This is a genomic window from Mesorhizobium sp. RCAM 05104, from assembly GCF_059683645.1.
On record NZ_CM185033.1, the window covers coordinates 498,623 to 609,378 of the forward strand.

Annotated in this window: 115 protein-coding genes and 2 tRNA genes (2 of these 117 running past the window's edge); 62 read left to right on the plus strand and 55 right to left on the minus strand. The window is 62.4% G+C overall.

Annotation, left to right across the window (positions count from 1 at the left end; genetic code table 11):
- On the plus strand, positions 1–1,102 hold the 3' portion of the coding sequence (gene purB / locus AC56QP_RS02785) for an adenylosuccinate lyase (protein WP_489861027.1). 206 nt of this gene lie to the left of the window's left edge; 1,102 of the gene's 1,308 nt are visible here — the last part of the coding sequence; its start codon lies off the left edge, out of view; its stop codon occupies positions 1,100–1,102.
- Positions 1,103–1,174: 72 nt separating this feature from the next.
- Here purB and AC56QP_RS02790 read toward each other — a convergent pair whose 3' ends face one another.
- On the minus strand, positions 1,175–1,987 hold the full coding sequence (locus AC56QP_RS02790) for a VOC family protein (protein ID WP_489861026.1): 813 nt from the start codon (positions 1,985–1,987) through the stop codon (positions 1,175–1,177).
- Between the two features lie 251 nt (positions 1,988–2,238).
- Between AC56QP_RS02790 and AC56QP_RS02795 the strand changes: the two genes are divergently transcribed.
- Positions 2,239–2,793, plus strand: a complete 555-nt coding sequence (locus AC56QP_RS02795) for an RBBP9/YdeN family alpha/beta hydrolase (RefSeq protein ID WP_489863702.1) — start codon at positions 2,239–2,241, stop codon at positions 2,791–2,793.
- 24 nt (positions 2,794–2,817) lie between these two features.
- Here the strand turns inward: AC56QP_RS02795 and AC56QP_RS02800 are convergent, their stop codons facing one another.
- Entirely contained in the window at positions 2,818–3,591 is a 774-nt protein-coding gene (locus tag AC56QP_RS02800) for an HpcH/HpaI aldolase family protein (protein ID WP_489861025.1), read from the minus strand.
- Positions 3,592–3,700: 109 nt separating this feature from the next.
- The gene (locus tag AC56QP_RS02805) at positions 3,701–4,021 is read right to left on the minus strand and encodes a DUF1476 domain-containing protein (protein WP_091578294.1); all 321 of its coding nucleotides are present in this window, start codon (positions 4,019–4,021) and stop codon (positions 3,701–3,703) included.
- Positions 4,022–4,295: 274 nt separating this feature from the next.
- On the opposite strand from AC56QP_RS02805, the gene purC reads away from it, so the two are divergent.
- From purC to AC56QP_RS02835, 6 genes are all read left to right on the plus strand, one after another.
- Positions 4,296–5,090, plus strand: coding sequence for a phosphoribosylaminoimidazolesuccinocarboxamide synthase (gene purC, locus AC56QP_RS02810; protein ID WP_256750894.1), 795 nt, complete (start codon positions 4,296–4,298; stop codon positions 5,088–5,090).
- A gap of 43 nt (positions 5,091–5,133) precedes the next feature.
- Positions 5,134–5,376: a phosphoribosylformylglycinamidine synthase subunit PurS gene (gene purS, locus AC56QP_RS02815; RefSeq protein ID WP_023810342.1), complete on the plus strand. Its 243-nt coding sequence runs from the start codon at positions 5,134–5,136 to the stop codon at positions 5,374–5,376.
- 1 nt (position 5,377) lies between these two features.
- Positions 5,378–6,046, plus strand: coding sequence for a phosphoribosylformylglycinamidine synthase subunit PurQ (gene purQ / locus AC56QP_RS02820; protein WP_489861024.1), 669 nt, complete (start codon positions 5,378–5,380; stop codon positions 6,044–6,046).
- 87 nt (positions 6,047–6,133) lie between these two features.
- Positions 6,134–6,799: a glutathione S-transferase family protein gene (locus AC56QP_RS02825; protein ID WP_489861023.1), complete on the plus strand. Its 666-nt coding sequence runs from the start codon at positions 6,134–6,136 to the stop codon at positions 6,797–6,799.
- Positions 6,796–7,203, plus strand: a complete 408-nt coding sequence (locus AC56QP_RS02830) for a hypothetical protein (protein WP_489861022.1) — start codon at positions 6,796–6,798, stop codon at positions 7,201–7,203. Before AC56QP_RS02825 ends, AC56QP_RS02830 begins: the two co-directional genes overlap by 4 nt.
- A gap of 2 nt (positions 7,204–7,205) precedes the next feature.
- Positions 7,206–7,850: a Pr6Pr family membrane protein gene (locus tag AC56QP_RS02835; RefSeq protein WP_489861021.1), complete on the plus strand. Its 645-nt coding sequence runs from the start codon at positions 7,206–7,208 to the stop codon at positions 7,848–7,850.
- Between the two features lie 65 nt (positions 7,851–7,915).
- Here AC56QP_RS02835 and AC56QP_RS02840 read toward each other — a convergent pair whose 3' ends face one another.
- The gene (locus AC56QP_RS02840; RefSeq protein WP_489861020.1) at positions 7,916–8,167 is read right to left on the minus strand and encodes a DUF1127 domain-containing protein; all 252 of its coding nucleotides are present in this window, start codon (positions 8,165–8,167) and stop codon (positions 7,916–7,918) included.
- A gap of 92 nt (positions 8,168–8,259) precedes the next feature.
- On the opposite strand from AC56QP_RS02840, the gene AC56QP_RS02845 reads away from it, so the two are divergent.
- From AC56QP_RS02845 to AC56QP_RS02870, 6 genes are all read left to right on the plus strand, one after another.
- Complete coding sequence (locus AC56QP_RS02845; protein ID WP_489861019.1) at positions 8,260–9,678, plus strand: aminotransferase-like domain-containing protein; 1,419 nt, start codon at positions 8,260–8,262, stop codon at positions 9,676–9,678.
- A 162-nt stretch (positions 9,679–9,840) separates the two neighbouring features.
- On the plus strand, positions 9,841–12,072 hold the full coding sequence (gene purL / locus AC56QP_RS02850; RefSeq protein ID WP_489861018.1) for a phosphoribosylformylglycinamidine synthase subunit PurL: 2,232 nt from the start codon (positions 9,841–9,843) through the stop codon (positions 12,070–12,072).
- A complete protein-coding gene (locus AC56QP_RS02855) occupies positions 12,069–12,581 on the plus strand; it encodes a hypothetical protein (protein WP_489861017.1) in 513 nt (170 codons plus the stop codon). Before purL ends, AC56QP_RS02855 begins: the two co-directional genes overlap by 4 nt.
- Before the next feature lie 124 nt (positions 12,582–12,705).
- The gene (locus tag AC56QP_RS02860) at positions 12,706–12,939 is read left to right on the plus strand and encodes a BolA/IbaG family iron-sulfur metabolism protein (RefSeq protein WP_010909092.1); all 234 of its coding nucleotides are present in this window, start codon (positions 12,706–12,708) and stop codon (positions 12,937–12,939) included.
- A 183-nt stretch (positions 12,940–13,122) separates the two neighbouring features.
- Positions 13,123–13,458, plus strand: coding sequence for a Grx4 family monothiol glutaredoxin (grxD, locus tag AC56QP_RS02865; protein WP_013532137.1), 336 nt, complete (start codon positions 13,123–13,125; stop codon positions 13,456–13,458).
- Between the two features lie 142 nt (positions 13,459–13,600).
- Positions 13,601–14,869, plus strand: coding sequence for a multidrug effflux MFS transporter (locus AC56QP_RS02870; protein ID WP_489861016.1), 1,269 nt, complete (start codon positions 13,601–13,603; stop codon positions 14,867–14,869).
- Between the two features lie 56 nt (positions 14,870–14,925).
- Here the strand turns inward: AC56QP_RS02870 and AC56QP_RS02875 are convergent, their stop codons facing one another.
- From AC56QP_RS02875 to rpsD, 3 genes are all read right to left on the minus strand, one after another.
- On the minus strand, positions 14,926–15,753 hold the full coding sequence (locus AC56QP_RS02875; RefSeq protein WP_489861015.1) for an inositol monophosphatase family protein: 828 nt from the start codon (positions 15,751–15,753) through the stop codon (positions 14,926–14,928).
- Positions 15,743–16,630, minus strand: a complete 888-nt coding sequence (ttcA, locus tag AC56QP_RS02880) for a tRNA 2-thiocytidine(32) synthetase TtcA (RefSeq protein ID WP_489861014.1) — start codon at positions 16,628–16,630, stop codon at positions 15,743–15,745. Before ttcA ends, AC56QP_RS02875 begins: the two co-directional genes overlap by 11 nt.
- 130 nt (positions 16,631–16,760) lie before the next feature.
- A complete protein-coding gene (rpsD, locus tag AC56QP_RS02885; protein WP_023759539.1) occupies positions 16,761–17,378 on the minus strand; it encodes a 30S ribosomal protein S4 in 618 nt (205 codons plus the stop codon).
- Between the two features lie 376 nt (positions 17,379–17,754).
- On the opposite strand from rpsD, the gene AC56QP_RS02890 reads away from it, so the two are divergent.
- The gene (locus tag AC56QP_RS02890) at positions 17,755–17,961 is read left to right on the plus strand and encodes a hypothetical protein (RefSeq protein WP_489861013.1); all 207 of its coding nucleotides are present in this window, start codon (positions 17,755–17,757) and stop codon (positions 17,959–17,961) included.
- A gap of 134 nt (positions 17,962–18,095) precedes the next feature.
- Here AC56QP_RS02890 and AC56QP_RS02895 read toward each other — a convergent pair whose 3' ends face one another.
- The 3 genes from AC56QP_RS02895 to AC56QP_RS02905 form a co-directional block, all read right to left on the minus strand.
- On the minus strand, positions 18,096–18,284 hold the full coding sequence (locus AC56QP_RS02895) for a DUF3008 family protein (RefSeq protein ID WP_489861012.1): 189 nt from the start codon (positions 18,282–18,284) through the stop codon (positions 18,096–18,098).
- 65 nt (positions 18,285–18,349) lie between these two features.
- Entirely contained in the window at positions 18,350–19,150 is an 801-nt protein-coding gene (gene murI, locus AC56QP_RS02900; protein ID WP_489861011.1) for a glutamate racemase, read from the minus strand.
- Complete coding sequence (locus AC56QP_RS02905) at positions 19,143–20,063, minus strand: RNA methyltransferase (RefSeq protein WP_489861010.1); 921 nt, start codon at positions 20,061–20,063, stop codon at positions 19,143–19,145. The genes murI and AC56QP_RS02905 overlap by 8 nt, the downstream gene beginning before the upstream one ends.
- Positions 20,064–20,280: 217 nt before the next feature.
- Between AC56QP_RS02905 and AC56QP_RS02910 the strand changes: the two genes are divergently transcribed.
- Positions 20,281–21,492: an NADP-dependent isocitrate dehydrogenase gene (locus AC56QP_RS02910; RefSeq protein ID WP_489861009.1), complete on the plus strand. Its 1,212-nt coding sequence runs from the start codon at positions 20,281–20,283 to the stop codon at positions 21,490–21,492.
- A 12-nt stretch (positions 21,493–21,504) separates the two neighbouring features.
- A complete protein-coding gene (locus tag AC56QP_RS02915; protein ID WP_489861008.1) occupies positions 21,505–22,131 on the plus strand; it encodes a glutathione S-transferase family protein in 627 nt (208 codons plus the stop codon).
- 47 nt (positions 22,132–22,178) lie between these two features.
- On the opposite strand, the gene alaS is transcribed toward AC56QP_RS02915, so the two are convergent.
- The gene (gene alaS / locus AC56QP_RS02920) at positions 22,179–24,845 is read right to left on the minus strand and encodes an alanine--tRNA ligase (protein WP_489861007.1); all 2,667 of its coding nucleotides are present in this window, start codon (positions 24,843–24,845) and stop codon (positions 22,179–22,181) included.
- 277 nt (positions 24,846–25,122) lie between these two features.
- Positions 25,123–26,220 (minus strand): recombinase RecA, encoded by a 1,098-nt coding sequence (gene recA, locus AC56QP_RS02925; RefSeq protein ID WP_010909075.1) that lies wholly within the window; start codon positions 26,218–26,220, stop codon positions 25,123–25,125.
- Positions 26,221–26,500: 280 nt separating this feature from the next.
- Here recA and AC56QP_RS02930 point away from each other — a divergent pair, with 280 nt between their 5' ends.
- Together AC56QP_RS02930 and AC56QP_RS02935 are read left to right on the plus strand one after the other, a co-directional pair.
- Positions 26,501–27,445, plus strand: a complete 945-nt coding sequence (locus tag AC56QP_RS02930) for a carbohydrate kinase family protein (RefSeq protein ID WP_489861006.1) — start codon at positions 26,501–26,503, stop codon at positions 27,443–27,445.
- Between the two features lie 75 nt (positions 27,446–27,520).
- Positions 27,521–28,438 (plus strand): pseudouridine-5'-phosphate glycosidase, encoded by a 918-nt coding sequence (locus AC56QP_RS02935; RefSeq protein WP_489861005.1) that lies wholly within the window; start codon positions 27,521–27,523, stop codon positions 28,436–28,438.
- A gap of 11 nt (positions 28,439–28,449) precedes the next feature.
- Here AC56QP_RS02935 and AC56QP_RS02940 read toward each other — a convergent pair whose 3' ends face one another.
- Positions 28,450–28,773, minus strand: coding sequence for a TfoX/Sxy family protein (locus AC56QP_RS02940; RefSeq protein ID WP_091578257.1), 324 nt, complete (start codon positions 28,771–28,773; stop codon positions 28,450–28,452).
- A gap of 90 nt (positions 28,774–28,863) precedes the next feature.
- Between AC56QP_RS02940 and AC56QP_RS02945 the strand changes: the two genes are divergently transcribed.
- On the plus strand, positions 28,864–29,361 hold the full coding sequence (locus AC56QP_RS02945; RefSeq protein WP_489861004.1) for a GFA family protein: 498 nt from the start codon (positions 28,864–28,866) through the stop codon (positions 29,359–29,361).
- A gap of 33 nt (positions 29,362–29,394) precedes the next feature.
- Here AC56QP_RS02945 and sufA read toward each other — a convergent pair whose 3' ends face one another.
- The 8 genes from sufA to AC56QP_RS02985 form a co-directional block, all read right to left on the minus strand.
- Complete coding sequence (sufA, locus tag AC56QP_RS02950) at positions 29,395–29,775, minus strand: Fe-S cluster assembly scaffold SufA (RefSeq protein ID WP_013532156.1); 381 nt, start codon at positions 29,773–29,775, stop codon at positions 29,395–29,397.
- A gap of 85 nt (positions 29,776–29,860) precedes the next feature.
- Positions 29,861–30,361 (minus strand): DMP19 family protein, encoded by a 501-nt coding sequence (locus AC56QP_RS02955; protein WP_489861003.1) that lies wholly within the window; start codon positions 30,359–30,361, stop codon positions 29,861–29,863.
- Positions 30,362–30,381: 20 nt separating this feature from the next.
- On the minus strand, positions 30,382–30,774 hold the full coding sequence (locus AC56QP_RS02960) for an SUF system Fe-S cluster assembly protein (protein WP_256750870.1): 393 nt from the start codon (positions 30,772–30,774) through the stop codon (positions 30,382–30,384).
- 5 nt (positions 30,775–30,779) lie between these two features.
- Positions 30,780–32,024: a cysteine desulfurase gene (locus AC56QP_RS02965; protein WP_489861002.1), complete on the minus strand. Its 1,245-nt coding sequence runs from the start codon at positions 32,022–32,024 to the stop codon at positions 30,780–30,782.
- A gap of 5 nt (positions 32,025–32,029) precedes the next feature.
- Entirely contained in the window at positions 32,030–33,298 is a 1,269-nt protein-coding gene (gene sufD, locus AC56QP_RS02970) for a Fe-S cluster assembly protein SufD (protein WP_489861001.1), read from the minus strand.
- A 19-nt stretch (positions 33,299–33,317) separates the two neighbouring features.
- Positions 33,318–34,073, minus strand: coding sequence for a Fe-S cluster assembly ATPase SufC (gene sufC, locus AC56QP_RS02975; RefSeq protein ID WP_489861000.1), 756 nt, complete (start codon positions 34,071–34,073; stop codon positions 33,318–33,320).
- A 27-nt stretch (positions 34,074–34,100) separates the two neighbouring features.
- On the minus strand, positions 34,101–35,618 hold the full coding sequence (gene sufB / locus AC56QP_RS02980) for a Fe-S cluster assembly protein SufB (RefSeq protein WP_256750867.1): 1,518 nt from the start codon (positions 35,616–35,618) through the stop codon (positions 34,101–34,103).
- Between the two features lie 188 nt (positions 35,619–35,806).
- Positions 35,807–36,985 carry a cysteine desulfurase family protein gene (locus AC56QP_RS02985; protein WP_489863701.1) on the minus strand — a complete coding sequence of 393 codons (1,179 nt, stop codon included), beginning with the start codon at positions 36,983–36,985 and terminating at the stop codon, positions 35,807–35,809.
- Between the two features lie 241 nt (positions 36,986–37,226).
- On the opposite strand from AC56QP_RS02985, the gene AC56QP_RS02990 reads away from it, so the two are divergent.
- Both AC56QP_RS02990 and AC56QP_RS02995 read left to right on the plus strand, forming a co-directional pair.
- A complete protein-coding gene (locus AC56QP_RS02990; RefSeq protein ID WP_091578247.1) occupies positions 37,227–37,901 on the plus strand; it encodes an alpha/beta hydrolase in 675 nt (224 codons plus the stop codon).
- Between the two features lie 21 nt (positions 37,902–37,922).
- Positions 37,923–38,573 (plus strand): FMN-binding negative transcriptional regulator, encoded by a 651-nt coding sequence (locus AC56QP_RS02995; RefSeq protein WP_489860999.1) that lies wholly within the window; start codon positions 37,923–37,925, stop codon positions 38,571–38,573.
- Between the two features lie 20 nt (positions 38,574–38,593).
- Here AC56QP_RS02995 and AC56QP_RS03000 read toward each other — a convergent pair whose 3' ends face one another.
- From AC56QP_RS03000 to AC56QP_RS03015, 4 genes are all read right to left on the minus strand, one after another.
- Positions 38,594–39,346, minus strand: coding sequence for a phosphatase PAP2 family protein (locus tag AC56QP_RS03000; protein ID WP_489860998.1), 753 nt, complete (start codon positions 39,344–39,346; stop codon positions 38,594–38,596).
- Between the two features lie 111 nt (positions 39,347–39,457).
- Positions 39,458–41,107 (minus strand): ArnT family glycosyltransferase, encoded by a 1,650-nt coding sequence (locus AC56QP_RS03005; RefSeq protein WP_489860997.1) that lies wholly within the window; start codon positions 41,105–41,107, stop codon positions 39,458–39,460.
- Positions 41,108–41,148: 41 nt separating this feature from the next.
- The gene (locus tag AC56QP_RS03010; protein WP_256750863.1) at positions 41,149–41,484 is read right to left on the minus strand and encodes a lipid-A-disaccharide synthase N-terminal domain-containing protein; all 336 of its coding nucleotides are present in this window, start codon (positions 41,482–41,484) and stop codon (positions 41,149–41,151) included.
- Positions 41,477–42,211, minus strand: a complete 735-nt coding sequence (locus AC56QP_RS03015; protein ID WP_489860996.1) for a glycosyltransferase family 2 protein — start codon at positions 42,209–42,211, stop codon at positions 41,477–41,479. Before AC56QP_RS03015 ends, AC56QP_RS03010 begins: the two co-directional genes overlap by 8 nt.
- Between AC56QP_RS03015 and AC56QP_RS03020 the strand changes: the two genes are divergently transcribed.
- The gene (locus AC56QP_RS03020; RefSeq protein WP_143019425.1) at positions 42,189–42,380 is read left to right on the plus strand and encodes a hypothetical protein; all 192 of its coding nucleotides are present in this window, start codon (positions 42,189–42,191) and stop codon (positions 42,378–42,380) included. The two genes, AC56QP_RS03015 and AC56QP_RS03020, sit on opposite strands and share 23 nt — an antisense overlap.
- Positions 42,381–42,581: 201 nt before the next feature.
- A complete protein-coding gene (gene tyrS, locus AC56QP_RS03025) occupies positions 42,582–43,835 on the plus strand; it encodes a tyrosine--tRNA ligase (protein ID WP_489860995.1) in 1,254 nt (417 codons plus the stop codon).
- A gap of 6 nt (positions 43,836–43,841) precedes the next feature.
- Here the strand turns inward: tyrS and AC56QP_RS03030 are convergent, their stop codons facing one another.
- Positions 43,842–47,222 carry a hypothetical protein gene (locus tag AC56QP_RS03030; protein ID WP_489860994.1) on the minus strand — a complete coding sequence of 1,127 codons (3,381 nt, stop codon included), beginning with the start codon at positions 47,220–47,222 and terminating at the stop codon, positions 43,842–43,844.
- A 95-nt stretch (positions 47,223–47,317) separates the two neighbouring features.
- On the opposite strand from AC56QP_RS03030, the gene AC56QP_RS03035 reads away from it, so the two are divergent.
- Both AC56QP_RS03035 and AC56QP_RS03040 read left to right on the plus strand, forming a co-directional pair.
- Positions 47,318–47,785: a peroxiredoxin gene (locus AC56QP_RS03035; RefSeq protein ID WP_489860993.1), complete on the plus strand. Its 468-nt coding sequence runs from the start codon at positions 47,318–47,320 to the stop codon at positions 47,783–47,785.
- 147 nt (positions 47,786–47,932) lie between these two features.
- Entirely contained in the window at positions 47,933–49,237 is a 1,305-nt protein-coding gene (locus tag AC56QP_RS03040) for a M23 family metallopeptidase (RefSeq protein WP_489860992.1), read from the plus strand.
- 122 nt (positions 49,238–49,359) lie between these two features.
- On the opposite strand, the gene AC56QP_RS03045 is transcribed toward AC56QP_RS03040, so the two are convergent.
- The gene (locus AC56QP_RS03045; RefSeq protein ID WP_489860991.1) at positions 49,360–49,983 is read right to left on the minus strand and encodes a class I SAM-dependent methyltransferase; all 624 of its coding nucleotides are present in this window, start codon (positions 49,981–49,983) and stop codon (positions 49,360–49,362) included.
- 293 nt (positions 49,984–50,276) lie between these two features.
- Here AC56QP_RS03045 and AC56QP_RS03050 point away from each other — a divergent pair, with 293 nt between their 5' ends.
- The 6 genes from AC56QP_RS03050 (at position 50,277) to AC56QP_RS03075 (ending at position 55,600) form a co-directional block, all read left to right on the plus strand.
- A complete protein-coding gene (locus tag AC56QP_RS03050; RefSeq protein WP_489860990.1) occupies positions 50,277–51,443 on the plus strand; it encodes an ROK family transcriptional regulator in 1,167 nt (388 codons plus the stop codon).
- Positions 51,440–52,204 (plus strand): ATP-binding cassette domain-containing protein, encoded by a 765-nt coding sequence (locus AC56QP_RS03055; protein WP_489860989.1) that lies wholly within the window; start codon positions 51,440–51,442, stop codon positions 52,202–52,204. The genes AC56QP_RS03050 and AC56QP_RS03055 overlap by 4 nt, the downstream gene beginning before the upstream one ends.
- A gap of 39 nt (positions 52,205–52,243) precedes the next feature.
- The gene (locus AC56QP_RS03060) at positions 52,244–53,284 is read left to right on the plus strand and encodes a sugar ABC transporter substrate-binding protein (RefSeq protein WP_489860988.1); all 1,041 of its coding nucleotides are present in this window, start codon (positions 52,244–52,246) and stop codon (positions 53,282–53,284) included.
- Between the two features lie 126 nt (positions 53,285–53,410).
- Positions 53,411–54,406 carry an ABC transporter permease gene (locus AC56QP_RS03065; RefSeq protein WP_489860987.1) on the plus strand — a complete coding sequence of 332 codons (996 nt, stop codon included), beginning with the start codon at positions 53,411–53,413 and terminating at the stop codon, positions 54,404–54,406.
- 13 nt (positions 54,407–54,419) lie between these two features.
- Positions 54,420–55,190 (plus strand): SDR family NAD(P)-dependent oxidoreductase, encoded by a 771-nt coding sequence (locus AC56QP_RS03070; RefSeq protein ID WP_489860986.1) that lies wholly within the window; start codon positions 54,420–54,422, stop codon positions 55,188–55,190.
- Between the two features lie 185 nt (positions 55,191–55,375).
- Positions 55,376–55,600, plus strand: a complete 225-nt coding sequence (locus AC56QP_RS03075) for a hypothetical protein (RefSeq protein ID WP_489860985.1) — start codon at positions 55,376–55,378, stop codon at positions 55,598–55,600.
- A gap of 30 nt (positions 55,601–55,630) precedes the next feature.
- On the opposite strand, the gene AC56QP_RS03080 is transcribed toward AC56QP_RS03075, so the two are convergent.
- Positions 55,631–55,706: transfer RNA gene (locus AC56QP_RS03080), tRNA-Val, on the minus strand.
- Positions 55,707–55,923: 217 nt separating this feature from the next.
- Between AC56QP_RS03080 and AC56QP_RS03085 the strand changes: the two genes are divergently transcribed.
- Positions 55,924–56,000: transfer RNA gene (locus AC56QP_RS03085), tRNA-Asp, on the plus strand.
- Between the two features lies 1 nt (position 56,001).
- On the opposite strand, the gene AC56QP_RS03090 is transcribed toward AC56QP_RS03085, so the two are convergent.
- From AC56QP_RS03090 to AC56QP_RS03100, 3 genes are all read right to left on the minus strand, one after another.
- Complete coding sequence (locus tag AC56QP_RS03090; protein ID WP_497100781.1) at positions 56,002–56,349, minus strand: hypothetical protein; 348 nt, start codon at positions 56,347–56,349, stop codon at positions 56,002–56,004.
- A gap of 142 nt (positions 56,350–56,491) precedes the next feature.
- Entirely contained in the window at positions 56,492–56,866 is a 375-nt protein-coding gene (locus AC56QP_RS03095) for a response regulator (RefSeq protein WP_489863700.1), read from the minus strand.
- A gap of 82 nt (positions 56,867–56,948) precedes the next feature.
- Positions 56,949–58,049: a sensor histidine kinase gene (locus AC56QP_RS03100; RefSeq protein WP_497100780.1), complete on the minus strand. Its 1,101-nt coding sequence runs from the start codon at positions 58,047–58,049 to the stop codon at positions 56,949–56,951.
- Between the two features lie 208 nt (positions 58,050–58,257).
- On the opposite strand from AC56QP_RS03100, the gene AC56QP_RS03105 reads away from it, so the two are divergent.
- Positions 58,258–58,431 (plus strand): hypothetical protein, encoded by a 174-nt coding sequence (locus AC56QP_RS03105; protein ID WP_489860982.1) that lies wholly within the window; start codon positions 58,258–58,260, stop codon positions 58,429–58,431.
- 243 nt (positions 58,432–58,674) lie between these two features.
- Here the strand turns inward: AC56QP_RS03105 and AC56QP_RS03110 are convergent, their stop codons facing one another.
- The 4 genes from AC56QP_RS03110 to AC56QP_RS03125 all read right to left on the minus strand — a co-directional run bounded on the left by AC56QP_RS03110 (position 58,675) and on the right by AC56QP_RS03125 (position 61,977).
- Positions 58,675–59,421 (minus strand): hypothetical protein, encoded by a 747-nt coding sequence (locus AC56QP_RS03110; protein ID WP_489860981.1) that lies wholly within the window; start codon positions 59,419–59,421, stop codon positions 58,675–58,677.
- An 83-nt stretch (positions 59,422–59,504) separates the two neighbouring features.
- The gene (rbsK, locus tag AC56QP_RS03115) at positions 59,505–60,434 is read right to left on the minus strand and encodes a ribokinase (protein WP_497109021.1); all 930 of its coding nucleotides are present in this window, start codon (positions 60,432–60,434) and stop codon (positions 59,505–59,507) included.
- Between the two features lie 4 nt (positions 60,435–60,438).
- Positions 60,439–60,891, minus strand: a complete 453-nt coding sequence (locus AC56QP_RS03120; RefSeq protein ID WP_489860979.1) for an RbsD/FucU family protein — start codon at positions 60,889–60,891, stop codon at positions 60,439–60,441.
- A 27-nt stretch (positions 60,892–60,918) separates the two neighbouring features.
- Positions 60,919–61,977: an ABC transporter ATP-binding protein gene (locus AC56QP_RS03125; protein WP_489860978.1), complete on the minus strand. Its 1,059-nt coding sequence runs from the start codon at positions 61,975–61,977 to the stop codon at positions 60,919–60,921.
- A 288-nt stretch (positions 61,978–62,265) separates the two neighbouring features.
- Between AC56QP_RS03125 and AC56QP_RS03130 the strand changes: the two genes are divergently transcribed.
- From AC56QP_RS03130 to AC56QP_RS03145, 4 genes are all read left to right on the plus strand, one after another.
- On the plus strand, positions 62,266–63,930 hold the full coding sequence (locus AC56QP_RS03130) for an ABC transporter substrate-binding protein (RefSeq protein ID WP_489860977.1): 1,665 nt from the start codon (positions 62,266–62,268) through the stop codon (positions 63,928–63,930).
- Positions 63,931–64,026: 96 nt separating this feature from the next.
- On the plus strand, positions 64,027–65,148 hold the full coding sequence (locus AC56QP_RS03135) for a carbohydrate ABC transporter permease (RefSeq protein ID WP_489860976.1): 1,122 nt from the start codon (positions 64,027–64,029) through the stop codon (positions 65,146–65,148).
- 12 nt (positions 65,149–65,160) lie between these two features.
- A complete protein-coding gene (locus tag AC56QP_RS03140; protein ID WP_091578215.1) occupies positions 65,161–66,078 on the plus strand; it encodes a carbohydrate ABC transporter permease in 918 nt (305 codons plus the stop codon).
- Complete coding sequence (locus AC56QP_RS03145; RefSeq protein WP_489860975.1) at positions 66,075–66,389, plus strand: hypothetical protein; 315 nt, start codon at positions 66,075–66,077, stop codon at positions 66,387–66,389. Before AC56QP_RS03140 ends, AC56QP_RS03145 begins: the two co-directional genes overlap by 4 nt.
- Here AC56QP_RS03145 and AC56QP_RS03150 read toward each other — a convergent pair.
- Both AC56QP_RS03150 and AC56QP_RS03155 read right to left on the minus strand, forming a co-directional pair.
- Positions 66,386–67,129, minus strand: coding sequence for a creatininase family protein (locus tag AC56QP_RS03150; RefSeq protein ID WP_489860974.1), 744 nt, complete (start codon positions 67,127–67,129; stop codon positions 66,386–66,388). The two genes, AC56QP_RS03145 and AC56QP_RS03150, sit on opposite strands and share 4 nt — an antisense overlap.
- Positions 67,130–67,132: 3 nt before the next feature.
- Entirely contained in the window at positions 67,133–67,759 is a 627-nt protein-coding gene (locus AC56QP_RS03155; RefSeq protein ID WP_489860973.1) for an SIS domain-containing protein, read from the minus strand.
- Between the two features lie 105 nt (positions 67,760–67,864).
- Here AC56QP_RS03155 and AC56QP_RS03160 point away from each other — a divergent pair, with 105 nt between their 5' ends.
- Positions 67,865–68,887 carry an aldo/keto reductase gene (locus AC56QP_RS03160; RefSeq protein ID WP_489860972.1) on the plus strand — a complete coding sequence of 341 codons (1,023 nt, stop codon included), beginning with the start codon at positions 67,865–67,867 and terminating at the stop codon, positions 68,885–68,887.
- 88 nt (positions 68,888–68,975) lie between these two features.
- Here AC56QP_RS03160 and AC56QP_RS03165 read toward each other — a convergent pair whose 3' ends face one another.
- The 4 genes from AC56QP_RS03165 to clpP all read right to left on the minus strand — a co-directional run bounded on the left by AC56QP_RS03165 (position 68,976) and on the right by clpP (position 74,362).
- The gene (locus tag AC56QP_RS03165; protein ID WP_023798342.1) at positions 68,976–69,248 is read right to left on the minus strand and encodes an HU family DNA-binding protein; all 273 of its coding nucleotides are present in this window, start codon (positions 69,246–69,248) and stop codon (positions 68,976–68,978) included.
- A 196-nt stretch (positions 69,249–69,444) separates the two neighbouring features.
- Entirely contained in the window at positions 69,445–71,856 is a 2,412-nt protein-coding gene (gene lon, locus AC56QP_RS03170) for an endopeptidase La (RefSeq protein ID WP_489860971.1), read from the minus strand.
- A 306-nt stretch (positions 71,857–72,162) separates the two neighbouring features.
- The gene (gene clpX, locus AC56QP_RS03175; protein WP_023759839.1) at positions 72,163–73,437 is read right to left on the minus strand and encodes an ATP-dependent Clp protease ATP-binding subunit ClpX; all 1,275 of its coding nucleotides are present in this window, start codon (positions 73,435–73,437) and stop codon (positions 72,163–72,165) included.
- Positions 73,438–73,732: 295 nt separating this feature from the next.
- On the minus strand, positions 73,733–74,362 hold the full coding sequence (gene clpP / locus AC56QP_RS03180) for an ATP-dependent Clp endopeptidase proteolytic subunit ClpP (protein ID WP_256750838.1): 630 nt from the start codon (positions 74,360–74,362) through the stop codon (positions 73,733–73,735).
- A 328-nt stretch (positions 74,363–74,690) separates the two neighbouring features.
- Here clpP and AC56QP_RS03185 point away from each other — a divergent pair, with 328 nt between their 5' ends.
- Together AC56QP_RS03185 and AC56QP_RS03190 are read left to right on the plus strand one after the other, a co-directional pair.
- Entirely contained in the window at positions 74,691–75,281 is a 591-nt protein-coding gene (locus tag AC56QP_RS03185) for a hypothetical protein (RefSeq protein WP_489860970.1), read from the plus strand.
- Positions 75,282–75,330: 49 nt separating this feature from the next.
- Positions 75,331–76,710 carry a pyridoxal phosphate-dependent decarboxylase family protein gene (locus tag AC56QP_RS03190; RefSeq protein WP_489860969.1) on the plus strand — a complete coding sequence of 460 codons (1,380 nt, stop codon included), beginning with the start codon at positions 75,331–75,333 and terminating at the stop codon, positions 76,708–76,710.
- Positions 76,711–76,741: 31 nt separating this feature from the next.
- On the opposite strand, the gene AC56QP_RS03195 is transcribed toward AC56QP_RS03190, so the two are convergent.
- Positions 76,742–77,845 carry an NAD(P)/FAD-dependent oxidoreductase gene (locus AC56QP_RS03195; protein ID WP_489860968.1) on the minus strand — a complete coding sequence of 368 codons (1,104 nt, stop codon included), beginning with the start codon at positions 77,843–77,845 and terminating at the stop codon, positions 76,742–76,744.
- A 104-nt stretch (positions 77,846–77,949) separates the two neighbouring features.
- Between AC56QP_RS03195 and AC56QP_RS03200 the strand changes: the two genes are divergently transcribed.
- The 3 genes from AC56QP_RS03200 to AC56QP_RS03210 are packed head-to-tail and all read left to right on the plus strand — an operon-like array spanning position 77,950 to position 81,052.
- Positions 77,950–79,200 (plus strand): cytochrome P450, encoded by a 1,251-nt coding sequence (locus tag AC56QP_RS03200; protein WP_489860967.1) that lies wholly within the window; start codon positions 77,950–77,952, stop codon positions 79,198–79,200.
- 24 nt (positions 79,201–79,224) lie between these two features.
- The gene (locus tag AC56QP_RS03205; protein ID WP_489860966.1) at positions 79,225–80,292 is read left to right on the plus strand and encodes a hypothetical protein; all 1,068 of its coding nucleotides are present in this window, start codon (positions 79,225–79,227) and stop codon (positions 80,290–80,292) included.
- A gap of 52 nt (positions 80,293–80,344) precedes the next feature.
- On the plus strand, positions 80,345–81,052 hold the full coding sequence (locus AC56QP_RS03210) for a transporter substrate-binding domain-containing protein (protein ID WP_489860965.1): 708 nt from the start codon (positions 80,345–80,347) through the stop codon (positions 81,050–81,052).
- Positions 81,053–81,072: 20 nt separating this feature from the next.
- On the opposite strand, the gene AC56QP_RS03215 is transcribed toward AC56QP_RS03210, so the two are convergent.
- From AC56QP_RS03215 to AC56QP_RS03240, 6 genes are all read right to left on the minus strand, one after another.
- Complete coding sequence (locus tag AC56QP_RS03215; RefSeq protein WP_489860964.1) at positions 81,073–81,417, minus strand: cupin domain-containing protein; 345 nt, start codon at positions 81,415–81,417, stop codon at positions 81,073–81,075.
- 6 nt (positions 81,418–81,423) lie between these two features.
- Positions 81,424–82,704: an O-acetylhomoserine aminocarboxypropyltransferase gene (locus AC56QP_RS03220; protein ID WP_269905688.1), complete on the minus strand. Its 1,281-nt coding sequence runs from the start codon at positions 82,702–82,704 to the stop codon at positions 81,424–81,426.
- 145 nt (positions 82,705–82,849) lie between these two features.
- Positions 82,850–83,371, minus strand: a complete 522-nt coding sequence (locus AC56QP_RS03225) for a CoA-binding protein (protein WP_489860963.1) — start codon at positions 83,369–83,371, stop codon at positions 82,850–82,852.
- Positions 83,358–84,119 (minus strand): GNAT family N-acetyltransferase, encoded by a 762-nt coding sequence (locus AC56QP_RS03230; protein ID WP_489860962.1) that lies wholly within the window; start codon positions 84,117–84,119, stop codon positions 83,358–83,360. Before AC56QP_RS03230 ends, AC56QP_RS03225 begins: the two co-directional genes overlap by 14 nt.
- Before the next feature lie 10 nt (positions 84,120–84,129).
- Complete coding sequence (locus AC56QP_RS03235) at positions 84,130–84,552, minus strand: VOC family protein (protein ID WP_489860961.1); 423 nt, start codon at positions 84,550–84,552, stop codon at positions 84,130–84,132.
- A gap of 2 nt (positions 84,553–84,554) precedes the next feature.
- Positions 84,555–85,376 (minus strand): enoyl-CoA hydratase, encoded by an 822-nt coding sequence (locus AC56QP_RS03240; protein WP_489860960.1) that lies wholly within the window; start codon positions 85,374–85,376, stop codon positions 84,555–84,557.
- A gap of 153 nt (positions 85,377–85,529) precedes the next feature.
- On the opposite strand from AC56QP_RS03240, the gene AC56QP_RS03245 reads away from it, so the two are divergent.
- The 3 genes from AC56QP_RS03245 to rpsI all read left to right on the plus strand — a co-directional run bounded on the left by AC56QP_RS03245 (position 85,530) and on the right by rpsI (position 87,158).
- Positions 85,530–85,994, plus strand: a complete 465-nt coding sequence (locus AC56QP_RS03245) for a PaaI family thioesterase (protein WP_489860959.1) — start codon at positions 85,530–85,532, stop codon at positions 85,992–85,994.
- Between the two features lie 215 nt (positions 85,995–86,209).
- Positions 86,210–86,674 (plus strand): 50S ribosomal protein L13, encoded by a 465-nt coding sequence (rplM, locus tag AC56QP_RS03250; RefSeq protein WP_010915638.1) that lies wholly within the window; start codon positions 86,210–86,212, stop codon positions 86,672–86,674.
- Position 86,675: 1 nt separating this feature from the next.
- Positions 86,676–87,158 carry a 30S ribosomal protein S9 gene (rpsI, locus tag AC56QP_RS03255; RefSeq protein ID WP_489860958.1) on the plus strand — a complete coding sequence of 161 codons (483 nt, stop codon included), beginning with the start codon at positions 86,676–86,678 and terminating at the stop codon, positions 87,156–87,158.
- A 98-nt stretch (positions 87,159–87,256) separates the two neighbouring features.
- On the opposite strand, the gene AC56QP_RS03260 is transcribed toward rpsI, so the two are convergent.
- The gene (locus AC56QP_RS03260) at positions 87,257–88,156 is read right to left on the minus strand and encodes a LysR family transcriptional regulator (RefSeq protein WP_489860957.1); all 900 of its coding nucleotides are present in this window, start codon (positions 88,154–88,156) and stop codon (positions 87,257–87,259) included.
- Positions 88,157–88,247: 91 nt separating this feature from the next.
- Between AC56QP_RS03260 and AC56QP_RS03265 the strand changes: the two genes are divergently transcribed.
- A complete protein-coding gene (locus tag AC56QP_RS03265) occupies positions 88,248–89,126 on the plus strand; it encodes an aldo/keto reductase family oxidoreductase (protein WP_489860956.1) in 879 nt (292 codons plus the stop codon).
- A gap of 181 nt (positions 89,127–89,307) precedes the next feature.
- Here the strand turns inward: AC56QP_RS03265 and AC56QP_RS03270 are convergent, their stop codons facing one another.
- Both AC56QP_RS03270 and AC56QP_RS03275 read right to left on the minus strand, forming a co-directional pair.
- Positions 89,308–90,360 carry a glycerophosphodiester phosphodiesterase family protein gene (locus AC56QP_RS03270; RefSeq protein ID WP_489860955.1) on the minus strand — a complete coding sequence of 351 codons (1,053 nt, stop codon included), beginning with the start codon at positions 90,358–90,360 and terminating at the stop codon, positions 89,308–89,310.
- A 151-nt stretch (positions 90,361–90,511) separates the two neighbouring features.
- Positions 90,512–91,720, minus strand: a complete 1,209-nt coding sequence (locus AC56QP_RS03275; protein ID WP_489860954.1) for an acyltransferase family protein — start codon at positions 91,718–91,720, stop codon at positions 90,512–90,514.
- Positions 91,721–91,844: 124 nt separating this feature from the next.
- On the opposite strand from AC56QP_RS03275, the gene speB reads away from it, so the two are divergent.
- From speB to AC56QP_RS03290, 3 genes are all read left to right on the plus strand, one after another.
- Positions 91,845–92,855, plus strand: a complete 1,011-nt coding sequence (gene speB, locus AC56QP_RS03280) for an agmatinase (RefSeq protein WP_497100779.1) — start codon at positions 91,845–91,847, stop codon at positions 92,853–92,855.
- Between the two features lie 30 nt (positions 92,856–92,885).
- Complete coding sequence (gene argC, locus AC56QP_RS03285) at positions 92,886–93,812, plus strand: N-acetyl-gamma-glutamyl-phosphate reductase (protein ID WP_489860953.1); 927 nt, start codon at positions 92,886–92,888, stop codon at positions 93,810–93,812.
- 172 nt (positions 93,813–93,984) lie between these two features.
- Positions 93,985–94,299, plus strand: coding sequence for a hypothetical protein (locus AC56QP_RS03290; RefSeq protein ID WP_489860952.1), 315 nt, complete (start codon positions 93,985–93,987; stop codon positions 94,297–94,299).
- Positions 94,300–94,318: 19 nt separating this feature from the next.
- Here the strand turns inward: AC56QP_RS03290 and AC56QP_RS03295 are convergent, their stop codons facing one another.
- Positions 94,319–95,410 (minus strand): COX15/CtaA family protein, encoded by a 1,092-nt coding sequence (locus AC56QP_RS03295; RefSeq protein ID WP_489860951.1) that lies wholly within the window; start codon positions 95,408–95,410, stop codon positions 94,319–94,321.
- 197 nt (positions 95,411–95,607) lie between these two features.
- Between AC56QP_RS03295 and AC56QP_RS03300 the strand changes: the two genes are divergently transcribed.
- Positions 95,608–95,823: a DUF2842 domain-containing protein gene (locus AC56QP_RS03300; protein WP_489860950.1), complete on the plus strand. Its 216-nt coding sequence runs from the start codon at positions 95,608–95,610 to the stop codon at positions 95,821–95,823.
- A 22-nt stretch (positions 95,824–95,845) separates the two neighbouring features.
- Here the strand turns inward: AC56QP_RS03300 and AC56QP_RS03305 are convergent, their stop codons facing one another.
- The gene (locus AC56QP_RS03305; protein WP_489860949.1) at positions 95,846–96,904 is read right to left on the minus strand and encodes a polysaccharide deacetylase family protein; all 1,059 of its coding nucleotides are present in this window, start codon (positions 96,902–96,904) and stop codon (positions 95,846–95,848) included.
- A 91-nt stretch (positions 96,905–96,995) separates the two neighbouring features.
- Between AC56QP_RS03305 and AC56QP_RS03310 the strand changes: the two genes are divergently transcribed.
- On the plus strand, positions 96,996–98,222 hold the full coding sequence (locus AC56QP_RS03310; RefSeq protein ID WP_489860948.1) for a GNAT family N-acetyltransferase: 1,227 nt from the start codon (positions 96,996–96,998) through the stop codon (positions 98,220–98,222).
- A gap of 103 nt (positions 98,223–98,325) precedes the next feature.
- Here AC56QP_RS03310 and AC56QP_RS03315 read toward each other — a convergent pair whose 3' ends face one another.
- Positions 98,326–99,039, minus strand: a complete 714-nt coding sequence (locus tag AC56QP_RS03315; protein ID WP_091578163.1) for a GntR family transcriptional regulator — start codon at positions 99,037–99,039, stop codon at positions 98,326–98,328.
- 262 nt (positions 99,040–99,301) lie between these two features.
- Here AC56QP_RS03315 and AC56QP_RS03320 point away from each other — a divergent pair, with 262 nt between their 5' ends.
- The 6 genes from AC56QP_RS03320 (at position 99,302) to AC56QP_RS03345 (ending at position 105,283) form a co-directional block, all read left to right on the plus strand.
- Positions 99,302–100,390, plus strand: a complete 1,089-nt coding sequence (locus tag AC56QP_RS03320) for an ABC transporter ATP-binding protein (protein ID WP_489860947.1) — start codon at positions 99,302–99,304, stop codon at positions 100,388–100,390.
- A gap of 34 nt (positions 100,391–100,424) precedes the next feature.
- Complete coding sequence (locus AC56QP_RS03325; RefSeq protein ID WP_269905667.1) at positions 100,425–101,714, plus strand: ABC transporter substrate-binding protein; 1,290 nt, start codon at positions 100,425–100,427, stop codon at positions 101,712–101,714.
- 246 nt (positions 101,715–101,960) lie between these two features.
- Positions 101,961–102,872: an ABC transporter permease gene (locus AC56QP_RS03330; protein WP_256750808.1), complete on the plus strand. Its 912-nt coding sequence runs from the start codon at positions 101,961–101,963 to the stop codon at positions 102,870–102,872.
- 1 nt (position 102,873) lies between these two features.
- The gene (locus AC56QP_RS03335; RefSeq protein ID WP_489860946.1) at positions 102,874–103,692 is read left to right on the plus strand and encodes an ABC transporter permease; all 819 of its coding nucleotides are present in this window, start codon (positions 102,874–102,876) and stop codon (positions 103,690–103,692) included.
- Positions 103,693–103,694: 2 nt separating this feature from the next.
- Positions 103,695–104,441 carry an aspartate/glutamate racemase family protein gene (locus AC56QP_RS03340; protein WP_489863699.1) on the plus strand — a complete coding sequence of 249 codons (747 nt, stop codon included), beginning with the start codon at positions 103,695–103,697 and terminating at the stop codon, positions 104,439–104,441.
- A gap of 5 nt (positions 104,442–104,446) precedes the next feature.
- Entirely contained in the window at positions 104,447–105,283 is an 837-nt protein-coding gene (locus AC56QP_RS03345; RefSeq protein WP_489860945.1) for a GNAT family N-acetyltransferase, read from the plus strand.
- Between the two features lie 39 nt (positions 105,284–105,322).
- Here the strand turns inward: AC56QP_RS03345 and AC56QP_RS03350 are convergent, their stop codons facing one another.
- Positions 105,323–107,572 carry a GumC family protein gene (locus AC56QP_RS03350; protein WP_489860944.1) on the minus strand — a complete coding sequence of 750 codons (2,250 nt, stop codon included), beginning with the start codon at positions 107,570–107,572 and terminating at the stop codon, positions 105,323–105,325.
- 257 nt (positions 107,573–107,829) lie between these two features.
- Here AC56QP_RS03350 and AC56QP_RS03355 point away from each other — a divergent pair, with 257 nt between their 5' ends.
- The 3 genes from AC56QP_RS03355 to AC56QP_RS03365 form a co-directional block, all read left to right on the plus strand.
- Entirely contained in the window at positions 107,830–108,393 is a 564-nt protein-coding gene (locus tag AC56QP_RS03355) for a polysaccharide biosynthesis/export family protein (RefSeq protein ID WP_013532220.1), read from the plus strand.
- An 11-nt stretch (positions 108,394–108,404) separates the two neighbouring features.
- The gene (locus tag AC56QP_RS03360; RefSeq protein WP_489860943.1) at positions 108,405–109,535 is read left to right on the plus strand and encodes a glycosyltransferase family 4 protein; all 1,131 of its coding nucleotides are present in this window, start codon (positions 108,405–108,407) and stop codon (positions 109,533–109,535) included.
- A 97-nt stretch (positions 109,536–109,632) separates the two neighbouring features.
- Positions 109,633–110,756, plus strand: the 5' portion of a protein-coding gene (locus AC56QP_RS03365; protein ID WP_489860942.1) for an undecaprenyl-phosphate glucose phosphotransferase. It continues 412 nt past the right edge of the window; the window shows 1,124 of its 1,536 coding nt (coding positions 1–1,124); the start codon lies at positions 109,633–109,635; the stop codon falls past the right edge of the window.

A 110,756-nucleotide genomic window follows, 5' to 3' on the forward strand; every position in this document is an offset into this window, starting at 1 on the left:
CAAGCATGACGTCATCGCCTTCCTCACCCATCTTGCCGAATTCGTCGGACCGGAAGCCCGCTTCATCCACCAGGGCATGACCTCGTCGGACGTTCTCGACACTTGTTTTGCCGTACAGCTCACCCGGGCCAGCGACATCCTGCTCGCCGACATCGATGGCCTGCTTGCCGCGCTCAAGCGCCGAGCCTTCGAGCACAAGGACACGGTCACCATCGGCCGCAGTCACGGCATCCATGCCGAGCCGACCACCTTCGGCATCAAACTGGCGCAAGCCTATGCAGAGTTCTCGCGCTGCCGCGAGCGGCTGGTGCATGCGCGTGAGGACATTGCCACCTGCGCGATTTCCGGCGCGGTCGGCACCTTCGCCAACATCGAACCCTATGTCGAGGAACATGTCGCGGCAAAGCTCGGGCTCAAGCCGGAGCCGGTGTCGACGCAAGTGATCCCGCGCGACCGCCATGCCATGTTCTTCGCCACGCTCGGCGTCATCGCCTCGTCGATCGAGCGGCTGTCGATCGAAATCCGCCACCTGCAGCGCACCGAAGTGCTTGAGGCGGAAGAGTATTTCTCGCCGGGCCAAAAAGGCTCGTCGGCGATGCCGCACAAGCGCAACCCGGTGCTGACGGAAAACCTCACCGGCCTTGCCCGCATGGTGCGGTCCATGGCGCTGCCGGCGATGGAGAATGTGGCGCTCTGGCACGAACGCGACATTTCGCACTCCTCGGTCGAGCGCATGATCGGGCCGGACGCCACGGTGACACTCGATTTTGCTTTGTCACGGCTGACCAGTGTCGTCGACAAGCTGCTCGTCTATCCCGAGAACATGCTGAAGAACATGAACAAGTTCCGCGGCCTGGTGCATTCGCAGCGCGTGATGCTGGCGCTAACGCAGGCCGGCCTGTCGCGGGAAGACTCCTACCGGCTGGTGCAGCGCAACGCCATGAAGGTGTGGGAGCAAGGCGCTGATTTTCTTGAAGAACTGCTGGCAGACAAGGAAGTGACCGCTGCCTTGCCGGAAGCCGAGATCCGCGAAAAATTCGACTTGGGCTACCACACCAAGCATGTCGACACGATCTTCAAGCGGGTGTTTGGGGAAGCTTGAGCCACCCCAGAAAAGAGGCCCGTCCCGGCCACTGGCCGGCGGGCCTCTTTGCTTGGTGTGGTCAGGGCCCGATCAGGCCTTGCCGGGAACGGTCCTGATCACCGTACCCCACGGGTCCTCGCGGGTCGTTTCGCCGGTCACATTGTCCGAACGCATCTCGACCCAGGCCAGGCCCGAGCGAGCGGCGTCGCGGCGGCCGGCGCCGGCGCTCTGCCAGGCATTGGCGCCGATGTGGTGATGATAGCCGCCCGACGACAAGAACACCGCCTGGCCGCCATATTTCGCCACCGTGTCGAAGCCGAATTCCTTGGTCCACCAGGCTTCGGCGTCTTCCGGCCTGCCAACACGCAGATGGACATGGCCGACAATGCTGTTTTCCGGCGCGCCCTGCCAACCGGCGTCACCCGCCGGCACTTCGGCGACAACGGCCGGGATATTCAGCCGCTCCGTCGCCATGGCCACCTTGTCGCCATTCCATTTCCAATCCTGCGGACGGCGGTCTGAATAGATCTCGATGCCGTTACCTTCCGGGTCTGTGAGGTACAGCGCTTCGCTGACCAGATGGTCGGATGCGCCATCGATGGCGATCTTGTCGGCGATGGCATGGTTGATCCAACGGCCGAGATCCGCGCGGCTGGGCAGCAGGAATGCTGTGTGGAACAGGCCGGCGCTGCGTGGATCGTCGGGCTTCGCCGAAGGATCCGGCTCGAGGACGAGCAACGGCCGGTTGGCGGCGCCCAAGGTGATCGCGCCGTCGGCACGGCTAAGCTCCTGCAGTCCGACGACTTTGCGATAATAGGCGGCCAGGCTTTCGGCGTCGCGCGCCTTCAACCCGACGCGGGCAACGCTGACCGGGGTGGTGGCGGCAAAAGGCAATTCGCTCATCAAATGCTCCGTTCGGCCGGTCCGCGGTGAAACTCCCAAGGCCAAGAGTCCCGCGCCGCCAATCATCTTACGTCGTGTCAGTCCCAAAAATCGGGGGTTTTCGCACACGGCTGCTTCTTTTCCTTACGACAAATCGTCCATCGGCATCGTTCACACAAGATGGCAAGAAGCGAACATCGTGTTCACCATTGTGATCAAGAGCGTGACCTATGACCGTTGCACGAAGCGGCGCCACTCGCTATCTCAGCGCCATGAAGGTCAAGGAAGCAGATATTCTCATCGTGCCGGGCTACACCAATTCCGGTCCCGATCATTGGCAAAGCCGCTGGCAGTCGAAATTGTCAACGGCGCGCAGGGTCGAGCAGGCGGAGTGGTCGAAGCCGGTGCGCGACGACTGGACGGCGAACGTGGCCAAGGCGGTCAACGAGGCCGAGCGGCCGGTTGTCATCGTCGCTCACTCGCTCGGTGTCGCCGCGGCGGTGCAAGCCATTCCGCAATTCAAGAAACCGGTTGCAGGAGCCTTTTTCGTGGCACCGCCCGACGTCGCCAATCCCGATATGCGGCCCAGGCACCTGATGACCTTCGGCCCTTACCCGCGCGAGCCGCTGCCGTTTCCTTCCTTGGTGATCGCCAGCCGCAACGACCCGTTCTGCGCGTTCGACGTCGCCGAGGACATTGCCGGCGCGTGGGGTTCGCTGTTCATCGACGCCGGTGAGACCGGTCATCTCAACGCGGATTCGGGCTTCGGGCCGTGGCCCGAAGGCTCGATGACATTCGCCAAGTTCCTGACGGATCTGAAGGCCTGAGTTGTCTGGCCACGGCTCCCTCACTCAGGAGCCGATCGAATCCCTGACGTTCTTCAGCAGGGTTTTGGCACCGAGCCCGATCAGTGCGTGTTCGGAGCCCATGGCCAGCAGCCGGTAGCCCATCGACACGACGCGGCCGGCGATCGCCGGCTCGACAACATAGATCGCGGCGTGCTTGCCGGCCTTGCGGGTGCGCTCGGCGACCGAGGCGACGGTCTCCATCATGCTTTCCAGCGTTGAATTGACCGTGGCGCCGTTGCTCCACGCGATCGAGAAATCGGAGGGCCCGAGGAAGATTCCGTTGATGCCCGGCGTGTCGAGGATGCCGTCGAGCGCGTCGAGAGCCGCGCGGGTCTCGACCATGGCGAAGGCCATGGTGCGCTGATTGGCGTCGCGCAACCATTCGGCCTGGTCGCCCTTGCCATGGCGCGGAAAGGCATAGGTCGGCCCCCACGAGCGCTCGCCGAGTGGCGGATATTTCATGGCGGCGGCGAACAGCTTCGCATCGGCCACCGAATTCACCATCGGCGCAATGACAGCCTCGGCGCCGAAATCGAGCGCGCGGCTTGCCATGTCGAAGCGGCCGACGGGAATGCGCACCAGCGCCGGTTTGCCTGTGGCGAGCACCGGCACGAGGCCGCGCAAGACGCTGTCCTCGTGGTGGCCGCCATGCTGCATATCGAGCGTGACGGCATCAAAACCCTGCTTGGCGACGATCTCGACAGTCAAGGCATCCGGCACGCCGGACCATGCGGTGAACAACGTTTCATCGGCCGCAAGACGGGACTTCAGGGACATCTAATCTTTCCTTTGTTAACGCCGGCAGTTTCAGCCGGAAACCGCTGCAAAGGCAAAGAAAAACCGCCTGGATAGGCCAGGCGGTCGATTGGTCCAGCGTGTGGTTGGATCAGGTGTTCTTGATCTGCTCGATCGCCTGCGCCATCAGCTCGTCCATGGTGCGGCGGATCTGATGGTCCGACTGCTCGACACCGGCCGCATCGAAATCCTTGCGGATCTTGCGGAACACGTCGTGGTCGCCGGCTTCCTCAATGTCGGAAACAACCACTTCCTTGGCATAGGCATCGGCATCAGCGCCCGACTTTCCGAGTTTTTCGGCGGCCCACAGGCCGAGCGCCTTGTTGCGCCGCGCCGCGGCCTTGAACCGAAGTTCCTCGTCGAATGCGAATTTGCGCTCAAAGCCCTCTTCGCGGTCCTTCATGCTGCTCATGGCATCCCTCCGATGGAAATCGATTCGCTGGTGATGATCTATATGTGTTGACGAAGCACAAACCAAAAGGTCACGAGCCGGTCAATATGCTTCGTCGCATGCTGCGCTGCGGCATTTCGGTCCCGAAAGCGGTTGATTGGAAGGATTTGCCGATTGAGCAAATGGTGTGATTGGGATAGACCCGGCATTGAACCCTACCGTAGCCGCACTATTTCAGGCAGACGGACAGGAAATGGTCGCTTGCCGCCTGTCCGGAAATCCAGAGAAAAATCAGATGAAAAATCGCCGCCGCATTTATGAAGGCAAGGCCAAGATCCTCTATGAGGGACCCGAGCCGGGTACGCTCATCCAGTTCTTCAAGGACGACGCAACCGCGTTCAACAAGAAGAAACATGAGGTCGTCGACGGCAAGGGCGTGCTCAACAACCGTATTTCCGAGCACATCTTCAACCACCTCAACCGCATGGGCATCCCGACCCACTTCATCCGCCGGCTCAATATGCGCGAGCAGCTGATCAAGGAAGTCGAGATCATTCCGCTCGAAGTGGTGGTGCGCAATGTCGCCGCCGGTTCGCTGTCCAAGCGCCTCGGCATCGAGGAAGGCACCGTCTTGCCGCGCTCGATCATCGAATTCTATTACAAGGCCGACGCGCTCGACGATCCGATGGTGTCGGAAGAGCACATCACCGCGTTCGGCTGGGCGAGCCCGCAGGAGATTGACGACGTCATGGCGCTTGCCATCCGCGTCAACGACTTCCTCTCCGGTCTGTTCATGGGCGTCGGCATCCAGCTCGTCGACTTCAAGATCGAGTGCGGCCGCCTGTTCGAGGGCGACATGATGCGTATCGTGGTCGCCGACGAGATTTCGCCGGACTCCTGCCGCCTGTGGGACGTGGCGACGCATGACAAGCTCGACAAGGATCGTTTCCGCCGCGACATGGGTGGCCTCGTAGAAGCCTACCAGGAAGTTGCCCGCCGCCTCGGAATCATGAACGAGAACGAACCCGTGCGCCCCACGGGTCCGGTGCTTGTCGCCTCGACCGAAGGCGTCAAAGGCAAGCCGCACTGATAGCGGCTTGCGCCCCGATACCCAGAACAGGAGCATGTCCAGCGTGATCAAGGCCCGCATTACCGTCACCCTCAAGAACGGCGTTCTCGACCCGCAAGGCAAGGCGATCGAACACGCCCTGTCCGGTCTGGGCTTTGGCGGCGTCGGCGCGGTGCGGCAGGGTAAGGTGTTCGACGTCGAACTGGCGGAAAGCGACAAGGCCAAGGCCGAGGCTGACCTGAAGGCCATGTGCGACAAGCTGCTGGCGAATACGGTTATCGAGAATTACGCGGTGGAGATTGCCTAACGTGAAATCAGCCGTCGTTCTTCTTCCTGGCCTCAACCGTGATCGCGACATGATCGCAGCACTGACCAAGATTTCGGGAAAACCGCCGGTCACCGTCTGGCAGACCGACACCGAAATCCCTGATGTCGACCTGATCGCCATTCCGGGCGGCTTTTCCTTCGGCGATTATCTGCGCTGCGGCGCGATCGCCGCGCGCATGCCGGTCATGCGGGCGGTTGCCGAAAAGGCGGCCAAGGGCGTGATGGTCATCGGTGTCTGCAACGGCTTCCAGATCCTGGTCGAGGCGGGCCTGCTGCCTGGCGCCTTGATGCGTAATACCTCGCTGAAATTCGTCTGCCGGCAAGTCAAGCTGCAGATCGCCAACGCCAACACCATGTTCACCCGCCGCTATCAGCCGGGCCAGATCATCCGCTCGCCGGTCGCGCACCACGACGGCAACTACTTCGCCGACGCCGAGACGCTTGCCCGTCTCGAAGGCGAAGGCCAAGTGGTGTTTCGTTACGCCGAAGGCACCAATCCGAACGGCTCGATCAACGACATCGCCGGCATCATCAACGAGCGCGGCAACGTGCTCGGCCTGATGCCGCATCCGGAAAACCTGATCGAAGCAGCCCATGGCGGCAACGACGGCCGCGCGCTGTTCGAGAGCGCGCTCGGCATTGCCGCCTGACATCGTCGAGGCGAACGCCTTGAAAACAGCCGGACATTCCAGCCCGCTTTATTGGGCAAGTCCGCTTCATTGGGGAGAGAGACGGTCATGAAACTCTATTCGCGGCCGTTGTCGCCCTATTCGTCGATCGTGCGGGCGCTGGCCTACATCAAGGACGTTCCGCTCAAGATCATCGCGCCGCCGCCGGGCTTTCCGATCCCGGAAGAGTTTCGCGCCATTTCGCCGCTGAACCGGATTCCGGTGCTGATCACAGGTTCGGGCGAAACGATCCTCGAATCCGTGGTCATCGCCGAGTATCTAGAGGAGCGGTTTCCGGAACCGGCGCTGCTGCCGCCCGATTCCAAGGATCGCGCGCTGGTGCGCATGTTCGCCCGTATCACCGACCTCGACGTGCTGACCCCGACGATGAAGCTTTTCGAGCTTCATTTCGTGCAGAAGCGAAACAATGTCGAGATCGAAGCCCAATTCGCCCGCCTGCACCACGGACTGGCGGCAATCGAGGCGCGCATGGCGCAAGGCCCCTTCGCGCTCGGCAACGACATCAGCTTCGCCGATGCCTGGCTGACGCCGACGCGGTTCATCTTCAACAATTTCCGGGCGATGACAGGCCGCCACGACCTGCTCGACGCCTATCCCAAATTCGATGCTTACGAACAAATCGCCTCGCAGCACCCGGCGTTGTCGCGGGTGTGGGGCGAGATGACCGACGGCTTGAAGATCTTTCTGTCCGAACTTGAGATGGGTGCCGCTTGATCAAGAGCAAGACGATCGCCTTCGTCGCCGCGGCGGGCTTTGCCCTGGCGTCCTGCCAATCGACCCCAAAGAGCGCGCCTGTTCCCTCGGGCAAAAGTGCGGCGCTGCTGGCCATGGAACAAGTGGCGATATCAGCCCATAAATGCTGGATCGCCAGCAAGGACCCGGCCTTCAAGCAATACCAGATGGCCAATGAACTGAACTCGTTCAGCGGCACGCCGCGTTTCCTGCTGGTGCCCGCCAAGCATTATGGCGGCAAACCATTGCTGGTCGTGCAGGCGCAAGGCAATTCAAGCCGCGTCGACGCGTTCGGACCGCTGATGAACGACCCGCTCGGCGCGCGCATCGGCTCGGACATCGCCCGCTGGCAAGCCGGCAACCCGGCCTGCGCCGCGACCGCCTAGCCATGGGTCGCCTGCTGCAGCTAGCGGGCCTGGTCATAGGCCTGGCCGGGCTCGTCCTGCAGTTCTGCATCACCATTCCGGCGTCGATGGAAGCCGGCCGCAGCCTGCTCGGCTCGATCGTTTTCCTGTTCAGCTTCTTCACCATCCTGACCAACATCGGCGCGGTCTTGGTGCACACATCGCTGTTGTCGTCCACCGGCTATGCCTGGCTGCCGGCCTTCGCCGGGCCACGCATGCGGGCGGGTGTCGCGGTTTCGATTGCTTTGGTCTTCATCGTCTATGCGACGGTTCTGGCACAGCTCTGGCAGCCGCGGGGGCTGTTCCTGCTCTGCGATGTGCTACTGCATTATGTGACGCCGGTGCTGTTCGTTCTGTGGTGGCTGACATCAGGCGCCGACGGCAGGACACGGTGGAGCGATATCTCCTGGTGGATGCTCTATCCCGTGGCCTATCTGGTCTATGCGCTGGCGCGGGCGCCGCTTGCCGGCGAGGTGCCCTACCCCTTCCTCGATGTCGCCAAGAACGGCCCAGCCAGCGTCGCCATCTCGGCGCTGGCCATCACCGGGCTTTTTCTCGTGCTGTGCGTCATCGCAGTCCTCGCGGACCGCAGCGTTTCACGCCTGCGGGCGCCGGGCGGCATGCGTTAGCTGATGTTCCGGTTCGAGATCATGGCTTTCGTTCTTGGCGATGGTCTTTTCGAAACCCGTTCGCGCTAGTCCCAGAAGGGCCTGAGCCCCTCGTGATGGGCGTCGCAGCGCGAGATGCCGATATCCTTGAGCTGATCGTCGGTCATTTCCAGCAATGCCAACCGGCTGCGCCGGCGCTCCAGCAGATTGTCGATCCATCTCGCCAGGGACCCGACCACGCGCACCAGACGGCTGACAAAGCCGCGCCGGCCCGCCGGGCGTGCCGGTTGACTTGATAACTCGGCCCTCGAATGAGGGATTGTCACGATTGTATTCATTTTCTTTCCACCGGAAGTCTCAATTGCACCCTTTTTTCATTTCGCTGATATGTATTGACTCATATTCCGGTGCAATATAGAAAATTGTCACCATGACAAATTGGCTTCCAGATCTCACCGCCGGCTCCGGCCCGCTGTATCAACGCCTGGCGGACTCCATCGAAACCGACATCGACCGGGGCGTTATCGATGCCGGCGCAAAACTGCCGCCGCAACGCGATCTGGCCTACGACATCGGCACCACCGTCGGCACGGTCGGCCGCGCCTATCAATTGCTGCGCGAGCGTGGACTGGTGAGCGGCGAAGTCGGGCGTGGAACCTATGTGCTCGGCGAGCGCGCCGGGGGTGCGACGCCGGACTTGCTGGCTCCGGACGTCAGCGCGGAAGGCACGCGTTACATCGATGCGCCCAGGGACAAGCTGCGGTTCGACAGCACGGCAGCTCCAGACATCGGCCAGGGCGCCGTTGTCGCCGATGTCCTGTCGCGCACGGCACAGGATCATCCGCACGAGATTTCAAGCTACACGCGGGATTTTCCAGACCGCTGGTACGAAGCCGGCGCCCGCTGGTTGTCGCGAAACTCCTTCCGGCCTACCGCCGACACCGTCGTTCCGACGCTCGGCACCCATGCCGCTGTGATGGCGGCGATCGCAGCGCTGACCACACCCGGCGATTATGTTGCCTTCGAGCACCTCACCTATTCGCAGATATCGCGTAGCGCCGGCCTGATCGGCCGGCGCACCGCGCTGGTGGCATCGGACGACGAAGGCCTCGACCCGGCCGATTTCGAGCGCGTCTGTGCGCAAAAGCATCCCAAGATGATCTTCCTGATGCCGACGGCCAAGAATCCGACGCTGGTGACGCTGTCGGCCACGCGCCGCGAGGCAATTGCCCGGGTGGCGCGCGAGTACAATGTCATCCTCATCGAAGACGACCTTTACGGCGACCTCACCGACGACCCGACGCCGCTGCTTGCCGAGTATGCGCCCGAACGCACTATCGTCGCCGGCGGCCTGTCGAAATCGGTGGCGGCCGGCATTCGCGGCGGTTGGCTCTCCTGCCCACCCGCCTATCGCCATCGCATCCGCGTCGCCCACAAGATGATGACGGGCGGCATGCCCTTCCTGCTGGCGGAGGTGAATGCCCGGCTGGTGCTGTCCGGCCAGGCCGCTGAGATACGCAAGCGCAGCATCGCCGAAATCGGCGCCCGCATCGCCATCGTACGCGGGACTTTGGCCGGATTTGAATTCAAGACGCACGACAAGGTGCCCTTTGTCTGGCTCACCCTGCCCGATCCGTGGCTTTCCGGCACATTCAAGAACGCCTGCCTCGAACATGGCGTGCTGCTCGACGACGAGGACGAGTTCAAGGCGGGCCGCTCCGAGCAGGTTTTCCATGGCGTCCGCTTCGGCATCTCGCAGCCGAGACAACGCAAGGACATTGCCGAAGGCGTTGCTGTCATCCGGCGGCTTCTCGACGAGGGCCGTGCCGGTTACGACAGCTTCTCCTGAACTCCGAGGGGCCTCGCACGCGCAGGATCGCCGCTGCCGAGGACTGCCCTGTGGCTTTGTCCGGCTTTCCTGCGTTTTTCGTCAATCCATGGGTGTATCGGCCTTAAAGCTTGCGATAAGACGGGACTCAAATCCCAACGCCCCGGACAAAATTCGCCACCCATGACCATTTCCAATTCCGTGCCGATCACCCCCGAGCTCATCGCCGCGCACGGGCTGAAGCCCGACGAGTATCAGCGCATCCTCGACCTTGTCGGCCGCGAGCCGAGCTTCACCGAACTCGGCATCTTCTCGGCGATGTGGAATGAGCATTGCTCATACAAGTCCTCGAAGAAGTGGCTGCGTACCTTGCCTACCACGGGCCCACAGGTCATCCAGGGTCCGGGCGAGAACGCCGGCGTGGTCGACATCGGAGACGGCGACTGCGTCGTCTTCAAGATGGAGAGCCACAATCATCCGTCCTACATCGAGCCCTACCAGGGTGCGGCGACCGGCGTCGGCGGCATATTGCGCGACGTCTTCACCATGGGCGCGCGGCCGATCGCGGCGATGAATGCGCTGCGCTTTGGCGCGCCTGACCATCCCAAGACCAGGCACCTCGTCTCGGGCGTGGTTTCCGGCGTCGGCGGCTACGGCAACGCCTTCGGCGTGCCGACGGTCGGCGGCGAGGTCAATTTCGATGCCCGCTACAACGGCAACATCCTGGTCAATGCTTTTGCCGCAGGCCTTGCCAAGACCGATGCGATCTTCCTGTCGGAAGCCAAGGGCGTTGGTCTGCCGGTCGTTTATCTCGGCGCCAAGACCGGCCGCGACGGCGTCGGCGGCGCCACCATGGCCTCGGCTGAATTCGACGACAAGATCGACGAGAAGCGCCCCACCGTGCAGGTCGGCGATCCCTTCACCGAAAAGTGCCTGCTGGAAGCGTGCCTCGAACTGATGGCCTCGGGGGCGGTCATCGCCATCCAGGACATGGGCGCGGCCGGCCTCACATGCTCCGCGGTCGAAATGGGCGCCAAGGGCGACCTCGGCATCGAGCTCGATCTCGACAAGGTGCCGGTGCGCGAAGAGCGCATGAGTGCCTATGAGATGATGCTGTCGGAAAGCCAGGAGCGCATGCTGATGGTGCTGCGCCCCGAGAAGGAAAAGGAAGCCGAGGCGATCTTCCACAAATGGGGCCTCGACTTCGCCATCGTCGGCAAGACCACCGACGATCTGCGCTTCCGGGTTCTGCACCAGGGCGACGAGGTCGCCAACCTGCCGATCAAGGACCTTGGCGACAAGGCACCGGAATACGACAGGCCCTGGGTCGAGTCCAAGAAGCCGGCGCCGCTTGCGGCCAACGACATTCCGCAGGCCGATGTCGCAGATGCGCTGCTGAAGCTGCTCGGCGGACCGGATCTATCGTCGCGCCGCTGGGTGTGGGAGCAATACGATACGCTGATCCAGGGCAATTCGCTGCAGCTTCCGGGCGGTGACGCCGGCGTGGTCCGCGTCGATGGCCATGCGACCAAGGCGCTCGCCTTCTCCTCCGACGTGACGCCGCGCTACTGCGAAGCCGATCCCTATGAGGGCGGCAAGCAGGCAGTGGCCGAATGCTGGCGCAACCTGACCGCGACGGGCGCCTTGCCGCTCGCCGCCACCGACAATCTCAATTTCGGCAATCCGGAACGGCCCGAGATCATGGGTCAACTGGTCGGCGCGGTGAAAGGCATTGGCGACGCCTGCCGCGCGCTCGGCTTCCCGATCGTTTCCGGCAACGTCTCGCTCTACAACGAAACCAACGGCCAGGGTATCCTGCCGACACCGACGATCGGCGGCGTCGGCCTGATCGCCGACTGGTCGAAGATGGTGCGCACCGGTTTCGCCGCCGAAGGGCAGATGATCCTGCTGGTCGGCGCGCCCGCCTCATGGGGAACGCATCTCGGCCAGTCGGTCTATATGCGCGACATCCACGGCCGCACGGATGGCCCGCCGCCACCGGTCGATCTTGAACATGAAAAGCGCGTCGGCGACCATGTGCGTGCCTTGATTGCGTCCGGTATCGTCACGTCGGCGCATGACGTTTCCGATGGTGGCATCGCGGTTGCTCTGGCCGAAATGGCGATGGCGTCCGGCATCGGCGCGACTGTCCCCGGGCTTGTCGGCACCGATCCGATCCCGGTCTGGTTCGGCGAGGATCAGGGCCGCTATCTGCTGACGCTGTCGATCGACCCGCATGGCGATGAATGGGATGCCATCCGCAAGCAGCAAAGCGAGCTCGGCATTTTCGCGCCATGGATCGGCTCGACCGGCGGCAGCACGCTGAAACTCGGCGAGGCGCGAGCGATCCCGGTCAGCGAACTGACCGCCGCCCACGAAGGCTGGTTCCCCCGTTTCATGGATCAGGCCAGTTGACCAGACTGACTGCCCGGGCACTGCTTGCAGTCGTTTTCTGGCCGTCGCTGTTCTTCTTCTGGTGCCTCGGGCCATTCGTCTTTTTCCTGCTGTCGACGACCTCAAGCGAGGTTTGCGCCCGGTTGGAAACGCGCGCGGAGTTTCTTGCCGCGGCCAACGGCACCCTTCCGATGCTCGCCGTGCAGAACGTCATCCATGCGGTTCCGATCTTGTGCCTGGTACTATGGGACCGCCTTTCACCGGAGCCGGCGCGGGCGAGGCATATTGTCACCTGCATCAAGCTTTTTGCCGTTGCGGTGGTCATAGGGGGACTGTGGGAGTACGGCTCCTCGCTTGTCTGCGACGGCTACGGCCAGGCGTTCTTCTCGCCGCTCTGGCAGATGACCAGCTATCTCCCCATCGTCAGCCTGATCATCAACGTTCCGCTCTATGTGCTGGCCTTCAGCCTCGGCCGCGCTTTCTCGACCCGCGAGGATGTTGCCGAGGACGAAGCAAGCCCACCGGCTTAGGCCCGCTCTGAAGCCGTCTTGCCCGTGGCAGGACGGAACGGCTTCAATCCGGACCGGAAAGGCTCTAGGCTCTGGCGAGTCACATCGCATGGCCGCCGGCCGGCCGCTCGAACAGGATTTTGCCATGGCAATGGATGCCCACGACATCGAAAAACTGATCAAGGACGGCATTCCGGACGCCAAGGTGACGATCCGCGATCTAGCCGGTGACGGCGACCACTACGCTGCCGAGGTGGTGGCCGAGAGCTTTCGGGGAAAAAGCCGCGTCCAGCAGCACCAGATGGTCTATGACGCGCTGAAGGGCAATATGGGCGGCGTGCTGCACGCACTGGCGCTGCAGACCAGCGTTCCCGATTAAGGCATTTGCCACCCGACCCACAGAGACGGCCAGGGATGCGCCTCAAGCCACTTGGCCCAAGACGGCCCATCCTTTGCGCCATTTCAGCCACGGCACGGCTAACGTCTTGTTTCGGGCAATCGATGGGTTTATTTGAAAGGGTATGTTTCGAGCCTGACTCCCACAGGTGGTAAAGGATATTCCATGAGCGGTATCAACGACTACATCGACAATGAAGTGAAGGGCAACGACGTCGTCCTTTTCATGAAGGGCACGCCCGGTTTCCCGCAGTGCGGATTTTCCGGCCAGGTCGTGCAGATTCTCGACTATATCGGCGCCGACTATAAGGGCGTGAACGTCCTGGATTCCGCCGAACTGCGCCAGGGCATCAAGGAATATTCCAACTGGCCGACTATCCCGCAGCTCTACGTCAAGGGTGAATTCGTCGGCGGCTGCGATATCGTCCGCGAAATGTTCCAGGCCGGCGAGTTGCAGACTTTCCTCGTCGAAAAAGGCGTGAGCGTCAAAGGCGCCGCCTGATTTCGATTGCGCGTGTCGCTATCGACATGCGCTGAACACCGGGGCAGCCCCACCCGGCAACTTTATGTCCCGAATGCTGGGACCAAGACGAGCCAATGCGCCGGCCCGCCGGCGCGTTTTCGTTTGAGAGATCGGACTTGCCGTGGACCAGCCAGCAGCAGCGACGCAATCGGCAAGCAAGCTGCCTATTCCGCGCTGGGAATTCATCGCGCTGTGCGCGGCGCTGATGGCGCTGAATTCGCTGGCCATCGACATCATGCTGCCGGCCTTGCAGCAGATCGGTGCCTCGCTCGGCGTCGAGAATGAAAACCACCGGCAGTACGTGGTCACCGCCTACATTCTCGGCTTCGGCGGTGGCCAGCTGTTCTTTGGGCCGGTATCGGACCGTTTCGGCCGTCGCGCACCGCTTGTCGCCGGGCTGATCATTTACGTGGCGGCGGCTGCCGCTGCCGCCATTGCGCCAAGCTTTGAAACGCTTCTCTTGTGCCGGGCCGTGCAAGGCATTGGTGCGGCCGCCACACGCGTCATCGCCGTCTCGATCGTGCGCGACACATTTGACGGCCGACGCATGGCCGAGGTGATGTCGCTGATCTTCATGGTGTTCATGGCCATCCCGGTCATTGCTCCCGGCATCGGCCAATTCATCATGCTGTTTGCAACCTGGCACTGGATCTTCGTCACCATGGCCGTCGGCGCCCTGATCGTCTCGGCGTGGTCGCTGCTGCGCCTGCCGGAAACGCTGCATCCTGAATATCGGCGACCGCTGACCGCCAACTCCATCATCGGTGGTTTCCGCATCGTGCTCACCAACCGCATCGCGATCTGCTATGCCTTCGCCAGCACATTCATTTTCGCCGCCATGTTCGGCTTCATCGCCTCGGCGCAGCAGATTTATGTCGACATATTCAATGTCGGCGAGATGTTCCCGGTCATCTTCGCAGGGGTTGCCGGCGTGCTCGCCTTCTCCAATTTTCTGAACTCACGCCTTGTCGGCCGTGTCGGCATGCGTCGCCTGTCGCAAAGCGCGCTGCTGCTATTTCTGGTCATCAGCCTTGTCTGGCTGGTTGTTTCGCTGGAAATGAAGATGCCGCTCTGGCTTTTCGTCACTTTCTTCGCCTGCGCCATGCTGCCGTTCGGCGCGCTCGGCGCTAACTTCAACGCGCTTGCGATGGAGCCGCTCGGACAACTGGCCGGCACGGCGTCGTCCATCCTGGGTTTCATGCAGACTTTTCTCGGCGGCATTCTGGGCACGCTGATCGGCCAGGCCTTCAACGGCACGGTAACGCCGCTGGCCGCCGGCTTCTGCAGCGTCTCGGTCGCGGCACTGCTGATGATCCTCATCGCCGAGCGGGGCAAGATGTTCCAGCCGCAGAACGCACCTGTTTCAGGGCACATCACGGATCTGCACTAAATCATTGTTTTTCCAAGCACGCCGGACGGGCCCAAACGCCGATCGTGGAAAAAATCCTATTCCGCCCAGAGTTCGCGGCGCAGCTCGCGCCAGCTTTCCTGGTCAGGCGCGACAAGCAGGCCACCACCCAAATGCGACGGCAGATAGGCGCTGCCGTCGAAGCGCGCCGCGTAGCCGCCGGCCTCGGCATGGATCAGCACGCCGGCCAGATGATCCCACGGCATCAGCTTGTTGTAGACGACGAAGTGAGCATGGCCGCTGGCCAGCAGGCGGTATTCGTGCGCTGCGCAGCGGTAGGCGAATTGCGACAGTATCTTCGTCTGGTTGCGGGCCAGCCGTGACCGTTCCGGTTCGGGCATGTATTGCCAGGAGACAGAGCCGGTCATTTCCGCGAGTGGCGCGGGTGCCGTGACACGCACCTTCTCCAGACCGCCATGCGCATGCCTGATATGGCTACCGGCGCCCTTGGCGCTGATCAGCCAGTCCTTGCCGACAGGGTCATGAATGATACCGGCAACGGTCTCGCCCTTGACCACCACGGCCAGCATGACACCGAAAAGCGGCACGCCCGAAGCGAAGTTGAAGGTGCCATCCACCGGATCGATGACGAAAGCCAGATCGGCATCGCCCAGGCCGTCGAGCAGCGCCGGATTGTCGGAACAGGCTTCCTCGCCGACGACCATAGCCGAGGGATAGCGCTCGCGCAGCCTAGCGGTGATGAGCCGCTCGGCATTGACGTCAGCCTCCGTCACTAGGTCGGCGGCTGATGTCTTCTGCCTGATATCGCCGTCGCCCAGCCGGCGAAAGCGCGGCATGATCTCGGTCTGGGCTGCCTTTGCCAGAATGCCGGCCAGCCAGTCGATCGCGGTGTCGTCAAATATCATCGGAAATGTCTTGCCTGGCGGTGAGGGTGTCATTGAGCGCTGCGAAATCGAACAGTTTTCTGTCGAGCAGATGCGATGGCCTGCTGTTGGACAGCGCGCGCAGCATCGTATCCTTGCGCCCGGGCATGCGCTTTTCGATATCCTCGAGCATCGCCTTCATGGCGTTGCGCTGCAGACCTTCCTGGCTGCCACAGAGGTCGCAAGGGATGATCGGGAACCGCATCGCCGCGGCGAATTTTTCGAGGTCGGTTTCGGCGCAATAGCTCAGCGGCCGCAGCACCATGACGTCGCCCTCGTCGTTGAGCAGCTTTGGTGGCATGGCGGCGAGACGGCCGCCATGGAACAGGTTCATGAAAAAGGTTTCGAGAATGTCCTCGCGATGGTGGCCGAGCACCAGCGCCGAGCATCCCTCCTCGCGCGCGATGCGATAGAGATGGCCGCGCCTGAGCCGCGAACACAGCGAACAATAGGTGCTGCCCTCGGGCAGCTTGTCGGTGACGACGGAATAGGTGTCCTGATATTCGATGCGATGCGGGATGGCGTATCTATCGAGATAGTCGGGCAGGATGTGTTTGGGAAAGTTCGGCTGGCCCTGGTCGAGATTGCAGGCCAGCAAATCGACAGGCAGCAGCCCGCGCCATTTGAGATCCAGCAGCACGGCAAGCAGCCCGTAGGAATCCTTGCCACCCGACAGCGCGACCAGCCAGCGCTGGCCCGGCTTGACCATCGAGAAATCCTCGATCGCCTGACGCGTCAGCCGCAGCAGCCGCTTGCGCAGCTTGTTGAACTCAACCGAGGACGGCACGTCGGCGAACAGCGGGTGGAAGCCGCCATCGGCGATCGGTTCGAGCGTCTCGACATCTGGCAACATGTTCATGGCGTCAGTTCCAAAATCCTGGAGCAAAGGACGTTCGGCACTTTGTTGCGCCCGGGATTAGCGGACATGGCAGACAAAGAAAAGGCCGCCTCGAGGGCGGCCTTTGGATGGGATCGCAAAATGCGTTCGATCAGCGCGAATAGAATTCGACGACCAGGTTCGGCTCCATCTGCACGGCGAACGGAACGTCCGCCAGGCCAGGAATGCGAGAGAAGGTCGCGACCATCTTGTTGTGGTCGGCTTCGATGTAGTCCGGCACATCGCGCTCGGCGAGGCCGACTGCCTCCAGCACGATCACCAGCTGCTTCGACTTTTCGCGTACTTCGACGACATCGCCCGGCTTGCAGCGGTACGAGCCAATGTTGACGCGCTTGCCGTTGACGTTGACGTGGCCGTGGTTGACGAACTGACGGGCGGCGAAAATGGTCGGCACGAACTTGGCGCGGTAGACGACCGCGTCGAGACGCGACTCGAGCAGGCCGATCAGGTTCTCCGAGGTGTCGCCCTTACGGCGGTCGGCCTCTTCATAGACCTTGCGGAACTGCTTTTCCGAGACGTCGCCATAGTGACCCTTCAGCTTCTGCTTGGCGCGCAGCTGCAGGCCGAAATCGGAAAGCTTGCCCTTGCGGCGCTGGCCATGCTGGCCGGGGCCGTACTCACGCTTGTTGACCGGGGACTTCGGGCGGCCCCAGATGTTCTCGCCAAGACGGCGGTCGATCTTGTACTTCGCGGATTCGCGCTTGCTCATCGCATTCCCTTTCAAAACAAACACACCCGGAACCTCATGGTCCGGGTGAAGGAAACGCGCCCTCCTCTGGCCTCCGTTTTCGAGACCTGACAGGGTCTTCCCACGCAACGCGGCGGAAAACCCACGGGACACGTCATTTCAAACAGGATCAGAAAACGGCTAAGGCTCACTGATCTTGCGTATACAAAACAAACACCGGACATCGCTGCCCGGCGTTGGCGGCTGGTTAAACCGAGTTTTAACCGGTGTCAAGCTTGTGCCTGGCGTTGGGCAAGGCAACGATATAGCGTTTTCCATGTTGATGCAGTGCCGGATGTGGCGGGAGGCGGTTGCGCCAGCGGCATCAGGAAGGGACTAGAGAGGAGACTGTGGTCATATGAAGAAGTTCTTCCTTACGTTGGCAGGCGCGGCGGTGTTGGCCGGGTCGATGGCAGTTGCACCGGAGCCGGCAGAAGCCAGACATTGGCAGGGACACCGGCATCATCAGGTTTGCCGCGTGGTGGTGAAGAAGAAGGTGGTCTGGCGGCATGGCCACAGACACGTCATCCGCTACAAGGTGCGGCGCTGCTGGGGGCGCTGGTAAAAGTTCAGCTCAGGCGACCTATTCAAAGCCCGCGGCTATGGCCGCGGGCTTTTTGATTCTGACCCGTCTTCTCTCTGCTTCTCTCTGACCGTGTTCTCGTGGACGACCTGGATATCCACCACGTGGACCAATCGTCAGTCCTTCGATTTCTTTTCAGGCAGTCCCTTGCGCTTCGTCTCGGCGAACTCCTCGAGTTGCTTTTCGCTCATCGATTCGAACATTTCCCTGGACGCGCCCTTGAGCTCACTCTTTTTCGTCTCGCCGCGCTTTGCGGAAAGTGCGGCACCGGCGGCCTTTTGCTGGGCTTTCGAGGTGGCAGGCATGATCGGTTCTCCCGTTTTGCATAAGGAGAAAAACGCAACGGCCGCCGTGATGTTCCCTTCGAGGATCAGGACATCGCCAGCCCGAACCCCTGCATCAGGCGACGGGTCGGGAAATCGGTCCTTTTCGATGTGAAGACAGCAAGGTCGGGGCCTTCCGGCAACATCTCGCCACGACCGTTCGGATCGATGTCGGCGAGAAGCGAAAGCGCCCGGCGCGCGATCGCTTCAGCCGGGTCGAGCCAATCGACCGGCCACGGCGCCGTCTTGCGCATGCGATTGGCCAGAAAGGGATAGTGCGTGCAGGCGAGCACGACGATATCCGTACGCAACGCATCATGCTCGACGAAGCACGGTGCAATCTCGGCGCGCACAGCCTCCTCGTCGACGAAACCCTCACGCATGTAGATCTCGGCCAATCCCGCCAGATTGTCGCTGCCGACCAGGCGGACGTGGCACTTCTGCGCCCATTTGCTGATCAGGTCGCGCGTATACTGGCGCTTCACGGTGCCGGGCGTCGCCAGCACCGACACCAGCCCGGAACGCGTGCGTTCCGCCGCCGGCTTGATCGCCGGCACCATGCCGACGAAAGGATGCTCGGGAAATCTCTCGCGCAGCGCATCGATCACCAGCGTCGAGGCGGTGTTGCAGGCGATGACTGAAATGGCCGGCGTAAACCGGTCGAAGAGTCTTGCGAACAGTTCGAGGATGTGCGTCCTCAGCGCCGGCTCTTCCCAGGCGCCATAGGGGAAGGCAGCATCATCAGCGACGTAGATGAAGCGACGATCGGGCATCAGGACGCGCGCCTCGCGCAGCACGGTGAGCCCGCCAATGCCGGAATCGAACATCAGGACCGGCCGCTCAGTCATTGTCGGTTCCCCTGCCGCCGAGCGGGGGCGGGTCATTGTCGTCGCCATTGGCGTCGGGCGCTGGTCGACCCGCTTCCGCCTTGCGGGCGCGCGCGGCTGCCGCGGGCAATCGCCTGGGATCGTCGCCGGGAGACCCGTCGCCGCGGGGCATCGCCGGCGAGAATCTGTCTAGTGACGAGATGATGCCGCGCAGCACCTTGAGCTCCGGTTCGGCAAAGCCGGCACGCGTCAGCACGGCGCGCAGATTGTCGACCATCTTCGGCTTCTTCGGCGCCGGCCGGAAATAACCGCGCGCTTCGAGCGCACTTTCCAGATAGGCGAACAGGCCGTGCAGTTCTTCCTTGCTTGCCGGTTTCATGTCTGGACCGGCAAAGTTGGTCTTTGTCTCATCCTCGAGGCCTGACTTCATCCACTCATAGGACATCAGCAACGCGGCCTGGGCGATGTTGAGCGAGGAGAAATCAGGATCGACCGGAAAAGTGACAATCTCGTCGGCAAGGCCAACCTCGTCATTGTAGAGACCGAAGCGCTCGCGGCCGAACAGGATACCGGTGCGCTGCCCCATATCGTGACGGGCTCGGAGCACCCTGCCCGCCTCCACCGGGCCGCGCACGGATTTGAAGCCGTCACGCTGCCTGGCGGTGGTGGCGAAAACGAAGTTCAGGTCGGCGAGCGCCGAGGCCAGATCGTCGAACACCTTCACCGCATCGATGACATGGTCGGCGCGGCTGGCGGCCGCCCGCGCCTTTTCGCTCGGCCAGCCGTCGCGCGGGTTGACCAGGCGCAGCTCGACCAAGCCGAAATTGGCCATGGCGCGTGCGACCATGCCGATGTTCTCGCCGAGCTGCGGCTCGACCAGGATGATGGCCGGACCGGCGGCGGGAATGGTGGCGGTGTCTTCGGTGACTGGCATGATTGTCAATGAACTGCTGTTTGCGGCATTTCAGCGTCCCCTGCCACATTCGGCCGCGAAAATGAAGCATTCGCAAATGATCGCGGCCACGGCCTCACATTCGTGACCGATCGCCGTTTGCGCGGCCAAAAACGCTTTGATATACGGGCGGGCATCCCCCGGCCGAACGCCACGCGGGCAAGGCCGTCCCATATCCCAGCAACGAGGCATTCTTTCCATGGCGAAGATCAAGGTGGCGAACCCGGTCGTCGAACTCGACGGCGACGAGATGACCCGCATCATCTGGCAGTTCATCAAGGACAAGCTGATCCACCCTTATCTCGACCTCAAGCTTGAATATTACGACCTCAGCATCGAGCATCGTGACACCACCAACGACCAGGTGACCATCGATTCGGCCAACGCCATCAAGAAATACGGCGTCGGCGTGAAATGCGCGACCATCACGCCCGACGAGCAGCGCGTCGAGGAATTCAAGCTGAAGAAGATGTGGAAGTCGCCGAACGGCACCATCCGGAACATCCTCGGCGGCACCATCTTCCGCGAGCCGATCATCATGAAGAACGTGCCGCGCCTGGTGCCCGGCTGGACCAAGCCGATCATCGTCGGCCGTCACGCCTTCGGCGACCAGTATCGCGCCACCGATTTCCGTTTCCCCGGCAAGGGCAAACTGACGATCAAGTTCGTCGGCGAGGATGGCAAGGTGATTGAGCATGAGGTGTACGACGCGCCCGGCGCTGGTGTCGCCATGGCCATGTACAACCTCGACGAGTCGATCCGCGAATTTGCCCGCGCCTCGCTGAACTATGGCCTGCTGCGCAACTACCCGGTCTATCTGTCGACCAAGAACACCATCCTCAAGGCCTATGACGGCCGCTTCAAGGACATTTTCCAGGAAGTCTACGAGGCCGAATTCGAGGCCGAATTCAAGGCGCGCAAGCTCTGGTACGAGCATCGCCTGATCGACGACATGGTGGCGTCCAGCCTGAAATGGTCGGGCGGCTATGTCTGGGCCTGCAAGAACTATGACGGCGACGTCCAGTCCGACACCGTGGCGCAAGGGTTTGGGTCGCTCGGCCTGATGACCTCGGTGCTGATGACACCGGACGGCAAGACTGTCGAAGCCGAGGCCGCGCACGGCACCGTCACCCGCCACTATCGCCAGCACCAGAAGGGCGAGGAAACCTCGACCAATTCGATCGCCTCGATCTTCGCCTGGACTCGTGGTCTCGCCCACCGCGCCAAGCTCGACGACAATGCCGAACTGAAACGCTTTGCCGAGACGCTGGAAAAGGTCTGCATCCAGACAGTCGAGTCCGGCTTCATGACCAAGGATTTGTCGCTGCTGATCGGCCCCGACCAGCCCTGGCTGTCGACCACCGGTTTCCTCGACAAGATCGACGAGAACCTGCAGAAGGCGATGGCCTGACAGGCAAGCAAAATGGGCGAGCCCATCGTCTACGGGGCGGACTACAGCGTCTATGTGCGCATCGTCCGCCTCGTGCTCGCGGAGAAAGGCATCGACTACGAGCTCGTGCCGGTCGATGTCTTTGCCGTCGGGGGCATTCCCGCCTGGTATTTCAAGCATCATCCGTTCGGCCGCATCCCGGCCTTCGAGCATGACGGCTTCCGCCTTTACGAGACGAGCGCGATTGCCAGATATGTCGACGAGGTGTTCGACGGCCCGGTACTGCAGCCGAAAGACCCGCGTGCACGCGCAACGATGAACCAGATCATCGGCATGCTCGACGCCTATGCCTACCGATCCATGGTCTGGGATGTCGCCGTCGAGCGGCTGGAGAAACAGGCGCCCGACGAGGCCCTGATCGCCGGCGGGCTTTCACAGGCAAGCAAAACGCTTGAGGCCCTCTCCTCACTGAAAGCGCCTGGGCCATGGTTGCTGGGCGACCAGCTGACGCTGGCCGATCTGCATGCGGCGCCAATCATCGGCTATTTCGTCAAGGTCCCGGACGGGCTAAAACTGCTGGCCGAATTTCCCGAGATCCATTCCTGGTGGAACCGCATCACGGCACGGCCAGGCTTTGCCCGCACTGAGAAGGCTGACTGACAGCAAAGGCCCGGTGGTTGGGCCCTTGCTATCTGATCACAATCTGATCACGCGGCTTCGAGGGCAGCTTTCACTGCCGCGATCGCATCGGCGGCCTTGGAAGCATCCGGGCCGCCGGCCTGGGCCATGTCTGGCCGGCCACCGCCGCCCTGCCCGCCGAGTGCGGCGGAGGCCACGCGCACCAGATCGACGGCGCTGAAGCGGCCGACAAGATCATCGGTGACAGCGACCACGACACTCGCCTTGTTGTCCTCGCCGGCGCCGACGAAGACTACGACGCCGGAGCCGAGAGACGACTTGCCGGCATCAGCCAACGGCTTCAAATCCTTCGGCGAGACGCCGGAAACCGCCTTGCCGAGGAAACCGACGCCCGCCACCGTCTCGTTCTCCGACGGAGCGCCCGCCGCGGCACCGCCGCCCAGCGCCAGCTTCTTGCGCGCCTCGGTCAGTTCTTTTTCGAGCTTCTTGCGCTCGTCGAGCAGCGCCTCGACACGCGCCGGCACGTCGGCCGGCGAGATCTTCAGCGTTGCGGCGACGGTCTTCAGCCGCCTGTCCTGCTCGTCGAGATGCTTGCGTGCGGCCTCGCCGGTCAATGCCTCGATGCGGCGCACGCCGGCGGCAACCGCGCTGTCCGACACGACACGCACCAGACCGATATCGCCGGTCGCCCTGACATGCGTGCCACCGCAGAGTTCGACCGAATAGGGCCGGTTCGCCTTGGCGCCATGCAAGCCGGTGCCCATCGACACCACACGCACTTCATCGCCGTACTTCTCGCCAAACAGTGCCATGGCGCCTTCGGCGATGGCGTCGTCGACCGACATCAGGCGCGTGGACACCGGGCTGTTCTGCACGACGATCTCGTTGGCCATGCGCTCGACTTCTTCGAGCTCATCGGGAGAGATTGGCTTGTTGTGCGAAATGTCAAAGCGCAGGCGCTCGGGCGCGACCAGCGAGCCCTTCTGCGCGACATGGCTGCCGAGCACCTCGCGCAACGCCTCGTGGATCAGATGCGTCGCAGAATGGTTCGCGCGCAGCCTGGTGCGGCGCGCATGGTCGACTTTCAACTCGACTGCCGCGCCGGTCCTGACCGTACCGCTGGCCACCTTGCCGATATGGACGAACAGCCCATCAGCCTTCTTCTGCGTATCGGAGATATCGATCGAGAAGCCTTCGCCCGAAATGACACCAGTGTCGCCCATCTGGCCACCGGACTCGCCATAGAACGGTGTCTGGTTGACGACCACGGCTACCGCCTCGCCCTTGCTCGCGCTGTCGACGGTCTTGCCGTCCCTGACAAGCGCCTGGATGAGGCCTTCCGCCTGCTCGGTCTCGTAGCCGAGGAACTCGGTGGCGCCCGCCTGCTCGCGCACCGGGAACCAGACCCTCTCGGTGGCCGCGTCGCCGGAGCCTGCCCAATGAGCGCGCGCCTCGGCCCTCTGCCGCTCCATCGCATCGGTGAAGCCGGCAAGATTGACCGAGATGTTGCGCTGGCGCAGCGCATCCTGCGTCAGATCGAGCGGGAATCCGTAAGTGTCGTAGAGCTTGAAGGCCGTTTCGCCATCCAGCATGTCGCCGGCATGCAGCTTTTCCGTAGCCTCCGAAAGCAGGCCGAGGCCGCGCACCAGCGTCTTGCGGAACCTGGTTTCCTCGAGCTTCAGCGTCTCGGTGATCAACTGTTCGCCGCGCACCAGTTCCGGATAGGCCTGACCCATCTCGCGCACCAGCGCCGGCACCAGGCGCCACATCAGCGGATCACGGGAGCCAAGCAACTGCGCATGGCGCATGGCGCGCCGCATGATGCGGCGCAGGACATAGCCACGGCCTTCGTTCGACGGCAGCACGCCATCGGCCACCAGGAAGGAGGACGAGCGCAGATGGTCCGCGATGACGCGAAACGACGCGACGGTTTCCTTGTCGGGGCCATGCCCAATCGCCGACGACGCCGCGTCGATCAGGTGACGGAACAGATCGGTTTCAAAGACGCTTTCCACCCCCTGAAGAATCGACGCCATGCGCTCCAGGCCCATGCCGGTGTCGATCGACGGGCGCGGGAGGTCGATGCGCTCCTCCTTCGTCACCTGTTCATACTGCATGAACACCAGGTTCCAGAATTCGAGGAAACGATCACCGTCCTCCTCCGGACTGCCGGGAGGGCCGCCCCAGATGTGCTCGCCCCGGTCAATGAAGATTTCCGAGCACGGCCCGCACGGTCCGGTGTCGCCCATCGCCCAGAAATTATCCGAGGTCGCAATGCGAATGATGCGATCGTCGGAAAAACCGGCGATCTTCTTCCAGAAGCCGGCTGCCTCGTCGTCCGTATGATAGACGGTGACCAGCAGCTTGTCCTTGTTCAGCCCGAATTCCTTGGTGATCAGGTTCCAGGCAAGCTCGATCGCACGCTCCTTGAAGTAGTCGCCGAAGGAGAAATTGCCGAGCATCTCGAAGAAGGTCAGATGGCGCGCGGTATAGCCGACATTGTCGAGGTCGTTGTGCTTGCCGCCGGCGCGAACGCTCTTCTGGGCGGTCGAGGCGCGCGAATAAGGCCGCTTCTCAAGGCCGGTGAAGACGTTCTTGAACTGCACCATGCCGGCGTTGGTGAACATCAGCGTCGGATCGTTGCGCGGCACCAGCGGGCTCGACGCGACGATCTCGTGACCCTCCTTGTGGAAGTAGTCGAGAAATGTCGACCGGATCTCGTTCACGCCACTCATGAATGCTGCCTTTTCGAGAGAACCGCCGGCCAGCCGGCGGAAAATGGGCTCTTGCGTCCTGGAAGATAGACTTGGCCTTTTAGCGATCGCACCGCACCCTGTCCAGAAACACGGAATTGGTCCAAATCATGGTCTTTGCCGACTGTCCGGACCGGCCTGCCTCACCGCCAAAACGCAAAACCGCCGACCCAGGGCCGGCGGTTCGAAACGCATTGATACGCAAACTCAAACTGGGGTACGCGAACTCAGGCTGAAGCCCTGACGGACCATACTCGTCCTACATCGCGCCGGCTTCATCCTCGAAACCGTCGTCACCGCCTTCGGAGCCACCATTCTCGAGGAATTTCTCGGCGATCAGCCCGGCATTCTGCCTGAGCGCCAGTTCGATCTCGCGCGCCGTGTCGGGATTGTCGCGCAGGAACAGTTTTGCATTCTCGCGACCCTGGCCGAGACGTTGCGAATTGTAGGAGAACCAGGCACCCGACTTCTCGACCACACCGGCCTTGACGCCAAGATCGACCAGTTCGCCGGTCTTGGACACGCCCTCGCCATACATGATGTCGAACTCGACCACCTTGAAGGGCGGCGCCAGCTTGTTCTTGACCACCTTGACGCGGGTCTGGTTGCCGACGACCTCGTCGCGGTCCTTGACCGAGCCGATGCGGCGGATGTCGAGGCGCACCGAAGCATAGAATTTCAGCGCGTTGCCGCCGGTCGTGGTCTCGGGCGAACCGAACATGACGCCGATCTTCATGCGGATCTGGTTGATGAAGATGACCATGGTGTTGGAGCGCGAGATCGATGCCGTCAGCTTGCGCAGCGCCTGGCTCATCAGCCGGGCCTGCAGGCCGGGCAGCGAATCGCCCATCTCGCCTTCGATTTCAGCGCGAGGCGTCAGCGCCGCGACCGAATCGACCACCAGCACGTCAATCGCGCCGGAGCGCACCAGCGTGTCGCAGATTTCCAGCGCCTGCTCACCGGTGTCGGGCTGCGAGATCAGAAGGTTCTCGAGATCGACGCCAAGCTTGCGCGCATAGACCGGGTCAAGCGCATGCTCGGCATCGACGAAGGCGCAGATGCCGCCCTTCTTCTGGGCTTCCGCCACAGTGTGGAGGGCGAGCGTCGTCTTGCCCGAGCTTTCCGGCCCGTAGATCTCGATGATGCGGCCGCGCGGCAGGCCACCGACGCCAAGCGCGATGTCGAGGCCAAGCGAGCCGGTCGGCACCGTTTCGATCTCGACGACCTGCTCGTTCGCGCCGAGCCGCATGATCGAGCCCTTGCCGAAAGCCCGCTCGATTTGCGACAGCGCCGCATCCAGAGCCTTTGATTTGTCCACCGCTTTGTCCTCTACCAGCCGCAAAGAATTCTGAGCCATGATACATCACCCCTTGGTCGTCAATGAAGGCCGGACAATCCGTAATCCCTGCCATTTTGTACCTTTTTTGTTCTCGTTTGGCAAGGGGCTTCAAATATCTGAAAAACAATCAAAATTCGGATTTGTTCTTTTTTCGTCCCAGAACCCGAGCAGGAATGCATCCCACATTGGGCCAGACAGCTTGGCCGTTTCGATCCGCCGAATCGTTGCCTTGCATGCGAAACTCCGTCACGCAGCCTAGCGCTTGTGCGGGTGGAATAACAAAGGTCATATCGCCGGCATGGTGAAATCTCCAAGAATTCTGGCGGTGGGCGGTGCCCATATCGACCGGCGCGGCCAGGTTTCGGGCGCTTACGTGCCCGCCGCCTCCAATCCGGGCACGATGCGCGAGGATGTCGGCGGCGGCGTCTTCAACGCGTTGCGCAGTCTGGTGCGGCGCGGAGTCTCCGCCTCGCTGCTGTCGGTGCGTGGTGGCGATGCCGCCGCCGATACCGTCGCGCGAGCCATCGCGGAAGCAGGCATTGCCGACCTGTCCGCCGTGTTCCTTGATCGGACGACGCCGAGCTACACGGCGCTGATCGACCGCGAGGGCGAACTGATCGTCGGCTTCGCCGACATGGCGCTCTATGAGTTGGCGTTTCCCAAGCAGATTCGTCGTTCCAAGGTGCGGGAGGTGATCGCCACCGCCGATGCCATTCTGTGCGACGCCAATCTGCCTTCGGCGGCACTGGAGCGGCTGGTTTTGCTTGCCGCCGGCAAGCCCGTGTTCGCCATTGCCATTTCGCCGGCCAAGATCGTGCGTTTGAAATCGGTCCTCGGCCATCTGGCCGTCGTCTTCATGAACCAGCGCGAAGCCGTCGCCTTGGCTGGCCTGGACGGTACGGCGTCCGGGCAAGATATCGTTGATGGCCTGAAACGCGCCGGCCTCGACAGCGCGGTGGTGACGGCGGGCGGCGGCCCGGTGCTGGGTTTCGACCGGGATGGCACCTTTGCCGTCATGCCGCCCGCTCCCAGGAAGGTGGCGGATGTTACCGGCGCCGGCGATGCGCTGGCGGGCGCAACCGTTGCCGGCCTGCTGCGTGGCATGCCCCTGCGCGCGGCACTGCGCGAGGGTGTCGCCGCGGCGACGCTGGCCATCGAAAGCGCCGACGCCGTTCCCGATTTCACCGCGGCGAGCTTCTGCGAGGCGCTGGCCCTTGTGCCGGATGCGCAGGAAGTGGCATGAGACCGGCAAATTCATAGTGCCGGAGTGCCGCTCGCGCGTCCCGATGGATCGCCGCACTCCGGGTTGGAGATCAAGATGACGCCAGAGACCGCCCGCCCCTTCATCGACATCCATGCGCCGGTGGCGCAAGCCTTGGCTGCCGGGCGGCCGGTGGTGGCGCTGGAAAGCACCATCATCACCCACGGCATGCCCTACCCCGACAATGGCGCCATGGCGGCGGACGTCGAAAAGATCATCACCGATGGCGGCGCCGTGCCAGCGACGATCGCCGTGGTTGCCGGCCGCATCAAGATCGGGCTTTCGGACGGTGAGCGCGAATCGCTCGCCATGACCGGCGATGCCATGAAGCTGTCGCGCGCCGACCTCGGCTTTGCCGTCGCGCAAGGGCGCACCGGCGGCACCACGGTCGCCGCCACGATGATCGCGGCGCATATGGTCGGCATCGAGGTGTTCGCCACCGGCGGCATCGGCGGCGTGCACAAGGGCGGCGAAAAGAGTTTTGACATTTCCGCCGATCTCGACGAGTTGGCGCGCACGCCGGTCATCGTCGTATCGGCCGGCGCCAAAGCCATCCTCGACATTGAAAAGACGCTGGAAGTGCTGGAGACGCGCGGCGTGCCGGTGGTCGGCCATGGCTGCGAGACGATGCCAGCCTTCTGGTCGCGGCATTCGCCGTTCCGCGCGCCGTTGACCTTGTACAAGCCGGAAGACATCGCGCATTTCTACCAGACGCGGCAGGCACTCGGGCTTGGCGGCGGCATGCTGATCGCCAACCCGGTACCGGAGAACCACGAAATCCCGGCCGAAGAGATGGCCGGCTATATCGAAGCCGCGCAGAAGGCAGCCGAGGCGCTCAACGTAACCGGCAAGGCGGTGACGCCATTCCTGCTGTCGAAGATCCTCGAACTGACCGGCGGCAGGAGCCTGAAGACCAACATCGCCCTGGTCGAAAACAATGCACGACTGGCGGCGAAGATCGCCAGGGCATTGTAGTTTCCACGCAGCTACTTGCCGGCGCGCCGTCCCGCCTCATGGGCGCGGCGCGCCCACACCGCCATCTCGTCCGGATCGTCGAAGGCGCTGTCGGGAATACTCCAGTAGGGCATGGAGACCAGCTTGCCGTGCCGCGAGCCGGTATAGGTCCATTGCTTGCAACCGGCGGCTTCGAAGGCGGGCGCGCTTTGCTCGTCCGCCTTCAGCATCAATTCGCCGCGCAGCACGATGGCGACGATGACGCCGTCGAAATAGATGCCCTTGCCGCCGAACAATTTGCGGATGCTGACCGGGCCAAGGCCTTCGAAAAGTTCGGCTATGCGTTCATTGTCCATGCCGCGATCATGACATCGGCATCTGGCATTGTCATCGCCGCAACCAAAACCATGCTGACAGGTTGAGAACGAAATTCGTCGGAGTTTTTCATGCCGCTTCTGCTCAAAGGGTCCTGCCGGTGCAACGCCGTGCGTTTCGAGGTCGAGAGCCACACGCCGGTGCCGTTCATGCTCTGCTACTGCTCGATCTGCCGCAAGCAACAGGGTGGTGGCGGCTTCGCCATCAATCTCGGCGCTGACTGCAAAACGATGAAAATTACCGGCAAGCGCAATCTCGGCGTTTATCGAGCCGAGATCGAGGATGACGAGCATCCGCGGTGCGAAGTCTCGTCAGGCGAGCGGAATTTCTGCAGGAAATGCGGATCGGCACTGTGGCTCTACGATCCGACCTGGCCGGAACTGGTGCATCCCTTCGCCTCGGCGATCGACAGCGACTTGCCGAAGCCTCCAAGCAAGGTGCATCTGATGCTGAAGTACAAGGCGAACTGGGTCGAGCCTGATATCGGTAAGGGCGACAAGACGTTCGACGTCTATCCGGAGGAATCGATCGCCGACTGGCACAAACGAATGAAGATGTGGGTGGAGTAGCGTCCTTCTCCCCGTTTGCGGGGAAGGAAGATCTCAGGCCGACGCCCGCGCCTCTGCCAGCGCCTTCAAGTCAGCCGGCTTCAGTTCGACGGATTCGCCGCAGCCGCAGGCCGAACTCTGGTTCGGATTGTGGAAGGTGAAACCGGTGCGCAGCGTCGTCTGCTCGAAATCCATCTCGGTGCCGAACAGGAACAGGGCCGCCTCAGGCGCCACATAGACATGCGCGCCGTCGCGCTCGATGTGGTCGTCCTTGGTGTTGGGTTCGGTCACCAGATCGACCGTGTATTCCATGCCGGCGCAGCCGCCCTTCTTGATGCCGAGGCGAATGCCATGCGCGTTGTCGCGGGTGGCGACAATCTCGCGCACCCGGTCGGCGGCCTTTTCGGTCATCGTGATGACGGCAAAGCGTCCCATGTCATTCTCCACCTTCACGCGGGTTCAAGGCCCGCGGATCATTCATCCATCAAAATGGTTATATTGGCGTCACGCTGCAAGGTCTTTATTGCCATTGTCCATGCAGCGCTGCCGTCGAGTACGCATTGAGCACAGCTTCAGACGACTCTCGTTCATTTTCCTCCAAGGCATAGAATGCGTTGTCCAAGGCATCAAAATCTATGCCGCTGCCACTGACATCACCCACGATTTCCATTCTTGCCAAACGCTCTTCGGGAAAACATTCGCCCAGCAAGGCGCAGGCCCGGCGCGTCAGTTCTGCATGCTTTTCAAGGCCCATGGTGCGGAAACCTTGAATCGCCCCTTGCGCCGTTATCCCATAAGAATTCCAAAAATACTGTCTGAAGCCACCGTTGAGGACCTGCCAACTTAGCAACTCGACGCAGATGACGTTCCTGATCGCGGAAGGCATTGCACCAACAACTCTGTGATACTCAGCCGGTTCTTCAAGAACGTCGAGAACCGGAGCGCCCCAAGCCTCGACCACCCTCGCCGAAGGCGGAATGTCGCCTTCTCTTGGGGCATCCGGCGAAGATTTGTCGGACATCCAGTTCGCCTAATCGCCCCTCAATACCAACCCACCGCCACCTGCGCCTCTTCCGACATGCGGTCGGGCGACCAGGGCGGGTCGAAGGTCATGTTGACTTCGACGCCGGAGACACCTTCGACGGCGCCGACGGCATTTTCCACCCAGCCGGGCATTTCGCCGGCGACAGGGCAGCCGGGCGCGGTCAGCGTCATGTCGATCTTGACCGAACGGTCGTCCTCGATGTCGATCTTGTAGATAAGGCCAAGCTCGTAGATGTCGGCCGGGATTTCCGGGTCGTAGACGGTCTTCAGCGCCGAGACGATGTCGTCGGTCAGCCGTGCCAATTCGTCGGCGGGAATGGCCGAAGCGGAAACCAGCGGGTTGATGGCCGCTTCCGGTGCGGTCTCTGTGGTATGGCTAGCATCGTCCATGATCGTCACCCGAAGAACTTTCGCGCTTTTTCGAGCGCTTCCGCCAAAGCGTCGACTTCGGCCCTGGTATTATACATGCCGAACGATGCCCTGCATGTGGAGGTTACGCCAAAACGTTTCAACAGCGGCTGGGCACAATGGGTGCCTGCCCGCACTGCAACGCCCTGCCTGTCTATCACCATCGAGACGTCATGGGCATGAATGCCCTGCAACTCGAAGGAAATGATCGCCCCCTTGCCCGGTGCGTCGCCGAAGATGCGCAGCGAATTGATGGCGCGCAGCCGCTCGTGGGCATAGGTCTTGAGGTCTTCCTCGTGTGCGGCAATGCGCTCGCGGCCGACCTTTTCCATATAGTCGAGTGCGGCGCCCAGCCCGATTGCCTGGACGATCGGCGGCGTGCCGGCCTCGAAGCGATGCGGCGGCTCGTTGTAGGTGACGATGTCTTCCGTCACTTCCTCGATCATCTCGCCACCGCCCATGAACGGTCGCATGCCCAGGAGAATGTCCTTCTTGCCATAGAGCACGCCGATGCCGGACGGACCGTAGACCTTGTGGCCGGTGAAGACGAAGAAATCGCAATCGAGATCCTGCACGTCGATCGGCATGTGCACGGCGCTCTGGCTGCCGTCGACCAGCACTGGAATGCCGCGCGCATGCGCAATGCGCACGATCTCCTTGATCGGCGTCACCGTGCCCAGCGCATTCGACATCTGCGTGATGGCGACAAGCTTGGTGCGGTCGGTCAGCCGCTTCTCGAATTCCTCGATGTGGAAGACGCCGAGATCGTCGACCGGCACCCAGACCAGCCTGGCGCCCTGACGCTCGCGGATGAAATGCCACGGCACGATGTTAGAGTGGTGCTCCATGATCGACAGCACGATCTCGTCGCCCTCGCCGATGTTGGGCATGCCATAGCCATAGGCGACCGTGTTGATCGCCGACGTCGTGTTCGAGGTGAAGACGATGTTGTCGGTGCTCGGCGCGTTGAGGAAACGGCGCACAGTCTCGCGCGCCTTCTCATACGCATCGGTCGCGGCATTGGACAAGAAATGCAGGCCACGATGAACGTTGGCGTATTCCTGGCTGTAGGCGTGCTGGATTGTATCCAGCACCACCTGCGGCTTCTGCGCCGAGGCGCCGTTGTCGAGATAGACCAGCGGCTTGCCATAGACTTCCCGCGACAGGATCGGGAAATCGCGGCGGATCGCCTCGACGTCGTAGAAATCTCCGATCTTGCCTGGAGCGTTCATCAGGATCACCCGTGTGCCACGAACCAGTCGTCAAGCCGCGCTTCGAGCGCCTCGACAATCGTCTCGTCGTCCAGTTCCTCGATCACCTCGGCGACAAACGCCTTGACCAGAAGGCCGCGCGCGCTCTTCTCGTCGATGCCGCGCGCCATCAGGTAGAACAGGTGGTCGTGGTCTATTTCGGTCACCGTCGCACCATGGCCGCAGACGACGTCGTCGGCGAAGATTTCAAGTTCGGGCTTGGTCGAGAACTCGCCGTCGTCCGACAACAGCAGCGTGTTGCAGGCCATCTTGGCATTGGTCTTCTGCGCGTACTGATGGACGTTGATGCGGCCTTGGAAGACGCCACGCGCCTTGCCCGTCACCACGTTGCGGATCACTTCCGTCGAGGTCGTGTGCGGTACGGTGTGGTCGAGCACCATGGTCACGTCGCTATGGGTGTCGCCTGCAAGCAGGTTGATACCACGCAGCTTGAAATCGGCGCCCTCGCCCGTGGTCTTGACCATGATCTCCTGGCGCACAAGCTTGCCGCCGGCATTCATGACGAACAGCGTCAGTTTGGCGTTCTTGCCGATATGGGCCTTGAGCTGCGCCAGATGCGTCGCCGTTTCCGGCTGTTCCTGGACGATCAGCCACGTCACCTCGGCGCCCTCGCCGAGCACGAGCTGGCTGACCGAACTTACCAGAGCAGCCCCGTCACCCGTCTGACGCTCGACGATAACGGCCTTGGCGCCGGCGCCGACCCGCACCGGCAGGCGCACATGCGTCTGGCCACCGGCTTGCAGGTTCTGCAGTTCGATCGGCTTGTCCAGTTCGACGCCATCGGCGATGTCGACAAAATAACCATCTGCAACGAAAGCGGTGTTCAAAGCGCCGATGGCATCGTCGCTGCCATAGGGATCGAGCCCCGGCGCGATGCTGCCGTCGATCAGCTTTTCCGTCAGGCGCTGCACGGTGACGCCCTCAACGGCCGGCACCTTCGTGCTCGATACGCCGTTCAGCACGGCCAACACGGCCGAACCTTCCACGATCGGAGCAATGGCCTTGACCGCCGCGGCCGGATCGAAGTCCGGCACCGCATTCAGCAGCCGGCGGAGGTCCGTGTAGTGCCAGGATTCGACGCGCCGCGTCGGCAGGCCGTGCTTGATCGCCTCGATGGCGTCGTCGCGCTTCAGCATCACCGCGCCGTCGCCCGGCAGCAGCGACAACCGTTCGCCGAAGGCGTCGATCAACGCCGTCTCGGCCGGTGTCCGCTGGGGCTGTGTGTGCATATTCATCAGTCTTGCCTCTGGCATCTCACGCGGCTTCGCCGATCACGCCGGCATAGCCATTGGCTTCCAGGTCGAGCGCCAGCGACTTGTCGCCGGACTTGATGACCTGGCCCTTGTAGAGCACGTGCACGCTATCCGGCACGATGTGTTCAAGCAGGCGCTGGTAGTGGGTGATGACCAGGAACGCCCGGTCCGGCGCGCGCAACGCGTTGACGCCGTCGGAAACGATCTTCAGCGCGTCGATGTCGAGGCCGGAATCGGTTTCGTCGAGCACGCACAATTTCGGCTCCAGCAGCTTCATCTGCAGGATCTCGGCGCGCTTCTTCTCGCCGCCGGAGAAGCCGACATTGAGCGGCCGCTTGAGCATCGCCATGTCCATGCTGAGCGAGGCGGCGGCTTCCTTCACGCGCTTGAGGAATTCCGGAATCTTCAGCGGTTCCTCGCCACGCGCCTTGCGCTGCTCATTCATCGCAACCTTCAAGAATTCCATGGTCGCCACGCCCGGTATCTCCATCGGATACTGGAAGGCGAGGAAGATGCCTGACGTGGCGCGCTCGGCCGGATCCATTCCGAGGATCGACTGGCCGTTGTAGAGGATGTCGCCTTCGGTGACTTCATAGTCCTCGCGCCCGGCGAGGATATAGGACAGCGTCGATTTTCCCGAGCCGTTCGGACCCATGATGGCGGCGACCTCGCCGGCTTTCACCGTCAGGTTCAGACCGCGGATGATTTCGGTGCCGTCATCGACGATGCGGGCGTGCAGGTTCTTGATCTCAAGCATTCTTTTGTTTCCTGAATATCTGTCCGGTCAGCCGACCGAGCCCTCAAGCGAGATGCCGATCAGCTTCTGCGCCTCGACGGCGAACTCCATCGGCAGTTGCTGGATGACGTCCTTGACGAAGCCGTTGACGATCAGCGCGATCGCCTCCTCCTCGGGAATGCCGCGCTGCATGACGTAGAACTTCTGGTCCTCGGAGATCTTGGACGTCGTCGCCTCATGCTCGAACTGCGCCGTTGAATTCTTGGCTTCCATGTAGGGTACGGTGTGCGCGCCGCACTGGTCGCCGATCAGCAGACTGTCGCAGTTGGTGAAGTTGCGGGCGTTGGTCGCCTTGCGGTGCGCCGAAACCTGGCCGCGATAGGTGTTCTGCGAGAAGCCGGCGGCGATGCCCTTGGAGATGATGCGGCTCGACGTGTTCTTGCCGAGATGGATCATCTTGGTGCCGCTATCGACCTGCTGGTAGCCGTTCGACACCGCGATCGAATAGAACTCGCCGCTGGAATCGTCGCCGCGCAGGATGCAGCTCGGATATTTCCAGGTGATGGCCGATCCTGTTTCGACCTGTGTCCACGAGATCTTCGAGCGGTCGCCACGGCAGTCGCCGCGCTTGGTGACGAAATTGTAGATGCCGCCCTTGCCCTCGGCGTCGCCGGGGTACCAGTTCTGCACCGTCGAATATTTGATCTCGGCGTCGTCGAGCGCCACCAGTTCGACGACCGCGGCATGAAGCTGGTTCTCGTCGCGCTGCGGCGCCGTGCAGCCTTCGAGATAGGAGACGTAAGCCCCCTCCTCGGCGATGATCAACGTGCGTTCGAACTGGCCGGTGTTCTTCTCGTTCATGCGGAAATAGGTCGACAGTTCCATCGGGCAGCGCACGCCCTTGGGCACGAAGACGAAGGACCCGTCGGTGAACACAGCTGAATTCAGCGTGGCATAGTAGTTGTCGGAAGTCGGCACGACCGAACCGAGATACTTCTTAACCAGCTCCGGATGCTCGCGAATGGCTTCCGAGATCGAGCAGAATATGACGCCGGCCTGCGCCAACTCCTTCTTGAAGGTGGTGACGACGGAGACGGAATCGAACACCGCGTCGACAGCGACACGGCCCGATTTGTAGACATTGTCGCTGACTTCCTCGAGTTCCGAGGCGTCGGTTTTCTGCACGCCGGCGAGGATTTCCTGCTCCCTCAGCGGAATGCCGAGCTTTTCATAGACTTTCAGCAGTTCGGGATCGACATCGCTGAGCGACGTCGGGCCGGGCGTGCTCTTGGGCGCCGCATAGAAATAGATGTCCTGGAAATCGATCTTCGGGTAATGGACGCGCGCCCAGGTCGGCTCGTCAAGCGTCAGCCAGCGGCGATAGGCTTCCAGACGCCATTCCAGCATCCAGGACGGTTCGTCCTTCTTGGCCGAAATGAAACGGATGATGTCTTCGCTCAGCCCCTTCGGGGCCTTGTCCATCGCGATTTCGGTCTGGAATCCATATTTATACTGGTCGACATCGATCTTGCGGACTCGATCGATCGTCTCCTGCACAGCAGGCATAAGCGTTCTCCATCCACGCCGGGGTCAAGGCCCGGCAGTTTTCAAACTATGGCACCGCCAAAATGAACACCCAAAGGGCAGTCCGAGGCAGCGTAAGTTCCATATAGTGCGTTTCGACCGGAAATTCACCCGGCCAGCATGAAACGCACGGCTCTACCAGGCGGTGAAGCCTGTCTATCCCTGGCCGCTCACGCGGCCTTTTCCCGGTCCGCCTTTTCCCTGGCGCTTTGCCGCGCGGCGATCCCCGCCAACGCGGTGCGGAACAGCTCGATGTCCTCAGCGCCCGTCGCTGAACCGATCGACACGCGCAAGGCGCCAACGCTGTCATTGTGCCCCATGGCTTTCAGCACATGGCTCGGCCCGACCTTGCCCGACGAACAGGCTGAGCCGGCAGACAGAGCCACACCCGCCAGATCGAAGGCGATCTGCGCGGTTTCGGCCTTGACGCCCGCAATAGCGAAGAATGTCGTGTTGGCAAGCCTTGGCGAACCGGTTCCGAAGATTTCCACGTCCGGCACCAGCATTTTCACGATGGCCTCGATCTCGTCGCGGCGATGCCCAACCGCATCCATGGTTGGCAATCCGGTCTGCGCCTCGCGCGCGGCCGCGCCAAAACCAGCGATGGCGGCGAGGTTTTCCGTGCCGCCGCGATGGCCCTTTTCCTGGCCACCGCCACTGATCAGGGGCTTCGGCATCATCAGATCGGAGGCGGCGACAATGGCGCCGACACCCTTGGGACCACCGATCTTGTGCGAAGACAAAATAAGATAGTCGGCGTAACCCGCTGCCATGTCGATCGAAACACGGCCCGCGGCCTGGACGGCGTCAACGACGAGAACGCCGCCCGCCGCCTTGACGATCCCCGCAATCCGATCGATCGGCTGGATCACCCCGGTCTCGTTGTTGGCGGCATGGATTGCAACCAGCGGCAGGCCATCGGCCTTGTCGTGCGCGGCAAGCGCCGCGGCCAGGGCTGCAAGGTCGGCGATGCCGTTGGCGTCAACGCCAATCCGCGTCACCTGCGCTGCCGGGAAGCGCCCGCCATTCAACAGGCAGGGATGATCGGCCTCGGACACGTAGAGCCGGCTCATGCGCACCGCGCCGCGCCCCATCCGCCAATCGGGTGTCAGCAGCGTCGAGGCGGCTTCCGTCGCGCCGGAGGTGAACACGACATGCTCGGCCTTGGCGTTGACCAGCGCTGCCACATCACGCCTTGCAGTCTCGATCGGGCGTCGTGCAGCACGCCCCTCGGCGTGGACCGACGACGGGTTGGCGGCGACATCAAGCGCCGCGACCATAGCCTCACGCGCCACCGCAAGCAGCGGCGCACTGGCATTGTAGTCGAGATAGGCGCGTAGTCCGGCCATTTTCGTCCAGTTGGTCCCGTCAGAAGCCATTCCGCCGTCGTATGGCGTTATTTCCTTGAAATTCCAAGGCGAGCCGTCCTATTTACGCGGCTTGCGGCGCGAGTGGCCGGGCTCGACGTTTTGGCCACTCAGTTTTGAACAATTCTAAACTAGCTTCTAAGAAGACGCTCGCCCTGCGTCAAGGCCAGAGGAAGATACGTTCCGGGCGCCGCGCATTCGTATTACCTAAGTGGAGTATTTCATGCCTGAGGTCATTTTCACCGGTCCTGCCGGCCGTCTGGAGGGACGCTACCAGCCCTCCAAGGAAAAGAGCGCGCCGATTGCCATCATCCTGCACCCGCATCCGCAATTTGGCGGCACGATGAACAACAAGATCGTCTACGACCTCTTCTATATGTTCCAGAAGCGGGATTTCACCACGCTTCGCTTCAATTTCCGCGGCATCGGCCGCAGCCAGGGCGAATTCGATCACGGCACCGGCGAGCTGTCGGATGCCGCCGCGGCACTCGACTGGGTGCAGTCGCTGCATCCGGACTCCAAAAGCTGCTGGGTCGCCGGTTATTCGTTCGGCTCTTGGATCGGCATGCAGTTGCTGATGCGCCGGCCGGAGATCGAGGGCTTTATCTCGATCGCGCCGCAGCCCAACACCTATGACTTCTCGTTCCTGGCGCCCTGCCCGTCATCGGGCCTGATCATTCATGGCGATGCCGATAAGGTAGCGCCACCGAAGGACGTGCAAGGCCTGGTCGACAAGCTGCACACGCAAAAGGGCATCACCATCACGCAGAAGACCTTGCCTGGCGCCAACCACTTCTTCGCCAACGACGCAGACCTGCTGCTCGAGGAATGCGCGGACTATCTCGACCGGCGGCTCGCCGGCGAATTGTCCGATCCGCGGCCGAAGCGGCTGAGATAGACCACGAAGAAGCGACAGGCGATGTACGAGCCTCCTCAATTCAAGGAAACGCGGCCGGACATCCTGCACGGGCTGATCCGGGCACATCCGCTGGGCCTGTTGATTTGCAACGGCGCCGAGGGGCCGGTCGCCAATGCCATCCCCTTCCTGCTCGATGCCGACGTGCCGCCCAATGGCAGGCTGCGCGCGCATCTTGCCAGGGCCAATCCACAATGGCGCCTGTTGGCCGACAATCCGGCCTCGCCGGTGCTGATCGTCTTCCAGGGCAGCGATGCCTATGTGACGCCGTCCTGGTACGAGACCAAGCGCGAGACCGGCAAGGTGGTACCAACCTGGAACTACGCCATCGTGCAGGTGCGCGGCACCGTCAAGGTGATGGATGACCAGGACTGGCTGGCGCGGCAGATTGCCGATCTGACTGCCTCCCAGGAAGGCGCTCGCGAGGCCCCCTGGGCAGTGACCGACGCGCCGGCGCCCTTCATCCAGTCGCAGATCAAGGGCATCATCGGGCTGGAAATCGAGATCAACGAAATCCACGGCAAATGGAAGGTCAGCCAGAACCGGCCGGTCGCCGACCGTGCCGGCGTCGTCCAAGGGCTGGAAAGCGAAGACCACCGGTCACCCGATATGGCCAGCCTGGTGAGATCGTATGGCGGTCTCGACGGCAACTAGGCTTCGGCAAATCCGAGCGCTCAGGCTGCCGTCTTCCTGGTCGGGCCAATCAGCCAAAACGTCTCCTTGCGGATCGGCAATCCCGACCCTGTCGGACGAAAGATGAAGCCAAGTCGGGCAAAGACCAGTCCGCTGGCCAGCGCGAAGGCGCAGCCAAGGCCGAAGCCGGCGACGGTGTCGCTGGGATAGTGCGCGCCGACAAAGACCCGCGTCGACGCGATGCACGCCGTGATCGCCAAGGCGATGTACCAGCGGCGCGGAAACAAAAGCAGGGCAACCCCGAACACGGCGCCCATTGTCGTGGCATGGCCCGACGGAAAGCCGGCGAAGCGCGCATCGAAGGCGAAGGGGTGCAGGGACAGAACACCAAAATCGTGGAAATAGAGCGGGCGGGCCCGACCGATGGCGTATTTCAGCATATTGACGGTCAGGCCGGACAGACCGACGGCGCTCAGCACCAGAAATGCCAGGCAGGTCCAGTTGTAGGCCAGCATCAGCGAGCGCCTCGAAAGGCTTCGCCAGTCCGTCAGGTTCGCGGCGACGAGCAGAAGCGCCGATGGAATGAGATACCAGCCACCCAGGCCGAACTGCGTGAAAAAATCGGCAAGGTGGACAAACCCTGGCGACCATTGGTCGCGAAGCATTCCGGCCGGAGTGTCGAGGCGAACAAACGCTGCCGCCGTCAGAAAAACCCAGACCAGGCCCCAGACAGGCCACACTATGTTCGGGTAGCCGGCGGGTCGAACGGCAAAGCGCTTGCTTACGATCTGCATCGTATCGCGAAAATTGTCCAGGGATCGGCGCCCCACGCCAAGGAGCCCGCGGGAAACAGAAGGGCGCGATTTCACGAGCATTGGAAATTCGACCCTATCATCGAACAGCCATCATTGAACCACACGGTAAAGGCCGAGCGACAGTTTGTCTCCCGACGAATAGTTGAGCCCGTCGATCTGGGCAACGCGGCTCGCGGATTTGCCTTGTGCCGCCAGCAGGCCATTCAGTTTCTGCTCATCGCCGACCTGCGCCAGCGCCAGCGCACAGGCAGGGTCGGCAAGCAGATGCCTGGCGACGCCATCGACATCGGTCAGAATCGTTTTCGTGCCGACAAGGAACACCAGGCTCGGTTCGTGATACCCCGCCGAGGCGAGCACGGTGGTGTCGCAAGGCCTGTTGGCGCGGACCGCCGCCTCGATCGCCGGGCTCAGCCAGATCGGCTTCAGCGAGGGCGCGATGACGCCGAACAACAAGGCATAGGTGATGCCCGCACAAACCGCGACGGCGGCAATGCGCCAAAGCGGCACTTGCAAGCGCCGCGAAAAGGCGAAGTAGCCGGCGCCGAGTGCTGCGGCCGCCGCCGGAATGCTCCACCATGAGAAGGTGCCGGTGAGGTAGATCGGCGCGCCCACGCACACCACCGCCAGGCCGAGGCTGACCACGACCAGGCCGAATGCGGTCGACCACCACAACCAGCTTTGCCAGCGTCTGAGCGGTGCATTGGCATCCTGCGGCGACAATGTCAGCAGCCAGCCGATCAGCAGCGCCATGCCGGGGTAGGCCGGCAGGACATAGTGCGGCAGCTTTGTCGGAATGAGCTCGAACACCAGCCAGAATGGGATGTACCAGGCAAGGCAGAAACGCAGCCGGGGATCGTCGCGCAACCGGTTGAGCGCCTGGAGCCCGGCACCAACCGCGATCAGGCCGAAAGGCCACATGAACAGCGAGTAGGTCAGCATGTAGAAGCCGGGCGGCAGGCCGTGCGATTCCTCGCCCGACGCGACCTTGCCAAGCATGTCCTTGCCGACGGCCTGCTGCAGGAAAGCGCCATGGCTTTTCCAGGTGATCAGGGCAAGCCAGGGCAGCACGATCAGCACGACCAGCGCCAGGCCGCGCCCCACTTTGAGCTTCGCCAGCCAGCGCCCGTCGCGCTCGAAGGCAAACAGCACCGCAATGGTGAGCGCCGACAGCAGCGGCGCAATCGGTCCCTTGATGAGGATCGCAGCACCCTGCGCTATCCAGAAGATCCACCACAGATGGCCGGCCACAGGTTCTTTCCGGCGCGATGCCAGATAGATCTGCGCCAGCGCGCCTTGCGCCGCCACGCAACAGGCCAGCAGCATCGCATCGGTCTTGGCGTCGCGGCCCTCGAAGGCGGTGGCGAAGATCGCGGCCATGACCAGGCCGGCGGCGATACCGGCATTGGCTCCGAAAAGATTGGTGCCGGTCCAGACTATCGCCAGCACCGCAATGGCAATGCCGAGCGCCGAGACGGTGCGATAGACCCAGATCGGCGCCTCGGCACCCTCGCCGCTCAGCATCACGGCCGCGGATTGCAGCCAATAGATACCGATCGGCTTCTGGTAGCGCGAGGCGTCCTGAAAGCGGATGTCGACAAAGTCGCCAGTCTCGACCATCTGCTTGGTGGCCTGTACGAAGCGCGGTTCATCACGGTCGATCGGCGGCATCGACGCCAGCCCCGAAACCGTCATCACCAGGCTGAACAGGAAGAGAAGGATGTAGTTCCTGTTCAACGCCATGCTTCAGCCTCTCTGACCATTTTTCGAAGTGCCCAGGCCGCTCAATCGACCTTGGTCATCGCCGCCGCCTTGCGCTCATTGGCGATCAGCCAGAGATTGCGGATATAGATGAACATGCCCATGGCCTGCCCGGCGATGAACACTGGATCCTGACGCTGGATGGCATAGATCAGAAGCAGGCCGCCGCCGAACAGCGAGAAGAACCAGAAGGCGACCGGCACGACGCTTCGCTTGGCCTTTTCCGAGGCGAGCCACTGCACGACGAAGCGCATGGTGAAGAAGAACTGGGCGATGAAGCCGAGCAGGATCCACGCATCGAACTGCTTGATGAAAACCTGGTGAAGCCAGGTCACCAATTCCTGAAGCACGTTACCCATGCCTGATTTCCTCTACTTTGGGCATTCTGCGGCGCCTGCGGCGCAGCCACCAGACTCCGCCGAGATCGAGCGCGCCCTGCAGGCCGCGATCGAAAATCCCGTAATTCGACTTGCCGTGGCGGCGCGAACGATCGACGACGTCGCAATGCACGACGCGGTACCCCTCCTGGATGACCAGCGCCGGAACGAAGCGATGGGTGCCGTCGAAGAACGGCAATTTGCGCAGGATATCGGTATGGACCGCCTTCAGGCCGCAGCCGGTGTCGCGCGTCTCGTCATGCAGGATGGCGTTTCTCAGCCAGTTGGCGAAACGCGACGCCAGCTGCTTGACCTTGCTGTCGCGGCGCTTGAGGCGCTGCCCTTGTGCTGCGCCGAACTCGGGCCCGGCCTGCCGCAAGGCATCGACCAGCACCGGAATGTATTGCGGATCGTTCTGGCCATCGCCGTCGATCGTGGCGACGATGCTGCCGCGTGCCGCCCAGGCGCCCGAACGCACGGAAAGGCTCTGGCCGGCGGATTTCCGGTGCCGCAATTCCCGCAGCGGAAACGCGCGAATTGCCGCCTGCTCGGCGAGCACCGAAGCGGTCTCGTCGGTCGAACCGTCATTGACGATGATCAGTTCGAAGTCGCGGCCCACCATCGCCGCCTCGATCTCATCGATCAGCAGCGGCAGGTTTGCCGCCTCGTTCCTGCAAGGAATGACGATGGATATCAATGCGTCCGGCATGTCGCGTCGGGCTCTGTCGTCGGATATGGCATTGGATGGATGCCGTGCGGTGCCGTTCGAGGTCGTGGGCTGCAAGAACCTTCTGGCGCGGCGCCTCATTACGCCAGCCGAAACGATGAAGCAAGCATTCGTGCCGGAAGGCTCGCTGCAACGTTTCAACAACGGGTGATCGCTTCGGCGTCTTGCGATCATTCGCGCAAGCGCAATCAGCCGCAAAACCGGATTCCACTTTTGCTGATCGCGAGTTCTTCGTTGACGCGCGATCTGACGCAAAACCGGATTCCACTTTTGCTGATCGCGCTTGGATGCTAAACGCCCGCGTTCATGCACGCCAGAGCCGCAGCGGCCGGGCGCTTTCGGGAAAGAAACAATGTCCGCCTTCAAATCCGATTTCCTGCGCACGATGAGTGAGCGCGGTTTCATCCACCAGACTTCGGATGATGCCGGCCTCGACAATCTCTTCGCCAGGGAGACGGTGACGGCCTATATCGGCTTCGACGCGACAGCCAGGAGCCTGCACGCCGGATCGCTGATCCAGATCATGATGCTGCACTGGCTGCAGCAGACCGGCCATCGGCCGATCGCGCTGATGGGCGGCGGCACTTCGATGATCGGCGATCCGTCCTTCAAGGACGAGGCGCGCAAGCTGCTGACGCCGCAGGATATCGACGACAACCTCGCCGGCATCCGCCGCAACTTCATGCCTTACCTCAAATTCGGCAGCGGCCCGAATGACGCGATCATGGTCAACAATGCCGACTGGTTGATGGAGCTCAACTACGTCAATTTCCTGCGCGACGTCGGCCGTCACTTTTCCGTCAACCGCATGCTCGCGTTCGATTCCGTCAAGCTCCGGCTCGATCGCGAACAGTCGCTGTCGTTCCTCGAATTCAATTATATGATCCTGCAGGCCTATGATTTCGTCGAGCTCTACAAGCGCCTTGGCTGTCGCCTGCAGATGGGCGGCTCCGACCAGTGGGGCAACATCATCAACGGCATCGACCTCGGCCGTCGCATGGAGGATGCTCAACTCTACGCGCTGACCACGCCGCTGCTCACCACCTCGTCGGGCGCCAAGATGGGCAAGTCGGCCTCGGGCGCGGTCTGGCTCGATGCGGAAATGCTGAGCCCCTATGAATTCTGGCAGTATTGGCGCAACACCGAGGATGCCGACGTCGGCCGGTTCCTGAAACTGTACACGACGCTGCCCTTGAGCGAAGTCGCACGCCTTGAGCAACTCGGCGGATCCGAGATCAACGAGGCGAAGAAGGTGCTCGCCACCGAAATCGCCGCCATGCTGCACGGCCGCGAGGCGGCGGAAAGAGCCAGCGAGACGGCGCGCAAGACCTTCGAGGAAGGCGCGCTCGCCGAGTCGCTGCCGACCGTCGAGGTTGAAAACGCCAAGCTCGAAGCCGGCGTCGGCATCCTGTCGCTTCTGGTAACCGCCGGGCTGGCGGCGTCGAACGGTGAAGCGCGACGGCATGTGCAAGGTGGTGCCGTGCGCTTGAACGATCAGCCTGTCAGCGATGATCGCCGGCTGGTGACGCCCAGGGATTTGAGCCCGGAAAACGTCGTAAAGCTTTCTCTCGGCAGGAAAAAGCACATCCTCGTGCGGCCGGCCTGAGGTCGATTACCGGTACTCGAAGATCGACCTGAATATCCCGGGAGCGATGACGGACAGCGGATTGACGTCCAGCAGTGGCTTGTTGGCGTTGCCCTTGAGCCGGTAGGTGACGCCGATCAGGCCACGATCGCGGCCATTGCCAAGAAGCGCGCCGACGATCGGCAATTCGCCGAAGATGCGGTTGAGGCCATAGACCGGCATGAAGGTGCCGGTCATGTCCATGTTGTTGTCCTGGTCATACAGCGTGCCCTGGAAGGTGGTGCCGATGCGCGGACCGCGCAGCACGCCATTGGCCAGTTTCAGGTAGCCGCTGCCCTTGTCGATCTCGGCATAGCCGCGCTCGAACTTCACCCGCGACGTGTCGAGATTGCCCTTGACCGCCTGGTTGAGACTGCGGCTGTCGCCGGCCGGCGTCGTCGAGACGATGGAGGCCAGCTTCGGTTCGTTGACGACGAAGAAGTTGGTCGTATCGACCTTGCCCTTCATCGGACCGTCGCTCGCTCCCGACAGGGCCAGCGTGATCGAGCCGCCTTCCATGTGTTCGTAGATGTTGAGAAACCTCAATATGGCACCAGCATCCGCGGACTGCACGTTGAGCGCGCGGCGGCCGTCGCCGGTCGTGTTGCTGATGGTTATGGCGGCACCCGAACTTGCCGTGGCGCTGACCTTCAGCCCGTTCACCCTCGAGCCGGCCGCGCTGTAGTCGAGCTTGAGGTTGGACAATCGCTCGTCGTGGAAACCGGTCAGCTGATCGACATCGGCGCTGACCGAAATGGCGTCCGAGCCGGTGGTCTTGGTCGCGGTGTCGACGTCCGAGGTGAACTGCTTGATGAGAGAACGGGCATCCAGCACGCTGCCATTGACGTCGACCGCATAGCCCTTGCCCGATCGCTTCACCGACACCGCGACATCGTCTCCCCTGTTCAGAGCGACCTTGCTGAACCGTGCCGACGACAGCGCGCCATTGACCAGCACAACGCTGCCGTCGACGGAGAAAGTCTTTCCGTCGAGATTGAAGTCGGACAGCGTCGTGGTGTCGCCGGACGTGGTCATGACGAACGTGACATTGGCGGGAACCCCCGCCCCCTTGCTCCAGCCCGCCCAGGGAATGTCCAACCTGGCATTGGTCAGATCGGCCGAGACGTTCTGGTTGCCGGTGCCGCTCTTGTCGATGGCGACCTTCACCGTTCCGGCAAGCAGCGGCGTCAGGCCGGGCATCGCGGCGGCACGGACCTTGTCGTCAAGCACCAGAGCCACCTTGCGGCTGCGCGCCGGCCCGCCATCCTCCAGCGGCTCGATGAGATCGAGCTCGGCCGGTATGCCGTTCAGCGATGCCTTGGCGGAGATCACCGCCTTTTCGGGGTCGACCGTGATCGAGCCGTCGGCATCCGCCAAGGTCTGGCCCTCGAAAGGCTTGGCCAATGAAAGGCCCGTGTAGTCGAGCGACACCAGCCAATCGAGCTTCGAGGTGTCGACACCGGACTGCAACGGGATGTCCGCCTTGACGTGGCCGGTGACGTTGCCGGACAGGTCTTCCGGCAGGAAGCCGACATGGCGCATGGCGTTGATCGGCTCATACGAGGCGAGTTCGGCGATTGCCGGCGCTTCGCCCTCGACGTCGAGGTCGAGAGAGCCGATGACCGGTGGATGGTTCGCCGCCTTGACCGTCAGCGTACCGTTGCTGGCCGCCACCGTACGGCCACTGGGCATGAAGACCGTGCCCGAGGTCAGCGCGATATCGACATCATTGGCACGGAAACCAACGACGCCGACCGCGTCGCGTATCGGCGGAATGCGGCCGGCCGTGTCGAAACGTGAGCCTTCGACCTGGAAGTGGCCAAACACCTCGTCGGCGGAAAGCGGCACGCCATTGCCCAGGCGATCCGGCACGACGTGGAACTGAAGGTTGGCGTCGACGACGCGGCCGCCAAACAGATTGTCCAGCACCCAGAGCCGCGCATTGCGCGCCGAAAACCACGGCCAAAGCTGCTTGACGTGGGAGACCGGCATGTCGTGGACGTTGAAGGCGAGATTGATCCCAGGCGCCTTACCGTCGACGAATTCCACGGCCGCGGTGCCCAGCACCTCGCCGCTGGAATCGGAACGAAGCGCGATCTGCTCGGCCACCAATCTATGGCTTACGGTCTGATAGACGCCGGCAATTCGAGCCAGGAGAGCAAGCGCGGGCTCTGGCGACTCCGATGGCGCCAACGTCGAACCGTCGCTGGTCAGGTCGTAACGATAGGACGGCTCCTCACCGGCAGCCCCAGTCGCCGGCTTCGGCCCTATCGAGCCGGCAAAATTGAATGTCGAGCGGCCGGTCTTCAGCAGCAGCCTGTCCACCTGGATCTTGTTGCTGCCCGCAACCAGCGTCGCATCGACGCCGACATCTGCCGGCAGCAGTCCACGTGTGCCAAGATCGAACACGGATCCCGTCGATGACAGCGCGGCCGTCAGCCGCGAAGCATTCGTGCCGGCCCCTTCCGATCCTGTCAGCTTCAGTGCGACTGCGCCCAACTTGCCCGCAGCGGCCGTGGTGTCACCGGCATCCGCCAGATCGATGCTCGCATTCAGCGCCGTCACGCGGTGCGCCGCGATATCGCGGGTGGCGGAAGCGGCGACGGTAACCACCGTGCCGTCGGCATCCGCCTGTGACGAAAACTCCATGCCGCCCGGCCCCGACTGCGCGACGGTGGCGTCGGTGATCTTGACCCGTTTGATCGTTGCGGTGTCGGGCAGCACGAATTCGACGTTGCGAAGATCGATGCGGCGCAGCGAATCTTCCCGCACCGCGTCGAGCGCGCGGTGGATGTTGCCAAACACCGCATCGGACAGTTTCTCCGGGTCGATGAGGCCATCCTTGTTGCGCAGGGCCGCGGACCAGTCGCCACTGGTCGGCATCGCCGCCACGACAATGCGCGCGTCGGATATCCTGGCGCTGGTCAGCCGCACATCCCCCCACAACAGCGGTATCAGGCGCACGCCGAAACGCACGCGGCCCGCATCCGCCATCGGCTTGCCGTCTGATGTCTTCAGGCTGATGTCGCTGACCTGCAGGGCAATGAAGCTCGATCCGTCAAGGGTGATGCGCGCCGGTCCGACCGAAACATCGACATCGAGGCCGGCCAGTTTCTCAATGGCGGTTTCCGCTTCCGCCCGAAGCCGCTCGGAGCCAACGCCAGATACACCGACCAGGTAGACAACGACAGCCGCCAACAACACGAGGCTGGCGAAGCCGGCGAACATCCTTGCCAGGATGCGAAAGCCGCGTCCGATCGACGCCTGACCGAGCGGCGGTACACGGCACGCGGACGGAAAAGTCCCCAGGTCGGTGATCTCGTCACGCCTGAACCGGATCTTCTCGTGCTGCGGTTGCTCCTGATCCACGCAATTTTCCGTTGTACGAACTCGATCGTGGACGAATCCCCGTTCGACACTATATCGGTGTGGCTTCGCGCGTAACCTCAAACAAGGGCATTGGTATGGCTGACCTCGACGTAGGTGATCTTGCGCCGCAATTCGATCTCCCGCGGGACGGCGGCGGATCGCTTAGCCTTGCCGCACTGTCGGGTAAACCCGTTGTGCTCTATTTCTATCCGCAGGACGACACAACAAGCTGCACGCAAGAGGCGATAAGCTTTTCGCAGCTGAAGCCCGAATTCGAAAAGGCTGGTGCCGTGGTGATCGGCCTGTCACCTGACAACGCCAAGAAGCACGACAAGTTCAAATCAAAATACAATCTCACCATCGACCTTGCCGCCGATGAGGAGCGCAAGGTCATCGAGGCCTATCATTTGTGGGTCGAGAAATCGATGTATGGCCGCAAATACATGGGTGTCGAGCGGGCGACCTTCCTGATCGGCCGTGATGGGCGGATCGCCAGGATCTGGCGCAAGGTCAGGGTCAAGGGCCATGCCAAGGACGTGCTGGAGGCTGTCCGCGCGCTTTGAGTCCTTGCCGGGAAGCTGATGCGCCTTCCCCGCAACCTTGTGCCGCCTGACGGGCAATTGCTGACGGCAAGGCAACACCGCAAAGCTTTGTTAACCCTAATAATGTGTAATCAAGCAGTCGTGGTGTCGTAACGAAAGCTTGGTCCCGTGAACGCAACCGGTCAGTCCGCAGTCTTCGGCAGGCGCAAGGAACCCCATACGGTCATCATCGCCCGGGGCAACGAGATCAGGCACTTCACGGTCCGCCCCTGGCTCGCGGCATTTCTCGGTTCGGCGCTGGCCGCCATCGTCGTCGGATACCTGCTGGCCACCTCCTACCTCGTGCTGCGCGATGACCTGATCGGCGCCACCACGGCGCGGCAAGCCCGCATGCAGCAGGCCTATGAAGATCGCATTTCGGCGCTTCGCGCCCAGGTCGACCGCATCACCAGCCGCCAGTTGCTCGACCAGCAACTGATGGAAACCAAGGTCAGCGAACTGCTCGAACGTCAGAGCCAGTTGAGCCAGCGCCATGGCCGCCTCGGCCCGCTGCTCGAACGCGCAGAGAATGAAGTCGGAACGGCGCCACCTGAAAATCCGGCAGCGGTTGGGAAGCCGGACAAACCCGCCGAGGTGACCGGCAGCATCAACCAGCCTGTACAAAACTACGCGGTCGCCAGCCTGAGCGCCAACCCCGGTGCTGGCGACACCAGGCCGTTCTCACTGTGGTCGACCCGCTCCGATCCGCTTCCCAACGATTCAGCCGCCGATCGTGCCGACAAACTGTTCGTGTCGATCAACCAGTCGCTGAAATCCATCGAGAGCGAGCAGCTCAGCCGCATCAGCACGCTTGCCGACAACGCCTACAAGAGCGCCGACGCGATCACCCAGGCGCTCGTAGCGGCGGGCCTGCCGGTCGACAGTGATTTCGGCAAGAGCAACAGCGATGTCGGCGGACCGCTGATACCGCTCGACAGTTCGATGATCTTCGACAGCAAGGTCAAGGAATTGGACGAGGTGCTGGACACGCTCGACCAGCTCAAGAAGGAAGCGCGCCAGCTGCCGCTTGCCAATCCGGCCCCGGGCCACTCCGTCACCAGCCCGTTCGGCGTTCGCACCGATCCTCTCCTAGGCACCGCCGCACTGCATTCCGGAATGGATTTCAGGGCCCCGATCGGCATGGCTGCCAAGGTCACGGCGCCCGGCGTCGTCACCAAGGCCGGCTGGAACGGCGGCTATGGCCGCATGGTGGAGGTCGACCACGGCAATGGTTTTGCGACGCGTTACGGGCACCTCAGCGAGATCGACGTGACCGTCGGCGAGAAACTGGACGCCGGCGCCGTCATCGGCAAGACCGGCAGCAGCGGTCGCTCGACCGGCCCGCATCTGCATTATGAAGTCCGCCACAATGGCGAAGCGATCGATCCCTTGCGCTTCCTGACTATCGGCAAGAAGGTCGCCCAGTATCTCTGAGACGCTCAAGCCCTGATCGAGGCCGGGGATCAAAGCCTTGGCCGGTCTGTTCGATCGCGTGCGCCGGCAGGCGGGACTGACACATTCGACGCCGGTTGGCGCCGTATCTTGTGGAGTTGTCATCAATTGATGACAAGCGCGGCCCGCTGCTCTTCGAAGGCTGCCCAGGTGTATTGCTCTGGCTTCAACACCTCGTTCAGCGCCTTCCACTCTCCAAATCGCCATCCTGGGTAGCAGAGCAGTTCGTCAAACAGGATGACGCTGCCGCTGACGAGCCTATCCTTGCAGAGCGTGAGAATAGCTTTGCAGGGTGTGTAGGTGTCCGTGTCAATATGAATGAAGGCAATCGGACCTTGGTGCTGCTCAAGAAACGTTGGAAGCGTATCTTCGATCCAGCCCGTTATCAGGCTCACATTTTGCCGAACCTTCGGCACAAGACCGCCCCTGTTGAATTGCTGACCTTTGGCTTGGAAGTCAGTTCCGGCCCAGTTTTCTTGAAGACCTAGAAAAGCATCAAATCCAAAGATTGGCCGCGTGTCGCCACGCGCCGTCAGCCTGTCGGCGAAATGGTTGATGCTTGTCCCGTCGAAGACACCAAATTCGAGCAGAGACCCGGACTTCGCCACCCTCTCAATTGCGTAAGTTCGTATTTGCTGTTGGTCGTTGAAAAGTAATGCATTCTCCATGTGCGGCGTCACAAAATCAGCACCCTCGATAACGCAGCGCTCATGCAGTATTTGCGTCATACGTCGTTCTGGAAGCACAACAACTGATGGCTGGCGCTTTCGTTTGAGACCGTGTCTCTCGAGGAAACTTGTAAGTTTCGACACTATTTGCCGCTCCACCAAATGTGCTCTTGTGAGTGAGGCGGGATGGAAAATCAAGCGCTGTGGATTTCGCCTTCCCTGGCCCCGTCCTGCACCGGTTCGCAATGGCCTCGTCGCCTGTGACCCCGGTGCCGATGGATACGCGAATTATTTTTGAATTCCATTTGACTGAATAAATAACTGGTGCGAAGCTGCCTAAAGGGGCGCACGTCATGGCACTGCGGGGGACCAATCAGGAATTCGGCCGGCCCTACAACCGGCGTATCGTGCTTGAGTCCATCCGCCTTCATGGACCGATCGCCCGCGGCGAGATTGCCAGGCGCGTCGGGCTCACCGTCCAGACGGTGTCGACCATCGTTCGCGAGCTCGAAGAGCAAGGTTACATCCTGTCCCTGCGCGAAGAGCCGAAGGGGCGTGGCCTGCCGCCGGCGACCCTGCGGATCAATCCCGACGGCGGCTATGCCGTCGGCACCCACATCACCCCGCTCGGCATCAACGCCGCGTTGATCAATCTGAGCGGCGACGTGATCGAGAGCAGCTACCGCGAGGCCCCCAACGCGACTCCGGACCACGCCTTCGACCTGATCGGGGCAATGGTGGTTGAATTGACCCGATTGCGGGCTGGAGGACGGGTTCTCGGGGTTGGCATGGCCCTGCCCGGGCCGTTCGGCGTCGAATCCATGAGCTTTGTCGGTCCGACCACCATGATCGGCTGGAAGGACGTGGCGCTGCGCGAGCGGCTGGCGGCTTCCACCGGACTACCGGCCTTCTTTGAAACCGACATGGCGGCCGCGGCCATGGGCGAGCGCCTTTACGGCCTCGGGGCTCAATTCTCCGAATATTACTATCTCTATTTCGGCGTCGGCCTTGGCGGTGCCATGGTTCATGATGGCAGCGTGTTGCGTGGCGCCTGGGGAAATGCCGGCGAGATCGGACACATTCCTGTCGTTCCCGGCGGTGAGAATTGCCCGTGCGGCAACAGCGGCTGCCTCGAAAGATACCTCTCGCTCGAAGCGCTCCGGCGCTGGAACGGCAGCGAGGCCGATTGGGTCGTGGAAGTCGCTCCGGTCTTCCACAATGCCGTCGCCATCATCGAGAACCTGTTCGACCCGGAAACAATCATCCTGGGCGGGTTGGCGTCGACCGACCTGCTCGAACGGCTGGCTGGCTCGACCGCGGGCCTGCACAACTCCGTCTCCGCGCGAAAAGACCGCAAGACGCCTCGAATTGTCGTGGCGCGCGGCGGGCAGCATTCGGTGTTGCGCGGTGCCGCCGCCCTCGCTGTTTCCGGAGTGCTGTCGCCCCGCTTCGGGCAGATGTTCGCCGCCGAACGCGAGCGCGAGCGCGACCTTCTAAAAAGCAGGGAGATTGCGGCATGAGCGAACCGCTGCTGGTCCTCGACAACGTCACCAAGAACTATGGCGCGATCGAAGCGCTGAAGGGGATCAGCTTCTCGATTGGCCGGGGCGAGGTCGTGGCGTTGCTGGGCGACAACGGTGCCGGCAAATCCACACTGGTCAAGATCATCTCCGGCGGGCTGGAGCCGACCTCCGGCCGCATGCTGTTCGAGGGCAAGGAATTCCTCGCCAGGTCGCCCGCCGAAGCCAAGGCCGCGGGCATCGAAACCGTCTACCAGGACCTCTCGCTGTGCACCAATGTCGACGTGGTCGCCAATTTCTTCATGGGCCGCGAGATCACCAGGAAGGTTCTTGGCATTCCGGTGCTCGATGAGCGCGCCATGGAGGCCGTGGTCGAAAAGGCGCTGGCCACCGCCGGCACCCGCATCCCTTCGCTGCGCACCAATGTCGAGCATCTTTCGGGCGGCCAGCGGCAAGCCATCGAGCTCAACCGCTTCGTGCACTGGGGCGGCAAGCTGGTGCTGCTCGATGAACCGTTCGCCGCACTCGGTGTCGAACAGACGCGGCGCGGTCTCGACATGATCCGCCAAGTGGCGAGCCAGGGCATCGGCGTCGTCATCATCACCCATATCATGCAGCAGGCCTTCCAGGTCGCCGACCGGATCGTGGTGATCCGGCAAGGCGTCGTGGCGGGCGATGTCGCGCGCAACAAAACAAGTCCCGACGCGGTGATCAACATGATCACCGGTGAAACGCTTGCCGGTGCCGGACCGGTAGGCTGAGGGACAAAAGTGGGGTCCGGCTTAACAGGAGCGAACGACATGAAGCGACTACTTCTTGCTGTCTTCGGTATCCTGGCACTGGCTTTTGCCACGCTCATGCCGGCATTCGCCCAGTCCAAGGGGACCGTTTATTACTTGGTGCCGACATTGCTCGATGAGTTTCAGACCGGCTCGGTGAGCGCTCTGGAGCTGTTCCTGAAGCAGGTCGGCTATGAGGTGAAGACGCTGAACGCCGACAACAAGACCGACGCCCAGCAATCGCAGATGAATGACGTCATCGCGCTGAAGCCGGCCGCGATCATCCTTGCCGCCGTCGACTTCAATGCGCTGAAACCGTCCATCGAAGCAGCGCGCGCAGCCGGCATCCCGGTGGTCGAGTTTGACCGCCAGATCACCTCGACCCCCTCCGACTTCACGTCGGTCGCGGGAACGGTGGAGATCGGGTACGTCGCCGCCGACCAGGCCGAGAAACTTCTGAAAGCGAAGAACGGTTCGGTCAAGGGCAAGGTCCTGCAGGTGCTCGGCGATCCCGGCGATCCCTACACGCTCGACATCCAGAAAGGTTTCGAGGAGAAGATGAAGGCGTTTCCGGACGTCAAGATCATCTCGCTTCCGGCCATGCAATGGGAAGCCAGCAACGCCGGCACCATCGTTGCCGACCAGATGCTGGCGAACCCCGATATCGACCTGATCTTCAGCCATGCCGCGCACCTCTCGGTCGCTGCCGTCGCCTCGCTCGAGGCCGCCGGCAAGAAGCCGGGCGACGTCATGCTGATGAGCTCGAACGGCGCTCCGGTCGGCCTCGACCTGATCCGCAAGGGCTGGCTCAACGTCGAAGTCGAGCAACCGCTCTACGCGCAGGCCGCGGCCGTCGCCATGTTCATGGACAAGGTCGTCAAGAAAGAAGAGATCAAGCCCGGCGAATATGACGTGCTCGGCCTGAAATCGACCGTGACCAAGGAAGCCTGGGGCCCGAACATCAAGATCCCCGGTGCTGCCATCACCAAGGAAAACGTCGACAACCCGGCCTTCTGGGGCAACCAGAAGCCGCCGACGGACACCGTCAAATCCGTCGAATAGCTGCATCCTCGCAAAGACGCTCCGGACCATCTCGGTCCGGAGCCAAGCCTCTGCAATTTCAATTTGCGCATGGTCCTCCGAAGATCGAATTAGATTTTCGGGTTCGTGCGCCAGCCGGATCAGCCCATGAACCCCCGCACCCGCCACGCCTTGGAGTTCGTCCTCGACAACCTCGTCTGGTTCATGTTGCTGTTCGTGCTGGTTGTCTTTTCCATCTTCATCCCGAACTATTTCCAGCTCGGCATCTTCGCCAACATCATCGAGGCTTCCAGCGTGCTCGGTGTCATGTCGATCGGCCTGGCGCTGGTCATCATCGCCGGTCACATGGACCTGTCGGTCGAATCGGTGGCGGCGCTCAGCGCCATGGCGGTCGGCATCCTGTTCTGTTCGTCGGGCATTGGCCTTGGCATTCAGCTCCACCCGGAATGGTTGATGGTTCCGGTTTCGCTGCTGCTGGCGCTTGCCGTGGGCGGCTTCATCGGCGCCTTCAACGGCTATCTGGTTGTCAGGGTGAAGATGAGCGCCTTCATCATCACCCTGGCCTCCTACATCTGGGTGCGAGGCCTTGTGCTGGTGATTTCGGGCGGCCGCTCGGCGCAGGACCTAGCACCGGCAATCCGCTGGTTCGGCATCCAGCGCCTCGCCGGCCTGCCGCTGACGGCCTGGATAGCAATCGCCTGTTTCGTGGTCTTCTCGCTGATCATGGCCAAGACGCCGTTCGGTCGGCATCTCGTCATGATCGGCGGCAATGAGACGGCAACCTTCCGCGCCGGCATCCGCGTGAACCGCAATCTCATCATCGCCTTCGTGCTCGCCGGCGCCATCGCCGGCCTCGCCGGCTGGCTGCTGGCAATCCGCACCTCCGGCGCCACCGCCAATCTCGGCGTCGGCCTGCTGTTCAACGCCTTTGCCGCGGTCGTCATCGGCGGCGTCAGCCTGAAAGGCGGTGTCGGCACCCTGCCCGGCGTCTATGCCGGCGTGCTGCTGCTCTCGGCCATCAACACGGCGATCAACCTCATGGGCTTGCCGGCCAACTTCACCCAGGTGATCCATGGCCTGCTGGTGCTGGCCGCCGTGCTGCTCGACGCTTTCAAGCAAACCATTCGCCAAAGACTCGCATGACAGGACGGCTCGCATGACCAACCGGTTAAAAGACAAGGTCGCGCTGATCGTCGGCAGCGCGCGCGGCATCGGCAAGGGCATCGCGCTGCGCTTTGCCGAAGAAGGGGCAAAACTCGTGCTCGCCGACAACGAAGTCGAAGCCGGGCAAGCAACCGCTGTCGAACTCGGCGTCCCCTTCATCCGCACCGATATCTCGCGGATGAGTGACGCGGAAGCCGCCGTGGCGACGGCACTGAAGCACCATGGCCGCCTCGACATCATCGTGCAGAATGCCGGCATCTATCCCTGGCAATTGATCGAGAACACCACCTCGGACGACTGGGATAGCGTCATGGCCGTCAATCTGCGCGGCACTTTCAATGCCGCGCGCGCAGCGCTTGTGCCGATGAAGGCGCAGCACTTCGGCCGCATGCTCTTCACCTCATCCATCACCGGCCCGCACGTCACCAGCCCCGGGCACGGACACTATTCCGCCAGCAAGGCCGGAATCAACGGCTTCATCCGTGCCGCCGCGCTCGAATTCTCGGGCTATGGCATCACCGTCAACGGCGTCGAGCCCGGCAACATCCTCACCGAAGCGATCGAGCTTCACCGCGGCGCCGCCTATATCAAGAACATGGAAGACTCCATCCCTCTCGGCCGGCTCGGCAGCCCGCGCGACGTGGCTAATGCCTTCCTGTTCCTCGCCTCCGACGACGCCAGCTACATCACCGGCACGACCATTGTCGTCGATGGCGGGCAATTGCTGCCGGAGGGTAATGATTTTCGCCTCTTGCCACCCTGATTGCTGCACCGACGGCAACGGACCGACATATCTCCTGGGAGCGAGCGGGACGGCGAGCCGCGACTTCAAGCACAAGATCCGGTGCTCAGCGCATCAGCGGGTAAATTTCCCCTCAAAAGTTGTGTGGAACTCGGATACATCTCAAAGGTTGTGCACGAAGTGCTCACCAACGGAGGTGCTTGTGAATGACAGACGAAATCAGGACAGGCCATATCTACCAGCGGGCTCATGCTTTGGCGGAAGGTGGTTTTCACCACTCGCCAGCCGAGATCGTCGCCACGTTGCTGGCCGAAGGCTACCCGGAAGCGGCCGAGTTGCTGAACTCCAAAAACATCCATGCCGATCTGCGGCGGATTTGCAAGGCGGCGGCCGATGGCCAGCCAACTCCGCACCGCGGGCTTCGCCACTGACGCGGCGGTGGATGGATTGTGTGATTGGGATGGTGGGCGATGACGGGCTCGAACCGCCGACATCTTCGGTGTAAACGAAGCGCTCTACCAACTGAGCTAATCGCCCGCTCCGGGCCGGACCTTTAAGGGGTCAGGGCCGGCTTCGCAAGGCCAAATGAGCGCTGGACGCCCTCCTTGGAGGCCGGTTTTGCCAACAAAACGCCGGCTGTCAAAAAACCTTCTCCTGATTGCTGTTATGCTGTCCTACCGCGCTTGACACCCGGTGGCGAACCCCTTATCCAGCGGCCCAACGACGAACACGGCTGACACGTGCTCGTCAATGCGCGGGTGTAGCTCAGTTGGTTAGAGTGCCGGCCTGTCACGCCGGAGGTCGCGGGTTCGAGCCCCGTCACTCGCGCCATTTATTTCAAGGGGTTAGCTACCGCCCCTTGAAAAGTTTCAACTCTCACTTTCCGGAGAGTTTCAACTTTTTGTATTCGTTCTTGGCGGAGCAGCTTTCGCCCCCCCTTGCGGCGGCTGGCGGAACGCACGGCTGCGAGATTGACCGGCATACAGGTCTTCCGCAGCGCCTTGTTCTCGTCGACCGAGTTGCCCATCTTGGCCGAGATCGCCTCGACCGAGGCGCCGCCGGCGTTGGCCTCGACCGCAGCCGAGCGCCACATGTCCATCAGGCGGCGTTTCTCCCATTCCCCGAAAACCAGTTTGCGCAGATCGGGGGCAAGGCGGGGCGGATCAGCAAGGAACTGCACGGGCCCGGCATGTGGTTCTGGTACCAAGGATCATCGAGCGGCGGTGTGGCGACCAAGGAAGAAGCCGTCTTCGAGGTGGAGCGAGCCTGTACCCGATGGGTCGCCAAGGCCGACTGGGCCGGGAAGTTTGCGCTGCCACATCTCAAATCTGATTGGGTACCATCCGCCGGATTTCTTCGATAATTGTATTCTCGTGATAGGGCTTCGGGAAGAATCGACTTCCCTCCGGAAGTCGGCTCTCTTCAAGAATCGCCCTGCCGGACGCCACGATCAGCTTTATCGGCGGCCATCGGTTTCGGATGTAATGCGCTAATTTGATGCCGTCCATGGTGCCGGGCATCCCGACGTCGGTGAACACCAGGACGATATCCGCTCGCGCCTCCAGAAGCCGAATTGCCTCGTCGGCATTGGTCGCCTCCAAGGCCTCGTAACCCGCATCGACGACCAGGTCGACAGCTCCCATCCTGATGATGGCGTTGTCTTCGACGATGAGAATGACAGCCTTTCGGTTCGTCATGATTTCTCCAGCCTGCGCAGGACCAACGTCTGCGTCAGGCGACTGTTGTGCCGCAGCGGCAGTTTTCGGACTGGTCATCGTCCTATGCTGCGGCCGGTACGTCGTCGCCCACAGCGGCCTGCAGGTGGGAGACTGATATCAGGGTTCCCGGGTTTGCGTCGGTTACCCTGATTTCACTCTGGAGGTTTCTGGCAAGCGCCTCGACAATCCCGGTACCAAGCCCGGCCTTAGCGGCGCCGTCGCCGGTTGTCATGCCGATCCCATCGTCTCGAACCGAAAGGGTCCAGTATGGCCCGTCCGAATGGTAGTCGACCAAAATCTTGCCGGACCGCTCTTCGGGAAACGCGTGCTTCAACGCGTTGATCACCAGTTCGGTCACGATCAGTCCCAAGCTTATCGAAATGTCGGACTTCACGACACTTTCATCGACGGAAACGATAATGGAAAGCCGTTCCCTGTCGGAGATCATCGACGCGCCAAGGCTTTGACAGAGCTGGGTCAAGTAGGTCCGCAACGAAACGCGTTCTGCGCCAGACTGGGCGAGGTGCCGTTGCACGGCAGCGATCGACATGACCCTGTTGTGGGCGTCATGCAGATGGCCGCGTGCCTCGTCCGACTGGACCCTGCGGGCACTTTGCATCAGCACGCTCGCGATGATCTGGAGGCTGTTGGCCACCCGGTGCTGAACCTCCTGCATCAGGATTGCCTTGTCCCGAATAAGATCGTCCTTTTGCCGGGCATTCGCGCGAGCATCCGTGACGTCGGTTATGGCTACGAGGAGGCGAATACGATCGGGGTCGCCATCTTCGAGCACGCGAGCGTTCACCACCAACTGGCGGGTTTTCTGGCCGTTCCGCTTCAAATCAATCTCGTAGGCCTCGATCTTGGCGCTGCCCGAAGCGGTTGCCTTCAGCAACGAGTTCAGCTTCGGCATGTCCCATTCGCCTGCGCCGAGTTCCGAAAGCTCTCTGCCTGAAACCGTGGCGGGATCGATCTCAAAGGTTCGGCAAAACGAAGCGCTGACAACGATGACCCGGAGATCATCGGTCAAGAACAAAAGCGGCTCGTTCGATGAAACGACCACCGCGAGCGTGCTCGCAGCTTCCAAATGGGGGGTGATACGGATGCCATAAAATTGGCCCTCATGGGCCGAAAGCTCGCGAAGCGAACCATCACTCGGCATAGACGTCGACCGAAAACCTTATGTGCGATCGAAAGGTATGATCAACAGTATCACGTTGAGCATTGTTCGCCACGCAATTTAAATTGCGCTTGAGACCGGTGTATCGAAAATGCTCACGTTGCCGTTGAAAGGCAAACAATACCTTGTTCGAGGCAGGAACCATTGCGTGTCGCGACCCGTTGGGGTCGCACGGAAGGGACATCCGACAATGAGTGAAGAGCAGCGGACGCCACTGGGTGCGACGGACGGCATTGCTCGCCGTTTGGTCAACGAAACCGACATCACCGATGCCCAGGCCCGAGAGCTCATCGCCCTCCTTGGGCCGCACAATTGGACATCGCTTTTGCGAGAGGCCCGGATATTGAACCCGAAGGGCTCCTAGATCCGTATAAGGTCACGCCGGAGGTCGCGAGTCCGAGCCCTGTCGTTCGCGCCATTTCTCTCAAGGGATAACAAGCCCTTGGCTTCGGAGAAATGTCGACGTTAAGTGTCAAAAACGTCTTCTTTCGTGAGCAGCTCAGGTCTTTCCGGATCTGAGTTCGAGCATTCATGGATCGGTCTGCAAACCCGCTTTTGAATCGAGCCCGCCACTCGCGCCATCCTGCCAGGGCCGCGCAGAGGTTCTCTACGCGAACGGTCTGAGCCGCCGCAGAATTCTCGCCATTCCGTCTTTCGGGACATTCTTATGCGTGTAGCTCTGACTGCCATGCGTCAGGCGTTTCGCCTCGTGATTGCGCATATAGGCATCGGCCCGCTTTTCGAACGAATCACCGGCATAATCCGGATATCGCGCGGATGCGGGATTCTGCTCATTGTAGATGGGCGCACGAAATACCGACATCTTTGCCAGAAAGCACTGATCCGAGAAACCGTAGCCGACAAGGAACTCGCCCGCCCGGTCGAAACTCTCCGATCTCGCTTCGTCAAACCTGTCGTTCCAGCACAGATTCGCGACGACAAGATCGCTCCTGCCTTCCATGAGCTGGATGGCTGGGTCGATCCACCGGTGACGACGGTTTGGGTATGAGTCGCCCTTGTAATAAAGCAGATAGTCGGCTGTGCTGGCGTGGATGCCGACCAGTTCACTGATCGAATACAGGTAGCCACGGCCAAGGGACGTCCTGTCGATCTGGAAGAAATCCAACGCGGCCTCGGCGTGATCTTCAACGAATAAATACTCGTCGAGATGACCGCGAGCGATTGCCGCCTTGGCCGCGGCTTCGACCGGACGACGCTTGCTGACATTGTTGATGATCAGGCGGCGTCTGGAAAACGGATAGGCGCAGCGGTCCAGGACGACGCGCAGATAATGTCTTCCGAGCACGATCGGCCAGTCGTTCTCGTAGCAGTTGGTTTCGAAATCGACGGTCAAGTCACCGGCATTTCTCGATGATGGTGTGGTGTCGGCCAAGGGCTGTGCTGACAGGCGTGATACCAGGTGGCTATGCTCCCAGATCAGCTCTTGCCGAGCAGCGCCTCGACCTCCTGCAGCGTCGGCATCGACGGCGCGGTGCCGGGGCGGGTCACCGAAATGCCGGCGACAGCGCAGGGGAAGCGCACCGCCTGCAGCGGCTCCACGCCTCGCGAAAGTGCTGCGGCGAGGCCGCCATTGAAGGCGTCCCCCGCCCCGGTGGTCTCGACGACCGGCCCCGCGCTTATGGCGGGGACATGGTCGGAGCGATCCTTCGTGTGCAGAAGCGCGCCCTTGTCACCCAGCGTGACGATGACCGTGCCGACGCCCTTTTCGAGCAGCTTGTCCGCGGCGCGGCGCGCGTCGTCGACCGAGGAGACCTTTAGTCCGGTCAATTCCTCGGCCTCGGTCTCGTTCGGCGTGAGATAGTCGCACAGCGTGTAGATCCGGTCGGGAAGCTTTGCCGCAGGGGCCGGATTGAGGATGGTCGTCACCCCTGCCCCACGCGCGATCTCCAGTGCTCGCATCGCGGCATCGATCGGCTGTTCGAGCTGGGTGACAAAGACGCCGGCGGCACGGATCAGCTCGGCATTGGCCTCGATATCGGCCGGTGAGATCAGCATGGCCGCTCCGGGGCTGACGATGATGGCGTTGTTGCCGGTCGTCTCCTCGACGAAGATGTAGGCCGCTCCCGTGTAACTGTCGGGCGTGTCGATGACGGCGCTCTTGACGCCCGCATCCTGCCAGGTTCGCTTTGCCATGTCGGCGAAGGCATCGACGCCGAGCCTTGTCAGGAACGTGGTGTCGGCGCCGAGCTTGCCGGCGGCGACCGCCTGGTTCGACCCCTTGCCACCAGGGCCGAGCTTGAAGGAGTTGCCGAGGATCGTTTCGCCCATGCGCGGCTGGCGCTCGGCGCGATATGCAGTGTCGGCGACAAAGACGCCCAGGATGACGACGGGCTTGCCGGAGGCCATGCTGCTACTCCGCATCCGGCGGCACGACGCCCTTGCGGAAGGCAAAGCAGCCATAGAAGCGGCGTTCCCCGGTCTGGATCACGCAATAGGCCTGCTTGGCGCGCTCGTAGAAGGCGTAGCGCTCGACGGAAATCATCGGCCAGGCCTTGCCTTCGGCCTTGTCGATCTCCTTTTGCACTTCCTTCTGCACCGGCGGGATCTCGTCCGGCTTGCCGACGATTTCCATCCGTGCGGCAGAGTCATTGACGAAGGTGTCCAGCGGATAGAGCGATAGCACGGCCCTGACCACCTCGGCGGCCGGCGCGTCGATGCGCAGAAGCTTGCCGTGCACGGTCTGCTTCGCCACCGAATCGGACGGGAAATTGGTGTCGGCGATGATCAGGTCATCGCCGTGGCCCATGGCTCGCAATGCCTGGAGCACGTCGGCATTGAGCAGCGGATTGATGCCTTTGAGCATGGTATTCCTCGTGAAGTCCGTTTGAGATCAGAGACGCTTGCCGGTCTCGGCGTCGAAAAGATGGATCTGGTCGAGCCTTGGCTTGAGCTTGAGCGTGTCGCCGGGCTTGAAGTCGTGACGCTCACGGAACAGCGCCACCATCTCGCCCTCACCAAAGCGGAGGAACACCAGCGTTTCCGAGCCGGTCGGCTCGACCACCGAAATCTTCGCCGGCACGCCGTCGGGATGGATTTCCAGATGCTCCGGCCGCACGCCGTAGACGACGGCCTGCCCGTCCCGCCCGGCATTGTCCGCGGCAATCGGGAACAATGTGCCTGATATTTCGACGCCGGGCCTGGCGCCTTTGCGCATGACGCCCTTGAGCAGGTTCATCGACGGCGAGCCGATGAAGCCTGCGACGAAAAGATTGGCAGGCCGGTCAAACAGTTCCAGCGGCGCGCCGACTTGCTCGATGCGGCCGTCGCGCATGACGACGATCTTGTCGGCCATAGTCATGGCTTCGATTTGATCGTGCGTGACATAGATGGTGGTGGTCTTCAGCCGCTGGTGCAGCTCCTTGATCTCGGTACGCATCTGCACGCGCAGCTTGGCGTCGAGATTGGACAGCGGTTCGTCGAACAGGAACACCTGCGGATTGCGCACGATGGCACGCCCCATCGCCACGCGCTGGCGCTGGCCACCGGAGAGCTGCCGGGGATAGCGTTTCAGATAGGGATTGAGGTCGAGGATGTCGGCGGCGCGCTTGACCCGCTCGGCGACCTCGGCCGGATCGGTTTTCCGCAGTTTTAGGGCAAAGGCCATGTTCTGCTCGACCGTCTTGTGCGGATAGAGCGCATAGTTCTGGAACACCATGGCGATGTCGCGCTTGGCCGGCGGCAGATGATTGACGACGCGGTCGCCAATGGAGATCGTGCCGCCGGAAACGGTCTCCAGCCCGGCCACCATTCTCAGCAACGTGGACTTGCCGCAGCCGGAGGGACCGACCAGCACGACGAACTGTCCGTCGGCAATGTCGACGCTGACCTCGTGCAGAACCTTGACGGTTCCGAACGCCTTGGCCACCTTGCTGATTGCGACTTGCGCCATGTCTCCCCCATCGGCTCCATTGGCCGTAGGCGCAGAAGCTAACCAACGCGACCGGTCAGGGCAAGTCGGACTCTTATAGATAAAAACCTGTCCTCGTTGACACGGCAGTTGGTTGTGAGAATAGTGGTGGGTGCTGGTCCAAAGTCGGTGGCCGATCCGCAATCGGAACATCAATCGATGCAGGGTGGGGTCCTGCGTAATTCGTTTCCGAGCCGGGAAAATCGCTGGTGCTCCAGCGTCCGACAATGACCACATCCATTCACACTGATATTCTGGGAGGAATAGTCCATGAGAACAGATCTTTACGAAAAGCTGGCCCGTGCCGGCGCCACAAGGCGCGACATCTTGAAGGGCGCGGCCAGCATGGCCGCTATCGCAGCCGCATCCGGCGCCGGACTTGGCGCGTTGACGCGTCCGGCCTCCGCCGCCAGCGAGCTTCGCACGAAAATCCTGCAGATCCCCGGTGTCGGCAAGGGTCAGCCGACCGACGCCGACTTCCAGAAGGTCGGCGAGCTTTGCCTGGAAGCAACCAAGGCCAACGTCAAGGAAGGCGAATTCGCCGGCGTCGAGCTGACCTTCATGGGTCTCAACAACCAGAACCTTCACAATGTTCTGTTCCGCGGCTTCCTGAAGCCATGGGAAGCCTATACCGGCGCCAAGATCAGCTGGATCGACCTGGCGCAAGCCGACTACAACGCCCGCCTGCAGCAGTCGATCGCTACCGGCACCGTCGATTTCGACATCATCGAGATGGGCGCGCCGTTCGAAGGTGATGTCTGCGGCAAGGGTCTGACGTCGGAAATGCCCGACTGGGTCAAGAAGCAGATCGATTTCGACGATCTGGTCAACTATCTGAAGCCTCCGGTCGGCACCTGGGACGGCAAGCAGTATCGCGTCACCATTGACGGCGACGCGCACAATTTCAACTACCGCACCGACGTGTTCGCCGACGCCGACCTCGCCAAACAGTGGAAGGATGGCGGCGGAGAAGGTGAGTGGGGCGTGCCGAAGACCTGGCAACAGGTCCAGGCGGTCACCAAATTCCTCAAGGGCAAGAAGTTCAAGGACCAGGACGTCTACGGCTATCTCGATGCGCCCAAGCCGTGGGGCGGATTCGGCTTCTACTTCCTTGGCAGCCGCGCCAGCGCCTATGCCAAGCATCCCGATGACAAGGCCTGGCTGTTCGACGCCGACACGATGAAGCCGCGCATCAACAACCCGGCCTGGGTGCGGGCAATCCAGGACGTCATCGACGCCTTGCCTTCCGAACCGGCGGACCAGATCAACGCTGACCCGAACACCACCGGCTTCCAGCAGTTCCTGGCCGGCACCGGTTCGATGATCCCCTGGTGGGGCGACATCGGCTCCAACGTCAAGACCAACGATTCCTCGGTCATTGGCGATGTCACCGGCTTCTCGATCCTGCCCGGCTCCGACGACGTCTACAATTCCAAGACCGGCAAGTGGGACAAGCTCGCCAGCGGGCCGAACTACGCGCCGAACTGCGCCTATCTCGGCTGGGGCGTCTATGTGATGGCCCGTGTCGATGCCGACGAGAAGAAGAAGAAGGCGGCCTGGTCCGCCGCCGCCCATCTCGGCGGCAAGGACCTGTCGATCTGGACGGCGATGTATCCGTCAGGCTTCCAGCCCTACCGCAATTCCCATTTCGACGTTCCGGAATGGGTGGCGGCAGGCTACGATGAGGCTTTCATCACCTCGTACCTCAAGTCGGAGGGCGATTCCTACAATCATCCGAACGCGGCGATCGAGCCGCGCATCCCCGGCATCTTCCAATATTACAGCGCCGCCGAGGACATTCTGGCCAACACCTTCGCGGGCAAGATGAAAGCGCAGGAAGGCGCCGACGCAATTGCCGCGGCCTGGGAGAAGCTGACCGACCAGATCGGCCGTGAAAAGCAGGTCAAGCTCTACAAGGCTTCGCTCGGCATGTAGGCTGGTTTATGTGAACCCGTGGTCCGGCGGCAAAGGCCGCCGGACCACAACTGACCGGCTCCGTCTCATCGCGGAGCCCCTGAATGGGCGAGATTTGTGGCTGATCAGACTTCGACCGCGAGCCAGTGGCCGGCAGACGCCGCCCCTTACGACCTGATTTCACCGGCCCGCAGACGGCTGGGCTGGGCGTTGATGGCTGCTGCTACGCTCGGCCTGCTGGCAACGATCCTTGTCCAGATCCTTTACAAGAGCGAGGTCGACACGATCGGCTTCGAGACCTGGCGCCCGGTCGTCTACGCCTATGTGCTGTGGGGCGTGGCAATCGGCATCGGCCAGGTGCTGACACGAGGGGAAGACGGCCAGCGCGCGCTGTTCCTGCTGCCGGCACTGCTGTTCACCATCGCCATGGTGATCTTCCCGACCCTGTTCGGCTTCTACATCGCGCTCACCGACTGGAACCTCAGCTCCTTCAGCGGCCGCAGGTTCAACGGGCTCGACAATTTCTGGCAGATGCTGGGCGATCCCTACTATCGCAATGCGCTGTTCAACATGGTGCTCTATGTGCTCGCCGTGCTGGTCGAATATGTCATCGCCTTCGGCCTTGCGCTGCTGCTCAACGCGCAGATCCGGGCGCGAAAGTTTTTCCGCGTCGTCTTCCTGATGCCGCTGATGCTGTCACCGGTCGCGGTGTCGTGGATGGTCGGCAAATCGCTGATGGAATACCGCTTCGGGCCAGCGGCAACACTGGCGCGCCATCTCGGCTGGGAAAACCCGGCCTTCTTCTCGGATCCGATCATCGCCCGCATCTCGATCATGGTGCTGGATGCCTGGACGTTCATTCCGTTCATGATGATCATGCTGCTCGCCGGCTTGCAGGCGATGTCGCGTGAGATCCTCGAAGCGGCACGGGTCGACGGCGCCAATGCGTGGCAGACCTTCTGGCAGGTCACCTTTCCGCTCATGCTGCCGGTGTCGGTAACGGCGGTCATCCTGCGCATCATCTTCAAGCTGAAGCTGGCCGACATCATCATCACGGTGACCTCGGGCGGGCCCGGTGGCGCCACCGATTCCGTCTCTAGTTTCATCTACCGCGAATACCGCGACCGCTCGAATGTCGGTTACGGCACCATGCTGGCGATGGCCTATCTCGTCATCATCGTCGTATTCGTGACCTGGTTGCTGAAATTCGCCAACCGCTTCGTGCGCAACGTCAACTGAGCGGTGGGAATCATGAGCGTTCAAACCACCGAATACACCGTTTCCGAAATCCGCTCTCCGGCGAGCTTCATCACCAGCCGCGTCTTCATCTACGGCGCGCTGGTGTTCTGGGCCTTCATCTGCCTGTTCCCGATCTACTGGACGCTAACCACCTCGTTCAAATCGGCGGTCGATGTCACCCAGGGCCACCTGATCCCGTTCGTCGACTTCCAGCCGGACTGGAAGGGCTGGCGTTCACTCGGCCTGTCGCCGGATTCGATCTTCCAGACCTCCACGGTGCGCGATGAGTTCTTCAAGCGCTTCATGAACTCGGTCATCACCTCGGTCGGCGCGTCCAGCCTCGCCATCGTCATCGGCAGCCTGGCGGCCTACGGGCTCACCCGCTATCGTTACCGCTTCGCCTGGTTCAAGAACGAGGACATCTCGTTCTTCTTCCTGTCGCAGCTGATCCTGCCGCCGGTGGTGCTGGCGCTGCCCTTCCTGGTGCTTTACCGGGAGGTCGGCCTGCTCGACACGCGCATCGGGCTGATCCTGCTCTACACGCTGATGGTGCTGCCGATCGTCATCTGGATCATGCGCGACCAGTTCAACTCGATCCCGGTCGAGCTCGAGGAAGCGGCACTGGTCGACGGGCTTTCGATCTGGGGAGCGTTCCTGCGCATCGTCATGCCGATCGCGTTGCCGGGCATGGTCGCCGCCTTCATCCTGGCGATGGTGCTGTGCTGGAACGAGTACTTCTTCGCCGCACTTCTGACTTCGACCGACGCAAAGACAATTCCCGTCATGGTGGCGAGCCAGACCGGCTCGCAAGGCATCAACTGGTGGTCGATGGCAGCGCTGGCCACCGCGGCGATAGCGCCGCTGGCGGTCATTGGCATCGCGCTGGAACGCTATCTGATCATGGGCATGACTGCCGGGGCGGTGAAGTGACGACCGGATACTGGGTCGCGCGCAACATCCGCGCGGGCCACCAGGGTTACGACCGCTACGGCAAGGGCGTCATGCCCGTCGCCTGGCAAGGCCAAGCCGTCATCGCCGGCTTTGTACTGGCGATGGTGGGAGGCGGCCTCTCCATGCTCTTGATCATGCTCCACACCAAGCTGTTTCCACTTGGCATCGCGCTCTTTGCCATCCTTGCCATTGCCGGCGGCGGCACGTTCATTTGGGCCGTGGCAACGAAAAGCGATCCGGACAAGTCGATCGCCGACTACCGGGCAGAGCGGCAGAAAATCCGCGGTTAGGCCCTCAGGATCGTGCGCAGGTGATCCATGATCATGGCGACGCCCTCTTCTCCAAGCTCAGCCGATGCCTCCTTGGCGCTCGCCGTGTACCAGCCCGTATTGTCGGCGAAGTGAGCGGCATCGACGGCTTCGGGGCATAGCGCCAGCATCAATGACGTCTCGCCAATGCCGGCATGGTCGAACGGGTACTTGCCGTTCATTGCCGCCGGCATCAGCGGATGCACCTGCACCCAGTTGAAGAAGTTTTCACCCGCAGCGTGTCCGGAATAGTAGTCGGCCATCGCCTCCGAACCCCACCAGCCCTCGCCGCGCTGCTTCTCGAGGAAGCGGAAGATCGCCTGGCGGCCGGCGGTCTTGAAGGCGAGATCGGTCGGCATGCCGGCGGCGAAATTCTCGGTCTGGTGGTGGATGATGGCGTGGATGTTGCGAAAACCGATGCGCAGCAGGCTGTAGAACAGCTCCTCCGCGAACGGAGCCAGCGCATTGCCACCGACCTGCACCGAGCCAGTGCCTTCCGGCGGCGCCACCGCATAGCTCGCCGCGCCGTAGTAGAAGGGCGGCAGGATGACGATGTCCCTCTCCTTCTCGAGCAGTTCCAGCGTCTTGACGACGGCCAGCGTGTCCATGCCGACGGCCATGTGCTCGCCGTGATATTCGAGCACGCCGAGCGGCAGTGCCACCGGCCAGTTCTCGGCGATCGCCGTGCGGATCTGGTGTGGCAGCATCAGTTCGTAGCGCATGATCTATTCCATGTTGGTGTGGCGGGCGCGCATGGCTTCCGGTGTCGCAGCGGTCAGATCCCTGAGCTTCAGTACCATCACCTCGAACAGCAGGAACAGTGCGCCTTCGAACACCGAGCCCATCGGCAGCACCGATGTCTTCCGCGGACCCTGGTCGTTGGCCATGGTCTGCGCCGGGATGAGCAGCGTGAAATCGGCCTGTCTTGCCGCGCTGCTCTCAGCCTGAGCGGTCAGCAGGAGGTTGGTTGCGCCGGCACCGTGCGCGACCCGCATCAAGGTCAGCACGGTCGAGGTCTCGCCAGGCCCGGAACTGGCCAGGAAGACATCGCCCGACCCCAGGGGTGGCGTGGTCATGTCGCCGACCACCGAGACCGGCAGGCCAAGATGGTAGAGCCGCATGGCAAAACCCTTGACCTGCAAGGCCTCGCGGCCGCAGCCATAGACGACGATCTGCCTGGCGTCGGCCAGCATCTTGCAAGCCGCGTCGATGCGGCTCCCGTCGATGCGAGCCAACACGCCGCCGAGTTCGCCGAGCGCGGTGCTGAAGAGGTTTTCGCTCTGCTCGCTCACCACAAACCCGCCCTCGAAATCATCCCGGGATTTTCCCACGAACAGCTTGATTTCGTTCATGCTAGCAACGGCGAAAATGCGTGTCCAACGCTCCGCGACGCTTTTGCCGGGCCACGGGCATGATAGTGTCATGTCAGACAAATCAACCCAGGAAAACCGCAGGACATGAAGACACGGCATTTCGACCGCATCGGCAATGGCGGCATCAGCTTCACCGAGTTCGGCTTCGGCACGGCGCCGCTCGGCAACCTCTACCGTGCCGTCTCGGACGAGGACGCCAATGCCACGCTGGAGGCCGCCTGGGCGACCGGCTGCCGCTACTACGACACCGCGCCGCTCTACGGGCTCGGCCTGTCGGAAACGCGGCTCAACCCCTTCCTGCGCTCCAAGAAGCGCGACGACTATGTGTTGTCGAGCAAGGTCGGCCGCATCATGCGCGCCTGTCCGCCGGAGGAGCGCACCGGTATCGGCAAGTTCTTCGACACGCCGTCGCGCCGCGAGGTGTACGACTACAGCTATGACGGCGTCATGCGCTCGTTCGAGGCCTCATTGGAGCGGCTTGGCGTCGATCGGATCGACATCCTTTTCGTCCATGATGTCGATATCTTCACCCATGGCAGCAAGGAAGCGTCCGACCAACGCATCGAGGAGTTCATGCGCTCGGGCTATTACGGGCTGCTGTCCCTGCGCGACCAGGGCGTCATCAAGGCGTTCGGCGGCGGCATCAATGAGTGGCAGGTCTGTCAGACGCTGGCCGAGCGTGGCGATTTCGATCTGTTCCTGCTTGCCGGGCGCTATACGCTGCTGGAGCAGGAGGCGCTGACATCCTTCCTGCCGCTTTGCCAGGCGCGCGGCATCGGCATCGTTCTCGGCGGACCTTACAATTCCGGTATCCTGGCAACGGGCCCGAAACCGGGCGCCTACTATAACTACACCGAAGCGCCACAGGACGTGCTTGACCGCGTGGCGCGTATCGAGGCCGTCTGCAAGCGCCATGGCGTGCGGCTGATCGAGGCGGCGCTGCAATTCCCGTTGCTGCACCCGTCGGTCGTCTCGGTGATCCCCGGCGGCCAGCGACCGAGCGAAGTCGAGAGCAACCGCTCGCTGCTCGACGCGAAGCTGCCGGCAGCGCTTTGGGCCGATCTCAAGCAGGAAGGCCTAATGCGCCCTGAGGCGCCGACCGCATAAGCCGACGACCGTTCGCGTTGCCGTGGGGCATAAAAATGAAAAGCCGGGCAAGCCCGGCTTTTCTGGTCTCTGAAAAGAAAAGAAACGCTTAGTTGACTGCGTCCTTGAGGCCCTTGCCGGCCGAGAACTTCGGCACGGTGCGTGCCGGGATCTGCACTTCGGCACCGGTCTGCGGATTGCGGCCGGTCGAAGCCGCACGCTTTGACACGGTGAAATTGCCAAAGCCGACAAGCCGGACATCGCCGCCCTTCTTCAGTTCGCCGGTGATCACGGAAAATACCGCATCGACCGCCGACTGCGCGTCACCCTTCGAAATGCTCGCGGCGTCGGCGACAGCGGACACCAGTTCGTTCTTGTTCATAAAAATTCCCTTCCATGAGAACACCGGAACTAACGACTCATCCGGCAGGAAACGGACTTTAGAAAGAAGCGTTCCCGCAACCAAGTCGAAAAGCCGGGAAAAAAGCGGAAAAAGCCCGGAATTCCGGGGTTTTTCACATGAAAAAGCCGGGCATGAAGCCCGGCTCTCTGTTTGTGCGCCGCAACTTTAGCTTTAACTAATGCGCAAGCGTCTTGCTGGCATCGTCCGAGCTGTCCGTTGTGGCCGGCGGATTGACCGGTTCGACCCACTCGATCGGCTCCGGCATACGCACCAGCGCATGGCGCAATACCTCACCGACCCGTGCGACCGGAATGATTTCCATGCCGTTCTTCACGTTGTCCGGAATCTCCGCCAGATCCTTGGCGTTGTCTTCCGGGATCAGCACCTTCTTGATGCCGCCGCGCAATGCGGCAAGCAGCTTCTCCTTGAGGCCGCCGATCGGCAGCACCCTGCCGCGCAGCGTGATCTCGCCGGTCATGGCGACATCGGCCTTGACCGGAATGCCGGTCAGCACGGAGACGATCGCCGTCGCCATCGCCACGCCGGCCGACGGTCCATCCTTGGGCGTGGCACCCTCCGGCACGTGGACGTGGATGTCGCGCTTGTCGAACAGCGGCGGCTCGATGCCGAAATCGATGGCGCGCGAGCGGACATAAGAGGCCGCCGCCGAAATCGATTCCTTCATCACGTCGCGCAGGTTGCCGGTCACCGTCATGCGGCCCTTGCCGGGCATCATGACGCCTTCCACCGTCAGCAATTCGCCGCCAACTTCCGTCCAGGCGAGCCCGGTAACGACACCGACCTGATCGTCAGCCTCGACCTGACCGAAGCGGAAGCGCGGAACACCGAGGTAATCGGCGAGGTTCGCCGCCGTGATGTTCACCGTCTTCTTCTTCGTCTTCAGGATCTCGGTCACCGCCTTGCGCCCGAGCTTCATCAGCTCGCGCTCCAGACTTCTGACGCCCGCTTCACGGGTGTAGGTCTGGATGATGGCGCGGATCGCGTCCTCGCCGACGGAGAATTCCTTCGGCTGCAGCGCGTGATCGCGGACCACCTTCGGCATCAGGTGCCGCTTGGCGATTTCGATCTTCTCGTCCTCGGTGTAGCCAGCGATACGGATGATCTCCATGCGGTCCATCAAGGGCGCGGGGATGTTCAGCGTATTCGCCGTCGTCACGAACATCACGCTCGACAGGTCGTATTCGACCTCGAGGTAGTGGTCCATGAACGTCGAGTTCTGTTCCGGATCGAGCACCTCAAGCAGCGCCGACGACGGATCGCCACGGAAATCCTGGCCCATCTTGTCGATCTCGTCGAGCAGGAAGAGCGGGTTGGACTTCTTCGCCTTTTTCATTGACTGGATGACCTTGCCGGGCATCGAGCCGATATAGGTGCGCCGGTGGCCGCGGATCTCGGCTTCGTCACGCACGCCGCCCAGCGCCATGCGGATGAATTCGCGACCCGTCGCCTTGGCGATCGACTTGCCGAGCGAGGTCTTGCCGACGCCGGGAGGGCCGACGAGGCACAGGATCGGCCCCTTCAGCTTCTTCTGGCGGCTTTGCACGGCAAGGTACTCGACAATGCGGTCCTTGACCTTGTCGAGGCCGAAATGATCGGTGTCGAGCACGTTCTGCGCGAAGGCCAGGTCCTGCTTGACCTTGGAGTTCTTGCCCCACGGGATCGACAGGATCCAGTCGAGATAATTGCGCACGACGGTCGATTCAGCCGACATCGGCGACATCGTCCGCAGCTTCTTCAATTCGGCTTCCGCCTTTTCGCGAGCCTCCTTGGAGAGCTTCGTCTTCTTGATGCGCGCCTCGATCTCGGCGGCCTCGTCGCGGCCGTCCTCGCCTTCGCCGAGTTCCTTCTGGATCGCCTTCATCTGCTCGTTGAGGTAGTACTCGCGCTGTGTCTTCTCCATCTGGCGCTTGACGCGCGAGCGGATGCGCTTCTCCACCTGCAGGACGGAGATTTCGGCTTCCATGAAGCCCATCGCCTTTTCCAGCCGCTCCTTCACCGAGAGCGTGGCCAGCATCTCCTGCTTTTCAGGGATCTTGATGGCGAGATGCGAGGCAACCGTGTCGGCGAGCTTGGAATAGTCGTCGATCTGGCTGGCGGCACCCACCACTTCAGGCGAGATCTTCTTGTTCAGCTTGACGTAATTCTCGAAGTCGGTGACGACGGAACGGGCCAGCGCCTCGACCTCGACCTCTTCCTCATCCGGCTCGACCAGCGCCGTGGCGCGGGCCTCGTGGAAATCGGGGCGGTCGGTGAACGAAACGATTTTCGCGCGCGTGGCTCCCTCGACCAGGACCTTGACGGTGCCGTCGGGCAGCTTCAGCAATTGCAGCACATTGGCGAGCGTGCCGATGTCAAAGATGGCATCGGGCTCGGGATCGTCGTCAGCGGCATTCATCTGGGTGGCGAGCAGGATCTGCTTTTCCTGACCCATCACCTCTTCCAGCGCCTTGATCGACTTCTCACGCCCGACGAAGAGCGGAACGATCATATGCGGGAACACCACGATGTCGCGCAACGGGAGGACTGCGAAGACGCCGTCGCTGGGAGCCTTGGATATTTTGGCCATTGTCCAACCTTTCATGTCGCGACCGCCAGTCGGCCAACCGCGAATCTTATATTAACGACCGGGGATCGTTCCGCCTACCACCGTTTGTGACGGGAGTTTTATAGCACAGAAATCGGGCACCTCGGCCTTCCCCGTTTAGTTGGATGCACGACCCACAAAGATCAAGGGGCAGGTACAAATCCGGCCCTCCAACTTGCCCGCAAGTGACACATTTGCGACGGCAAAACCGCGCGCAGCCGCGAAACCCTGCATAACAGCAAAACGGCGCCTCGCGGCGCCGTTTCAAAATTCCGCTGCAGGCTCATGTCAGGCGCTGACATTGCCCTTCTTTTCCTTCTGTTCGGAGTAGATGTAGAGCGGCCTGGCGCTGCCGGTCACCACCTCTTCCGAAATAACCACTTCGCGCACGCCTTCGAGCGCCGGAAGTTCGAACATCGTGTCGAGCAGGATCGCTTCCATGATCGAGCGCAGGCCACGCGCGCCGGTCTTGCGCTCGATGGCGCGCTTGGCGATCGCCGACAAGGCATTCTCATGGAATGTCAGGTCGACATTCTCCATCTCGAACAGCCGCTGATACTGCTTGACCAGCGCATTCTTCGGTTCGGTCAGAATCTGGATCAGAGCCGGCTCGTCAAGGTCCTCAAGGGTCGCCAGAACCGGCAAACGGCCGACAAATTCGGGAATAAGACCGAATTTCAGCAGATCCTCGGGCTCGACCAGGCGGAAAACATCGCCGGTGCGGCGATCCTCGGGCGAAGCGACGATGGCGCCGAAGCCAATCGAGGTTTTTCTGCCGCGATCCGAAATGATCTTGTCCAGGCCAGCGAAGGCGCCACCGCAGATGAACAGGATGTTGGCGGTGTCCACCTGCAGGAACTCCTGCTGCGGATGCTTCCTGCCGCCCTGCGGCGGCACGGAGGCGACCGTGCCTTCCATGATCTTCAACAGCGCCTGTTGCACGCCCTCGCCCGACACGTCGCGGGTGATCGAGGGATTGTCGGACTTGCGCGAAATCTTGTCGATTTCGTCGATGTAGACGATGCCGCGCTGGGCGCGTTCGACATTGTAGTCGGCCGACTGCAACAGCTTCAGGATGATGTTTTCGACATCCTCGCCGACATAACCGGCTTCGGTCAGCGTCGTCGCGTCCGCCATGGTGAACGGCACGTCGATGATGCGGGCCAGCGTCTGCGCGAGCAGCGTCTTGCCACAACCGGTCGGGCCGATCAGCAGGATGTTCGACTTCGCCAGTTCGACATCGTTGTTCTTGCCGGCATGCGCGAGGCGCTTGTAGTGATTGTGAACCGCCACCGACAGCACGCGCTTGGCGTAGGGCTGGCCGATGACATAGTCGTCGAGAACCTTGAGGATCTCCTGCGGTGTCGGCACGCCCTCGCGCGACTTCACCATCGAGGTCTTGTTCTCCTCGCGGATGATGTCCATGCAGAGCTCGACGCACTCGTCGCAGATGAAGACCGTCGGACCGGCGATCAGCTTGCGCACTTCGTGCTGGCTTTTGCCGCAAAACGAGCAATAAAGCGTGTTCTTGGAATCGCCGCTGTTGTTGCCGACCTTGCTCATTTTCATGTCCTTTCATGGCCGCCCGCCGATGGTCTGGCTGAAAGGGCGCATACTCTATCTATCGCGGGAATCCGCCGCCGCCAGTATCCCGGCTCCCGCAACGCATTCCGTACGAAACACAAATCAGAAAACGTGGCAATGATTCGCGACAACCCCGCCTAAAGCTAAGCCGTCGAAACTCAACATAGCCTTAACGTAGGCAATCCTGCCCGCCGAGGGAACAGCCAATTGTGGCCGAAATGCCGCAACACGCGCCAAAAGCGCGTGATGGTGCCATCCAACTGCCAACAAGCCTTTATGCCACAGCTCCTTCAGCCGCCTCGCGCGACGAAATGACCTTGTCGATGAGGCCGAAATCCTTGGCTTCGTCGGCGGTCATGAAATGGTCGCGGTCCAGCGTCTTCTCGATCTCTTCGTAGCTCTTGCCGGTGTGCTTGACATAAACCTCGTTGAGGCGACGCTTCAGCTTGATGATGTCCTGGGCGTGGCGCTCGATGTCGGAGGCCTGACCCTGGAAGCCGCCTGATGGCTGGTGAACCATGATGCGGGCGTTCGGCGTGGCGAAGCGCATGTCCTTGTGGCCAGCGGTCAGAAGCAGCGAGCCCATCGAGGCCGCCTGGCCGATGCAGAGCGTCGACACGGCCGGCTTAATGAACTGCATGGTGTCGTAGATCGCCATGCCCGAGGTGACGACGCCGCCCGGCGAATTGATGTAGAGGTTGATTTCCTTCTTCGGATTCTCGGCTTCGAGGAACAAAAGCTGCGCGCAGACCAGCGTCGCCATGCCGTCCTCGACCGGACCGGTGATGAAAATGATGCGCTCCTTGAGGAGGCGGGAGAAAATGTCGTAGGCCCGTTCGCCGCGATTGGTCTGTTCGACCACCATCGGAACGAGGTTCATGTAGGTTTCGACGGGGTTCTTCATCAGTTATCTCTTATCTCGCGGTGGGATTCCGGCGCCGGGAAGGCTGGCAAGTCGGGCAGAATCGGTCTGGATCGTTGTTCCGTAAATAGGATGCCGGCTCATCCTTGTGCAAGGCCGACCCGTCCTAGCCATCTGGGTAAGTCGAATCAAGGTTACGCTGACAGGATTTATCGGCTGGCGCCGTCTCCCGCTGGCGACACTGGTGATCCAGTAGCAGTTTCTTAACCGCGTCGCTTAACGAAATGCGCGGAAACCGCTTTTCTCCGAAAATGCTTCCTCTACAATTCAACGTTGAACTTGTGCGTAGAGTTCAAACAGGGGCAGTGTCATGTCCGGGAAAACCGCATGCTTCACCATTGCCGGGCTGACCATGCTCGGCACGATTTCCGAAACGGCGGCCGGCGGCCTCGCCGCCGAATGCTATGAACCTGTCCGCACGCCGGCCGTCTACGACACGGTCTACGAAGACGTCATGGTCACCCCGCCCGGCCAGCAGGTCGACTATGTCCCCGCCATCTACGGTACCCGCGAGCGCGTGGTGATGACCGTTCCGGCACAGGTGACCTACGAGGTCGTGCCCGCCGTCACCCGTACCGTCTACCATACGGTCCAGGTCGATGATGGCGGCTATTCCTGGGAATGGCGTGTCATCCACGGCCGCCGAGTGCTGTGCAAGATCTGGCACAAGGCGCGCTACGGGCGGGTCGCCGAGACCGTGGTGATCCAGCCGGAACGCACGCGGCGCGTCGTCATCCCGGCGCAGTACGACCGGATTGCCGAAGAGGTGCTGGTGCAGCCGGAACAACGGCGCTTCATCGATGTTCCCGCCTCCTACCAGACCGTCGCGCGGCGCGTGCTGATCCGCGAAGGGTCGTCAGGCTGGCGGCGTGTGCATATTCCGAGGCATTGCCAGGATTAGCGGCCATCGCGTAGCCTGCGCCGCAGCGAATTTCCGTTGGGCTGAGGACATGCGCGACCTGGAAGTTTCCAATCAAGAACTATCAGATTTCGCGGAAGAGGCCCTGGAACTGGCCAAAAGCTATTGGGCGTCCCTCGAGGAGCGTCGGGCGTACCCCTCGACCAGCGGCGAGGATACGACCGAACTCTTCTCGCGTCCTTGGCTGGAGAACGGTCGTGGTCGGGAAGTCTTGCAGGACTTCAAGTCGATGTCAGAGCATGTGCGACCTGCCACCGGCAGATTCTTCGGTTACGTCGTCGGCTCAGGCGAACCGGTCGGCGCGCTGGGAGAATTGCTGGCCGCGGTGCTCAATCAGAATGTGACGTCGTGGCGGTCGGCTCCCGCGGCGACGTCGATCGAACGCGCCGTTGTCGGATGGTTGGCGGAGGCTGTCGGCTGCGCCGGATTTACCGGCAGCCTGTGCGGCGGCGGCTCGTCGGCCAACCTCATGGCGTTGGCGATGGCGCGTGAAGCGAAGCAGCCAGCCAACGAAACAGGCGCACGGCCCTGCGTGATCTATGCTTCCGAACAAGTGCACATGTCCATTCCCAAGGCTGTCGCACTGCTGGGCATCGGCAGAAACAACCTTCGCTTGATCCCTGTCGACGACAAATTCCGGATGCGACCGGATGCCCTCCAGGCGGCCATTGCCGTCGACCGCGAGGCTGGAAACATGCCGATCGCCATCGTGGCCACGGTCGGCACCATCGTCTCCGGCGCGATCGATCCCCTCCCCGAAATCGCGGACATTGCCCGGAGGGAGGCGCTATGGATGCATGTCGATGGTGCCTATGGGGGCCTGGCGGCTCTGGCGGTGCCGGAAAAGTTCCAGGGGTTGTCTTCGGCGGATTCTCTGTCGCTCGACGCGCACAAATGGCTGTATCAGCCACTCGATTGCGGCTGCCTGCTCAATCGTCATCCAGATGTCGCGCGCACGACTTTCTCGCACAGCGACGATTATGTCAGGATCCTGAGCGAAGACCCGACGGAAGCGTTTGCCTTCTTCGAGGAGTCGATCGAGCTTTCTCGACGCTTCCGCGCGCTGAAACTCTGGATGTCGCTGCAGTATCACGGGCGCAGTGCCTATCGCGAAGCCATCACGCGCGATCTCAATCACGCACAATTATTGGCGCAGACAATCGCGTCGTATCCGGAGCTGGAACAGCTTGCCCCTGTATCGCTAAGCGCAGTCTGTTTCCGCCACCGCTCGAAGAGCAACGAAGCGATCCTGCGCCGCGTGATCGCGCGTGGCCGGGTGTACCTGTCAAATGCAACGATCAACGGCCAGTTCGCGCTGCGGGCGTGTTTCGTCAATCACCGAACGACGCCAGAGGACGTGCGGGCGATCGTGGCGGAAGTCATTGCCGCCGCCGACGAGCTCAATCGCTGAGCCGCCGTTGCCCTTAGACCTGGCTTGCGCTTCAAGCCACCTCCGCCCGCAGCCATGCCTTCAGGCCAGCGACATTGCCGTCGCCGACGCAAGCCGCGACCCGCCTGCCGACCGCCGCACCGAATTTATAACCATGGCCCGAACAAGCCGAGACGATAAGGCATTTGCCCTTCTCGTGCGCCATGAATTTCTCGTCGGCGGTGAAGGTGTAGGCGCAAGTGACGACCTCCGTCACCCGGTACTCCCCGATACGAGAGATCGGTGGCGAAAACAGATTGCGGATCGCCTCGCCCTCGCCTGCCACCGGTTGACGGTTCCAGTCGGCATCGCTGGTCGGCACCCGGTGCAGTCCCGAACCGAATTTCATCCCGGCGCCGCCGGAGGGCGGGATCACATAGCCGTCGACAGCGCCGCCGATATCAAGGACCACCGGCGCTGCCTGCCAGGCCGCATCGAGGTCCGCCGGCGGTTCGACATAGGCGAGCGCGGTTCGATATGTCTTCAGCTCGCCATCCAATTCCGGGAACAGTTTCAACACCCAGGCGCCGGCAGCGACGACGACGCGGTCGGCCTGCATGGTTTCGCCACCAGCAAGCACGATATGGCCGGCTTCGGCATCGACTTCCACGACCTTGCTGTTCTCGTAGACATTGGCGCCGTTGGCGCGCAGCCATCTTGCCAGGCCGGACGCGATCTTGCGGCAATGCAGCGCGCCGCCTTCGGTTGAATAATAAGCGTAACGGAATGAGCCAGCCTCAAGAAATGGCCAGCGTTCGACGGCTGCGTCCGGCTCCAGCAATTCAAACGGGAAATTGCCCTCTTCCAAGCCCTCGCGGTATTCCTCGGCCTCGTCGCCAGGCTCGCGCGAAATGCAGACAAAACCGCGCGCATCGAGGTGGTTTTCACCCAGATCGGCCCACATCTCGTCCCAGGCCTGATAGGCTTCGGTGATCAGCCGGCCATAGCCGGTTCCGGCCCGGTAAGCGCGGCGAATGATGCGGTGATGATCGCCCGACGCGGCCAACGGATTGGGGATGGGCCCCTGTTCGACGATCGAGACGCTGTGTCCAGCCTTGACCAGTGACCACGCCGTTGAAAGCCCGGCGATCCCAGCACCGACCACAATCACATTCATCAGATCAGACTTTCCGCAGCCGCATCGGCTGGCTCAACTCATTGGGTGTCGGGCGCCAACATACGGTCTGGCACCGAGCTGACAAGCCGCGCTAATGATCTGGCATGACCAAATTGACGCCACCCTACCTGGCCTTTGATCCAGCCACCCGCCATCTGCGGCTTGATCCGCATGAACCGGCCTTCTTCCAGAACCCGCATGAGGCCTATGCCTTTCTGCACGGCGCATCGAATGCATTTTTCTGGGAAGAATTCGGCTTCTGGTGCTTTGGCGGCTTCGACGACGTCAACCGGCTGTTGCGCGACCGCCGCTTCGGCCGCCAGAACCCGGCCGGCGTTCCCGACAGAAGCGGCATCGGCCAGGATCGCAGCCATCTGAGCGCCTTCGACGGCATCGAAGCCAACTCGATGCTGGAGCTGGAGCCGCCGGTGCACACGCGGCTCAGAACTCTGGTCAACCGTGCGTTCGTCTCGCGTCAGATCGAACGGCTGCGGCCACGTGTCGAAGCCCTCGCCAACGAGCTGATCGACCGTTTCGAACCGGACAAATCAGTCGACCTGCTGCCCGCCTTCGCGGCTCCCTTGCCGATCACCATCATTGCCGAGATGCTCGGCGTGCCCGTCGAGATGGGGCCTCAATTGCTCGACTGGTCGCATCGGATGGTTGCGATGTACATGCATGGCCGCACGCGCGAGACCGAGGAGACGGCCAACCGTGCCGCGGGCGAATTTACCGATTTCCTGCGCCTCTATGTCGCCGAGCGGCGCAAAAACCCAGGCGACGACCTGCTGTCGTTGCTGATCTCGGCGCAGCAGGATGGCCAGAAGCTGTCGGAGGACGAGCTGGTGTCCTCGGTGATCCTGTTGCTCAATGCCGGCCACGAAGCGACGGTGCATCAGACCGGCAACGCCGTCCGTTCGATCCTCGCGCAAGGCGGCGACCCGCGCCGCTTCTTCATCTCGCCCGAAGCGACCGCGGCAACGGTCGAGGAATGCCTGCGTTTCGACGCGCCGCTGCACATGTTTACCCGCTACGCCTATCAGGAGATCGAAATCGCGCCCGGTATCGTCGTGCAGCCGGGCCAGACGATCGGCCTGCTGCTTGGCATGGCCAATCATGACCCGCGCGCCTTCGCCGAACCCCTCGCCTTCCGGCCGGATCGTGCGGACCAGAAGAACGTGTCATTCGGCGCCGGCATCCATTTCTGCATCGGTGCGCCGCTCGCCCGGCTCGAATTGCAGGTGTCGCTGAAAACTTTGTTCGGACGGCATCCGCGACTCCATCTTGCCGAACAGCCGCGCTTCCGCGACACTTATCATTTCCATGGGCTGGAAACGCTCGCCGTCGGCTTCTGACGATCGCGGGCCTGGGGCTGCGAGATGAGGGGCATTTCGATACGCGCGGTCGCGCTGGCTTTGGGCATCGCACTGGCGAGCCTTGCCAGCGCATGGGCTCAGCAACAACAGGAAAACATCCCGCAAGAAAACAGCGACGCCGTGGCAAGGAAGCTGGCGAGCATTCTGATTGAACGCCAGACCGGCATCGCCGTGCCCGCCGACAGGTTCTGGGCCTATGAGGCCGATTTCAACCTCGACGGGTTTTCCGAACTCTATGTCTATGTCGCCGATCCCGCTTGCGACGGGGTGAAATGCGGACTTTTCGTTTTCGTGCTGGAAGGCGACAGCTATCGCGAGGTGTTGGGCGACATCCCGGGCGCAAGGCTTGCCGATCCCGCCAAGGTCGGCTTCGGCGCCTTCAAGCGCAACGGCTTCATCGACTTTCAACTCGACCAAGTACTGGCCAGTTGGACAGGCGATCATTATGCGGATTCCTCGACGTTCCCTGCCACCTCGCTCGACGGTGTCGCCTTCCTGGCGGCTTGCCAGAAATCCAAGTCGAGCGAGCAGCCCGAGGAGGGTGAAGCTGAACAGGTGGCCGGCGAGTGCCAATGCCAGTTCAACCGGTTTCAGGCAATCGGCTTCAGCCAGGCCAGCCTGGACACCTATACGGCCTCGATGGGCGAAAACTTCGCCTATCCGAATGGCGAGAAGGAAAAGGCATGGCTCGCCCTGCTCAAGGATGCCGAGGATGTGGGAACCGGTTGCGGCGTCATAAGTGGCAAAAGCCAGTGGCAACCGGCCTATTTCAAGCACGGCGACCAGCCGCAGCAAAAGCTTGACTTCGAAGCCTTCCTGGACGCCTGCCCAGCGCAGGATTTCATCCTGACCAATCGCAAGATTGGATCACCTGACCGAGCGCTCGGTCTATGCGGTTGCATTGCCCGCGAACTCCCGACGCAAGGGGTCACGCAAACGGGACTCGATCTGCTGACGCAGTATTATCGCAACGAGATCTCCGACGCGGACATCGAGGCGCAGGACGCCGACATTCTGACCTTCCACGACCAGGCGTCGGAAGCTTGCCTCAGCCAGTTCCCGGCGAAGTAGGCAACGCAGCCTGGTTCAAACATTGCGGGGACCGGATACCATGGGCGAGACAATGAGATTTGCCTTTTTGCAGGAGCCGCCCTTCTGCGTCAGGGATGCCGGCGGCAATCTTCTCGGCTGCGATGCCGAACTCGCCGGGAAGGTGTGCGAGGGGCTGAAGCTCGATGCCTTCCTGCCGATCGAAACCGAGTTCGCCGAACTGCTTCCCGGATTGGCTGGCAACCGCTGGGACATGACCACCGGCCTGTTCATCTCGGACGAGCGCAGGAGAGTTGTCGACTTCACGCGGCCGATCTGGGTGCTGCAGGACGGGTTGCTGGTCGCCAAAGGCAATCCTCGTGGCTTTCGCGGCTATCGGTCGGTGGCCGACGATCGGACGGCGCTGATCGGCGTCATATCCGGCCAAATCCAACATCAGACGGCGCTGCAAAATGGCGTTGCGCCGGAGCGGATCCGGATATTCGCCACACAAGCAGCCGCGGCGGACGCCGTCGCGGCCGGCACGGTGCATGCCTATGCCAGCGTTGCGCTGGCGCACCAGGGCTATCTCGACCGGTGGCCGCAGGCACCTCTTGCCGTTATTGATATTCCGGCGACCGAAAAACAGCCGGCTGCCGGCGCCTTCGCCGTGGCCAAAAACAATACGGCTCTGCGCCAACGCATCGACTCAAGCCTGGGCGAACTGTTGGGAAGTCCCTGGCACCGGGAACTGATGAGCGGATACGGATTTTCCGATGCCGATATCGATCGCCTTTTGTGAGGCTGGGTGCTGCGAAATGATCAAAGCTTGATCACGTATTCCTTGCGGGTCGTTTCAAGCACTTCCCAGCTGCCCCTGAAGCCGGGCCTCAGCACGAAACTGTCGCCGGTTCGGACGGTGCGGGCATCGCCGCCGTCTTCCGCGATCACCGAAATGCCGGACAGGATGTGGCAGAACTCCCATTCGTCATAGACGATGCGCCATTTGCCAGGGGTCGATTCCCAGATGCCGGCGTAGAGGCCGCCTTCCCGCTCCTCGACGTTCCAGGTGCGGAATTTGGGATCGCCAGAGATCATCCGATCTGGCGCCGGCGCGCCAGATTCGGGTTCGACGTTTTTGGTGTCGACGGAAAGAAACGCGGCCATGGGCAATCAGACCTTGGCAAGCGCCTGTTCGAGGTCGGCGACGATGTCGTTGACGTCCTCGATGCCAATGGAGAGCCGCACGGTGTCCGGACCCGCACCGGCCTTGACCTTCTGCTCGTCGGAAAGCTGGCGGTGGGTCGTCGACGCCGGGTGGATGACCAGCGACTTGGTGTCGCCGACATTGGCGAGGTGCGAGAACAGTTCGAGCGCCTCGACGAATTTGACGCCAGCCTCGTAGCCGCCCTTGAGGCCGAAGGTGAACACCGCACCGGCGCCTAGCGGCGAGTACTTCTTCTGCAGCGCGTTGTTCTTGTCGCTCGGCAGGCCGGGATAATTCACCCAGGCGACCTTGGGGTGATTGGACAGCCAGCCGGCGACCGTCACCGCATTGTCGCAGTGGCGCTGCATGCGCAACGGCAAGGTTTCCAGGCCGGTCAGGATGAGGAAGGCGTTGAACGGCGAGATCGCCGGGCCGAGATCGCGCAGGCCGAGCACACGCGCGGCAATGGCGAAAGCGAAGTTGCCGAAGGTTTCATGCAGGACGAGACCGCCATATTCCGGGCGCGGTTCCGACAGCATCGGGTACTTGCCCGACTTCGACCAGTCGAAAGTGCCGCCATCGACGATGGCGCCGCCGATCGAATTGCCGTGGCCGCCAATGAACTTGGTCAGTGAATGCACGACGATGTCGGCGCCATGCTCGATCGGCCGGATCAGGTAGGGCGAAGCCAGCGTGTTGTCGACGATCAGCGGCAGGCCATGCTTGCGCGCGATGTCGCCGATCTTCTCGATGTCGACGAAGGTGCCGCCCGGATTGGCGAGGCTCTCGATGAAGATCGCCTTGGTCCTGTCGTCGATCTGGCTTTCGAAGGTCGAGATGTCATTGGTGTCGGCCCAGCGCACTTCCCAGCCATAATTCTTGAAGGCGTGCCCGAACTGGTTGATCGAACCGCCATAGAGCTTGTTGGCGGCGACGAAATTGTCGCCCGGTTGCATCAGATTGTGGAAGACGATCACCTGCGCGGCGTGGCCGGACGCGACCGCAAGCGCGGCCGTTCCGCCCTCCAGCGCCGCAAGACGCTCTTCCAGCACCGCCTGCGTCGGGTTCATGATGCGGGTGTAGATGTTGCCGAAGGCCTTCAGCCCGAACAGCGAAGCGGCATGATCGGCATCGTCGAAGACGAAGGAGGTCGTCTGGTAGATCGGCGTGGCGCGCGCGCCGGTGGCCGGGTCGGGTTTGGCGCCCGCATGGACGGCGAGCGTGTTGAAACCGGGCGTACGGGTCATCGAAAACCTCCCTTTTTGAAACTCTGAAATCGCCGGGCATTCTTGGCGAAGCCCGTACGTGAATGCAAAGAAGAAAATACCTTTCGGTGGACGATCCGCGGTGAACGCGCGAGAAAACCTAATTCTTCCTGGAATAATTTTTCGTCTACTTCTGGCGCACGCCGAAACTCTGGAATCCCGAGCGCATCAGCGGCTTCTTCGATGACAGCACCCCGGAGTTGACGCCGGTCCAGCCGATCTCGCCGGACAGCTTGCCATATTCGATCTTGGGACAGCGGTTCATCACCACCTTGATGCCGGCGGCTTCGGCGCGGGCGGCGGCTTCGTCATTACGCACGCCAAGCTGCATCCAAAGCACTTTCGGCAAGGGATCGAGCCGCAACACCTCATCGACGATACCGGGCACAGCCGCGGCATTGCGGAAGACATCGACCATGTCGATCGGTTCCGGAATATCGGCCAGCCTGGCATAGGTCATCCGGCCGAGGATTTCCTTGCCGGCCTGGCCGGGATTGATCGGGAACACCGAAAAGCCCTTGGCCAGCAGGTATTTCAGCACGAAATAGCTCGGTCGCACGTCGTTGGCGGATGCGCCGACCATGGCAATGGTCTTCACCGAATTGAGGATGCCGGCGATGTAGGCGTTGTCGTAGCTATCGTGGTTCATGCGGCTTCCTGCGGTAGTGATATCGGTAGAGTTCACGATTGAACCCGAGCGAGGCATAGAGTGCGCGGCCGGCTGCGTTGTCGGCAACCACTTGCAGGCATACAGCCAACGCACCTGCCCGCCGCGCCCAGTCAATCAGCCCTACCGTCCTACGACCCAAGCCTTGCTGCCTGAAGCGGCCGTCGGTTTCAACCGATTCCACCACAAGCAGGCCATTGCGGATGACGCCATAGGCCAAGGCGGCAATTTCGCTGTCGCGTTCGCAAGACGCGAATGCCCGGTCGCCGATGATCAGCCCGGTCATCTCGCGAAAGATGCGGCGATCATTATCGTCATAGGCAGCCATGCGGAACCGCGCTTCGAACCACTTTTTGCTTGGCGTCGCCGAAATGACGACCTCCACGTCGCGCGATACCTTGAACTCTTCAATGCCGGCGAACAGATGAATCGTTCCGCCTTCAACGTCGTACCCATGACGGCCAAGGACCACATCCATCTCGGCGGCAATGTCGGGTACGCGAAACAGCGGTGTCTGGCCGTGACCGGCATAGAACGCCTCGGCGGCCGCAAGCACCCTGTCGGGCGCGCCGCGCTTGCCGTGCAGCGGGTTGACCGAATTGGTGCGCCGGATTCGTCCGCCCGATCGTCTCAGAAGCCAGCCATCCGCGACGGTCTCAACCGCGGCTGGCCAACCTTCGCGGCAAGCCTGCTCGATGCGCCAATTGAGATCATCGTCGCTGGCGGTCATTCGCCAGCCATCAACCGGGCAACGAAATCGTGCCGTCTTCGGCAATCGGAAAGGCCGGATTGTGCGCCACTTCCCAGACATGCCCATCCGCATCGGCGAAGTAACCATACCAGCCGCCCCAGAAGGCGCGGCCGGCCGGCTTGACGATGCGGCCGCCGGCCTTCTCGGCCATGGCGAGCACCTCGTCGACCTCGGCGTCGGAACGGGTGTTGTAGGCGAGGTAGACCGCCGACGGCGCTCTGGCGAAGGTGACGCCCGAATCCTCCTCGGCGCTTGCGCGCGGGAACAGGCCGAGAATGGCACCGCCCATCTGGAAGAAGGCGACACCGTCGGTGATGCCGGCATGACGGGTCAGGCCCATCGCCTCATAGAAGCGCACCGCGCGCTCAAGATCGTCGGTAGCGATCGTTATGATGGAGATGCGCGGTTCCACGGTTACGCGTCCGACCACTCCGGCTTGCGCTTGCCGATGAAGGCCCCGATGCCTTCCTCCGCGTCGCGCGCCAGCATGTTCTCGACCATGACGCGGCCGGTGTAGGCATAGGCGTCCGCCAGCCCCATTTCGGCCTGCGCGTAAAAGGCTTCCTTGCCGGTCCTCACCACCAAAGATGATTTGGAAGCAATGGTTTGCGCGTATTTGGTGACGATCTGATTCAGATATTCACGCGGCACGACGCGGTTGACGAGGCCGAACTCTTTGGCTGTTGCCGCATCGATCGTCTCGCCGGTCAGAAGCATCTCCATCGCATGCTTGCGCGACACGTTGCGTGACAGCGCCACCATCGGCGTCGAGCAGAACAGGCCGATGTTGACGCCCGGCGTGCAGAAGGTCGCCTCATGCGAGGCAATCGCCAGGTCGCAACTGGCGACCAGTTGCAACCCGGCGGCGGTGGCCAGGCCGTCCACCTCGGCGATCACCGGCAAGGGATGACGCACGATCGCCTGCATCAGTGCGGCACAGGCCGCAAACGTCTCTTCGAAGAAGGCCTTGCCGCGATCGGCGTCGGCGCGGCGCGCGGTCAATTCCTTGAGATCATGGCCGGCGCAGAACACCTTGCCGGCGGCCGACAGCACGATGACGCGAACGGCCCTGTCGGCGTTGGCGCGGTCGAGTTCCGCCATCAGCGCCGCCATCACCGAAAGCGACAAGGCGTTGGCGGGTGGATTGGTAAGTGTCAGCCGCAGCACGCCCTTGTCCAGCCGCGCGGCGACCGGACCGTCAACGGCGGCAGGCTTGATGGCAAGGATTTCGGCCATGGATAAGGTCTCCTCGATTCCGCTCGGGCTGGCAGAGTATCTAATACCGGATCGGTTTTCATCCAACACTCCATCGCTTGCGCCAAGCGACGGAGCTGTTGCCAGAAACGCCGTGCTGCGCTCATACAGGCTGGTGCAACACGAGAGGCCGACATGCCTGCCCAGACCAATCTCACGCCCGTGCTGACCGCGGCGCAAGTCAATGTGCTGATGGAAACCGTCTATCCGCAACTCAATGAGCAGTTCAAATATTACGAGGCGATCGACGTGTTCCCAGGCGGCTGCGTTGTGCGGCTCAATGCCGGCGAACGGCACCTGCGTCCCGGCGGCACGGTGTCCGGCCCGTCACTGTTCACGCTGGCCGACATCGGCGGCTATGTCTGTGTGCTTTCGCATGCCGGGCCCGATGCGCTCTCGGTCACCACCAATCTCAACATCAATTTCGTGCGCAAGGCCGAGGCCGGACCGATCGACGGCCATTGCCGCATTGTGAAACTGGGAAAGAGCCTGATGGTGTTCGACATAGACATCATCGCCGGCCCGGACGGGCACACGATCGCGCACGCAACGGGCACCTACTCGATCCCACCGAAGCGAAAGGACGATGTGGTAAAATAATACCTTTTATTCAAACCATTGTTTTTGCTGCATTTTACCTGTTACCAGACTTTTCACGCGCCTTGACGCAACAACAGCCCTCGCCTATAAGCCCTCACGAAGCAGCGGCCCGCAAAGGCCGCCGTTTTGTTATTGGCGACGGACAGCGTCTCATCGCCAATCCAAGCAACAAGAAACGCCTTCCTCGCGAAGGTCCGAACCGAAAGCAGAAAACCATGACAACCTTTTCGCAGAAGCCTGCGGATGTGGTGAAGAAGTGGATCCTGATCGACGCCGAGGGTCTCGTCGTCGGCCGTCTCGCCACTGTCATCGCCAATCATCTTCGCGGCAAGCACAAGCCGACCTTCACCCCGCATGTCGACGACGGCGACAATGTCATCGTCATCAATGCCGACAAGGTGGTGTTCACCGGCAAGAAGTTCACCGACAAGGTCTATTACTGGCACACCGGCCACCCCGGCGGCATCAAGGAGCGCACCGCGCGCCAGCTGCTCGAGGGTCGTTTCCCCGAGCGCGTCGTCGAGAAGGCCGTTGAGCGCATGGTCCCGCGTGGCCCGCTCGGCCGTCGCCAGATGAAGAACCTGCGCGTCTATGCAGGCGCCGAGCATCCGCATGTCGCCCAGCAGCCCGAGGTTCTCGACGTGGCCAAGCTGAATTCCAAGAACAAGAAGGTCGCATAAGATGGCTGAGCTTTCCTCGCTCGCAGAACTGGGCGCCGCCACCGGCAACACCAACACGCAGCCGGCGACCCCCGTCCACGTCCAGAAGCTCGACAAGTCGGGCCGCGCCTATGCCACCGGCAAGCGCAAGAACGCCATCGCGCGTGTCTGGGTGAAGCCGGGTTCCGGCAAGATCGTCGTCAACGACAAGGAATTCGCGACCTATTTCGCGCGTCCGGTCCTGCAGATGATCCTCAACCAGCCGATCATCGCCGCCAACCGTTCGGGACAGTATGACATTGTCGCCACCGTTGTCGGCGGCGGTCTCTCCGGCCAGGCCGGCGCGGTGCGTCACGGCATCTCCAAGGCGCTGACCTACTACGAGCCGACGCTGCGCGCCGTGCTCAAGAAGGGTGGCTTCCTGACCCGCGACAGCCGCGTCGTCGAGCGCAAGAAGTACGGCAAGGCGAAAGCCCGCCGCTCGTTCCAGTTCTCGAAGCGCTAAACGCTACGCAGCTTCAGACAATCGAAAGGCCGCCTCCGGGCGGCCTTTCTTTGCAACTCACCAGACAGCAGCCGCACCCGTCGAATGACAACAAAATCTCAGGGTCTACCGGCCTTGATGAAGTCGATGAACGCACGCAGCGGGGCCGGCACGAGGCGCCGACCGGGATAATAGAGGAACGGTCCGGGAAAACTCTGCCACCATGGTTGGAGCACGGGCTCGAGGGCACCGTCTTCGAAGTAAGGGCGAAGCCAGCCCTCGAAGAGGCCGATGATGCCGGTGCCGGCGATGGCCGCATGGACGGCAAGATCGGTCGCCCCACCGATCCGCACGATCAGTGGCCCCGTCGGATCGACCCGCACCACCTCGCCGTCACGCTCGAATTCCCACGGCAGCATCGAACCGCTGGCAAAGCGGCCGCGCAGGCAAGCGTGGCCGAGCAGGTCGCTCGGGTGTTCAGGGCGCCCATGGCGATCGAGATAGGCGGGGCTGGCGGCGGTAGCAAAATGCTGGAGGCGCGGTCCGATCGGCACCGCGATCATGTCCTGTTCCAGCCGTTCGTCGTAGCGGATGCCGGCGTCACACCCGGCCGCCAGCACGTCGACGAAGTTCTCATCGGCGATCACCTCCAGCCGGATGCCAGGATACGCGGCGAGGAAGTCCGGAACGATATCGGGCAATATTAGTCGCGCCGCGCTGACCGGCACATTCAGACGCAACGAGCCCGCCGGCCTGTCGCGAAAGCCATTCAACACGTCCAGAGCCGCCTCCACCTCCGACAGCGCCGGGCCGAGCCGTCCAAGCAGGCTCAGGCCCGCCTCGGTCGGGACAACGCTGCGCGTCGTGCGGTTGAACAGCCTGACGCCGAGCTGTGCCTCGAGGCGTCGCACCGCCTCACTCAAGCCGGAGGCGCTGCCGCCGCTCGCACGCGCGCCATCGCGAAAACCGCCGGCGCGCGCCACCACCACGAAGGCATTCAGATCGCTGAGGTCCATCATTGTTCGCCATTCCGCACAGCCTGTGTGGATTGTACCTGATTATCCCGAGATTGAGCAGCGCCTATCTTCGTCTCCTCAAAGGAGACCACTCATGCCCAATATCGACCAGGCCGAAACATCCACCCTCGGCAGCCGCACCGTGAAGCGTCTTGGCTATGGTGCCATGCAACTCGCCGGGCCCGGTGTGTTCGGGCCGCCCAGGGACCATGACGCGGCACTGGCCGTGCTGCGCGAGGCCGTTGTCCAAGGGGTCGACCACATCGACACCAGCGATTTCTATGGCCCGCACGTCACCAACCGGCTGATCCGCGAAGCGCTGTCACCCTACCCGGACGATCTCGTGATCGTCACCAAGATCGGCGCCAAGCGCGGCACCGATGGATCGTGGCTGCCGGCCTTCTCTCCCGAGGCGCTGACCCAGGCGGTGCACGACAATCTGCACAATCTCGGCCTTGAGGCACTGGACGTGGTCAACCTGCGGATCATGTTCGACACCCATGGTCCCGCCGAAGGGTCGATCGAAGCGCCGCTCACCGTGCTGGCCGAGCTTCAGCGGCAGGGCTTGATCAGGCATATCGGCTTGAGCAACGTGACGTCAGCGCAGATCGCGGAGGGACGCCGGATCACCGAGATCGTCTGCGTGCAGAACCAGTACAATCTGGCGCATCGCGATGACGACGCCCTGATCGACGACCTTGCCCGTGACGGCATCGCCTATGTGCCGTTCTTCCCGCTCGGCGGCTTCAACCCGCTGCAGTCTTCGACGCTGTCTGATGTAGCGCAGCGCCTTGACGCAACCGCCATGCAGGTCGCGCTCGCCTGGCTGCTTCACCGTTCGCCCAACATCCTGCTGATCCCCGGCACGTCGTCGGTCGCGCATCTGCGGGAGAACCTCGCCGCTGGCGAACTCGAGCTTTCGGATGATGTGCTCGGGGAGTTGGACAGCATAGCGAGCGTCGCCTCAAGCTGACGACACGGCATCCGGTTGTGCCAGGCACCCGGCGATAGCAGCATCTGACCAACGATCTTGAAAAGGCCGCCTCCGGGCGGCCTTTTGCGTAGAGCATTCTTATCCGGCGGAATGATCCGCATCTCGGATGATCAGGAATGCGCAGAGCGCAGCCCGCGATGATGTGCCGAGTGGCAGCAAATCAATTGATGCTGGCGGTTGCGGCAGACTCGATGTGCGGTTCGGCATAAGGCACCCGGTAGCCATTTGCCGCCAGCCAGTCGATTGCCGCCTTCGGCTCGTCGGTCTGGATGATGGTGGCGCCGCGATCGGCCCAGAAACCCCAGCTTTCGCGCGGCAGGCTGGCCCGGACCGCCAGTTCGTCGCCGCGGCCGCCGGCGAGGAAGCCGCCCGGCTTGTTGACGATGGCGTAGGTGTCGGCCCAGATGTGCCAGTCGCCCCGCACCGCGGCCGCCCGCATGCGGGTGCTAAACAGCGGTCCGCCGGTCTCGGTCAGTTTCTCAGCGCCGGCCCGCCAGTTGATCATTTCGATCGCGCGCGGCGAGAAGGCGTGGTCGACAGTCTCGGCGAAACCAGCATCATGCACTGCGTCATCGGCGATGATCGGCATGAACTGGAAGCCGCCGCCGATGGCACCCATGGCCGCCTTGACCGTAGCAATCCGCTGTGGATTCCACAGGTTCTCCTTGACGATGACCTGCTCGGCCGTGCCGAGGTCGCGGGCGACGGCGATCATGCCTGAGAGGTCACCGACCTCCAGCTTGTTGTCGAGGTTTATGAGGATCCTGTCCCTGGTTGTCGTCAGCATCTCGCGCAGCGTCGAAACCGTCTCATTGGTGACGGCGCCGGTACCCTCGACCACCAGCCGGCAGGTCTTGAGTTCCGCCAGCGTGTACTTGACCACCTCGCCCTTGCAGGTCGTGGTGCGGTCGAGCCAGCTGTCATGCATGACGACGAACTCGCCGTCCTTCGAGCGCCTGATGTCGACCTCGACGATTTCGGCGCCCATGGCGATCGAGCCTTCCACGGCGGCAATCGAATTTTCCGCATAGAGCGTCTTGCCGGCCTGCATGCTGCCGGCGCGATGCGCGGCCACCATGACATGGTCGCGCCACTGGTTGGCGTGCTCGAAGCGGTCGAGAATCTGCCTGGCGCGGCTCTCTTCGGCACCAGCCGCGCCAACAGACGCCATCAGCGCGGTGGAAAGCAGAAGGCTCAGCCAGACGGTTCGCATCGAGAATCGCTCCTTGCCGGATCGAGACCCGGATAGGCGAAGCCCGTGACATCCAGGTGAACGAAGCCGGCTAGCCGATATCTTGTTTGAGCATGATCCTTTCCGAAAACCGGTCGCCACTTTTCGGGATCATGCTCGCGAGGGCTGAGCGTCAGATGCGTTTCGATAGCCGGCGGAACCACGCCATGGCCGGCATTTCGACAAAGCGCCAGGTGATCCAGGAAACGGCGATGGTGGCGACGAGCATGACGATGATCGCCACGGACCCCATCCAGCCGGCGCCAAAGCCCGTCGCGGGCTGGCCGCGCAGCACGATGTCACCGATCAGGCCCAGGTCGAGCTTGCGCTCGACGAGCCCGGCGACGTTGATCAGCCGCGACTGGACGAAGATATGGACCATGTAGATCGAGTAGGACAGCGCACCAAGCGTCAGCATGAACGGGGTCCTGAGCAAGGCGCTGATCCAGCCGCCTTCATGGGCGAAGAGAAACAGCGCCAGCGCGAACACCAGGGGCGCCGCGATGCCGAGATCACTGTCGCCCGCCAGCGAGACGAAAAGCACGATGACCGCCACCATGACAATCTCGGCAAGGGTCCAGGCCATGCGTGGGCCACCCCTGGCGAGCGCCTGTCGCGCCCCTGCAATGGAATCATGCTGAAACCAGGCCAGCAGGGCACCCAGCGAGAAGCCGTACAGGCAGCGGATGAAGCCGAAATCGAAAGAGACATCCATATGATGGGTCGAAAATCCGAGCAGGAACAGCGGCGCGGTGACCGCAGCCGCGACGAACCATACCCAGGCGCGCGCGCCGGCGACGAAGACCACGCCCGCAAACAGGAGATAAGCGAAGAACTCCGCCGAAATGCTCCAGCTTGGCGCATTCCAGGTCAATCGATCCTCGAAACCGACACCCTGCAGCAACAGCAGGTTGGCAACCAGGCTCTTGAGATCGAAGCCACCGGTGAAAGGAGCAGCGCCGGCGCCATGGAGTTGCGGCAGCATCAGCCGCAGCAGCTCGAAACCGGCAAAGGCGGCGAGCATGATGAGATGCAGCGGGTAGATGCGGCCGAAACGGACCAGGGCGAAGCGCGCGACCTCTTCCGGCTCATTCAGCCGATTGCCGTAACTGCTGGCGATGACGAAACCCGAGAGAACGAAGAAGAAGTCGACGAAAAGGTAAGACGAACCGATGAAGGCGCTTTGCGAAACCATCGACGCGGTCGGGAAATGGAACAGCGCCACCAGAAGCGCGCAGATGCCGCGCCACGAATCGAGAACCAGGAAGCGCTCGCCCGCGATCGTGCCGGCGTGGGTCGACAACACGGCGCGAGAAGGATTGAGGAACGCCGTCTGCGTCATGATGATACAAATCCTGTCTTGCCGTGGCACTCGAGCGGCGCCATTTCGTCTCGCCAAGCTGTGACTGGCATCTTCCGTGCCGCTTCTGTAGTTGTTGCACCCCGATGAAAAACGAGGATCCGTAATGGCGAACAAGAATATCGACCACGCCTTCACCGCCCGGTCCAAAACGGGGGGCGCCCTCGAGCCGACCTATTCCGGCGCGCTGTCGTTCATGCGGCGCAAATACACGAAGGACGTGAAGGGCGCGGACGCGGTGGTATGGGGTATTCCGTTCGACGCCGCCGTCACCAACCGGCCCGGCGCCCGTTTCGGGCCGCAGGCGATTCGCCGCGCCTCGGCGATCCTCGACAACGACCCGCAATACCCGTTTTCACGCGATCTGTTCGAGCATCTGGCGGTGGTCGACTATGGCGATTGCCTGCTCGACTCGGGCAACCACCAGAAGACGCCGGGGACGATCGAACGCGAGGCGGCGAAGATCCTGAAGTCGGGCGCCTTCCTGCTGACGTTGGGTGGCGACCACTTCGTGACCTGGCCGCTGCTCAAGGCCCATGCCGCCATCCACGGTCCGCTCGCTTTAGTGCAGTTCGACGCCCACCAGGATACCTGGCCGGACGACGGCAAGCGCATCGACCATGGATCCTTCGTCGGCCGCGCCGTCAATGAAGGCATCATCGATCCAGATCGCTCGATCCAGATCGGCATTCGCACCCATGCGCCTGACACATTCGGCATCAAGATCCTCTACGGCCACGAGATCGAGGAGATGCGGGCGTCCGACATCGCCTACGCCATCGTCGACCGCACCGGCGGCAGGAAGACCTATCTCACCTTCGACATCGACTGCCTCGATCCGGCCTATGCGCCCGGCACCGGCACGCCGGTCGCGGGCGGGCCGTCCTCGGCGAAGATCCTGTCGACGCTGCGCCAGCTTACCCAAGTCGATATTGTCGGCGCCGATGTCGTGGAGGTTGCGCCGGCCTATGATCACGCCGATATAACGGCGATCGCCGGCTCGATGGTGGCCATGCAGTATCTCGGCCTGCTGGCGGAGCGAAAGGCCCGGCTTGAAGAGATGAACAACAACGGCAATCACAACGGTGCCGCGGTGAATCATGGTCAAGGCATATAGTCTTGAAATATCAGGGAATTTGATCAGGCAATGAAACCGAAAATCTTCATCGACGGCGAGCACGGCACCACCGGCCTGCAGATCCGGGCGCTGCTTGCCGAGCGCGGCGATCTGGAGATCATTTCCATTCCTGCCGAGCGCCGCAAGGAAACGGCGGCGCGCGCCGAATTCCTCAATGCCGCCGATATCGCGATCCTGTGCCTGCCGGACGAGGCGGCGAAGGAAAGCGTCTCGCTGATCGCCAACGGCACCACCAAGGTCATCGATGCGTCGACGGCGCATCGCGTGGCCGAAGGCTGGGCGTATGGCTTCGCCGAAATGGACAAGGAACAGGCAAGGACGATCGCCTCGGCGAAGCGCGTCGCCAACCCCGGCTGCTGGCCGCAAGGACCGATCGCCACATTGCGGCCGCTGGTCACCGCCGGCCTGCTGCCGGCGGATTTCCCGATCACGGTCAACGGCATTTCGGGCTATTCGGGCGGCGGACGTCCGATGATCGAGGACTATGTCGCCAAGGGCGAGGACGCTTCGGAATTCCTGCCCTATGGCCTCACCCTGCAGCACAAGCATGTGCCGGAACTGAGGGCCTATGCCAGGCTGTCGCATGACCCGATCATGCAGCCGGCGGTCGGCAATTTCGCGCAAGGCATGATCACGGTGGTGCCGCTGCAGCTTGGCGGCCTCGACCATGTGCCGACGGGTGCCGAGCTTCACGCGGCCATTGCCGACCATTTCGCTGCCATCCAGGGCGGCGTGGTCGAGGTGGCGCCCTATGTGCATCTGGAGCGCATGCCGGAGATCGATCCGGAAATCTACAACGGCACCAACCGGATGAGGGTCTACGTCTTCGCCAACGACAAACGCGCACAGGCGCTGCTGCTGGCAGTCTACGACAATCTCGGCAAGGGTGCCTCGGGGGCGGCCGTCCAGAACATGGACCTGATGCTCGGTCTCTGATGGACTCACCGGCATTTCCGGTGCCCTGGAACGTCAGCGCGTGCGAACTCATCACTGAGACCTTTTCGAGCCGCATCTGGAAAGTGCGGCGCGAGGGCGCTTCGCCCTGTGGTAACCGCATGTTCACCATGATGGTTTACTGACCTGTCCTGGCTTCCACCAGGGATTTGTCATGGTCAGCGCGATCTCGGGTTCCTCGGCAACCCAATATTCCTCGTCGATCTCGTCGAGCAACGCAGCCCAGGAGGCCGCGCTCGAAAAGCAGATCCAGGCCAAGGAAGACGAAGCCAAGGCGATCAAGGACCAGGTCGAAGCCGCCAAGGTGCAGCAGGAGATCGCAGCGCTGAAGGCCAAGCTTGATGCGCTCAAGGCCGCAGACAAGGCAGCCAAGGCCGATCAAGGCCAATCCGCACCGTCCGCCGCCGCGTTGCGTCAGGCGGAATTCGACGGCGAGAAGAAGACACCGTCGAACGCCTTCTGGATGTAACTGTCAGATCAGCTCGGGATCAGTTCCTGAGCGCGATTTCGTGCGACAAGGGATAGGCACCCTTGGTGCCGCGCCAATGCGCGGCGGCAAAACCGAGCACGACAAGCGCAAAACCCTGATGTGTCAGCGCCATATGCAGCGGCACCTGCATCAGCAGCGTGCCGATGCCGATCGAGGCCTGGACCAGCACCAGCAGGAACAGCAGCGTCGCGCGGCGGGCGTGGGTCGAGCCCGGCAGGCGCGTCCGCGTCGCGATCATGTGCCAGAGCGCGACGGCGAAAACCGTGTAGGCACCCAGCCGATGGACGAACTGCACCGTCTTCGGGCTTTCGAAGAAATTGCGCCACGCCGGCTCGAGGATCAGTAGATCACCCGGTATCAGCTTGCCGTCCATCAGCGGCCAGGTGTTGTAGCTCAGGCCCGCGTCGAGCCCGGCCACCAGACCGCCGAGATAGATCTGGATCAGCGCCAGAAGCACGATGAAGCCGGCCAGTCTCTGCGTCGAACGATCGGCGGCGGGTTCGGAATGCGGCGCCAGCCCGCGTGCAACGACCATGGTCGCCGTGAAGATCAGCGCCGCCAGCGTTAGGTGGGTCGCCAGCCGGTACTGGCTGACGGAAACCCGGTCGACCAGACCGGAGGCCACCATCCACCAGCCGATGGCGCCCTGCAGGCCGCCAAGGAGGAGAATGCCCGCCAGTTTCGGCCCCAGGCCGCGTTCGATGCGGCGCGTTGCCCAGAAGAACAGCAGCGGCAAGGCAAAGACCAGGCCGACGCTGCGCGCCAGGATGCGATGCGCCCATTCCCACCAGAAAATCGACTTGAACGCCTCGATGCTCATGCCCTTGTTGAGCTCGGCATATTGCGGGATCTGCTGATAGAGCTGGAATTCCTCTTGCCACTCAGCATCGTTGAGCGGCGGTATGACGCCGTGGATCGGCTTCCACTCGGTGATCGACAGGCCGGAATCGGTGAGCCTTGTGGCGCCGCCGACCAGCACCAGCGCGAACAGCACCAGAAGCACGACATAGAGCCAGCCGCGCAGCAGCACCCGGTTGTGCAGGTCGCGATCGCGGGCCACAAATGGCGCGGCAGCTGATATGGCAGCCATGGTCTTGTCCCGGCAGGTTGGTTTCCCGGATTGGTGGACCATCGTATCCCTGCTGGCAAGACCAGGCGGCGCGGCACGCCGTCGCGCCGCGTCTGCCGGGTTGCACCGCTTCGCGTCAAGGCCTATGCGAGGCCAACACCCTGAGCTTGCCGGGATCCTTGTCCGGGTTCCCGGCAGCCTCGACCAGGAGGCTAACCATGCCCGTGCGCCTGAAAAAGCTGATCGGAATGTTTCTGCTGGTGGCGCTGGTCATCATCTATGCGCTGCTCGCATCGATCTTCGCGGTCGCCCGGCTGTCGGAGTCGGGGCCGTGGGTGCACTTCCTGTTCTTCCTGCTGAGCGGCCTGCTGTGGGTACTGCCGGCGATGGGCATCATCAAGTGGCTGATGCTGGAGCCACGGGCCAAGCGCTGAGCCGGAAGCCCGCCTGCTGGCGTCAGATTGTCACCAGCATCTTGCCGGCGTTGGCGAGCGGGGTCGTCACGCCCGACAGCATGGTGCGGATGTGGGCGAGGCTCTGGTAGCGGCCGTTGACGGAAATGCGCGGCAATGCGTGCAGGAAGCCGGCATGTTCGGCGCGCAACACACCGTGGCGCGTCGTCACGGCCGAGGTATAGCCGGCGTCGCGGGCGAACCCCACTTCGCGGCAGCCTACCGCGCTGGCGTAGCCATAGGGATAAGCGAAATGGCGCGGTTCTTCGCCGAGTTCGGCCTGCAGAAGGCCGCGCACGGCGCCGGTCTCGTGCCGTGCATCGGCTTCGGAAAGCCGCTTCAGATTGCTGTGGTTGATCGTATGGGCGCCGATCGTCACCAGCGGATGCGCGGCCATGCCGCGGATTTCATCCCAGCTCATCAGTGTCCGCAGACGCGGGCCGTCAGCGTCGACGCCTGTTGCATTCGCCAAGTCACGCAGCACGGCCCGCAGGTCCTCCTCGCGGACTTCCGAGGTGAGGTAGGCGTGCAGGCGTGCGTTGGCCTGAAGCTTTTTGGCCGGGGTCGAACAATCGATCGCCAACGGGCCGCCTGGCGTGTTCAAGGTCAGGCGGGTGCCCGCATTGACGATGTCCTCGATCACATCCCACCACAGATCGGCGGTGCCGCTGATCAGCCCGGGCGCGACATAGATGGTGATCGGCGCGCCGTGCTTTTCCAGCACCGGCAGTGCCTCGGTCATGTTGTCACGATAGGCATCATCGGCGGTGATGGTGGCAAACTGACCGCCCTTGCCGCCTGCCTTGATGCGCTCAACCGCTTCGTCCATCGAGACGAAGGCATAACCGCTTGCCTTCATGTCGGCGATCACGGCGTCAAGGAAGCCGGGCGCGATATTCAGATGCCGGTTGACACTGTCAGGCTTTTCCGGTGTCGCGGTCACACGGTGCAGCATCAGGATGGCGCCAATGCCGCCGATGAACGGCTTGGCCAGCGGTGCGAGACCGGTATAGCGGGCGACGTTCAGCGCCAGTTTCCGGATTGCCTCGCCTCCGTCGATCATTCATTCACCTTTTGCGCCTAGGCTGATCCAAGCACGGAATGCGCCTACGCGAACCCCCAAATCGCGATCAATACGCCCTAAGGATTGAGGTATGGTTGACGCAACAGCGTCATTTGACGGCAATCGGCTTGCGGCAACCGAGGCGTCGCCCCGCGCCTTGCCGCGGGACCAGGCCGGGCCGTCGACATCCGTAGTGTCCGCCGAGGGCCTCACGGCCTATGCCGAGTTCTGCCGCTCGGCGCTGTTTGCGCCGGCGCAGAGTGCTGCCTGGATCCTGAACTGGGTCGTGCAGCTCGGACCGGATCTGCTTGTCGCGACACTGAGCGCCGAAGGCAGGCCGGTTTTCTCGCTGGCCCTGGAGGTCAGCCGCACCGGACCGTTCCGCGTCGCCCGCTTCTTGGGTGGGCGCCACGCCAACGGCAACTTCATCGCCGTCGATCCGCAATGGCTGGCCAGGCCGGATATCCCGGCCATCCGATCGATGCTGACCGCCATTGCCAAGGCACGTCCGGACATCGACCTCCTGGCACTGGAAAGATTGCTCCCCGATCTCGATGGCGTCGCCAATCCACTCGCCTCGTTTGACCATTTCGCCAGCCCCAATCTGTCGCTGGCTGTTGACCTCTCCGATGGCTTCGATGCGCTGCTGTTGCGCGCCAGCGGCAAGCGCAAGCGCAAGAAGCACCGCTCGCAGATGCGCAAGTTCGAGGCCTTCGGCGCCCATCGCCGCATCGAGGCCACGACTGCGGACGAGGTGAACAGGCTGCTCGACGCCTTCTTCGAGATGAAGGAGTTCCGCTTCCGCAAGATGGGCATCACTAACGTCTTCGCCGACGAGCAAGTGCGTGGCTTCTTCCGCGCGCTGTTCACGCAAGCGCTTGCCGAGGACAAGCCTTCCTTCGTGCTGCACGGGCTCGAGGTTGCCGGCAAGCTGCGTGCCATCACAGGGTCGAGCCGTTCGGGCAGGCGCCTGATCTGCGAGTTCGGAGCGATCGCCGAGGACGATCTCGGCCACACCAGCCCGGGCGACTTCCTGTTCTTCGACAACATCCAGGAAGCCTGCGAGACCGGCTTCGAGGTCTATGATTTCTCCGTCGGCGACGAGCCCTACAAACGGCTGTGGTGCGATATCGAAACCCAGCATTTCGAAGTGCTGTTTCCCTTGACCCTGAAGGGCCGCGTGCTGGCGCTGACGCTCCGGCAAGGTGCGCGGCTGAAGGCCTTCATCAAGAACAGCCCGACGGTCTGGAAGCTGACCAAGATGGTGCGCCGCAAGGCGGTGGGACAGACAGCGGCTCGCACCGAGGACGAAAGCTAGAGCCCGTTTCATCCCCGCGGAATCGGGATGAGGCTCCATCTGTCTGTTTGGGCATGATGTTTTCCGAAAACCGGCACCCATTTCCGGGATCATGCTCCGGGCCTCAGAAATTCAGGGCTTCCCTGAGCGCGGGGCCGGCCCTGACGCGCAGATCGAGATCCGCCTCGATATGGTCGATGTGGTGCAGCATCAGCCGGCTCGCCAGCCCGGAATCGCGGCTCTCCAGCGCGCCGACAATGCCGGTGTGCTCGCTATGCCCGCAGGCTGACGCGCCGGATCGTCCATAAAGGGCGATGACCAGCGACGAGCGCGCCACCAGCTCCTCCATGAAGCGCTGCAGGATGGCATTGCCGGCAACCGAGGCCAGCAGCAGATGGAAGTCGCCCGACGCCTTTATTTCGGAGCGTCGCGCGTGGGGGCCGCGTTCGGCGATGAAGCGCCCCTCCTCGTCGAGCTGCGCCTTGAAGGCGACGATGTCGGCGGCGGTGACGCGCCCGCAGGCGGCGATGGCAATGCCCGGCTCGATCAGCCGGCGCGAGGCGAATACCTGGCGCGCCTCCTCTGGAGACGGGTTGGCCACGAAGGCGCCACGGTTGCGCTCGGTGCGCACCAGTCCTTCGAAGGACAGCATCTGCAGGGCTGCGCGTGCGACGGTGCGGGAGACATCGAACAACGTGCCGACCTCGCCTTCCGACAGCTTGGTGCCTGGCGCCAGCCGGCGATCGACAATGGCGTCACGCAGCTGGTCGCGGATCGTCTGGGCGCGATCCTGCGTGGCGCTGTCGGCGGCTGAATAAACCTGGTCGGCGATGTTCATGGCGGAAATTGTCCTGCCCCCTTCTAACGCGACTCGCGAGGCCAGCACGAGAGGCAAAGTGAACACGAAGGCAAAAAAGATTGCATACGATTTTTGTGCATATCGCCCACAATAGCTCATAATTTGTGCAACGCACAACCCAGCCCATTCTGCGGGCGGTGATCCAGAACCCGGATTTTGCCGACGATTCAATTGCTTGGTCACTCACCTCGCGATTGGCACGCATGATGCTTTGGTTAATGCGACCAAACGGGGAAGCCTGATGTCCAAAGCCGCCGAAATCGACCTCGTGTCCGTTTCGAAAGTCTATGGAACGACGACCGCCGTCGAGGACATCAGCTTGAAGATCCCCGCCGGCACCTATTGCTGCCTGCTTGGCCCTTCCGGCTGCGGCAAGACGTCGACGCTGCGCATGATCGCCGGCCACGAGAGCATATCCAGCGGCGATGTCCGACTCGGCAACACCGTCGTGACGGACCTGCCGCCGGCCAAGCGCGGCACGGCGATGATGTTCCAGTCCTATGCGCTGTTCCCGCATCTCGACCTCATCGACAATGTCGCCTTCAGCCTCAAGATGAAGGGGGTCGACAAGGAACAGCGCCGCGCCAAGGCGCTGGATATGCTCAAGCTGATGCAGATGGAGGCCTATGCCACGCGCCGCCCTGCGCAGCTTTCCGGCGGCCAGCAGCAGCGTGTGGCGCTGGCGCGTGCACTGATCACCGATCCCGAGGCGCTGCTGCTCGACGAACCGCTGTCGGCACTCGATCCGTTCCTGAAGATCCGCATGCGCGCCGAGTTGAAGAAACTGCAGACCTCGCTCGGCATCACCTTCGTCCACGTCACCCACAGCCAGGAGGAGGCGATGGCGCTTGCCGACCTGATCGTGGTGATGAATGACGGCCGTATCGAGCAGGCGGCCCCGCCGCGCGACGTGTTCGAGCGACCGGCCACCGCCTTCGTGGCGCGCTTCATGGGCGACCACAATGTCATCTCCGGCCGCGTCACCGGCAGCCAGGACGGCATGGTCGTCTTCGACGTCAATGGCGGCGGCTCTCTCGCCGCCAGCGGGAAGTCACAGGAGGTGGGACAGCCGATCGACATCGCCATCCGCACCGACCATGTGCGCATCGGCGACGCACCCTCGCCCGGCCTCGGCTTCACCGGCATCGTCTCCAACATCGAATATCGCGGCGCCACGGTGAAGCTCTCCGTCACTGGCGCCGGCATCGGCGATTTCACGGTCATCGTCGATGATTCCGACTTCTTCGCCAAACCGGTCGCCATCGGCGACGCCGTACCGCTCGCCTGGGATCCGCAAGACGCGATCGTCCTCGGCCACCTTCATTCATGACGTCAACGAAGCAAAACAAGAAAGGGGAATAGACATGACAAACACCACGCAAGCCAAGACGGGCATATCGCGCCGCTCGCTGCTCAAGACAGGTGCGGCCGCCGTCGGCCTCGCCGCCGGCTCCGGCGCCATCACCGGCTTCCCGACGATCTGGGCGCAATCCAACATCACGCTACGCCAGTTCGGCACCGGTGTGTCGAACCTCAATGCCATCGCCGACAAGTGCAAGGCCGACCTCGGCATCACGCTGGAGATGACCGCGACCGATTCCGACGCAGCCGCCCAGCGCGCCGTAACCCAGCCCGACAGTTACGACATCGCCGACATCGAATACTGGATCTGCAAGAAGGTGTTCCCCACCGGCGTGCTGCAGCCGATGGATGTCAGCAAGCTGAAATATTACGACGAGCTGGTGCCGCTGTTCAAAACCGGCAAGCTGACGCCCGACAGCGTGATTGCCCAGGGCACCGCGCCGCATACGGTCGGCTTCGTCGAGGCGCAGGACAGCAAGGTGTTCGCCAAGGCGCCGACCAACTGGTTCACGATGGTGCCGACCATCTACAACGCCGACACGCTGGGCATCCGCCCCGATCTCGTCGGCCGCGACATCACCACCTGGGCCGACATCATGGACCCGGCGTTCAAGGGCAAGACCGCGATCCTCAACATCCCGTCCATCGGCATCATGGACGCCGCCATGATCATGGAAGCCATGGGCAACATCAAATATGCCGACAAGGGCAACATGACCAAGGAGGAGATCGACAAGACCATCGACTTCCTGATCAAGGCCAAGCAGGGCGGCCAGTTCCGCGCCTTCTGGAAATCCTTCGACGAGAGCGTCAACCTGATGGCGTCGGGCGAAGTGGTCATCCAGTCGATGTGGTCGCCGGCTGTCGCCGCCGTACGTTCCAAGGGTATCGCCTGCCGCTTCCAGCCGCTCAAGGAAGGCTACCGCTCATGGGGCGGCGGCCTGGGGCTGGCGGCGCATCTCTCGGGCGCGCAGCTCGACGCGGCCTATGAATACATCAACTGGTACACGTCTGGCTGGGTCGGCGGCTATCTCAACCGTCAGGGCTACTACTCGGCCAATATGGTCTCGGCCAAGAAGTTCATGACCGAGGACGAGTGGGGCTACTGGATCGAGGGCAAGCCGGCCAAGGGCGACATCAAGGCGCCCGACGGCACGGTCATGGAAAAGGCCGGCGCGCTGCGCGACGGCGGCTCGTTCGAGGAGCGCATGGGCCATGTCGCCTGCTGGAACTCCGTCATGGACGAGGACCGCTACATGGTGAAGCGCTGGAACGAGTTCATCGCGGCTTAACGCGGCCAGTCTGAGATGTCTCATTCCTTCCCACCCCCTCTGTCCTGCCGGACATCTCCCCCGCAAGGGGGGAGATTGCGCTCTCAATGCCGCTTTCGCCAACCGCCAACGTTGCAAGAATAACGTCGGCAGCGGAATTGCCGATCTCCCCCCTTGCGGGGGAGATGTCCGGCAGGACAGAGGGGGTGGGAAGGATCGCTACCTCGCAAGGCATTCTTTGGCGAAATTGCACCAGGAGCGTTTTGCATGACAGTCGCGCTCGAACGTCCCGCAATCGCCGCCGCGAAACCCGCCAGGCGCCGCCGCTTCTCGCTCGGCGCCGTCACGCCCTATCTGCAATCGGCGCCGCTGGCGCTGATCCTCGGTGCGTTCCTGCTGCTGCCGATCATCATGATCGTCGTCGTCTCTTTCTGGGATTACGACTTCGCCGCCATGTACCCGGATTTCCTGACCACCAACTATTCCGACGTGCTGGGCTCCTGGGTCACCTGGAAGACCTATCTCAACACCATCAAATTCGCGGCCATTGTCTGGGCGCTGACCTTGTTCATCGGCTTCTGGGTCGCCTATTTCCTCGCCTTCCACATCCGCACCACGGCCATGCAGATGGTGCTGTTCCTGGTCTGCACCGTGCCGTTCCTGACTTCCAACATCATCCGCATGATCTCGTGGATCCCGGTGCTCGGCCGCAACGGGCTGATCAACTCGACGCTGGTGCATCTGGGCATCGTGCCCAAGCCCATCGAATGGCTGCTCTATTCCGAATTCGCCGTCGTGCTGGCCATGGTGCATCTCTACACGCTGTTCATGGTGACGCCGATCTTCAACACGCTGATGCGCATCGACCGCTCGCTGGTCGAGGCCGCCCGCGACGCCGGCGCTTCGGGCTGGCAAGTGCTGTGGAACGTCATCATTCCGCTGGCCAAGCCAGGCATGGCGATCGGCACCATCTTCGTCGTCACCCTGGTGATGGCCGATTTCTCCACCGTGCAGGTGATGTCGGGCGGGCAGAGCGCGTCGGTGGCGCTGATGATGAAAAACCAGATGTCGCTGCTGCAATATCCGGCGGCGGCCGCCAACGCCGTCGTGCTGCTGGTGCTGGTGCTTTTGATGGTTGCCGGCATCCTGCGCATCGTCGATATCAGGAAAGAACTGTGACGTGAGCCACGAGAAACGCAGCTTCGAATTCTACGTGCTGGCCGTGTTCTTCACGCTCTTCGTGCTGTTCCTTTATGGCCCGCTGTCGGCGATCCTGATCCTGTCCTTCCAGGGGCCCGAGGGCGGGCTGACGTTTCCGCTCAATGGTGTCTCGCTGCACTGGTTCGCCAATCTGTTCGAACGCCAGGCGGTCGGCGATTTCGGCGGCAGCTTCAGGCGCTCGCTGGTGCTGGGCGTCATGGTGATGATCGTCACCGTCGTGGTGTCGCTGCTCGCCGGCCTCGCCTTCCGCCGGAAATTCCGCGGCGCCACAGCCCTGTTCTACCTGGCGGTCGCCAGCCTCGTCGTCCCTTCGATCATCATTTCGCTCGGCATCGGCGTCGTCTTCCAGCAGATCGGCTTTCGCCCGGCCTGGTACACATCGGCCTTGGGCGCGCATCTGACCTGGACGTTGCCCTTCGGCGTGCTGATCATGTTCGCCGTCTTCAACCGCTTCTCGCCTGCCTATGAGGAAGCCGCGCGCGATCTGGGCGCCACCTCCTGGCAGACCTTCATTCATGTCGTGCTGCCGATGATCGCGCCGAGCCTGATCGGCGTCGGCCTGTTCGGCTTCACCTTGTCCTACGATGAATTCGCCCGCACGCTGATGACGTCGGGCACCTTCAACACGCTGCCGCTGGAAATCTACGGCATGACGACCAATGTGACGACGCCGGTGCTCTATGCGCTGGGCACGGTGACGACGGTGTTTTCCTTCCTGGTGATCCTGGCGACGCTGGGCGCCATCCTCTATGTCGGCCGCCGCCGGGCGAGAGCTTGATCGTGCGGATACTGGTGGTGAACCCCAACACGACGGCCAGCATGACCGAGACCATCGCGGCGGCGGCGCGCGCAGCTGCCGGCGCCTGGACCGAGGTCGTCGCCGTGACCTCATCGATGGGGCCGGCCTCGATCGAAGGCTATTATGACGAGGCGCTCGCCGTGCCTGGCCTGCTGATGGAAATCGCCGCCGGTGAGCGGAGCGGCGCGCAGGCGGCCATCATCGCCTGCTTCGACGATACCGGCCTCGATGCGGCGCGCGCCATGGCCGCGATTCCCGTCATTGGAATCTGCGAGGCGGCCCTCAGCATGGCGTCCTTCATCGCCCAGCGCTTCAGCGTCGTCACCACCACCGACCGCTCGCGCGTGCCGGTCGAGGCGCTGGTGCAGCGCTACGGCATGGCGGGACGGGCGCGCGTGCGCGCCGCCGACATTCCGGTGCTTGCGCTTGAAGACCCGGCATCGGGCGCGGTCGGGAAGCTGCGCGACGAAATCGCCCGGGCCATCGACGAGGACCGCGCCGAAGCCATCGTGCTTGGCTGCGCCGGCATGGCCGATCTCGCGCACCGGCTGCAGGCGGAGTTCGAACTGCCGGTCATCGACGGCGTCGGCGCGGCGCTGAAGCAGGCCGAGGCGCTGATCGCACTCGGCCTGTCGACATCGAAGCGCGGCGCCTATGCCAGCCCGCTGGCCAAGCCCTATCGTGGTGTGCTGAAATCCTTCTCACCCGGAGCCGTCGCAGCGGAGTGAGCGCAATGAAGCCAACCATCCGCACGCTGTCGCTGCAGGAGCTGACGGTCCTTGTCGACTGGGCGGCGGCGGAAGGCTGGAACCCTGGTCTCGAAGACGCGGCGATGTTCCAGGCCGCGGACCCAGAAGGCTTCATCGGTGCCTTCGTCGGCAACGAAATGGTCGCGGCGATCTCGGCGGTGGCCTATGGCCGCGAATTCGGCTTCATCGGCCTCTATATCTGCCGGCCGGACAAGCGCGGCAAAGGCTTCGGCAAGGCGGTCTGGAACGCTGGCATGAAGAGACTTGCCGGTCGCACCGTCGGCCTCGACGGTGTGGCCGAGCAGCAGGCCAATTACCGGCGCAAGGGCTTCAGCCCGGCCTATGAGACCATCCGCTACAGCGGCCGCAAGGCGGGGCCGCCGGTCAAGGCCGACGGACTTAGGACGGTGAAGACCGAACTCGTGCCCGACATCATCGCCTATGATGCCCACTGCTTTCCCGCACCCCGACGCGCCTTCCTGCGGCGATGGCTGCAGCCGCCCCACCACGCGCTGGCGGTTATCACATCTCTTGGAACGACCGGCTATGCCGTGGCGCGCTCGTGCCGCGATGGCTTCAAGATCGGCCCGCTGTTTGCCGACGACATCGGCGTCGCGCTGCACCTGCTGGAAGGGCTGGCGGGTGCGTGCGAGGGCGACGACCTCCACATCGACGTTCCCGCCGCCAAGGTGGACTTCATCGCCGCGCTCGATGCGGCAGGCTTTTCACCCACCTTCACCACCACCCGCATGTACAAGGGTCCGTCCCCGAAGCTCGGCCAGCAGCGGATATTCGGCGTGACGACCCTGGAACTGGGATAGGACTGGACTTCCGGCTTCAGCGGGCGGTCTACGGCTCCTTTACGCGGCGGAGCGCCGTCCCGGCACCGGATTGCCGGGCGGCTCGTGGCCGAGCGGCGTCACCAATGTCAGGTCGGGATAGCCGTTTTCGATCAGCTTGACCGCGGCCTGTGCCACCTCGTCGTCCGGTTCCAGCATCGAGAGAAAGACCTCGGTGGCATCGCCGGTCAGACGGCCGATGCCTTGCGCATCGGCCGGTCCGCATTCGACAACGACCAGATCATAGGCGGTGGTCAGCGACTGCATGATGATCGGCAGCCGATCGGCGGCGCGCATGGCACGGACCGGATCGGCGGTGCCGACGGGAATGACGTGGCAGTCCGAGTAGAGATCGGCATGGATGACGTCGCTGAACTGCGCTTCCGAAGCAAGCAGGTTGGTGATGCCGGGGAAAAGACCACTGTCCAGCATCGGCCGCGAGGCAGCCCCCGACGCGGTCAGGTCCAGCAACAAGACGCGCAGGCCGGCGTCCGAGACCTCGCGCGCCACAAGGACCGCCGATGCGGCTGCCTCATCGCCCTCCGGAGAAACGAATATGGCGCGCGCGGCCCCGCTTGCGATCAGTTTCTCAGCCGCCTTTTCGATGTCGATCTCACCCAGGCGGGAACGTGCCGGTTCGGCCTCGGCAGTGGTGCGCTCGGCTGGCACCGCCTCGGGCACCGCAACCATGGCAGGCGCCTCGGCCGCATCGGGCACGACGGTGTCGGGCATTGAAGTCGTATCGGACAGCGGGGCCTTGTCGGGCTCGACCACCGCTTCAGCCGGATACTCCCCCATCTCCTGGAGGGCGGCAGGCTCCTGGCGGACAACCGGCATCTCGACCTCATCGATCGGCTCGAAGCGGGCACCCGCCGCCGGTCGCATCGCGCGGCCTGAAAACAGCTCCTGCAGAAGCGTCACAATGGCCATGATCAGCAGTGATGCGACGAAAGCGGCGCCGACGATCGGCAGGACCTTCGGGAAATAGGGCTCGGACGGCACCGAGGCCTTTGAGGAGATCCGGGCGTCGACGGGCAGATACTTGCGATCCTGGCGCGAAGCCGCCTCGCGGTAATTGGTCAGGTAGAGCTCAAGCTGCTGGCGCTTGGCAGCAGCATCGCGCTGCAGTGCGTCGAGATCGACCTGCTGTTCGCCGGCGCGCGCCGAAGCCGCCTTCAGCGTGTTGACATCGGCGACAAGCTGGCTCTCGCGCGCCTTGGCCGTATCGGCCTGCGCCGTCAGGCCCTTTATGATCTTCTCGGCTTCACTGCGTATCTGTGCATCGAGATCGGCCAGTTGCGATTTCAGCGCGCGAATGCGTGGATGATTGCCGAGCAGGGTCGTGGAAAGGTCGGCGATGTTGGAGCGCAATTCGACCTGTCGCTCACGCAGACGCTGGATCAGGTCTGACGCCAGGACTTCCGGCACCGTATCCAGCGAACCGCCATTTCGCAGCACCTTGCGCACGTTGTCCGCGGTCGCTTCCGCCGAGGCGCGGTTGCCACGCACTTTCGACAGTTCGCTCGACAGCTCCGCAAGCTGCTGCGTGGCCAGCACCGAGTTGTTGCCGCCCATCAGAAGATCGGACTGGGCGCGGTAGGTCGCGACCTTGGCCTCGGCAGCCTTGACCTGCTGCTGCAGGTCGGCGATCTCCGGCGCCAGAAAGTCAGCGGCCGCGGCATTGGATTCGAGCTTGGCTGTCCCTTGCCCGGCGATATAGGCAGCGGCGATGGCGTCAGGGATCGCCGCTGCAAGCGTCGGATCCAGCGAAGAAAACTCGATGGCGATGATGCGGGTTTTTTCAACGCCATAGACGTTGAGCTTCTCACGCATCTTCTTTAGCACGCGCTCGTCGACCGGTACGTCCATCGGGTCGCTCTTCACCCCGACCAGAACCAGCAGGCGACTCAACGATGACATGCCGGCTGCTTCGTCGAATTCCGGCAGTTTCGCCAGATCGAGCTTCTGCGCCACCTGCTTGAGGATGTCATTGGAGGAGATTATCTGGACCTGGGTGGCAATGCCCGACTCATCGAGGATTGGCTTGTCGGTGTCGTTGTTGCCGGCCGGCCGCGTGTAGACCGATTCACGCGGAATGATCTCCACTTGTGCCTGGGCCTTGTAGTGCCGGGTTGCCATCGAGGCGAACGCGAAAGCCGCGCCGGTCACTACCAGCGTGACGACGAGGATGCGCAGCCAGTTCCTCGCCAGGCTGGCGAAGAGTTGCCTGAGATCGACGTCGACATCTGCGGCCGCGGACTGAACGGACATGCATCCCTACTCCGGTACTGGGTCAGAATACACCGTAAACAACTATGGTAACTCAGCCGTTAAGATCACGGTAAGCTCCCGTTAGGGTTTGCTGGAGAGCAACAAACAAAACCGCCAAAGACCGCAAAAACTCTTGCCGGCGCCCGACGTATCCGCCGCCTCCTTTACCGGCCATTAACCCTAACAGGATGATAACGAACTCGATCCCCGAGCTTGCGGCGACGCTGCAGCGACCAGTCGAAGGTACGTGTCCGGTCATGAAAAGCACTGCTTCCCTCTTTCGCGCGCTGCTTGCCGTATCGATGCTTGCCGGCTGCTCCAGCTACCGGCCGACGCCGGCAGCCTTCCATGAGGTGCTCGATCAGCCCTACCGCCTCGGCGCCGGCGACCGCGTCCGCGTCACCGTGTTCGAACAGGATGGGCTTACCAATACCTACAGCGTCGACCAATCCGGCTATCTCTCCTTCCCGCTTGTCGGCGCCATACCGGCCCGCGGCCACACCGCACAGCAGATGGAAAAGGAAATCGCCGACAAGTTGCGACAAGGCTATCTGCGCGATCCCGACGTCTCGGTCGAGATCGACCGCTACCGGCCGATCTTCGTCATGGGCGAAGTGGGCGCTGCCGGTCAATACTCCTACGTCCCCGGCTTGACGGTGCAGAAGGCGATCGCCATTGCCGGCGGTTTCACACCGCGCGCCAACCAGGAAAGCGTCGACATCACCCGCGACATCAACGGCAAGGTGATGACCGGCCGCGTGGTCACTTCCGACCCGCTGCTGCCCGGAGATACCGTCTACGTCCGCGAACGTCTCTTCTGACGAACCACCACGTGACGGATAAACTCAGGATCGTCCATTGCTTTCGTTCACCCGTCGGAGGAATTTTCCGGCATGTGCGCGACCTCACCGAGGCGCAGGTCGCCGCCGGGCATTCGGTCGGCATCGTCTGCGATTCGACGACAGGTGGAGAATTCGAGGAACGCCTGTTCGAGCAGATGAGCGATATGCTGGCGCTCGGCATCCATCGCACGCCGATGCAACGCCATGTCGGCCCGGGCGACGCGACATCGGCCTGGCGCACTTACAGGATCATCAAGGAATTGCGGCCGGACGTGCTGCACGGGCACGGCGCCAAGGGTGGCGCCTATGCCCGTCTGTTCGGCTCATTGTTGCGGGTATCAAGGTCTCGCGTAGCCCGCCTTTATTCGCCGCATGGTGGCTCCCTCCACTATGACGAGAACACGACCACCGGAAAGCTGTTCTTCGCGCTCGAGCGCTTCATGGCCCGCTTCACCGACTGCCTGCTGTTTGTTTCCGACTACGAAAGACGAACCTATCGCCGCAAGGTCGGCGAACCGCCGATCCCGAACACCTTGGTCTATAACGGCCTGCGCGCCGCCGAGTTCGAGCCGGTGATCACCGGGGCCGACGGGGCCGATCTTCTCTATATCGGCATGATGCGCGACCTGAAGGGACCAGACATCTTCATCGATGCGCTGGCCGCGGCCGGCCCCCAGCTCGGCCGCGCGCTTACCGCGGTCATGGTGGGCGCCGGTGACGACCTGCCGCGTTACCATGGGCAAGTGAAGCGCCTCGGGCTCGACGGCAATGTCCGCTTCCTGCCGCCGATGCCGGCCAGGGAAGCCTTCGCGCTGGCGGCGCTCGTGGTCGTTCCGTCGCGCGCAGAAGCCATGCCCTATATCGTCCTCGAGGCGCTTGCCGCGGGAAAACCGATGATCGCCACGGCGGTCGGCGGCATACCGGAGATTTTCGGCGCCGGCTCCCCTGCCCTGATCCGGCCCGACCCGATCGAGCTTGCGGCCAAGATGAGCCAGGCGCTGGCCGACCCCGCCGCCTATCGCAACCTGATGCCCGATGAGGCCAGCCTCAAGGCGCGCTTCGGCGCCGATGTGATGGCCGCCGAGATCGAGAAGGCCTATTTCGCAGCGCTCAACAAGTAGGGCGCAAACCCCAAGCCATTCCAAAGCCACCTGTTGTTTCAAGGGTTTCTTAGCTCTCTTTTGCTATTCACCGCAGGGAAGCTTGCGGAAAAGCCCCATGAACGAGATCGACCCCGCGCACCGCTTTTCAGCAGAGGCGGTGCGTAAATTCGACGCCCCGACCGACGGCGATACGCCCGGCGGCATGAACGATGTCGCCCGCCAGGTCGCGTCACAGTACAGGCGCGATACGATGTCGCCGATCATGGTCAGCGGCGTCCTGCGCATGGTCGAATTCGGGCTGCTGTTCCTGTCCGGGCTCTGCTCCTATTTCTATTACGTCGGGTTCTTCAACTATCTCGCCTGGCAGTACCCACTGGCGATCGCCGCCACGTCTTTCCTTGCCGTGGTGCTGCTCGATGTCACGGACTGCTACCAGGTTTTTGCCCTGATGCGGCCGATCGCCAATTTTAGCCGCGTCCTGGTGGTCTGGGCCGGCACCTTTGCCCTGATGGCGTTGACTGCCTTCGCCATGAAGATGTCGGAAGACTACTCGCGGCTGCTGTTCGGCACCTGGTTCGTCGTCGGTTTCGTCCTCATCTTCGGCCTCAGGCTGGTGATGTCGAAGCTGATCCGGCGCTGGGCGCGCGACGGCCGCATGGAGCGGCGCGCCGTTATCGTCGGCGGCGGCAAGGCAGCGGAAATCCTGATCCGCTCCGTCGAGAAGCAGCCCTACAACGACATCCGTATCTGCGGCATCTTCGACGATCGCGGCGACAAGCGCTCACCACCCATCGTCGCCGGCTATCCAAAGCTCGGCACCATTTCCGAACTGATCGAGTTCGCCCGCATCGCCCGCATCGACATGCTGATCGTGTCGCTGCCGCTGACGGCCGAATCGCGCGTGCTGCAGCTGTTGAAGAAGCTGTGGGTGCTGCCGGTCGATATCCGCCTGTCGGCACATTCGAACGCACTGCAATTTCGTCCACGCGCCTATTCCTACATCGGCTCCGTGCCGATGCTCGACATCTTCGACAAGCCGATCAACGACTGGGATTCGGTCGCCAAGCGTGCCTTCGATATCGTCTTCAGCCTCATCGGCATCGTCGTGTTCGCTCCGGTGATGCTGGCGACCGCCATCGCCATCAAGCTCGACAGCAAGGGACCCGTGCTGTTTCACCAGAAGCGGCACGGCTTCAACAACGAGATCATCGAAGTCTACAAGTTCCGCTCGATGTACAC

Coding starts and splice junctions, on each gene's coding strand:
- AC56QP_RS02825 (WP_489861023.1), top strand. CDS start 6,134: ATGAAACTCTATTCGCGGCCGTTGTCGCCCTATTCGTCGATCGTGCGG.
- AC56QP_RS02840 (WP_489861020.1), bottom strand. CDS start 8,167: ATGAATACAATCGTGACAATCCCTCATTCGAGGGCCGAGTTATCAAGT.
- AC56QP_RS03155 (WP_489860973.1), bottom strand. CDS start 67,759: ATGAACGAAATCAAGCTGTTCGTGGGAAAATCCCGGGATGATTTCGAG.
- AC56QP_RS03345 (WP_489860945.1), top strand. CDS start 104,447: ATGAAGCCAACCATCCGCACGCTGTCGCTGCAGGAGCTGACGGTCCTT.
- AC56QP_RS02990 (WP_091578247.1), top strand. CDS start 37,227: ATGCCTGAGGTCATTTTCACCGGTCCTGCCGGCCGTCTGGAGGGACGC.
- AC56QP_RS03350 (WP_489860944.1), bottom strand. CDS start 107,572: ATGTCCGTTCAGTCCGCGGCCGCAGATGTCGACGTCGATCTCAGGCAA.
- recA (WP_010909075.1), bottom strand. CDS start 26,220: ATGGCTCAGAATTCTTTGCGGCTGGTAGAGGACAAAGCGGTGGACAAA.
- AC56QP_RS02930 (WP_489861006.1), top strand. CDS start 26,501: ATGGTGAAATCTCCAAGAATTCTGGCGGTGGGCGGTGCCCATATCGAC.
- rbsK (WP_497109021.1), bottom strand. CDS start 60,434: ATGGCCTCCGGCAAGCCCGTCGTCATCCTGGGCGTCTTTGTCGCCGAC.
- AC56QP_RS03260 (WP_489860957.1), bottom strand. CDS start 88,156: ATGATGGACCTCAGCGATCTGAATGCCTTCGTGGTGGTGGCGCGCGCC.
- AC56QP_RS03150 (WP_489860974.1), bottom strand. CDS start 67,129: ATGCGCTACGAACTGATGCTGCCACACCAGATCCGCACGGCGATCGCC.
- AC56QP_RS02905 (WP_489861010.1), bottom strand. CDS start 20,063: ATGCCAGTCACCGAAGACACCGCCACCATTCCCGCCGCCGGTCCGGCC.
- AC56QP_RS03165 (WP_023798342.1), bottom strand. CDS start 69,248: ATGAACAAGAACGAACTGGTGTCCGCTGTCGCCGACGCCGCGAGCATT.
- AC56QP_RS03320 (WP_489860947.1), top strand. CDS start 99,302: ATGTCCAAAGCCGCCGAAATCGACCTCGTGTCCGTTTCGAAAGTCTAT.
- AC56QP_RS03120 (WP_489860979.1), bottom strand. CDS start 60,891: ATGCTCAAAGGCATCAATCCGCTGCTCAATGCCGACGTGCTCCAGGCA.
- sufD (WP_489861001.1), bottom strand. CDS start 33,298: ATGAATATGCACACACAGCCCCAGCGGACACCGGCCGAGACGGCGTTG.
- AC56QP_RS02940 (WP_091578257.1), bottom strand. CDS start 28,773: ATGGACAATGAACGCATAGCCGAACTTTTCGAAGGCCTTGGCCCGGTC.
- ttcA (WP_489861014.1), bottom strand. CDS start 16,630: ATGAACATGTTGCCAGATGTCGAGACGCTCGAACCGATCGCCGATGGC.
- AC56QP_RS03290 (WP_489860952.1), top strand. CDS start 93,985: ATGGTCAGCGCGATCTCGGGTTCCTCGGCAACCCAATATTCCTCGTCG.
- AC56QP_RS02915 (WP_489861008.1), top strand. CDS start 21,505: ATGGGCGAGCCCATCGTCTACGGGGCGGACTACAGCGTCTATGTGCGC.
- AC56QP_RS02955 (WP_489861003.1), bottom strand. CDS start 30,361: ATGTCCGACAAATCTTCGCCGGATGCCCCAAGAGAAGGCGACATTCCG.
- AC56QP_RS02805 (WP_091578294.1), bottom strand. CDS start 4,021: ATGAGCAGCATGAAGGACCGCGAAGAGGGCTTTGAGCGCAAATTCGCA.
- murI (WP_489861011.1), bottom strand. CDS start 19,150: ATGACTGAGCGGCCGGTCCTGATGTTCGATTCCGGCATTGGCGGGCTC.
- AC56QP_RS03270 (WP_489860955.1), bottom strand. CDS start 90,360: ATGCGAACCGTCTGGCTGAGCCTTCTGCTTTCCACCGCGCTGATGGCG.
- AC56QP_RS03310 (WP_489860948.1), top strand. CDS start 96,996: ATGGTTGACGCAACAGCGTCATTTGACGGCAATCGGCTTGCGGCAACC.
- AC56QP_RS02960 (WP_256750870.1), bottom strand. CDS start 30,774: ATGGACGATGCTAGCCATACCACAGAGACCGCACCGGAAGCGGCCATC.
- purL (WP_489861018.1), top strand. CDS start 9,841: ATGACCATTTCCAATTCCGTGCCGATCACCCCCGAGCTCATCGCCGCG.
- AC56QP_RS03100 (WP_497100780.1), bottom strand. CDS start 58,049: ATGCCGAGTGATGGTTCGCTTCGCGAGCTTTCGGCCCATGAGGGCCAA.
- AC56QP_RS03265 (WP_489860956.1), top strand. CDS start 88,248: ATGCCCAATATCGACCAGGCCGAAACATCCACCCTCGGCAGCCGCACC.
- AC56QP_RS02890 (WP_489861013.1), top strand. CDS start 17,755: ATGAAGAAGTTCTTCCTTACGTTGGCAGGCGCGGCGGTGTTGGCCGGG.
- AC56QP_RS03010 (WP_256750863.1), bottom strand. CDS start 41,484: ATGGGTAACGTGCTTCAGGAATTGGTGACCTGGCTTCACCAGGTTTTC.
- alaS (WP_489861007.1), bottom strand. CDS start 24,845: ATGAGTGGCGTGAACGAGATCCGGTCGACATTTCTCGACTACTTCCAC.
- AC56QP_RS03130 (WP_489860977.1), top strand. CDS start 62,266: ATGAGAACAGATCTTTACGAAAAGCTGGCCCGTGCCGGCGCCACAAGG.
- AC56QP_RS03060 (WP_489860988.1), top strand. CDS start 52,244: ATGAAGCGACTACTTCTTGCTGTCTTCGGTATCCTGGCACTGGCTTTT.
- AC56QP_RS03075 (WP_489860985.1), top strand. CDS start 55,376: ATGACAGACGAAATCAGGACAGGCCATATCTACCAGCGGGCTCATGCT.
- AC56QP_RS03125 (WP_489860978.1), bottom strand. CDS start 61,977: ATGGCGCAAGTCGCAATCAGCAAGGTGGCCAAGGCGTTCGGAACCGTC.
- AC56QP_RS03220 (WP_269905688.1), bottom strand. CDS start 82,704: ATGACCCGTACGCCCGGTTTCAACACGCTCGCCGTCCATGCGGGCGCC.
- AC56QP_RS03020 (WP_143019425.1), top strand. CDS start 42,189: ATGGATATCAATGCGTCCGGCATGTCGCGTCGGGCTCTGTCGTCGGAT.
- grxD (WP_013532137.1), top strand. CDS start 13,123: ATGAGCGGTATCAACGACTACATCGACAATGAAGTGAAGGGCAACGAC.
- AC56QP_RS03050 (WP_489860990.1), top strand. CDS start 50,277: ATGGCACTGCGGGGGACCAATCAGGAATTCGGCCGGCCCTACAACCGG.
- sufA (WP_013532156.1), bottom strand. CDS start 29,775: ATGGGACGCTTTGCCGTCATCACGATGACCGAAAAGGCCGCCGACCGG.
- tyrS (WP_489860995.1), top strand. CDS start 42,582: ATGTCCGCCTTCAAATCCGATTTCCTGCGCACGATGAGTGAGCGCGGT.
- AC56QP_RS03275 (WP_489860954.1), bottom strand. CDS start 91,720: ATGACGCAGACGGCGTTCCTCAATCCTTCTCGCGCCGTGTTGTCGACC.
- AC56QP_RS03205 (WP_489860966.1), top strand. CDS start 79,225: ATGAGGGGCATTTCGATACGCGCGGTCGCGCTGGCTTTGGGCATCGCA.
- AC56QP_RS03305 (WP_489860949.1), bottom strand. CDS start 96,904: ATGATCGACGGAGGCGAGGCAATCCGGAAACTGGCGCTGAACGTCGCC.
- AC56QP_RS02795 (WP_489863702.1), top strand. CDS start 2,239: ATGAAGGTCAAGGAAGCAGATATTCTCATCGTGCCGGGCTACACCAAT.
- AC56QP_RS03015 (WP_489860996.1), bottom strand. CDS start 42,211: ATGCCGGACGCATTGATATCCATCGTCATTCCTTGCAGGAACGAGGCG.
- AC56QP_RS02935 (WP_489861005.1), top strand. CDS start 27,521: ATGACGCCAGAGACCGCCCGCCCCTTCATCGACATCCATGCGCCGGTG.
- AC56QP_RS03325 (WP_269905667.1), top strand. CDS start 100,425: ATGACAAACACCACGCAAGCCAAGACGGGCATATCGCGCCGCTCGCTG.
- sufC (WP_489861000.1), bottom strand. CDS start 34,073: ATGCTTGAGATCAAGAACCTGCACGCCCGCATCGTCGATGACGGCACC.
- AC56QP_RS02845 (WP_489861019.1), top strand. CDS start 8,260: ATGACAAATTGGCTTCCAGATCTCACCGCCGGCTCCGGCCCGCTGTAT.
- AC56QP_RS03065 (WP_489860987.1), top strand. CDS start 53,411: ATGAACCCCCGCACCCGCCACGCCTTGGAGTTCGTCCTCGACAACCTC.
- AC56QP_RS03195 (WP_489860968.1), bottom strand. CDS start 77,845: ATGAATGTGATTGTGGTCGGTGCTGGGATCGCCGGGCTTTCAACGGCG.
- AC56QP_RS03185 (WP_489860970.1), top strand. CDS start 74,691: ATGTCCGGGAAAACCGCATGCTTCACCATTGCCGGGCTGACCATGCTC.
- AC56QP_RS03295 (WP_489860951.1), bottom strand. CDS start 95,410: ATGGCTGCCATATCAGCTGCCGCGCCATTTGTGGCCCGCGATCGCGAC.
- AC56QP_RS02875 (WP_489861015.1), bottom strand. CDS start 15,753: ATGATATTTGACGACACCGCGATCGACTGGCTGGCCGGCATTCTGGCA.
- AC56QP_RS03160 (WP_489860972.1), top strand. CDS start 67,865: ATGAAGACACGGCATTTCGACCGCATCGGCAATGGCGGCATCAGCTTC.
- AC56QP_RS03355 (WP_013532220.1), top strand. CDS start 107,830: ATGAAAAGCACTGCTTCCCTCTTTCGCGCGCTGCTTGCCGTATCGATG.
- speB (WP_497100779.1), top strand. CDS start 91,845: ATGGCGAACAAGAATATCGACCACGCCTTCACCGCCCGGTCCAAAACG.
- AC56QP_RS03140 (WP_091578215.1), top strand. CDS start 65,161: ATGAGCGTTCAAACCACCGAATACACCGTTTCCGAAATCCGCTCTCCG.
- rpsD (WP_023759539.1), bottom strand. CDS start 17,378: ATGAGCAAGCGCGAATCCGCGAAGTACAAGATCGACCGCCGTCTTGGC.
- AC56QP_RS03210 (WP_489860965.1), top strand. CDS start 80,345: ATGAGATTTGCCTTTTTGCAGGAGCCGCCCTTCTGCGTCAGGGATGCC.
- clpX (WP_023759839.1), bottom strand. CDS start 73,437: ATGAGCAAGGTCGGCAACAACAGCGGCGATTCCAAGAACACGCTTTAT.
- AC56QP_RS02800 (WP_489861025.1), bottom strand. CDS start 3,591: ATGTCCCTGAAGTCCCGTCTTGCGGCCGATGAAACGTTGTTCACCGCA.
- AC56QP_RS02985 (WP_489863701.1), bottom strand. CDS start 36,985: ATGGCCGGACTACGCGCCTATCTCGACTACAATGCCAGTGCGCCGCTG.
- AC56QP_RS02945 (WP_489861004.1), top strand. CDS start 28,864: ATGCCGCTTCTGCTCAAAGGGTCCTGCCGGTGCAACGCCGTGCGTTTC.
- AC56QP_RS03225 (WP_489860963.1), bottom strand. CDS start 83,371: ATGAACCACGATAGCTACGACAACGCCTACATCGCCGGCATCCTCAAT.
- AC56QP_RS03240 (WP_489860960.1), bottom strand. CDS start 85,376: ATGGCCGAAATCCTTGCCATCAAGCCTGCCGCCGTTGACGGTCCGGTC.
- clpP (WP_256750838.1), bottom strand. CDS start 74,362: ATGAAGAACCCCGTCGAAACCTACATGAACCTCGTTCCGATGGTGGTC.
- lon (WP_489860971.1), bottom strand. CDS start 71,856: ATGGCCAAAATATCCAAGGCTCCCAGCGACGGCGTCTTCGCAGTCCTC.
- AC56QP_RS03200 (WP_489860967.1), top strand. CDS start 77,950: ATGACCAAATTGACGCCACCCTACCTGGCCTTTGATCCAGCCACCCGC.
- AC56QP_RS03300 (WP_489860950.1), top strand. CDS start 95,608: ATGCCCGTGCGCCTGAAAAAGCTGATCGGAATGTTTCTGCTGGTGGCG.
- AC56QP_RS02835 (WP_489861021.1), top strand. CDS start 7,206: ATGGGTCGCCTGCTGCAGCTAGCGGGCCTGGTCATAGGCCTGGCCGGG.
- AC56QP_RS03215 (WP_489860964.1), bottom strand. CDS start 81,417: ATGGCCGCGTTTCTTTCCGTCGACACCAAAAACGTCGAACCCGAATCT.
- AC56QP_RS03190 (WP_489860969.1), top strand. CDS start 75,331: ATGCGCGACCTGGAAGTTTCCAATCAAGAACTATCAGATTTCGCGGAA.
- AC56QP_RS03055 (WP_489860989.1), top strand. CDS start 51,440: ATGAGCGAACCGCTGCTGGTCCTCGACAACGTCACCAAGAACTATGGC.
- AC56QP_RS03005 (WP_489860997.1), bottom strand. CDS start 41,107: ATGGCGTTGAACAGGAACTACATCCTTCTCTTCCTGTTCAGCCTGGTG.
- AC56QP_RS03070 (WP_489860986.1), top strand. CDS start 54,420: ATGACCAACCGGTTAAAAGACAAGGTCGCGCTGATCGTCGGCAGCGCG.
- AC56QP_RS03330 (WP_256750808.1), top strand. CDS start 101,961: ATGACAGTCGCGCTCGAACGTCCCGCAATCGCCGCCGCGAAACCCGCC.
- AC56QP_RS03245 (WP_489860959.1), top strand. CDS start 85,530: ATGCCTGCCCAGACCAATCTCACGCCCGTGCTGACCGCGGCGCAAGTC.
- AC56QP_RS02965 (WP_489861002.1), bottom strand. CDS start 32,024: ATGAACGCTCCAGGCAAGATCGGAGATTTCTACGACGTCGAGGCGATC.
- rplM (WP_010915638.1), top strand. CDS start 86,210: ATGACAACCTTTTCGCAGAAGCCTGCGGATGTGGTGAAGAAGTGGATC.
- rpsI (WP_489860958.1), top strand. CDS start 86,676: ATGGCTGAGCTTTCCTCGCTCGCAGAACTGGGCGCCGCCACCGGCAAC.
- AC56QP_RS02995 (WP_489860999.1), top strand. CDS start 37,923: ATGTACGAGCCTCCTCAATTCAAGGAAACGCGGCCGGACATCCTGCAC.
- argC (WP_489860953.1), top strand. CDS start 92,886: ATGAAACCGAAAATCTTCATCGACGGCGAGCACGGCACCACCGGCCTG.
- AC56QP_RS03105 (WP_489860982.1), top strand. CDS start 58,258: ATGAGTGAAGAGCAGCGGACGCCACTGGGTGCGACGGACGGCATTGCT.
- AC56QP_RS03230 (WP_489860962.1), bottom strand. CDS start 84,119: ATGACCGCCAGCGACGATGATCTCAATTGGCGCATCGAGCAGGCTTGC.
- AC56QP_RS03095 (WP_489863700.1), bottom strand. CDS start 56,866: ATGACGAACCGAAAGGCTGTCATTCTCATCGTCGAAGACAACGCCATC.
- AC56QP_RS02860 (WP_010909092.1), top strand. CDS start 12,706: ATGGCAATGGATGCCCACGACATCGAAAAACTGATCAAGGACGGCATT.
- AC56QP_RS02895 (WP_489861012.1), bottom strand. CDS start 18,284: ATGCCTGCCACCTCGAAAGCCCAGCAAAAGGCCGCCGGTGCCGCACTT.
- AC56QP_RS03000 (WP_489860998.1), bottom strand. CDS start 39,346: ATGCAGATCGTAAGCAAGCGCTTTGCCGTTCGACCCGCCGGCTACCCG.
- AC56QP_RS03315 (WP_091578163.1), bottom strand. CDS start 99,039: ATGAACATCGCCGACCAGGTTTATTCAGCCGCCGACAGCGCCACGCAG.
- AC56QP_RS03035 (WP_489860993.1), top strand. CDS start 47,318: ATGGCTGACCTCGACGTAGGTGATCTTGCGCCGCAATTCGATCTCCCG.
- sufB (WP_256750867.1), bottom strand. CDS start 35,618: ATGCCTGCTGTGCAGGAGACGATCGATCGAGTCCGCAAGATCGATGTC.
- AC56QP_RS02790 (WP_489861026.1), bottom strand. CDS start 1,987: ATGAGCGAATTGCCTTTTGCCGCCACCACCCCGGTCAGCGTTGCCCGC.
- AC56QP_RS02910 (WP_489861009.1), top strand. CDS start 20,281: ATGGCGAAGATCAAGGTGGCGAACCCGGTCGTCGAACTCGACGGCGAC.
- AC56QP_RS03045 (WP_489860991.1), bottom strand. CDS start 49,983: ATGACGCAAATACTGCATGAGCGCTGCGTTATCGAGGGTGCTGATTTT.
- purC (WP_256750894.1), top strand. CDS start 4,296: ATGAAAAATCGCCGCCGCATTTATGAAGGCAAGGCCAAGATCCTCTAT.